Genomic DNA, 112,282 nt, shown 5'->3' on the forward strand with positions numbered 1-112,282 from the left:
CCGCCGGCGTCTTGCAGCCATTGGAACACTGGCGGCAGTGACCAGCTGGCGGTATCGATCACCGCACAGCTGCCCTTGGGCAATACGCGGGGGATGTTTTCTGGCAGACCGCCTCCGGTGATGTGGGACATTGCCCGGATATCGACTTCTTTACGCAGCTGCAGCAGGTTCTTGACGTAGATCCGGGTTGGCGCCATCAGGGCTTCCGCCAGCGTGACATTGCCTACTTTCTGGCCGAGATCTGCGCTGCTGACTTCCAGAATCTTGCGGATCAGGGAGTAGCCATTGGAGTGGGGGCCTGAGGAGCCCAGGGCAATCAGCGCGTCGCCTGACTCAACACGGGTGCCGTCAATGATTTCGCTGCGCTCCGCTACGCCTACGCAGAAGCCGGCCAGGTCGTAGTCATCACCTTCGTACATGCCAGGCATTTCAGCGGTTTCCCCACCGACAAGTGCACAACCCGAAAGTTCGCAGCCATTGCCAATACCAGCAACGACCTGAGCAGCAACGTCAACGTTCAGTTTGCCTGTGGCGTAATAGTCAAGGAAGAACAGGGGTTCAGCGCCACCCACCACCAGGTCATTAACGCACATGGCGACCAGGTCAATACCGATGGTGTCATGTTTGCCGAGCTGCATGGCAAGGCGCAGCTTGGTGCCGACCCCGTCGGTGCCGGAAACCAGTACTGGCTCCCTGTAGCCTGCCGGGATGGCGACGGTGGCTCCAAAACCACCCAATCCGCCGAGCACTTCCGGCCGGCGGGTACGTGCGGCGGTGTCCTTGATTCGATTGACGAGTTCATTTCCGGCATCGATGTCTACGCCAGCATCGCGGTAGGTGAGGGAGGGCTTCTTGTCGCTCATGGTATTGGAAACCGTTTTGGTCAGTGAGGTAAGCGCGGGATTTTAACAGGTGCGGAGAGGGGCTCCAAATGCAATTGACAGGTTTGCTACTCAGCGTAAGGGGGTTGGTGTATCCTATGCGCCATTAAACGGAACTCCAGGGTGCTCCATGCCAGGAATCGGTCGCTTGATCCAGCCAGTCATGTCAACAATGTATCGCTTTTCCCTCACTGTTTTACTGACCCTGCTCGGGTACGCCATGCCTGCTGCTGCGGTAACGGTCGACGGACTCTATTCCGTTGAAGTGCCAGTTGCCGGTTCGGCCCCCAGTCAGCTTAAGGGCGGTTACTCAGAGGGGCTGCGTCAGGTATTCCTGAGGGTGTCGGGCAGTAGCGATGTTCTGGCCCAGGAAGGTGTCGATGAGCTGCTGGGCAACGCTGAGTCGTTGCTGCAGTCATATCAGTTACTCCAAGGGGGCAATGGCACCCGTCTGAGAATGACTTTCGGTGCTGTTGGGGTCAATCAGGCGCTGTCGTCGATCAATGCGCCGGTATGGGGCGTCAACAGGCCACTTACACTGGCCTGGGTTGCCGTGCAGGACAGCTCCGGTCGCCGCCTGATCAGCCCGGAACAAGGCGGCGCTGGCTCCCAGCGCTGGTTGCAGGCTTTCCAGTCGGCGGCAGTGGGCCGAGGGCTGCCTCTGGCCTTCCCCCCCGCGGAACTGGCCGCTGATCGAGACCTGCTGTCGGAAGTCTGGGGGCAGTTCATGGAGCCTGTACGGGCGAAGTCCGATACTCTGGGGCATGATCTTTTGGCGGCGGTTCGAGTTAGCTTCGATCGCAACAGCTGGCGGGCATCGTGGACCGTAGAGGGCCGTGGGCTCGACACCGCTGACCGATCCGTCGAGGCGACATCGCCAGAGCAACTCGCCCAACGGGTTGTGGGTGCCTGGGCCGACCAGCTAGCTTCCCGTTATGCCATCACCGCCGGTGATGCGGGGGCTCTGCCCCAAGTTGATATCGTGCTTGATAATCTGGAATCGATGCCGGCATACGCCGCAGCGAAACGCGCTTTGGGTGCTCTGGCTCCAGTAGCCAGTGTCGGGCCGATCCGGGTGAATAAGCAGCAGGCGACTCTGCGAGTCGCGTTCTCCGGTGAGCTGAGCCAGCTGGAAGAGTACATTGCACTGGATCCACGCTTTGTCGCTGTTGAGCGCGGCGACGGAGTGACCATGATGACGGCGACCGTTGAAACATCCGAGTCTGAAGCCTCAGAGCCGCAGGATTCTGAGAATGCAGAACAGCCAGCAACCGAGGGCAGCAGTGCTGAGGAGTCGCCAGCCGCAATGTTCAGCTACCAGCCTTTGATGGTGCCTGCCGATGAAAGTGAGAAGGCGTTTGAGGCGCTGTATCCGGTTCTGCACTATCGCTGGCAGGCGCAGTAATGATAGGGCAACGCTAAGGGCTGTCGATCAACATGACCATTCAATGGTGGTGGATCCCCAACGCATTGACCTTTCTTCGGGTGATCCTGATCCTGCCCTTCGCAATTTTTCTCTGGCGCGAGAGCTACTGGCCGGCGTTGATTGTCTTTATCGCCGCGTCGGTATCTGACGCCTTTGACGGTTATTTAGCCCGCCGATTTAACTGGCGCTCCCGGCTTGGGGCCATTGCTGATCCGCTGGCCGACAAAGCGCTGCTGACCACCGCCTACCTTATGCTGACCCTGACCGGGGTTTTACCTGTGTGGCTGTTTGTGCTGGTGCTCGGGCGCGATTTGCTGATCGTGGTGGGCGCTCTTATCTATCACTATGGTGTCGGCCGTTTTGACATGCAGCCCAGTTTCCTGGGCAAGCTCAATACCCTGGTCCAGATTCTGGTGGTGTTGGCGATTATTGTCATGCTGAGCGGATTCCCGCTCCAGGACTGGGTCAGGGAAACCGGAATTGTACTGGTCGCCGCTTCGGCGGTGGCGAGCGGAATCCACTATGTCGTGGTATGGAGTACTCGTGCGTGGAGGGCAAAGCAACATTGAGTGGGCCCCAGATGACACTTGGCGTCAAGTTGAGGGACGACGCCCGGTTCGACAACTTTCATGGAGACCGAAATGCCGCGGCTGCAACTCGACTGCAGCAGGGCTTCCGTGATGCCGGCAGTATTCCGGTAACCGTGTTGTGTGGCGCATCCGACACGGGTAAAAGTCATTTGCTTCAGGCTGCCTGTCATGAGACCGAGCGGCGCGGAAAAGAAGCGATCTGCGTCAGTATCGGAGAGTTGCTGCCATTTGGTGCTGAGGCGCTGACCGGATTGGAGCGAGCAGAGCTTGTTTGTCTGGATGACCTCGATCTGATTGCGGGCAAGCCGGACTGGGAAGAAGCGGTCTTCCATCTGTATAACCGGATCCTCGACCAGCGCCACCAGTTAATGGTCAGTCTCTCCAATGTTCCTGGGCACCTCCCATTTGGCTTGCGAGACCTGGTCTCCCGGCTTCAGCACGGTTTGTTGATTCAGCTCGGGATCTACAGAGATGAAGACCGGATGACGATTCTTCGGGCGCGTGCGGAGCAGCGGGGGTTGGTGCTGGCGGATGACGTGGCAACCTTCGTGTTGCGGCGGGCTCCCAGGAAGTTGGGCGAATTGTTGGCAATTCTGGATCGGCTGGATGAAAATTCCCTGCAGGCGCAGCGTAAGCTTACGATTCCCTTTATCAAAGATGTCATGGGTTGGTGATCGTCAGGCCTGGGCACACAATATAACGATAAACAAAGCCAGGTTCGTGACAGGCCTGGACATTCTGGAGAGTATCCCGAGGGCGATATGAGACGAGTGGTTTTTAATCAGAAGGGCGGTGTCGGTAAATCCAGTATCACCTGTAACCTGGCGGCGATCAGTGCTGCACGGGGCAAGCGTACGCTGGTGATTGATCTGGACCCACAGGGCAACTCCACCCATTACCTGCTGGGAAAACCGGCCAGTGAGTTGCGGGACACCGTTGCTGATATGTTGGAGCAGACCGTGTCGTTCACGGTGTTCAACCGGCGGCCTGATGAATTCGTGCACGCCTCACCGTTTCCGAACCTCTTTGTTATGCCATCCAGCCCTGAGCTGGACTTCCTTGAGCGTAAGCTGGAAGCAAAGCACAAGATCTACAAGCTCCGGGAAGCGTTGAAGAAACTCGGTGAAACGTTTGATGCGATCTACATTGATACGGCGCCAGCGTTGAACTTCTACACCCGGTCCGCTCTGATTGCGGCACAGCGCTGCCTGATTCCATTCGACTGCGACGATTTCTCTCGCCAGGCACTTTACAATATCCTTAATGAAATCCGTGACCTGCAGGAAGATCATAATGACGAGCTGGTGGTTGAGGGGATCGTTGCCAACCAGTTTCAGCCTCGCGCAAGCCTGCCCAGGCGACTGGTGACAGAGCTGGTGGAGGAGGGGTTGCCGGTATTGCCGGTTCGCCTTTCTAGCTCGGTGAAGATGAAAGAGTCCCATCAAAGCCGCCAGCCCTTGATTCATATGGCTCCCAAGCACGCCCTTACCCAGCAGTACGAAAACCTGTTTAAAGTACTGCATGGCGAGCAGGTGGAGCTTGAGCCGTTGGCTGACTGATTTTCAGTCGCCCGTCACAATCCCGATAACTCAGGTAACCGGTCCATGGCGAACCAATCTCAAAAACTGAACGAAGTCGCAGAGTGCCTTTTACGGATTGAGGCGGAGCTCAGGCGCCTGGATGCCTGGGCTGAGGAGTTGCCATCCGAAGAAGCGTTGCAGAGCACGCAGCCTTTTGCGGTGGACACGCTCGACTTTACCCAGTGGCTTCAGTTCATTTTTTTGGCTCGAATGAAGGTACTGGTTGAGCTTGACCACCCGCTGCCGACTGTGTCTGGTATGGCGCCCATGGCCGAGGAGCATTTCCGGGGCCGTGGGGCTGATATGGGTAAGCTGCTTATTCGTGAGTTGGAGTTGATGGACCGGCTGTTGTCGGGCGCCTGAGGTTAGTCTGCTTCGTTCGGTGAATCGCTGTCGGTCAGTGTAATATCGAGCTGGGCGCGGGGTACCAGAGATTCGTTCCCGTTTACGCGCTGCAAAAGCTCCGGCAACTGATTGCTGGTCATGGGCTTGCAGTAGAAGTGGCCTTGCAGGAGGTGGCAGCCAGCTGAGCGCAGGAATGAGTCCTGATCTTCCGTTTCTACCCCAGTGGCGGCAACCGTGAGCGACAGTTGTCGTGCCAGGTTGACCAGCGTATGAATGATGGCCTGTGAGCTTTCGTCGTTAACCGCGTGGTGGAGCAGCTGCTGGTCAATCTTGACCTGATCAAACGGCAAATCCCTGAGCAGCTTCAGCGAAGAGAGCCCGCTGCCGAAGCGATCCAGCACAAGGCCGACCCCAATGGCTTTTAGTCGCCTGAGAGTTTCGCTGGCGTCGCTTCGGCTGTCCGACACTATCCGTTCATCAATTTCCAATAGCACCAGTGATGGGGCGAGCCGCGTATCTTTTAGGGTTTGGGTGAACAGGGCAGCCAGTTGAGGGTGGTTGTATTGCCGTGACGACAGGTTGATGCGAATGCTAATGGGCTTGTTGCTGATGGCTTGAATGGCGCGAGCCTGGAGGCAGGCATTCTGGCAGATCCATTCGCCAAGAGCCTGCATCTGACCGGTTTGTTCAGCAACGTCCAGGAAGTCCTCGGGGGTGAGCAGTCCTCGGCTCGGGTGGTGCCAGCGCAATAGGACTTCCAAGCCCTCTATGTGCCCCGTCCGCGCATCAAGTACGGGTTGGTAGTGCAGGTCGAGCTCCCCATTCCTGATTCCCTCGCGAAGCTCCTGTTCCAGAGTGATCTGGCGCAGCATTTCCCGGTTCATCTCTTCGGAGAAAAACTGAATGTTGTTGCGCCCTGCTTTTTTGGCCCGATACATGGCCATGTCTGCGTTCTTGAGGAGTTGTTCATAGCTGTCGGCATCGTTTGGTGCCAGGGTAATGCCGATGCTTGAGGTGATGATCAGCTCGCCGTTTGGCATGGATATGGGCTGCACCAACGCGTCCAGAATGGTTCGGGCAACCTTTTCACAGCCTTCTGCGCCGTTGACCTGATGCAGTAAGACCGCGAACTCGTCGCCTCCGAGCCGGCCGATGGTGTCTTCCTGCCGGACACAATTGCGCAGCCGTTGAGCCATCTCCTTAAGCAGCAGATCGCCAGCGTCGTGTCCGAGTGTGTCGTTGACTCGCTTGAAATGGTCAACATCAAGGCAGATCAGGGCGCAATGGTGATGGTGGCGTAGTGCGCTGCTGATGGCTTGTTTACAGCGGTCCTCAAACAACCGGCGGTTGGCGGTGTCCGTCAGCACATCATAGTGGGCGAGGTAGTAGAGCTGGCTCTGTGAATGGCGGATCTCAGTAATATCCTGGCCAATCATAATGACCCGACGCTGGTTCTCTTCGTATCCGGGCAGCCGGCTCAGGTTCCACAGGATGTGGTGGGTTTCCCCATTTAAACTCAGCACTTCTGTTTCGAGCGTGTCCTGACTCACGCCACTGCTGAACAGCTTGAGGATTTTCCACGCCAGCTCATCCTGGTGTTCGGCCTGGATGAATGCGTTCGCCAGGTTGCGGCCTATGGCATCGTCCCGACTGTATCCAAACAGTGCCTCGGAGGCGCTGTTCCACTGCCGGATAACGACCTGTTCATCCACAACAACAATTGGATTAGTGGCGGTTTCGAACAATGCCCGGTAATGGCGTGAAGAGCGTTGGAATGATTTTTCGGCCTGTTGGCGAACGAATATTTCGTCCTTTAGTTCAAAATTGGTGAGCTGAAGCTCCCGGGTCCGCTGGTCAACGATGTCTTCCAGTCCGTTTTCAATCTGTTCCCGGTCCCAAAGCAGAATCCGTACATAACAGGAAACGGCGGTAATCATTGTAATGAGTGCTTCGGCGAGAATGGCGCTTCCGTCAGCCGGGCTGTTTTCACCGACATTGAGAGAAAAGAACAACGCTGAGGCTCCGGCGATTGATATGCAGGCCATGGCGTCGGGGAGGCTGAAGCGGGTAGCTGCCCAAATGGTGACGGGGAATATGAGGTAAAGCGCCTGCATAGGGTTGTGGCTGGCCATGAGGAGCGCAAACATCAGACAGCTAAGCCAGGCGAGCCCCTCAAGCGACTGCTTTCTAAGGGTCTGGATCATTAGTAAGGGTTGAATGCACATGGCAACCGGCGCCACCAAAAGTACGCCTAGCATGTTGCTGAGCCAAAGGTGGGGCAGCACGCTACTGGGCGGCAAGGGATCATGGGCGGCCCAGCTCAGTTGTGCAATGTAGGGGAGGGCGGCGGCAAACCCGGCCAGGGTGACGGTGCCCAGAAACCAGAGGAAATCTGTGTAACGGTGTAAGGGGAGCTTGCCATTCCGGGATTGCCGGTAGGTCAGCCAGGCAACAAGCGACGGTATGAGTGTAAACAGGGCTGCGACCAGGAATGTCGACACTCCGGACTGAAGTGAGTCCGAGCATAGGCTGGCTGGAACCAGGGCCGCGCTCACGGTTCCAAGAATGACTGCGGGCAGGGCCTGCTTGCCATGGCGGAACAGCAGGCCAACCGCTAATCCGGCAGGAAACCAGGCCAGTGGGTAGGACAGTGTCCTATCGACAAAGGCAAGGCTACACAGTGCCAAAACGGCAAACAGGCTCGCCCTGCTAAGCAGGTACACTGGGCGATAGTCGTATTCCGGATCCTTTGATTCAAGCACGGCTTTCCTTACCTGTACTGTCTACGGCTGCGTCCCTGCGTTCTATGCCAGCCCGATCGTTCTGTCGAGATCAATAACGAAGATAACCCATGACCGCCTATGGATCTACGTAATTGGGTTGAGCCTCATGGATAGGTCAATGGCCTTGATATCTTTGGTCAGGGCGCCAATTGAAATATAGTCCACTCCGGTCTCCGCAACAGCGACCAGTGTGTTGGCGTTGATCCCGCCGGAAGCCTCCAGTTTGGAGCTGCCTTTGGCGAGTCCTACCGCGGTACGCATATCGTCCAGGCTGAACTCGTCGAGCATGATGATATCCGCGCCGGCGTCGAGAGCTTGGCGAAGTTCGTCCAGGCTTTCCGTTTCCACTTCCACCGGGCGTCCCGGTGCAATGCGATGAGCTGTTTCCACCGCCTTGGCAATGGAACCACAGGCCGCGATGTGGTTTTCCTTGATCAGGAATGCATCCCAAAGCCCAATTCTGTGATTGAAGCAGCCGCCGCAGGTGACGGCGTACTTTTCTGCCAGTCTCAGTCCTGGCAAGGTCTTTCGGGTGTCGAGCAATTTTACGCTGGTATGGGCGACCAACTGCGCATACCGGTGGCAGTTTGTGGCCACTCCGGACATCGACTGAAGCCAGTTCAGGGCCGCCCGCTCACCGGTTAGCAGGCTTCTTGCGTTGCCGGCGATGGTGAAGAGCACCTGGTTTGCGTTTACTTTATCGCCATCCTTTACCTGCCAGTTCAGTCGAACAGAGGGATCCACCTGATGAAACACTTCGTCGACCCATTGGGTGCCCGCAATCACCGCGTCTTCCCGCGTAATGACGCGACCATCGGTTACCCGGTCTGCCGGTATTAATGCAGCTGTGATGTCACCGCTGCCGATATCCTCGCGGAGGCTGTGAGCAACCGTTTCGATACGGGACTGGCGAAGGGATTCGGGAGATAGCATGGTCATGACGGTCCATTGGCGTATGGCAGGTTTGAATTGGGCGGTGATTTTACTGCCAGACGCCAATAACAACAAACTCAGGATGGGCGGCCTTTTTCTCCCAAGTGACAAAATACGTCACTTTTTGCGGCCTTGAGATACATGAAACGGCTGCAAAATGGTCGTGGTGATGCGAAATGTGATGTAAATTCGCTCTTCACAAAAGGTGACAAATCCTGACACAAGGTGACGCCGACAGAGACTATTATGTGCGGTGTGAGAATTTCATTGGTAATTACCGAAAGCGGGTTGGAGTAATCCCATGACACAGGGAAACAAGGTGGTGAATCTGCAGGCCCAGCGAGCGATGGGTCAGCCCAGCCTGCCTAGCGTATTGGTTCGGTTAAGGGACGTCTCCGGCAAAGGGCTGCGCAATGTCCTTACCCAGTTTTTTGACAGTTCCGACGATGCTCTGTTCAACCTGGCGGAAAAAGCGGGAACCAATCAGGATCAGGAAGCATTTTTTAATGCCATGCGGGAGTTGCGGCTGCGTCGCAAAAACATCACGGTGTCCATTCTCCAGTGCATGAGCCGCTCCTTTAATGAGGTTGGACGCTTTGACCCGGCCATCGGCGGGGATGAGCTGGAGGCATTCGATCAGGATTCGCTAACGTTGATGGATGATGCCGACCTGGAACAGAAGGTGGCCATCGACAACCTGACCGCCAAGCTCCGTACCCGAAATAAAGAAACGTTGGGACTGCTGGCTGCCCGGGTGCGCCACCTGCTACCCAATATCCAGCTGGAGGACCGTCAGATTCCTCTTAGCCCGGAAGTGATCTGCAGTGGGCTGTCAGAGGCCTGCGGCGACCTCGATATTGACATCCGGGCCAAACTGACGGTGCTCAAGCTGTTTGACCACTTGCTGACCAGCACCCTGGAAAAGCTGTATAGCGGCGCCAACCAGCTATTGGCCCAGGAGGGCGTTCTGCCCAATCTCAAACGACCTACACCTGCGTCCAGAACAGCCGAGCAGAGCACGGTGTACAGAAATCCGCCGATGGCATCCCGAAAGCCTGACAGCGCCGGTGTCCTGCCTGTCGATTCGCGAATAACAGAGGCGATGGCGTCGGCCAGAGGACAGGCAACGTTCTCTGAACTCAGTGCCTTGCTGCACCAGGAGGGTATTGGTGTTGCCGACGGTGGGGGTTCGGGGCGAGTGGAGCTCGACACCCATGGGCTGATGACCATGCTGAGTGATCTCCAGAAGCCTGCAGCTGAACTGCAGTCTCAGGCACCGGGTTCACTGTCTGAGCAGCTTAAGATTGTGCTGCACCCGGCGTCCGGGCAAGGCTATTCGGTCAGGCAGGTCGATAATGATGTCATTAACCTGGTGTCCATGCTGTTCGATTTTATTCTTGAGGATCGGCAGCTGGCCGCACCCATGAAAGCCCTGATTGCCCGGTTGCAGATTCCGGTGCTGAAAGTCGCCCTTGTCGACCAGGGCTTTTTCAATCGTGGCGGTCACCCCGCTCGCAAACTGCTCAATGAGCTGGCCCTCGCAGCGATTGGTTGGGTCGAGAAGCCTGAAGGTCAGCGGGACCCGCTGAAAGACAAGATTGAGTGGGTGGTTTGCAGCCTGCTCGATAACTTTTCTGACAACGTCGATTTGTTTGGTGAGTTGCTGGCTGACTTCAGCCGTTTCATGGATCTCGATCGGCGTCGCCGGGAACTGGTGGAGCAGCGTCTTAAAGATGCTGAAGAAGGCCGCGCCCTGCAAGAACGGGCCAAGACGGTTGTGGACGAGACGTTGGCAGAGGTTGTTGGGGATCGTGACCTGCCGGATGTGGTCCGTTCATTACTGAGCGAACCCTGGCGGAAATACCTGCAATGGTTAATCTTGCGTAAGGGCGATAACAGCCCGGAGTGGGCTGCGGCTGTGGAACTGAGTGGCCGCTTGGTATGGAGCGTGGCTCCGGCACCCTATGATGCCAATACCCGAACCGAGTTGCTGCGAGCCATCCCGGGGATCGTCGATGGGTTGCGTAAGGGTCTGCAAACAATCTCCTGGGACCCGTTTGCGACCGACAACACCATACGTGACCTTGAACTCGCGCATGTGGATGTGTTCCAGCAACTGGTCACCAGCAAAGCGGAAGTCGCCAGCACCGAAGCCGCGGTGGAAGCCGTCGCGCCTGAAGCTGCCACCCTCGAAACCAGCGTGTCAGACGCTGGTGATCCTGTCGGGGCTGAGGCGACGATGCCTGAAGGTGTTCCAGACCTCGCAGTAGCGCCCCTGGCGGCAGCAGGCGATAGCGCTGCTGAGGAAGTTGATGAGGCGTATGCGGCCTGGCTTTCCAAGGCGGACTCCCTGCCGGTCGGGTCGTGGGTTGAATTGCTGTCAGGTGACAACCGAGTGCGTTGTAAACTGGCAGCGTTTATCAAAGCGACCGGAAAGTTCATCTTCGTTAACCGGAGTGGGGCCAAGGTGGCTGAGCTGCATCGGGAGGAGCTGGCACGATCCCTGGCCGATGGCAAAATTTCGATGCTGGACGACGGTTTGATTTTCGACCGGGCATTGGAGTCCATCATCGATAACCTGAGGCACAGTCGTCGGGACTGATGCCTTGTGGCAGGGGCTGGTCGTCACTAGTAAGGCAGTTGCGAATGTGCTTCAATTTGAAGCATTAACCACTTGCGTTGGTAGCAGTTTATCCAGCGCCCAGGCTTTGTGGGCAAGCTTTGACCTCCTCAAAAAGAACAACGTCTGACTCGCCGGCGTCCCGGGTTCGGGCCACTGGCATTCTTCCTGACGCCCGATGGTGTCCTTCACCGAACTACGGCGATAGGCCAGGCGGTACCGCTATTTCCCTCCTGGTTGTTCACAATATCAGCCTTCCCCCTGGGCAGTTTGGTGGCGACCAGATTGAGCGGTTTTTCTGCAACCGCCTTGACCCTTCCGAACACCCCTATTTCGAGACAATTGCGGGCCTTCAGGTGTCTGCCCACCTGTTGATCCGGCGGGATGGTTCAGTCGTTCAGTTCGTAAACCTGAAAGATCGGGCCTGGCATGCGGGGCGCTCCAGTTTCTGTGGCCAGGAGGAGTGTAATGACTACTCGATTGGCATTGAGCTAGAGGGGGCGGATGATGTCCCTTACGCACAGCCGCAATACCACGCTCTGGCCAGGGTTGCCAGCCTGATCATGGCGGCATGGCCAGAGATCACTCAGGATCGCATTACTGGTCACAGCGACATCGCGCCTGGCCGCAAGACCGATCCCGGGCCTGCTTTTGACTGGGAACATTTTCGTCATCGCCTTGCCGGGCACTAGTTGAGGTTGAACGTACTATGCCATTGCTGATTTTTCTGTTGGCCTACGTCGCTCGCCGCCGCCTTGATGCGATGGGGCGCTTCGATATGGATCCTTTTTTTTCCTCGATGTTCAAGCGAGTTGCGCCAGACTCGGGGGACGACAACGGTGCTGCGGGAGTGTTTCTGGTTGCGTTCGCCGGGCTGGGGCTGATTGTGCTGGAGTGGACGGTAGCGAGCCGAGGTTGGTCTGTTCTGAGTTATCCGGTTGATCTTTTCCTGTTGCTGGTACTGATGGGCATTCCTGGCTGGCAGGGCGCGTTAAAGGTTTACGGCGATGCCTGGTTGCGGGGGGATATGCAGGCGGCCTGGCACCATGTCAGAGATTACTTGCCTCCGGCCGAACGTGGTCAAGGGGTATCACCGGACGCTATGCACCTGTCGTTTTCCAGCCAATTGCTGACGGTCGTCTTCGAACGCTATTTCCTGGTGGTCTTCTGGTACGTCATTGGCGGCATAGGGTTAGCAGTGTTTGTTCGCGGTGTCGTTGCACTCAGAGACCTCTGGCCACAGCCCGCTGTGCGCGACCGGTTTTCCCTGCTGGTTGAGATTGTTGCCTGGCTGCCCGCACGCCTGCTGTCATTCAGCTTTGGCCTCGCCGGCGATTTCCCCGGCTGGCTCAAGGAGGGGCGCCGTTATGCGTTCATGCCTTCTGTCAATGCCCGGACCGTATTGTTTAGCGGTGCAAACAGTGCCTTGACCGGTTATGCGCTGAACCCCAAACGCTTTGCCAGCCTGCACCCGGATGAGTGGCTGGAATTTGGTGGGCGGAGCTTGAATGCCATTCGCGATTTACTCAATCGCAGCATGGTGGTCTGGGTGTGCCTGCTTGCTCTGCTGGTGATCGCTGGTTGGTTGTGAGCTGCATTTGACCCGCGGATTCTGGTGGGAATAACGACATTACATAAAATTTTACAGTCAATTGGCCTAAAGATTTGCCAGAATAGTGCGACAACTTAAGTAGCAGCCTAAAACTTTGGGCTTAAATAACCAAAAAAAACCAAGAATCATAAAAACAAGAATTCCAACGGAAGTTGCCCGTGCTGGGGGAGATTGCGTGAAGAGTTTCATCTATCCTGCGGTAGCGCTGATGAACCGGCTGCCCATGTTCTATAAGTTCAGCTTGATCAGCATTCTGTTTCTGCTCCCTATCGGGGGGCTTTCATACCTTGTCGTTAGCGCGCTGAACCAGTCTGTGAGCACACTGACCCGTGAGATCGAAGGGCTTGAGCATGTGCGTCAGGTGGATCATTTGCTTGAGGCGGCTTATCGCTATCGTGACTACCGTGCCGCCGGTAAGGTCAAGAATGAGGCTGGCCTGATCAGCGAGTCCGAACAGGCGGCAGAAGATATCGAACAGGCGCTGGCTCAGCTGGTGTCCGGAAGTTCCGAGTTTGATGTCGACGGCAACTGGCTCCAGCAGGTTGAGAGTCTGCAGTCTGAGTGGGCCCGTCTGCGTAGCGAAGATGCCTACCTTGGCAATGTCGAGCCTCAGTTCAACTACTATCAGGAGTTTGTTCAGAAAGCCCGCGCCTTGCTGACGTCCACCCTAGAAATTTCGGGGCTGGGGCAGGATGCTTCTCAGGAAAACCTGGTCCTGCTGAAACTGCTCAATGAAACGTCCCAGGACGCCAGGGGAGTCATGGGTAAGGCGCGTAGCTTCGGAGTCTTTGCGCTTCTGGAAGGGCAGGTAGGGTACGCCCTTAGTGAGGTCCTGAACGAAGTCTACGACGGCATGACCAATGGCTACGCCCAGTTTGGTCCGGCGCTGGCGGTTGCGGTCGGTGCCTCCAGCCGATTTGGCTCTGAAGCCGATGGCTTACTTGAGGACGCAAATGAGAGCCTGATGGTGGTCCGGGACTCTCTCGATGTGAACGTGATTACGCCCATGCGCCTTGAAATGCCCTGGCGCGACTTTACCAATGGGGTGGCAAGTCAGTTCGATTACCTCACCGAATTGAACCAGTTGGCACTGGGGGTTGTAGAAGAGAACATCAATGGCCGTCTGGTGGATGAGACCAACCAGCGTACCTTTATTTTCGTGGCGCTGGCGATTGTATTGCTGGTGGTGGTGTACCTGTACGTAGGCTTCTTTGTGTCGGTCCGCACTGCGATTGGCCGGTTCAGCGATGCGGCCCGTACGGTGGCCGCTGGTGACATGACTGTCAGGATTGACCTCGATAACCGGGACGAGCTTGGTAGCCTGACCACCGAGTTCAATAATATGACCAGTAAAATGGCGGACCTGATCCGCTCTGTCAGCGCCACAACGGCGGATGTGGATCAGCAGGCGAGCCGGGTCAACGACACCGCAGCGATGAGCAGTGAAGCCTCTGCCCGCCAGATGGATGAGACCAATCAGATCACCGACGCTATGCAGCAGATGGTGGATGCAGTTCAGGAAGTGGCGGAAAGTGCGCTGCGGGTGTCTGACAGCGCGGGTGGGGCGGAGCGTGATACTGAAACAGGTCGGGATGTGGTTGCTGATACGGTGAATACCATCAACCAGCTGGCGACTGAGATCAACGGTGCGGTTGAGGTAATCAATCGGGTCAGTCAGGACAGCGACAGCATCAGCCAGGTGCTGGTCGAGATCAAGGCTATTGCTGAACAGACCAACCTGCTGGCCCTGAATGCTGCCATTGAAGCGGCTAGAGCAGGGGAGCAGGGTCGAGGGTTCGCCGTGGTGGCTGACGAGGTGCGTTCATTGTCTCAGCGTACCCACAAATCGACGGAAGAAATTGAGGGTATGATTTCCCGGCTGCAAAGCGGTGTGAAGGATGCTGTGGCAGCCATGACCAACAGCCACCAGGTGACCGAAACCACGGTTGGAAAATCGGCTGAGGTAACCGAAGCCCTGGATCGCATCGCCCAGGGAATCAGCACCATTGTCGATATGAGTCACCAGATTGCCCAGGCAGCGGAGGAACAGTCCGCGGTGGCGAAGAACGTCAATACCAACGTTGAGCAGATTGGCACCCTGGGACAGCGTACCGCGGCGAATGCGGAGGAAACTCTGGGGGCGTCCCGTGAGATGTCTGACCTGACGGCATCTCTGCAGCGCCTGGTAGAAGCGTTCAAGGTCTGAGTGGCTAAACCACGGTAGCGAGATCGAGATAGGTAGGGCCTGACGTTCGTCAGGCGCAGGTCCGGTTTGCGGGAGTCGGAGTGATCAGTCTCCCTGTAGATCGGATTTTTTTTGTTCCCACAGAATTTCCTCACCGCCGTTGCGACGGGCTAATACCCTTGCCACGACGAACAGTAGATCAGACAGACGGTTCAGATATTGGCGGGCTTCATCGTTGATGGTTTCTTCCTGACCAAGGGCGACGACGATCCGCTCGCCTCGACGACACACCGCTCTTGCCAGATGACATTGCGCCGCTGCTGGTGAACCGCCTGGCAGGATGAAGTTTTTCAGTGCCGGCAGCTCCTCATTATGGTGGTCCAGCGTCTGTTCCAGCCAATGGATGTGGTCAGGGCTGATGATTCGGCTGCCGGGGATGGCGAATTCTCCGCCCAGGTCAAAGAGGTGGTGCTGGATTCGGCGAAGCGGGTCAATGAAGGTATCGTCGGCTGTCAGGCCTTCCAGCAGCAGCCCCAGATGGCAGTTGAGTTCATCGACTGTGCCCATCGCCTCAACCCGTAGGGCGTTCTTGGGGATTCTGTTACCGTCTGCCAGACCGGTGGAGCCATCGTCACCGGTTCGGGTGTAGATCTTCGAAAGTCGGTTGCCCATTCAGGTGTGTCCTGTGTCGTCAGTCATTGGTCAGTATCTTGACCTGTTCCGTCAGCATTCGGTTAACGGCCAGGTCGAGGCCAAGTTCTTTCCCTCGTCGGGTAACGTAGCCGTTGATGAAATCAATCTCGGTTGGCCGCTTGTGCAGCGTGTCAGCGCGCATGGACGAGGTGTTGGCCGCGGTTGCCCGGGCGACGGCTTCAATGTTTTTGCGCAGCTCAATCGAAGATTTTGGCACCATGCCTTCGGCTGCCATGAGTTGCTGGAGTTCCAGGCACAGTGCATCGATATGATCCAGGTAGAACGGATGCTGGAGGATATCGCCGTTGGCGCAGTTCAGTATCGCCGTGAACGGGTTGATACCCGCGTTGATGATCAGCTTTTGCCAAAGCCGTTGCTGGATATTCGGCTCGCTGGCGATAGCCAGTCCGGAGGTCGACAGGTGCTCCAGTAGCTTGGATTCAATGCCCACTGCGGCGTCTGTTAAAGGACCAAGCCAGGTTTGGCCCTTGCCGGCATGGACGGTGAACTCGTGCGTGGGGCGATTGGCACCTTCCGTAGTGACCGCCGCGAGTATGGGGCGCTCGGGCCACTGAGCGGCAACTTGTTGCTGACTGCCCATGCCGTTCTGGAACAGGAGAATAGGCAGGTAGTGCGGTAACTCGGAAACGTGCTCCTTAAGCGCAGCCAGTGTGTCAGGCGCCTTTGTGGCTACCAGCAGACAGCTTGCTTTGGGGAGGTCGTTCGCTTGGGCAAAAGGAACTTCGACGGTCTGATGGTCGCCGTGGATGTTCTGGAACTGATAGTGATAGGGTGCAGGTGGTGTTGTACCTGCCCGCGCCAGGAAGCGGGTCTGGCCGGCAGGCAGCGAAGCTGCCCACAGGCGCCCCATGGCACCGGCCCCCAGGATCAGGGTTAGCCCGTTATTGGCGGGCGTAGATTCCTGGTGGCGCGGTGCCGGCATGGCTTACATGGCCTCAATGGCTTTGCGCTGCTCGCTCAGGCGGGCCTGGCTGCCTTGGGCGTCACGGAGCTTCTCCTTTTCCTTTTCCACAACCTCGGCAGGCGCCTTGGCGGTGAACTTCTCGTTCCCCAGCTTGCCTTCCAGGCGGCCAATTTCCTTGGTCAGGCGGTCCAGTTCCTTGTCCAGTCGAGCCAGTTCGGCTGTCTTGTCGATCAGCCCGGCCATGGGCACAAGGACTTCCATCTCGCCCACCAGCTGGGTGGCAGACATGGGGGCTTCCCCGCCGTCAAACCAGTCCAGGCTTTCCAGCTTGGCCAGGGAAATCAGGAACTGTCGGTTTTCGTTCATGCGCCGTTGATCGTCAGCGCTCTCGCCTCTCAGCAGCACCGGAATGTGCTTGGCCGGGGAAATGTTCATTTCACCGCGAATGTTCCGAACGGCAATGATGACCCCTTTGAGCCACTCGATGTCGGCGGTCACGGTGTCATCCTGGCGGCTGCTGTCGGCCTGGGGATAAGGCTGCGTCATGATGCTGTCACCCTGCTTGCCGGCCAGGGGTGCAATGCGCTGCCAGATCTCTTCAGTGATGAACGGCATGATCGGGTGAGCAAGTCGCAGGACCGCTTCAAGGACCCGTACCAGTGTCCGGCGCGTGCCACGTTTGGCTTCTGCGCTGGCGGCGTCATCACTCAGTACCGGCTTGGACAGTTCCAGGTACCAGTCGCAGTACTCGTTCCAGATAAACTCGTACAGGGTGTGGGCGGCCAGGTCGAAGCGATACTGGTCCAGGTGACGGATCACCTCCTGCTCACAGCGCTGCAGTTCGGCGATGATCCAACGATCGGCCAAGGACAGTTCTACCGGCTCGTTGTTGGCGCCGCAGTCCTCTCCCTCGGTGTTCATCAGTACGTAGCGGGCCGCGTTCCACAGCTTGTTGCAGAAGTTGCGGTAGCCTTCTAGGCGGCGCATGTCCCAGTTAATGTCACGACCGGTCGAGGCAAGGGCGGCCAGGGTAAAGCGCAGGGCATCGGTGCCATGGGCGGCGATACCTTCCGGGAATTCCTTCTCAGTGCGCTTGCCGATTTTCTCGGCCAGCTGCGGCTGCATCATGTTGCCGGTACGTTTCTCCAGCAAGGTCTGCAGTTCGATACCGTCGATCATGTCCAGCGGGTCAAGGACGTTGCCCTTGGACTTCGACATTTTCTGGCCATGCTCGTCGCGGATCAGCCCGGTGACGTAAACCGTCTTGAACGGTACCTGTGGAGTGCCGTCTTCGTCCTTGATGAGGTGCATGGTCATCATGATCATCCGGGCGACCCAGAAGAAGATGATGTCAAAACCGGTGACCAGCACATCCGTGGGGTGGAAGGTTTGCAGGCGTTCGGTGTTCTCCGGCCAGCCCAGGGTGCCAAAGGTCCACAAGGCAGAGGAGAACCAGGTGTCGAGTACGTCGTCGTCCTGCTTCAGTGCCAGGTCGGCGGCCAGGCCGTATTTTTCGCGGACAGCGGCCTCGTTGTGGCCAACATAGATGTTGCCCTCAGCATCGTACCAGGCGGGAATGCGGTGACCCCACCAAAGCTGGCGAGAGATACACCAGTCCTGAATGTCGCGCATCCAGGAGAAGTACATGTTTTCGTATTGCTTGGGCACAAACTGGATGCGCCCGTCCTCGACCGCTTCGATGGCCGGCTTGGCGAGGGTTTTTGCATCGGCGAACCACTGGTCGGTCAGCATCGGTTCGATGATCAGGCCTGAACGGTCGCCACGGGGAACGTTGAGAACGTGATCCTCGACCTGCTCCAGCAGACCGGCGGACTCAAGGTCGGCAACGATCAGCTTGCGGGCTTCCTCACGGGTTTTGCCGGCATAGGCGGAAGGCAGGGTGCCGTCGATCTCGTCGTTGGCGCTGCCGTCGGAATTAAACACTTCGCCGACACTGCGGATGTTCGCATCCTGAGTCATTACGTTGATCATCGGCAGGTTGTTGCGTTTGCCAACGGCGTAATCATTAAAGTCGTGGGCCGGTGTGATCTTGACGCAGCCGCTGCCCTTCTCGGGGTCCGCATGATGGTCCGCGATAACGGGGATTTCGCGGTTAACCAGTGGCAGTAGAACCTTCTGGCCGATCAGGTGCTGATAGCGTTCGTCGTCCGGATGAACGGCAACTGCGGTGTCGCCAAGAAGGGTTTCCGGCCGGGTGGTGGCAACAACCAGATAGTCTTTGCCATCCTTTGTGGTGGCGCCGTTGGCCAGTGGGTAGCGCAGATGCCAGAAATGGCCTTTTTCTTCCTTGTTTTCCACTTCCAGGTCGGAAATGGCGGTATGAAGTTTCGGGTCCCAGTTTACCAGCCGCTTACCGCGGTAGATCAGCCCCTCGTCGTACAGACGGATGAACACTTCCTGAACGGCCTTGTAAAAACCGTCGTCCATGGTGAAGCGCTCATGCTCCCAATCCACGGAGTTGCCCAAACGCCTCATCTGGCCGGTGATGGTGCCGCCGGAGTGCTCTTTCCAGTCCCAGATTCGTTTAATGAACTCTTCCCGGCCCAGGTCGTGACGGGTTTTGTCTTCCTCAACCGCCAGCTTGCGCTCTACCACCATCTGGGTGGCAATACCGGCGTGATCGGTACCCACCTGCCAGAGTGTGTTGTTGCCCTGCATGCGCTTGTAGCGGGTGAGGGTGTCCATGATGGTGTGCTGGAACGCATGGCCCATGTGCAGACTGCCGGTGACGTTGGGCGGCGGAATCATGATGCTGTACGGCTGCCCTTCGCCGGATGGGCGGAAGTAACCTTTGGATTCCCAGTTTTCGTACCACTGGCGCTCAATGTTTTCTGGCTGGTAGGTTTTTTCCATGGGTTTTGCTGGTGACCGGTTTGGTTGATGAAGTTCGAAAAATTTAAGACCGGCAATTATACATGCTCGGCGAGGGCGCGGCGAACCCTGGTATACCTTACCGCTTACGGAAGTCGTGTACCCGGGGCTCAATGCCCATGGCACGTAACTGTTTGTATTGCGTGCGGGCCTGATTAAGTACGGTAGGCTCGTTATGGGCAACCAGGGCGAGGCGCTTGAACTGATCGGCATTCGCCGGGAGTGTCGAGGCCAGCATTACCACTGTGTCCCATTCGTCTGCAGCGGGAGGGCAGAGTAGCAGCCCCACCGGATCGGTGCAGGTGATGGCCGGGTCGGCCACCACGCTATGAGGGATGAAGGCATCCGGGCTGAACTGCCAGAGCAGGTCGTCCAGCTCCTGAGCTTGCTCAGTGTCTTCACACACAATGCACACCCGGTCGCCCTGTTGCCAGGCCTTGTCCACCAGCCGCACCGCATGCAGGTTGCGGGCGGCGGGGGTGTTCTGGGCCAGGATATGAAACCAGTAAGACTGGTCGCCGGAGTCCTGGCCGGTACTGACCGAATTACTGTTCTGCATGGGACATCAGGTAGTCAACCAGCAGCGGGACAGGGCGGCCTGATGAGCCTTTGGCCTTGCCGGAGTGCCAGGCGGTGCCGGCGATGTCCAGGTGAGCCCAGCGGTATTCCTTGGTGAAGCGTGACAGGAAGCAGGCGGCGGTGATGGTGCCTGCAGGGCGTCCACCAATGTTCTGCATGTCGGCGAAATTGCTGTCGAGCTGAGACTGGTATTCGTCCCAGAGGGGCAGGCGCCAGGCGCGGTCGCAGGCACGCTCGCCGGAGGCCAGAAGCTCGTTGGCAAGGTCGTCGTCATTGCTGAGCAAACCGCTGGCGTGGTGGCCCAGGGCAATGATGCAAGCGCCGGTCAGGGTGGCCAGGTCGATGACCACTTCCGGGTCAAACCGTTTGACGTAGGTCAGGGCATCGCACAGCACCAGGCGGCCCTCGGCATCGGTGTTCAGGATTTCAACGGTCTGGCCGGACATGGAGGTGACAATGTCTCCCGGACGGGTGGCATCGCCGCTTGGCATGTTCTCAGCGGCAGCAATGACAGCAACTACGTTGATCTTGGGCTGCGTTTCGGCCAGCACTTTCATAGCACCGAACACCGAGGCGGAGCCGCCCATGTCGTACTTCATCTCGTCCATGCCTTCGCCGGGCTTGAGGCTGATGCCGCCGGTATCGAAGGTGATGCCTTTACCGACCAAAACGTAGGGCTTGTCTTTGGCCTTTCCACCGCGATATTCCATGACGATCAGGCGGGCGGGCTGGGCGCTGCCTGCAGACACCGCGAGCAGGGTATTCATGCCCAGCTTCTTCATTTGCTTTTCATCAAGCACGTCGGTCTCGATGCAGTCGTAGTCCTTGGCCAGCTTCTGGGCTTGCTTGGCCAGCCAGGTCGGGTGGCAGATATTGGGCGGGGTGTTGCCAAGGTCGCGGGTAAAGTTCATGCCCTTGCCGGTTGCCAGGCCAAGTTCGAACGCACCTTTGAGCGCTTTCGTGGCGGCGGAGGCCAGTACGGTAACTTTCTTGAGCTTGCGAACCGGCGGCTTCTCGGATTTGAACTCACTGAAGGTGTACAGCTGTTCTTCGAGAGAACGTCCGATCAGGTTCAGACGGTTGTTTTCGGAGCTGGCCTGCTCGTCACCGACGGTCAGGGTGTCGGCAAGGGCGATGACCACATGCTGGGCGACACCATCCTTGATCTGGGTTATGGCTGCGGTGACCGCCTTGCGGAAATTGGTGGGGGTGCGGTCTTTGTCAGAGCCGGTGCCAACAACCAATACGCGCGACCAGGGTTGCCCAACCAATGGGATCAATTGGCTGCTACCGCGTTTGCTGGAAATGTCGCCACTTTTTTCCAGTTGACCCAGCAGTCCACCCAGAGCTTCATCCACCTGTTGGGTGGAGGCTGGCCATTCCCCCTTCTCGGGCAAGGCAATGACGATGCTATCTGCTTTAATACTGGTGATGGGTTTACTGCTCAGAGCGAAATTCATGGCAACTCCCGAAAATTTAATGTGTTTGCTGCCCCAACATTGGGGCGCGGCTGACAGAGTTCAAGCTCTTGACCGCCTTCTCTGTGCCGGGGAAAAGCGTCCGGCTGGTCTGTCATTCGCCGGTCAGGTTACATAGAATACCCCACATTCAAAATGTTGCACCTAACCTGAAACACTCCGGCCAGAAGAGACGTCCTTGAGCATAGTTTTCCGTTACCTTACCCGACAAGTCATGGTTAGCATGCTGGCGGTATCCGGCGTGTTGCTCATGGTGTTTATGAGTGGCCGCTTTATCAAGTACCTCGCGGATGCGGCCGCTGGCAAGATCTCCGGCGACGTGCTGTTTCTCATCATGGCCTACCGCTTTCCCGGGTTTCTCGAACTGATCCTGCCGCTGGGTTTTTTCATCGGCATCCTGCTGGCCTACGGGCGAATGTATCTGGAAAGCGAAATGACCGTGCTCTATGCCTGCGGGGTCAGCGACCGGCAGGTGCTGGCGCAGACGCTGATTGGCAGCCTGCTGGTAATGCTTGTGGTCGGTTTTATGAGTCTCTACCTGTCGCCTTGGGGCATGAAGCAGGTAGAAGGCATCTTTAATGAACAGCGCAATGCAACCGAGTTTGAATTGCTGGCTCCGGGGCGTTTCCAGACCCTGTCCTCCGGTGGGCGTGTCACCTATACCGAAGCTCTGAGCGACGACAAGCGCAAGCTGTTCGGGGTTTTTATCGCCGAGTTTAATCGGGGGCAGCCCGGTTTAACGGTGATTACCGCCGATGTGGGTTCGCAATTGGTGGACGAGAACACCGGTAGCCGGTTCCTGGTGCTGGAAGGCGGGTCTCGCTACCAGGGTGCGCCAGGACGACTGGATTACCAGGTCACCACGTTTGATGCCTATGGCCTGAAAGTTGAAGGGGGTGACGCTCGTGAACGCCGGGATGAAGAAGCACTGAGTACCCTTGAACTGCTTGAATCCGACGACCCAAAAGATCGTGCCCTGCTGCACTGGCGGCTGTCCCTGCCACTGATCGTTCCGATCGTGACTCTGTTGGCGGTGCGCCTGAGTCGGGTCAATCCTCGCCAGGGGCGCTTCTTTCACCTTCTTCCGGCCATGCTGGTTTACATTCTCTACCTGGGGCTGCTGATTGTTGCCCGTGATGCCCTGGAAGATGGCAAGGTGCCGGAATGGATCGGCATGCTCTGGGTTCACGCCTTGTTCCTGGCATTGGCGCTCTGGCTGCAGTTTGGGCCCGATTGGCTCTATCGCCGGCGTATGATCCGGGAGGGGCAGGCCCATGCGTAAGCTTGACAATTACGTGATGCGCACCGTTGGCGGGGCGATGTTCCTGGTCATGGTGGTGGTGCTGTCGCTGGACCTGATCTTTGCTTTTATCGCTGAGCTGGACGATACCCAGGCCGAGTATCAGACGCTCCAGGCCTTGATGTATGTCTTCCTGACCCTGCCGCGACGAATCTACGATTATCTGCCGCTAGGGGCCTTTATGGGGTGTCTGGTAGGCTTGGGCGCGATGGCCAGCTCCTCTGAGTTGACCGTGATCAGGGCGGCCGGTGTCTCCATTCGGCGGATTGTCTGGTCGGCCATGAAGCCAACGTTGGTGATCGTTTTCATTGGCCTGCTGATCGGTGAGTACGTCGCGCCTCCAAGCGAGCGGCTGGCCCAGAGTCAAAAGGCAGTCGCGAGAGGGGCTAGTCAGAATATTGCGTCGTCAGGGGGTATCTGGCATCGGGAAGGTGATACGTTTATTCATCTTAATGCCGTCGAACCGAACGGCGTATTGCACGGTGTGACCCTGTTTGAGTTTTCCGATCGCCGTTCGATGGTGAAAGCCACATTTGCGCGGCGAGCGCTCTACCAGGGTGACCACTGGCTCCTCGAAAATGTGCGAACTACGGTGTTCTCAGACCTGTCGACCAGTCGCGAACGCCAGCAACAGTTGCGGTGGGACACAGGGCTGACTCCGTCGGTGCTCAGTGTACTTATCGTTAAGCCGGAAAACCTGTCTGTCGGGGGGCTGTACACCTATGCCTCCTACCTGGATGAGCAGGGGCTGAGTTCATCGAACTACTGGCTGGCGTTCTGGAAGAAAGTGTTGATGCCGTTAGGCACCGCGGTGATGGTGCTGGTGGCAATATCGTTCATTTTTGGTCCCTTGCGCTCGGTCACCATGGGGTTCCGGGTGTTTACGGGACTGATTGTCGGGTTGTTGTTCAAGTACATGCAGGATTTGCTGGGCCCGATGAGTCTGGTGTTCGGCTTCAATCCGGTGATTGCCATCATGGCGCCGATCGCCATCAATGCCCTGGTTGGGGCAGTCCTGATGCGAAGGGCAGGCTGACCCGCAGGTCAGCTGCTCTTTTCGTTGGGGTTGGGTACCCGAACCATCTGACTTTTCGACAGCCGGTCCGTCAGTGACTCGCCATTGATGGGCCAGAACACGGCGATTAATGCGGGAGTCAGAATGATCAGGGTCCAGCTACCCCAGTTGTAAAGGCAAAGCAGGGCCAGGAACAGGCTTATCGCCGCTACCATGAAGCGCTTCAGGGCCTGGCTCCAACTGATGGAAATGCCGTTGAGGTTCTGCACCCGAATCCGCCACACCTGCATACCCAGTGTTTGCCCGTTCCGGGTCCAGAAATAGCCAAAGAAAAAATACAGGACAATAAACAGAACGCTGCTGAGGAGCGGGTCTGCGCCCATGGCCCCGGATTCCGTCATCTCTTTGTATTTTTCGAAGCCTACAGCGAAGGCTGCAACCATGGTGTAGGCCCAGGCTGTTACCAGCAGTACCGCAATGCAGATCAGTCCATCATAGATCATGGCCAGGCTGCGCCGAAGCATGGGCGCCGGTGGCAGTAGCTGGTCGTTGTCATGAAATCGGCGGGGCATGGAGCTCTCCTGGCAACAGCTTAGGGTGATGTCGTGGGTGTTTGAGGGACGCGAGTATACCCCGATTGGGTGTCAGGCGCAGTCCCGTGGCGCGGGAGTTCCTCCTGACCGTTGAGAAGTAATCCGTTTTTCCTGCCAGCGGCCTATGCTAGAGTAGCGGATTTGCGCCGCCAGACACTTGCACACGGGTGTCCTCAGGGATTCAGGCGCACCATCCTCTTCTTAACAGAACGGCTGATATTTCCATCAGGGCAGGGTCTATGAAAACCGCAGATTTGCGACAGGCATTTTTCAACTATTTCCAACAACAGGGCCACACCGTTGTGCCGAGCAGCTCACTGGTGCCTGCGGATGACCCCACCCTGCTGTTTACCAATGCGGGCATGAACCAGTTCAAGGACGTTTTCCTGGGCCGGGAGTCCCGCGACTACACCCGTGCGACGACAGCCCAGAAATGTGTGCGTGCCGGAGGTAAGCACAACGACCTCGAAAATGTTGGTTATACCGCCCGTCACCACACCTTTTTTGAAATGCTGGGCAACTTTAGCTTTGGCGACTATTTCAAGCGTGAAGCCATTAACTTTGCCTGGACATTCCTGACCGGTGATGACTGGCTCAAACTGCCCAAAGAAAAGCTTTGGGTGACTGTGTATGCCTCCGATGACGAAGCTTTCGATATCTGGGCAACGGAAATGGGTGTGCCGGAAGAGCGCATCATCCGCATCGGTGACAACAAGGGTGCGCCCTATGCGTCCGACAACTTCTGGCAGATGGGTGACACCGGTCCTTGTGGCCCCTGTACCGAAATTTTCTATGATCATGGCCCGGATGTAGCGGGTGGTCCTCCTGGCAGCCCGGATGAGGATGGCGATCGATACATCGAAATCTGGAACGTCGTGTTCATGCAGTACAACCGCACCGCGGACGGTGAGATGCAACCACTGCCCAAGCCTTCGGTAGACACCGGCATGGGACTTGAGCGTATTGCCGCTGTTATGCAGGGCGTGCATAGCAACTATGAGATCGACCTGTTCGAAAACCTGCTCAGCGCGGCGTCCGAGGTGCTGGGTGGTGTTGCAGCAACCGAAGCCTCCCTTCGTGTTGTGGCTGACCACATTCGTTCTTGCTCCTTCCTGATTGCTGATGGCGTGATGCCGTCGAACGAGGGGCGGGGGTTTGTGCTGCGGCGGATTATCCGTCGTGCTGCGCGTCACGGTAACAAGCTGGGTGCCCAGGGCCCGTTCTTCCACAAGCTGGTAGGCGCGTTGGTGAACCTGATGGGGGATGCCTATCCGGAACTGGTTCGTACCCAGGCGCAAATTGAAAAAGTTCTGCTTCAGGAAGAAGAGCAGTTCGCCAAGACTCTGGACAAGGGGCTCCGTCTGCTGGAGCAGGATATTGCCGAACTGGAAGGAACCACCATCCCAGGTCAGACCATCTTTACGCTGTATGACACCTACGGTTTCCCGGTTGACCTGACCAACGACATCGCGCGTGAGCGTGGACTGACCCTCGATTATGACGGTTACGAAGCGGCCATGAACGATCAGCGCGAACGTGCCCGCGCGGCCAGCAAGTTCGGCATTGATTACAACGCTGGCCTGCGACTGGATGGCAAGACCGAGTTCACGGGTTACGAAACGGTTGATGGCCGTGAAACCGTGCGGGCGGTCATCGTGGGCGGTGAAGAACGGAGCGCCAAGGCGGGTGATGAAGCCATCATCGTTCTTGAGAAGACCCCGTTCTACGCCGAGTCTGGTGGCCAGGTGGGTGATACCGGCTTGCTGACTTGGGAAGGCGGTCAGTTTAAGGTGACCGATACCCGCAAGGAAGGGGATAACCACATCCATATCGGTACAGTGCTTGAGGGTGAGGTCGCGGCGGGTATGACTGTGGATGCCCGGGTCGATCACGCCCTCCGTCAGGCGACCGCCCTTAACCACTCTGCGACCCATTTGCTGCATGCGGCTTTGCGTAAGGTGCTGGGCGACCACGTTACCCAGAAAGGCTCTCTGGTTGACCCTGAAAAACTCCGCTTCGACTTCTCCCATTTCGAGGCGGTGACGCCGGAAGAGTTGAAGGAAATTGAGCGCCAGGTAAACCAGCAGGTGCTGGCCAATACCCCGGTTGAAACTGAAGTGACCGACATGGAGCGGGCGCAGCAGAAAGGTGCGATGGCCCTGTTTGGTGAGAAATACGGTGATAGCGTACGGGTACTCAGTATGGGAACCGATGCGTACTCTGTTGAACTGTGTGGCGGTACCCACGTGTCCCGTACTGGTGACATTGGCCTGCTAAAGATTACCTCTGAAGGTGGCATCTCCTCAGGCGTTCGCCGAATTGAAGCGGTAACCGGGCTCAATGCCTTGTCCTGGGTGGACGAGAGCGACCGTAAGCTCCGCGAAGCGGCGCAGCTGGTCAAGGGAACCCGGGACAGCCTGGTCGAGAAGGTTCAGTCTACTCTGGAGCGGAATCGCCAGCTTGAAAAGGAAATGGAGCAGCTGAAATCGAAGCTGGCCAGTTCCGCAGGCTCCGACCTGGCGGCATCGGCGGTTGAGGTTAAGGGGCTTAAGGTGGTTTCGGCGATGCTTGAGGGTGCTGACCGCAAGGCCCTGATGGATACGGCCGACCAGTTGAAGAACAAGCTCGGTGAAGGTGTGGTGGTTCTGGCGAGTGTGGAAGATGGCAAGGTCACTCTGGTAGCTGGTGTCACCAAGTCTGCGACCGGTAAGGTCAAGGCGGGAGACCTGATGAAGCACCTGGCTGCCCAGGTTGGCGGTAAGGGCGGTGGTCGCCCAGATATGGCGCAAGGTGGCGGAACCGATCCGGACAAACTGCCCCAGGCGTTGGACGGGGTTGTAGGGTGGGTTGAAGAAAAGCTGTCTTAAGACCATCGACTATTACGTGAACGCCGGCGTACGTATATAATTCCGCCGGTTTGACTGTAGATTGACGGTGCCAAAGGTGCCGTTGTGGGTCCCTGATTGGATATTGGGAATAAAATGGCGCTTTTGGTTCAGAAGTTTGGTGGCACCTCAGTAGGCACCACCGAAAGAATAGAGGCTGTGGCGGATAAGGTCTGTCGCTTCCGTAAAGAAGGGCATGATGTCGTGGTGGTGGTGTCTGCCATGAGCGGTGAAACCAATCGTCTGATTGGTCTGGCCAGTGCAATTATGGATGAGCCTACGCCAAGAGAAATGGACGTGCTGGTCTCAACCGGTGAACAGGTCACCATTGCGCTGCTCTCAATGGCGCTGCAGAAGCGTGGCTGTGAAGCGCGTTCCTACACAGGAAGTCAGGTGCGAATCCTGACGGACAGCACCCATACCAAGGCACGTATTCGCCAGATTGACGAGCAGCGCATGCGCGAAGATCTGGATGCGGGCCGGGTTGTGGTTGTTGCCGGATTCCAGGGGATTGATGAGAACGGCAATATCACGACTCTGGGCCGAGGTGGTTCTGATACCACCGCTGTGGCTCTTGCCGCTGCTCTCAAGGCCGATGAATGCCAGATCTATACCGATGTGGATGGTGTCTATACGACAGATCCACGAGTGGTTGACAGTGCCCGTCGCTTGGACCGCATCACTTTCGAAGAGATGATTGAAATGGCGAGTCTGGGCTCCAAAGTGCTCCAGATCCGCTCCGTCGAATTTGCAGGAAAATACAACGTTCCGCTTCGTGTCCTTTCGAGTTTCCAGGATGGCGGCGGTACCCTGATTACATTTGAGGATGATGAGGTCATGGAACAACCGGTTGTTTCCGGCATTGCTTTTAACCGAGATGAAGCCAAACTGACAATTTCCGGTGTGCCGGACACCCCAGGCAGCGCTTTGGGCATTCTGAAGCCCGTTAGTGAGGCCAATATTGAAGTAGACATGATCGTCCAGAACGTCGGCGCTGATAACCGCACCGATTTCACTTTCACGGTACACCGTAACGATTTTAACCGTGCGCGTGATGTTCTGAATAAAGTAGCGGCCGATCTGGGTGCTCGTGAAGTCAGTGGTGACAACAAGATTGCGAAAGTCAGCATCGTGGGTGTTGGTATGCGCTCCCATGCAGGCGTTGCGACAACCATGTTTGAGGCGCTGTCCCATGAAGGCATCAATATTCAGATGATTTCGACGTCAGAGATCAAAATTTCTGTCGTCATTGATGAAAAGTACCTTGAGCTTGCAGTTCGCGCGCTTCATAGTGCTTTTGATCTGGATAAACCAGAAGGAGAGGCCTGATCAGCGGTTCTCGCTGGCAAAAGGCCCAAGTCCTTGAAATAAGGGCCTGATTCGTAGTGAAAGGCTGAGGAAATCCCTTATAGGGAATTGTTCGCCTTTCAAACTATGAGTTAACCCACTATAACGTTATATAACGATAATTTGTCGGAACTGGTAGCTCTGAAAAGGGAGTATTGGACATGTTGATTTTGACTCGCCGCGTAGGCGAAACCTTGATGGTCGGTGACGATGTGACTGTGACCGTCCTTGGGGTAAAGGGGAATCAGGTACGTATTGGTGTTAACGCACCGAAAGAGGTAGCTGTTCACCGTGAAGAGATATACCAGCGAATTCAGAGTGAAAAAGACTCTGATGAGCCGGAACCCGGCAATCGCTGAGGGTTCTAAAAAAGCCGCCTGAGGGAATCCGAGGCGGCTTTTTTAATGGTCGTGTAACTCCGTAGAAAAAAAAGTGGTGTCAACCCTATGAAAACAGAAATTTTCTGGTAGTATACGCGGCGTTCTCAAGGAGAGGTGGGTGAGTGGCTGAAACCAGTTCCCTGCTAAGGAACCGTACGAGCAATCGTACCGAGGGTTCGAATCCCTCCCTCTCCGCCATTTTCCATTCAGGAAAATGTGGGACAGTTGAGGTAGCACTCAACAGATTTTGATACAGGCGGCTGTAGCTCAGCTGGATAGAGTACCTGGCTACGAACCAGGCGGTCGGAGGTTCGAATCCTCCCAGCCGCGCCATCAAAATCACACAGTTTTAAGCGGCTGTAGCTCAGCTGGATAGAGTACCTGGCTACGAACCAGGCGGTCGGAGGTTCGAATCCTCCCAGCCGCGCCATATCAAACAAAGAACCCTGCCTAGCGCAGGGTTTTTTGTTTGTGTACTCCGGAGCCTGAAAGGATTTGAACCGACAGAGGTTCGACCGGAGCATGCAGCGCATGCGTAGGAACGTCGGAGCTATGCGACGACGGCCCCGAAGGGGTAGGGCCGAAGGCCGTATAATCCTCCCAGCCGCGCCATATCAAACAAAGAACCCTGCCTAGTGCAGGGTTTTTTGTTTGTGGATGCCAGCATCGGGACGAACGGGTGGTCTAAGCTTTAAGAAGAGGGCGCTGAACTCGCGCTTTCGGGGAGGTTTTATGAAGCTGCCTGCTGTGTCTGGATTAGTGGTGTCCTTTGTCTTGTCATTGCTCAGTTGGATGCCAGGGCCTGGTTTGGCTGCTGATGGGTTGCTGGATGGGCTGGTGTTTGATGGGGTACTTCGGGAAACGGAGATGTCCATTGGTGGGGATGATGACCAATTGGTATTTGAGCGCGGCCTGTTTCTTTCCCGGGCGTGCTTGGACTACGGGTTTGGGCAGACCCGATACGAAGCGGTAGAGAAGGATGGCGTTATCCGGTTTGCAGCCATAGCCACCAGTGATACGCATGGCCAGATGGAGTGGCATGGTGAAGTTAGGGGGCGTCAGGTCGAGGCTGAGGTGGTCTGGACCAAGGAGCGATGGTACTGGGATATTCACCGCGAATACCGCTTCTCCGGCGTGATGGCGCCATAACGTGGCTGGGCGACGCCGGTCGTTAAAGTTGCTTTTACTGGTCTGCCTGGCAATCAGTATCAATCTGCTTGGGCACGGCTTGATCGAGTGGTTTGATTTTCAGGTTTTCCCTCGTCACGAACCGGTCCTTCACATAATGGTGTTGGCTGCTGCCGCCCTGTATGTGCTGTTAATGGCTTTACCGTTTATGCCGGGTATAGAAGTTGGCTTGGCCTTGCTTGTGTTGCTTGGTGGCAGCGGGGCGTTGCTGGTGTATATGAGCACATTGGTGGCGCTGTCGATCAGCTACGGTTTAGGCCGCTTGATGCCGCAGCGATCCCTGAGCAGGCTCTTGTATTGGTTGCACTTTGATCGTGCTGCCGAGCTCTTGGTACGGTTGGAAGGGGTGCCGCCAGAGTTTCGGGTAGAAGCGGTGTTTCGAATGGCGCCCTCAGGAATTGTGCCGTTCCTGCTCAGGCATCGCTACCTGTCGGTTGTGGTGCTGCTCAACTTGCCAGGCAATGCTTTGATTGGGGGCGGCGGGGGGATTGGTATGCTCTTGGGAGTGAGTCGGCTGATTCCGTTTTATCAGTATTTGCTCACAGTGGCGCTGGCCGTTGCGCCAGTGCCACTGATGTTTTACGTCGGCAGTCTGCTGTCTGAGCGGTAAATTACCACATCAGGTCGTCAGGTATCTCATAGCCAGCGTAGGGGTCGTCTTCTTCGGGCTCGTTTTGTTGGGTCTTTTCATGAAGAACAACAATGGCTGTTTCGTCCCGCTCCATGATCTTGCGGGCCACCGCTTCCGCCACCACTTCGTAGTGGTCGTTGACATGGACAATCGCAAGTCGGCCCCGCGACAGCTGGTCTGCCATGATTGGCTCAACGAGCAGCTTCTTGATCTTCTTGTCGTGGACGAACTGGTAGGGCTCTTCACCCTTGCTTCGGTCCAGTCGATTGGTTTCCACGAGCTGACGGATCTGTGCCAGGATTGCTTTCTTATCAGCTTCTTTCTGACGTTCGAGGTTTAGCTGGCGGTCCCGCTCCGCTTTTTCCTGGCGGGCTTGCTGGGCGCGAGCCTGGCTTTCGTTAACGTCGGCGGCGCCTTTGGGTTGTTGCTTCCGCTTTTTGCGCTTCTCTTGTCGAATGGCCTTGGCCTTTTTTTCGTCAGCCAGCCCGGCCTTGAGTAGCTGCTCCTGTAATGATGCCATTCACGGCTCCGTAGTTCTGATTCCAGACTCAGGGTTGATGATCCGGTAGTATACGCCTACTGGAATCATTCCCCCAACAACCCAGGCGGAGGGGTGGCTCATCAGCTTTTCTTTAACGGATTCGATATATGCCCTCTTTTAATGAGCTGCCGCTGTCGCGGCCGATGTTGCGCAACCTTTCTCAGCTTGGCTATGACCAGCCGACCCAAGTGCAGTCAGAGACAATTCCTTCGGCAATGGCTGGGAAGGATGTCATCGCCATGGCCAAAACCGGAAGCGGTAAGACCGCGGCTTTTGGCGTGCCGCTGGTTGAGGGGCTCAATGCAAAGCACTTTGCCTGCCAGGGGTTGGTTTTGTGCCCGACCCGGGAGTTGGCGGACCAGGTTGCAAAGTCATTGCGCCAGATCGCGCGTGCAAAGCAGAACGTCAAGGTGCTCACCCTGTGTGGCGGGGTGGCAATCGGGCCGCAGATTGGTTCGCTCAGCCATGGTGCTCACCTGATTGTGGGTACTCCAGGGCGGATTCAGGATCACTTGCGCAAGGGTACGCTGAGTCTGGAGCATCTCAAAACGGTCGTTCTTGATGAGGCGGACCGTATGCTGGACATGGGGTTTCGAGAGGTCATCACCGACATTTTCGAGCAAACGCCGGACGCTCGTCAGACCTTGATGTTTTCGGCCACCTGGCCCCAGGGCATTCGTGAGCTGAGCGCGTGCTATCAGCGCGAGCCTGTCGATGTACGTGTCGAAGGTGAGGCCTCGGCTCCTGATATTGAAGAGCATTTCTATCGAATTGCTCCGGGCGAGCAGGGGCAGGCGTTGATGGCGGTATTGTCCCGTTGGCGGCCGTCGTCTTGTATTGCTTTCTGTACCACCAAGCAGCAATGCGATGACATCGCAGAAGAGCTGAATGTGAACGGCTTCAGTGCACTGGCGATTCATGGGGACCTGGAACAGAGGGATCGGGACGCCGCGTTGGTCAGATTTGCTAACGGCAGTATCAATGTGCTCGTTGCTACGGATGTTGCTGCCCGGGGCTTGGACATCAAGGCACTACCGCTGGTGGTAAATGTCGAGCCTGCCCGTGATGGGGAGGTTCACACCCATCGGGTAGGGCGGACAGGCCGTGCAGGGGAGTCAGGGCATGCGGTGACGTTGTGTACGCCATCGCAGGAGCATCGGGTAGAGCGGCTGGATCGTCACTGCGGGGGAACGTTGGTTTGGGGCGATGTTGGTCGCCTGTTATCGGCACCGCTGGCCCCAGTTGTTCCAGTGATGGCCACGCTGTGTATTTCGGGCGGTCGTAAGGACAAGATCCGGCCTGGCGACCTACTGGGTGCTTTGACCGGGGAGGCCGGGTTGCCGGGTAAGGCGATTGGTAAAATCGACCTGTTTGATTTTCAAAGTTTTGTGGCGGTGGAGCAAGGGCTTGCGGGCAAGGCACTCAAGGCCTTGGAACGGGGGAAGATCAAAGGTCGGAAGTTCCGGGTTCGTCTTGTTTAATCAGTCGAATTAAGCGGCCCAATTTGTCAATTTTTTGGCCCGCCGCTTCGCTTTGTTTAGGTTGCGTCACAAGGCGGAAGCCGGTAAATTACGCGGGATTTTGCCCCCCGAAAATGTGCTGTTCCGGCCACCTCTGCGGAGAGGGGGTGTTTTCGGGGAAAATCAACCACTCAACCTACAGGTAGTTATTCATTATGGATAACCTGATGTCACAAGCCGTTGAGCTGATGATTGCGGGGATGGGGTTCGTTTTTGCGTTCCTGATAATCCTGGTGTTTGCAACCCAGGCCATGTCCAAACTCATCACGAGGCTGACTCCGCCCGAGCCGGCGACCCCGGCGCGTACTCCTCGTGCAACAACGCCTGCGCCCGCATCGGTTGACCCCGATACTGCGGAAGCGATCAAAAAGGCGATTGCACAGTTCCGGGCACGCCACAAGAAGTGATCCGGTAACCGAATTAGAACCTTTAAACAGAAGGCTGACACGATGACAGACACAAAGAAACCATTGGGGATTACGGACGTTATCCTGCGTGACGCCCACCAGTCCCTGCTGGCAACCCGCATGCGTCTTGACGACATGCTGCCCATTGCTGAGAAGCTCGATAAGGTAGGCTTCTGGTCCCTGGAATCCTGGGGCGGCGCGACGTTTGACTCCTGTATCCGTTATCTGGGCGAAGACCCCTGGGAGCGAATTCGCGAACTCAAGAAAGCCATGCCCAATACCCCACAGCAAATGCTGCTGCGTGGTCAGAACCTGCTGGGTTACCGCCATTATGCGGATGACGTGGTTGAACGCTTTGTGGATCGTGCCGCCGAAAACGGCGTAGACGTCTTCCGTATCTTTGATGCGATGAACGACCCTCGTAACCTGGATACCGCCATCAAGGCGGTTCGCAAGACTGGCAAGCATGCCCAGGGTACCATTTCATACACGGTGAGCCCGGTTCACACCGTTGATATGTGGGTTGAGCTGGCCAAGGAAATTGAGTCCATGGGCGCTGACTCCATCGCCATCAAGGACATGGCCGGCCTGCTGAAGCCGTATGTGGCTTTTGATCTGGTTACTCGTCTGAAGAAAGAACTGAACGTTCCGATTCACATGCAGTGCCACGCCACCACGGGTATGTCTACCGCTACCGCCATCAAAGCGGCGGAAGCCGGTATCGACAATGTCGACACCGCTATTTCTTCCATGTCCATGACTTACGGTCACTCTCCCACGGAAGCCGTAGTTGCGATTCTGGAAGGTACCGACCGTGATACTGGTCTGGACATCAACCTGCTGGAAGAAATCGCAGGTTACTTCCGTGAAGTCCGTAAGAAATACGCCAAGTTCGAAGGCAGCCTGCGCGGCGTGGATTCCCGCATCCTGACGGCTCAGGTACCGGGTGGCATGCTGACCAACATGGAAAGCCAGCTGCGCGAGCAGAACGCCATCAGCAAATTCGATGACGTACTGGCCGAAATTCCCAAGGTGCGCGAAGATCTGGGCTTCATTCCGCTGGTAACGCCAACTTCTCAGATCGTTGGTACCCAGGCGGTACTGAACGTTCTGACCGGTGAGCGTTACAAGTCCATTTCCAAGGAAACCGCCGCCGTTCTGAAAGGTGAGTACGGTGCAGCACCGTCTGCTTTCAACGAAGAGCTCCAGGCGCGCGTTCTGGAAGGCAAAGAGCCTGTCACTTGCCGTCCGGCAGACCTGCTTGAGCCGGAAATGGACAAGCTGACGGCCGAGCTGAAGCAGCTGGCTGGTGACAAAGGCATCAAACTTGCCAATCAGGAAGTGGACGACGTACTGACTTACGCTCTGTTCCCGCAGATTGGTCTCAAGTTCCTCGAAAACCGTGGCAACCCGGATGCATTCGAGCCGATTCCGTCTGCTGACGATGTCGCTCCGGCCAAGAAAGCCAGTGGTCCTGAAACCTATACCGTCAATGTTAACGGTAAAGAGTTCGTGGTTGCGGTTTCCGAAGGTGGCGAGATCACCCAGATTCAAGGCAACGGCGGTGTAGCAGGTGCATCTGCTGCTGCAGCCCCGGCTGCTGCACCGATTGGCGGTGGCGAGCCTGTGTTGGCGCCTCTGGGCGGCAACATTTTCAAGGTTCTGGTATCGGCCGGTGACCATGTTCAGGAAGGTGATGTGCTGATCATCCTGGAAGCCATGAAAATGGAAACCGAGATCCGCGCTCCCAAGGCCGGTACCATCGGTGAAGTCTTCATCAAGGTCGGTGATGCCGTCGCTGTTGATGATGAAATGCTGACAATCGCATAAGGGCCAGCATTCCATGGATAAGTTAATGACGTTGTGGACAGGCAGTGGCCTGTTCAACATGACCGGCGGACAGTTCTTCATGATCTGTATCGGTCTGGTCCTACTGTTCCTTGCAATTCGCAAGGGCTTTGAGCCTCTGCTGCTGGTGCCGATCGGCTTCGGCGGTATCCTGGCGAATATTCCGGAAGCGGGTCTTGCGTTTTCGGCGGCAGAAAATGCCATCCACTTCGCGAAGCCGGAAGTGTTGGCGGCTCTGTCCGGTGTACTGAACGTAGATTTCCAGGTGGGGCAGGCAGTGACCCCAGAGGTTCTGGACGCGTTCAAGCATGCCTATAAGGAGGCCAGCTACGGAACCTACCAGCAGGCGGGTGCTCTGGCTCAGAACCTGGGCTACACCAATGGCATGCTGTACAACTTCTACAGTGTGGCGATTGCCAGTGGTGTTGCGCCGCTGCTGATCTTCATGGGTGTTGGTGCAATGACTGACTTCGGTCCGCTGCTGGCGAACCCGAAGACCCTGCTGCTGGGTGCTGCTGCACAGTTCGGTATTTTTGGTACCGTCATTGGTGCTGCGCTGCTGACCATGAGTGGCACGATGGACTTCACCATCTTTGAAGCGGCTGCCATTGGCATCATTGGTGGTGCGGATGGCCCGACCTCCATCTACGTGTCCAGCATCCTGGCTCCACACCTGCTGGGTGCCATCGCGGTTGCTGCATACTCGTACATGGCGCTGGTACCGATGATCCAGCCGCCCATCATGAAGGCGCTAACTTCCGAGAAAGAGCGTGCCATCAAGATGTCCCAGCTGCGTCCGGTCAGCAAGAAGGAAAAGATCATTTTCCCGATTGTTGTGCTGATTGCCACTGCACTGTTCCTGCCTGATGCGGCTCCGCTGTTGGGTATGTTCTGCTTTGGTAACCTGATGCGTGAGTGTGGCGTGGTGGATCGTCTGAGCGACACGGCCCAGAATGCACTGATCAATATCGTCACCATCATCCTGGGCCTGTCCGTCGGTTCCAAGCTGAGCGCAGACAAGTTCCTTGACTTCCAGACCCTGGGTATCCTGATTCTGGGTATGGCCGCGTTCTGTGTGGGTACGGCCAGTGGTGTTCTGATGGCCAAGCTGATGAACGCGCTGAGCAAGGATCAGATCAACCCGTTGATCGGTTCTGCCGGTGTTTCTGCGGTGCCTATGGCAGCGCGGGTTTCCAACAAGGTTGGGCTTGAGGCGAACCCTCAGAACTTCCTGCTGATGCATGCCATGGGCCCGAACGTAGCCGGTGTTATCGGTTCTGCGGTTGCGGCCGGTGTGATGATCAAGCTGTTGGGCTGATCTTCACTGGTGGTGCAGAGAACCCGCCTGGCGTAAGCCTGGCGGGTTTTTTTATGGATCTCGGGCCAGCGTTTATGATTGGGTCAGGGGGGAGGCCGCCTGGGTGGCCTACTTGGAAAGGGAACTTGAGGGACATCGGGTTCAATGGATATCTACCAGCTGGTTGTTGCGGTTTTGTTCGGGTCGATCGGCCTGGGCTATTTTGTCTACGGTGTCAGGCAGTCAAACCTGGGGTTTCGTCTTACTGGCGTTGCACTGCTGATCTACCCCTACTTCTTTGACAGTATCTGGACCTTGCTAGCCATTGGGGTGGGATTGCTGTTGGTGCCGCGGTTTATTGACCTTTAGAGGGGGCGGGTTCGCGGGAAAAGGGTAGCGGGAAGAGCGCCGGTGGAACGTACGTTCGTGGAAACCTACTGGAAATCCCGCGAGCGTACGGTCAATTTCTCGATCAGGTGGCTCAGGTCAGACAGTTTGCCGGCTATGACGTGAATGATGTTTCCTTCTCGCTCAATAATGCCTTTGACATGCAGAAGGCGAGCCGTCAGGAGGGGGGTGCGCTGACGCCGCGCGGTTTCCAACCAGACGACCACGTTGATGTTGCCAGACTCATCCTCCAGGGTGACAAAGGTGACGCCTGCGGCTGAGCCAGGACGCTGACGCCCGGTGACGAGCCCGGCCACCTGAACAGGGCGTCCAGGGGGCGTGCTTAGCAGCTGCTGGGCATTGAGGCAATGTTTCAGGTGGCCCTGTTCCCGCAACAGGGCCAAAGGGTGGCGTTGCAGGCTCAAGCCTTGGCTGGCGTAGTCGGCCAGTATGGTTTGCCCCTCGCTGGGAGCCGGGAGGTTGATGGAAGGTCCAGGCTGGTAATCGGTGCAGACTTCACCTAACAGAACCCCGGGTGCATGCTGATGCCCCAGCAATTGCCAGTAGGCCAGATGGCGGTTTTTGCTGAAGGCGGCCATGGCCCCGGCGCCTGCCAGGGCTTCCAGATCCCGCTGCTGGAGTTGAGTCCTGGCCCTGAGTTCTTCGGCTGAGCGGTATCCGTTCTCGGGCCTGTGCTGACAGACGCGCCTGCCAGCGTCACGATTCAGCCCACGGACCAGTCTCATGCCAAGGCGAAGTGCTGTCCCAGGCTCTTCAAGCGTGTGGTCCCAGTCGCTGCAATTGACATCCACCGGCAACACGGAAACGGCATGGCGCTGGGCGTCCTGAACCAGTTGAGAGGGGGAGTAGAACCCCATGGGCTGGCTGTTGAGCAGGCCGCAGTAGAATGCTGCCGGATGGTGGCACTTCAACCAGGCTGAGACGTACACCAATAAGGCGAAGCTGGCGGCGTGGGATTCCGGAAAGCCGTAGCCACCAAAACCACAGATCTGATTGTACAGACGCTCGGCAAAGTCCGGACTGTGTCCCCGTTCCAGCATGCCCCGGATCAGTTTGTCCCTGAATGGGGTCAGGTCGCCATCCGACTTCCAGGCCGCCATGGCGCGGCGGAGGCGGTCGGCTTCCCCAGCGCTGAAACCTGCAGCAACCATGGCCAGCTTGATGGCTTGCTCTTGGAAGATGGGTACGCCCAGTGTTCGTTCGAGTACAGCCTGGATGGCTGTGTCGGGGTATTCGATGGATTCGAGATTGTCGCGTCGCCGAAGATAAGGGTGCACCATGTCGCCCTGAATGGGGCCGGGACGCACAATGGCCACCTGAATGACCAGGTCGTAGTAACGCCGGGGGCGAAGCCGGGGCAGCATGTTCATTTGTGCCCGGGATTCCACCTGAAATACCCCAATGCTGTCTCCCTCGCAGAGCATGTCATAGACCCTTGGGTCTTCCCGCTCAATATCCTGCAGACCAAACGGCCGGTGTTCACTCTGGCTGATCAGGGCCAGGGCTTTTCGTATGGCGGACAGCATCCCCAGAGCGAGGACATCCACTTTCATTAGCCCGAGGCTTTCCAGGTCGTCCTTGTCCCACTGGATGACGGTTCGGTCCGCCATGGCCGCATTCTCCACCGGTACCAGCTCCGATAGCACACCAGCACTGATCACGAAGCCTCCGACATGCTGGGACAGGTGCCGGGGAAAGCCCAGTATCTGGTTCACCAGTGTGAAAAACTGGTCGGCGATCCTGGGATTTCGGGTCAGGTTCTTATCAAGGATCTGCTGGCGCCAGTTCGAGGTTTTGTCTCGCCAGTCAATGCCGTTGAGAAACTGCTCCACCAGTGACGGGTCGAATCCCATTGCCTTACCAACATCGCGAACGGCACTGCGGGGGCGATAGCGGATAACGGTCGCTGCGAGTGCCGCCCGTTCCCGGCCATAGCGACGGTAGATGTACTGGATAACTTCCTCCCGCCGTTCGTGTTCAAAATCCACATCGATGTCTGGTGGTTCATCACGATCCTTCGATATAAAGCGCTCAAACAACAGCTCAACCTGCGTGGGGTCCACTTCCGTGATTCCCAGGCAATAGCAGACGGCTGAGTTGGCCGCCGACCCTCGGCCCTGGCACAGAATGTCCTGGCTACGTGCGAAGGTGACAATGTCGTGAAGGGTGAGAAAGTAGTGCTCGTAGCGCAGTTCCGAGATCAGCGACAGTTCTTTGCGGATCAGCGCCTGTATAGGGGTGGGGGTGCCTTCGGGAAAACGGCGGTGTTCGCCTTCCAGGGTGAGTTGTCGCAGGTAATCCGCCGGTGTCTGGTTAGCGGGTACCAGGTCTGCGGGGTACTCGTAGCGTAGTTCCCCAGGATCGAAAGTGCACAGCCGGGCAATACACATGGACTCCTGTAACCAGGCTTCTGGAAACAGTCTTTTCAGGGTTGCCAGCGGGCGTAGGTAGCGCTCGCTGTTCTGGAACAGTCGGTGGCCTGCTTGCTCCACTGAGGTGTTGTGGCGTAACGCGGTGAGCACATCCTGTAATGGCTGGCGCTCGCGGGTGTGCATGTGAACCTGGCCGGTGGCCACGATGTTGCAGCCCAGCAGGCGGGACAGTGCCTTAACAAGTTCAAGGTGCTGCTCTTCGTGAGGCTCCAGTGTCCGGGTGGCTGCAATCCAGAACGTATCGCTGAAATGGCCTTGCAGCCAGCGTCCTGAATCCGCCTGGGTAACGATTGACTCCCGCCCACCACTTGAGTCGGGGTGCCAGAGACACAGGCACCGGTTAAGGGCGTGGCTTTCCAGATCCCCCCGCTCCAGCCGGTAGCGTCCCTTGCTGGCCCGTCGCCGGGCTGTGGTGATCAAACGGCAGAGCTGGCCGTAACCGACCCGGTCCCGTGCCAGCAGGGTAAACCGGAGTGGCGGTGTATGGCTGTCCGCCAGTTCAAAATGGCTGCCGGTGAGCAGTTTGACAGGCGTTGTCCGCAGGGCGGCCCAGGCGCGGGGGATACCGGCCACTGAACAGGTATCGGTGATCGCCAGGGCCTGATACCCCAGGGCCACGGCACGATCCGCCAGTTCCTGGGGATGGGAGGCCCCGGTGAGGAAGGTGAAGTTACTGAAACACGTCAGTTCAGCGTAGCTCATTGAGGTACCCGTTTTCAGTCAACCGAACCAGCCATGGATAAACCAGTCTCCCCGAGCGTCCCGGAAGATCCAGGCAACCTGACCTCCGGGGAGTTGCACCGCGTAGTAATCACGCTGGACCTGATTGTCATCCCACCAGCCGCTGCAAATACGTTCAGGACCGGATAGCCACTGCTCCGGTGTTTGCTGCAGGGGGTGTGGTGCGGCCAGCAGCCAGAGTGGTCGTGTGAATTGACCGGCCAGGGCGGGCAAGGCCCCGCCCGTCTCAGAACGGTGTACCTGTGCAGCGCTCCAGGCACATTCTGGCCGGTGGTCGGCATTGAGGGTCAGCCGTTGCAGGGCGGGTTCTCCCAGCCGCGCCTGCAGGCGGCTGATCAGGGCTTGCCAGGCTTCCCGCGAATCAGCGGTTTCCCCAAACAGATCGGCAGCGGAGGGGGTACGGCGCGGGATAAAGCGGGTTACCGTGAGTGCCATGGCGGTGACAGGCGAGGCTAGCGGACAGGATTCCAGACGCAGCCGGGTTAGCTCGAGAAACGTGCTGGCCCGGTGGTCGGGGCCGGACCGGCTGATTGATAAGCGCTGTGTGGTGCCATCCCGGTGGGTCAGGGATAGTGTCAGCCGGTCGGTGTCAGCCTGGCGCCACTGGAGGTCTTCTTCCAGCTCGTTGAGCATCGGTTGCAGCGGAAACAGCAACCCTTGGGCGTGCTCAACTTCCCGAACGAAATCGACTTGTTGGTGGAAGCGATGTGAGGGCTGCCAGAAGTGCTGAGGGTCGGGCCGGGTGCCCTGGATACGTTGTACGTAAGCCAGCGTGTCCGGCGCGAGGCGCCTGGCCAACTCCTTCGGGGGAAGTCGAAAGACCTCATTCAGGGTTGTCAGTCCAAGCCGGGTGAGTCGTTCCAGGGTTTTTACGTCAAGCTCGGCCGCCGCCAGTGGTAGCTGGCCTATTGCCTGCGTCAAGAGGGTGGTGTCCTGAGAGCGTACCCCCTGACTTGTCTGAGCGAGCAGGCGAGCGGCTTTTGGGGTCGCCCCGGTGGCGAACCGGGCTGTCAGCCGGCGAGTGTGGACTGCCTGCTCAAGGGTATGCCAGAGACTGTCGAGACTGCCGTACAGCCGCAGCAGGCTGCCCGCTTCAAGGAGCAGACCATCAGGTGAATGAGGCACCACCTGGGCAGCATACCGGTAAAGCCAGCTGGCCTGTTGCTCCAGAATGACTTGTTCCTGGTTGGGTTCAGGCTGGATAACCGCAAGCTCTTCTGGCGCGAGGGACAGGGCGGTCTTCAGGCGCATGTCCGGATGTATGCCCAACTGCTGTGCGATTGGGCATGCCTGCCGGACCTGCGCTGGTGAACCGCTGACGATAACCGTTGCGCCAGGCGTTTGACTGGCGCGCCGGACATGGTCCAGTAGCAGGTGGGGAAAGTGAAGGTAGAGCCATAGCATGTGGTCATTCTCTGGTCAGGCTACACGCCTGCCCGGGCCAACCGCCCCGGCGTTTCAGTACCCGGACCTGTAAGTCCTGCTTTTGGCCGGCTGTCAGCTCCAGTCGAAGTGCCGCCGGCGAGCTTTGCAGGGCCGCCTGACGAGGCCTGAAAATGAGACAGGTGGTTTGACCAGCCTCAGCCGCCAGTTGCAGGCGCCGGGTGTCGCGGTTAGCAAGCTGTCCGGGCCAGGCGAGGACCAACCCTGTGACCGACGAGCGTAGGCAGTTTTCCAGCGTCCAGAGCACATCGTTTCTGCCGTGTGGCCGAACGATCACCAGCTGGGAAAGTTCGATGCCAGCCTGGGACAGGGCCGGTGCGTATGGGATGTAGGGTGGGTTGACCCAGAATACGGTGCGCCTCGCGGCAGACAATCGTTGCATTAACGGCAGTATGAGCTGTAACTCCCCAATCCCGGCGCCATCCAGCAGGCATTCGCTCAATGCCCCAACAGGCCAGCCCGTGTTGCCCAAGTGCTGGTCAAGTTCCGGGTAGCCGGTACTTTCTGCTGGGTGCTTGGTGCGGGCCTGTTGGTGTCCCTGCCAGATGCGGGCGTCGTGGATGAGGTTGTTCAGCAGTTCGCTCATGGATATTTCCGGAATACTGTTTAAATATACAGTATTCCGTATTGGTGATGATTTCAACCAGTCTTTGGGGTTGCAGGGGCTGGGGGTAGGGAGCAGGCTAAAGAGGGTGAGTCATTGAGCACACAAAAAGGAAGGGGAAGATCATGTCAAAATTGACAGAGCAGAGCTGTGAGGCTTGTCGGGCCGATGCTCCAAAGGTTGGCGACGATGAACAACAGGCGCTATTGGGAGAGATTCCCGGTTGGGATGTGATAGAGCTGGACGGCGAGAAACAGCTGAAGCGCGAGTATGGCTTCCGCAATTTTGCCGAGGCCCTGGCGTTTACCAACAGTGTGGCGGAGCTGGCGGAGTCTGAGAATCACCACCCCGCCATCCTGCTGGAGTGGGGGAAAGTGACCGTGCGCTGGTGGACCCACAAAATTGGCGGCTTGCACCGTAATGATTTCATTATGGCGGCACGAACTGACTGCTTGTAATCCGGTGCAGGTATAGACCAGGTGGCAAGGAAGGGACGCCTTGGCTCAATAGGATTTGAAATTGTTGTTCACAAAAGCATAGCATTGGGAACTTTTTCCAGAACAACAAAGACTTTACCCGCTGATCTGGCGAGCAGCGCGGAATTTCACAGATAAGGGAACATCGGGTGAAAAAGATTACGCTGACACTGAGTTCGGATTTCAGGCAGATCCAGGTCTTCGATGGTGAGTTTGATCCACTGGACGGTGATGATGACCTGGAGTGGGATGCAGAGGCGGTTAAACGCTTTGGTTGCTACTGCCCACAACTGGTTGCGCTTGGCGTCATTGAAAATCAGAGTCATATCCTGCCCGTTCGCACCCATACCTCAGATTGTGACCCGGAACTGGCCAAATGGGATCATGTGGTGGAGTTTCCATTTGAATGTCTGTCGGGGCTGGTCGATATCGGTTCAGAGTTGGTTCGCTTGCCGATTGGCAAATACCAATTGCGCTGGTCTGTGCGGAAAGTGTCGCTTCATTCCGGCGAGTACCAGCTTGATTTCATTCGCTCAGACCGGCAGGCCATGCGGGTTTTGAAGCAGTTGGCTGAATAGGGCTCGCTGGTATGAGGACTCGGCATGATTGAAGTGGTAACGGCTATCTCCCTGTGGGAGCTGGTAAAACATGCAGGCAGCTGGGTTGTGAACCTGCAGCGGGCACGTACTTCCCGCAAGGCAGAATCGGTAGAAGCACTGCGAAAGGTCGTGATTGCTGCGCGCCATACCGCAGTCTATATGCGTCAACTGCAGGACACGGGTCAGCGCTCCCACAAAAAGGAAGAAGAACTGGCCATTTTGTGGACCGAGCTGAGCTTTGCCCTGGAGGACCTGGGCATGGACAAGCTCGCGAAGCGTTGTCGGATTAAAGGGAAGGAGTGGGCCGACCCGCAGAGCATGGATGTCTCCTACCTCGAAAAGGCGGATGCTGGTCTTGAGCGAATGGAGCAGTTGGCCAACGCCCTATTAAAAGAAATTCTCGACTAATTCGTGAGTGACGAACTCAAGGTTGCCCCGGCATTGGCACGAAACGCCAGGTAACTGTCAACCATCGCTTGCGGGGCCTCGACCTGAGGGTAGTGACCAATACCCGCCAGCAGAGTGATGTCCGGGTTGAGTACGAGCTGGCGATAGCGCTCGGTCATGTGCTCTCCGGAAATCGGGTCGAGCGGACCGTTAATCAGCTTGACCGGAACCGTGGCATCCAGCAACGCTCCGACCCAACGCTCCCGGTATTGCTTCCGTTGGGGCATGTAGTGAATCACTTTATGCATAACGCCCACGCCATCGTTACTGGTAATCAACTCCCAGAACGCTTCCACTTCATCCTCGCTGGGCGGGGTATCAGGGCCAAAAATATTCGCCATATTTGTCGCCAGCTTCTGCTTGCTGGTCAGGCGCGCAATCAGGAACCCGACCGGCGACAGTAGCAGTTTCTGGATCAGCACCGGCTGGTGGGTTTCCGGAAACAGGCCGCCGTTAAGCAGGCAAACGCTGGCAATGCGCAGTGGTGAATTGTCCTGAAGGGCGCCGGACTGGCGTTCAAGGTCCCTGGCCATGAGTTCCTGGGCGACGGTGTCGCCGTAGTCATGGGCGAGGATATGGTATTCGGTCAACCCCATCTCTTCGAGCCACTGTTCAACCAGCGTGGCCTGGTCATGAATCCGGTAAGAAAAATCCCTGGGCTTGGCGGAATCTCCAAAACCGATCATATCCAGGGCATACAGGGCGTAATGCTCTTCCAGCAGCGGCCATATCTTGCACCAGTCCCAAGATGATGTGGGAAAACCGTGGATCAGGACCAGGGCCGGGCCTTGAGGATTACCGCCAGTGCGGGTGAAGATGGACATATCGCCGAACTGGTAAGTGGAGCCTGTCTGACGCCAGTGGTCTAAAGCAATCATAAGTTGTGCCGGTGGACTGGGTTGATGATGGTAGTAAGCTAAGCCTGTCCTGGGGGCAGCGTCAATGTCGTTGTTTGTGCCGGGTGCGGCTGGAGTTGAATGTTGATGGATAGTCAAAGTGAATCGTTTGATGCCCTCCTGGCTCGTGTTCGGGGCTGTACCCTGTGCGCTGCCAAGCTTGACCATGAGCCCCGCCCGGTGATTCAGGCCAGTCTGGCTTCGAAAATCCTGGTGGTTGGCCAGGCGCCGGGGCGTCGGGTCCATGAAACCGGGCTGCCCTTTAACGATCCCAGTGGTGATCGGCTGCGGGAGTGGATGGGTATTAGCCGGGATACTTTTTATGACGAGCAGCAACTGGCGATCCTGCCCATGGGGTTTTGTTATCCGGGAACCGGAAAGTCTGGCGACCTGCCGCCCCGCCCAGAGTGCGCACCGGCCTGGAGGGAGCTGCTACTCAGCCGCCTGGACAACATCCAGCTTACCCTGGTCATTGGTCAATATGCCCAGGCTTACCATATCCCGGGACCGAAGCGCTCCGTGACCGACGTTGTTCGCCATTGGGAGGAGTATTGGCCCGACTTGGTGCCGTTGCCCCATCCAAGCCCCAGAAACCTGATCTGGCTGCGCCGGAACCCCTGGTTTGAAGCCGATGTGGTGCCAGCCATACGGCAACGGGTGAGTGAAATCCTTAACCCGGCGAGGTAGCCGCAGCCAGGTGATCCACCAACATGCGGATTTTGGGGGACAGGTGGCGGTTGTGGGGGAACACCGCCCAAATGCCTTCCTCCGGTTCGCGGAAGCTTTCCAGCATGGGCAGGAGGCTGCCCTCATCCAGATAGTGTTGGACGTAGTAATCCGGTAACTGAACCAGCCCAAGGCCTTTCAATGCGGCATCCACGAGCCCCTTCCCGGAGTTGCAGCGAAGGTTGCCCTGAACCCGCCGTAGCCGCTCCCGACCATGCTCACGGAAACGCCAGAAATCATTGGTGCCCAGCAGGCAGTTGTGTTGATCAAGCTCATTGAGGGTATGGGGGCAACCGTGGCGCCTGACGTAATCGCGGGAGGCACAGATGTGCAAGGTGCGCGATGCCAGCTTTCGGGCCACCAGGGACGAGTCTTTCAGCCGCCCAAGCCGGATGGCCAGATCAAAGCCGCCGTCCACCAGGTCGACGGTCTGGTTGGTTAGCTGCACAGTGACCTCCAGTCTGGGATAGCGTGCGAGAAAGTCGTTCACCAGAGGAACGATGACATCCTCCCCATAGGTCACGGGGGCGGTCAGTCGAACCTTGCCTTGGGGCGACTCTTGCAGGCTGGTGACTGCCTGCTCGGCCGCCGCAAGTCCATCGAGAACACTTCGGCTATGCTGGTAATACAGTGCGCCGGCTTCGGTCAGGGAGACCTTCCGGGTGGTTCTGAAGAGGAGGCGGGTTGCCAGCCGGTCTTCCAGGTTACGCACCTGGCGGCTGACCTGTGCGGTGGACACCCCCAGGCGTTTTGCTGCTTGGGTAAAGCTGCCGCTGTCGGCAACCGCAACAAATTCACTGACGCCTTCCCAAGGATACATTATTACTGCCTGGTAAAAGTGAATTTATAGTTTGCCACATTATCAATGAGCGGTAAGTAAATATAATGGGGCTAACGTATCTGTTTCATGAACTCACACGGGGGAATCGACATGTCAGAGCAATTTATTAAATCCAGGGCCGCCGTTGCCTGGGGACCCAACCAGCCACTGACCATTGAAGAAGTGGATGTCATGCTGCCCAAAGCCGGTGAAGTACTGGTGCGGATCATTGCCACCGGCGTTTGCCATACCGATGCTTTTACCCTGTCGGGTGAAGATCCTGAAGGGATTTTCCCAACCATTCTCGGCCATGAAGGTGGTGGCATTGTCGAGCAGGTAGGTGAAGGCGTGACCAGCGTAAAGCCTGGCGACCATGTGATTCCCCTCTACACCCCGGAATGCGGTGAGTGCAAATTCTGTACGTCGGGCAAGACCAACCTGTGCCAGAAGATCCGTGCCACCCAGGGCCAGGGGCTGATGCCGGACGGAACCACTCGGTTCTACAAGGACGGGCAGCCTATCTATCACTACATGGGATGCTCCACCTTCTCCGAGTACACCGTGCTGCCGGAAATTTCCCTGGCCAAGGTCAACCCGGAGGCGCCGCTTGAAGAGGTCTGCCTGCTGGGGTGCGGTGTTACCACCGGTATGGGCGCGGTCATGAACACTGCCAAGGTGGAAGAGGGCGCCACAGTGGCGATCTTCGGACTCGGCGGTATCGGTCTGTCCGCGGTGATTGGTGCGGTTATGGCCAAGGCCGGTCGCATCATTGGTATTGATGTCAATGAAAGCAAGTTTGATCTGGCCCGCAAGCTGGGCGCGACCGACTGCATCAACCCCAAGGATTATGACAAGCCTATCCAGGACGTGATTGTTGAACTGACGGACGGTGGTGTCGACTATTCCTTCGAGTGCATTGGTAATGTCAACGTCATGCGTTCAGCGCTTGAGTGCTGCCACAAAGGCTGGGGGGAGTCGGTGATTATTGGTGTGGCCGGAGCGGGTCAGGAAATCAGCACTCGTCCATTCCAGTTGGTAACCGGGCGTGTCTGGCGTGGAACGGCTTTTGGTGGCGTAAAAGGCCGTTCGGAGCTGCCGGATTACGTCGAGCGTTACCTGGCTGGTGAGTTCCGCCTGGACGACTTCATCACCCATACCATGGGGTTGGACGAAATCAACGAAGCGTTTGACCTGATGCATGAAGGCAAGAGTATCCGCAGCGTCATCCACTTTGACCGATAAACCGGCCCAGACGGACGAGAGACCATGAGCGAACTGGCAAACGAGCTGGAAAACGTCAGTGCCAACAAAAGCTTCGGTGGCTGGCACAAACAGTACCGGCACTATTCACGGACGTTGGGGTGCACCATGCGTTTTGCCGTGTACCTCCCGCCCCAGGCAATGGTGGGGGAAAACGTACCGGTACTGTATTGGTTGTCGGGGCTGACTTGCACCGATGAAAACTTCATGCAGAAAGCGGGTGCCCAGCTGGCAGCGGCGGAACTCGGGGTGGCGATTGTCGCCCCGGACACCAGCCCCCGGGGCGAGGGTGTGCCTGATGATCCCGAAGCGGCTTACGACCTGGGTCTGGGCGCTGGTTTCTACGTCAATGCTACCGAAGCGCCCTGGTCCCGCCACTACCGGATGTACGATTACGTGGTGAATGAGTTGCCGGAGCTGATCGAGGCCCACTTCCCGGTCAATGATCGCCGGGCCATTAGCGGGCATTCGATGGGCGGGCATGGTGCCTTGACCATCGCCTTGCGCAACCCGGGCCGCTATTGCTCGGTGTCGGCGTTCAGCCCAATCAGTAACCCGGTGAACTGCCCGTGGGGTCAAAAGGCGTTTCGGGCATACCTGGGGGACGATCAGGCGCTGTGGCAAGGCCACGATGCATCCGTCTTGATGAGTGAGGCCAGCCAGTCGTTACCGACCCTGGTGGATCAGGGGATGGATGATGACTTCCTTGAACGGGAGCTCAAGCCAGAGGCTCTGGAAGAGGCTGCCAGGGTCAGTGGCTTTCCCTTGACCCTGCGTCGCCATGAAGGTTACGACCACAGCTACTACTTCATTGCGAGCTTTATTGCAGAGCACCTGCAATTCCACCACCGCCATCTCATTTCATGATGAGTGCGGGCCGGTCTGCCAGAGCGTTGGGCAGGTCGGCCCCGCGTCTCTGGTCAGGTAAACAGGAGCAGCCGTGTGCATGCCAGGCCTTTGTCTCGGCAGCCTGCGTGTGCGGTTAGCTGCCCTCATCGAACAGATGGTGCATCTGCTCCCTGGCTTTTGAGAAGTAGGTTTGCCATTCCTCCCAGTCTTCACAGAACTGGTCACTCATGGTCTTGAAGTCCCGGGCCTGTTCCTCTGACAGTTCTTTCAGACCCTCCAGGTCTTTTACTTCACCCACTTTGCGAGCTTGTTCGACTGCGGCATCGGCGTAACGGCGAAACGTCAGCACCTGAAGCTCGGTCGCTTTGGTAAATTGTTCAAACAGGGTTTCGTTGAAACGGGTCGCCCGTTCCACCAGCTCCCGCGATTTCTCGTGGACACTGTCGATCAAATCATTTTCCATGGTCGCTGCTCCGTAGTCCCGTTGTCGGTGAGACGTTGTGTAGCATCATTCTTACCCAGATGGAGACGTGTCGTTTTGACAAGCATCAATCCCGGATCAGGCTTATGCTTGTTAGAAAGGGAAGAACATCGAGGAGAGCACCATGACTGACCGTAAAACTGAACTCCAGACTCTGCGTGCAGACCTGCAGGCCCGGCTGAAGCGGCTCCATGCCCACCAGCGCAGGGAAGACGGTGCGATTGCCCGGGATTTTGAAGAGCAGGCCATTGATACCCAAAACGACGAAGTGGTTGACGGTCTGGAGGTAGAGTCCCGAGCAGAACTGATCCAGGTCGAACGGGCGCTGAACCGTATCGAGGCTGGTGAAGGTGATGACTGTGAGCGTTGTGGTGAACCCATTGATCCCCGTCGGTTGCAGGTTTTGCCCTATACAACCCTGTGCGTGAAATGCGCAGATTCCGCCTGATCCCAAGTAATACCCCCTGAAACCACGACCGGGCCAGGAAGGCATGCCTGATAATACTGTTGTATTCCGTACCCGCGGACTCACCAAGACTTACCGGCAGGGCGATGTCGAGGTCCATGCACTGAGGGGTGTGGACCTGGAGCTCTACGACGAAGAAATGGTGGTGCTGCTTGGGGCCTCCGGTTCGGGTAAGTCCACCTTGCTGAATATCCTGGGCGGACTGGATGTGGCCAGTTCAGGGGAAGTCGAGTACCGGGGGCTGACCTTGAGCCGGGCCAGTGACCGTGAACTGACTCGATACCGGCGTGATTTCGTTGGCTTTGTCTTCCAGTTCTATAACCTGATTCCCAGTCTGACGGCACGAGAAAACGTCGCGGCGGTGACCGAAATCGCCCAGGCTCCGATGGCACCTGAGGAGGCCCTGGCGCTGGTGGGGTTGTCTGAACGCATGGATCATTTTCCGGCGCAGTTGTCTGGTGGCGAGCAGCAGCGGGTGGCCATTGCCCGAGCCATTGCCAAGCGCCCCCAGGTCCTGCTGTGCGACGAGCCGACGGGTGCGCTCGATTCTGCGACCGGGATTCTGGTGTTGGAAGCGCTGGAAAAAGCCAACCGGGAAACCGGGACAACCACAGTCATCATCACGCACAACGCTGCCATTGCTGCCATGGCCGATCGGGTAATCACCCTTTCCGATGGCATGATCAGTGGCGAATACCGTAATCCTGAGCGTCAGGATCCGGCGTCGCTGAGCTGGTAGCCGGAGAGACGATGATGACCGCCCTGCATACCAAGCTCTATCGCGAACTGTGGCAGTTACGGGGGCAGGTGCTGGCTATTGCCCTGGTGATTGCGGGCGGTGTTGCCGTGTGCCTGATGTCGGTTGTCAATTATTCATCACTCACGCTGACCCGGGCCCAGTACTACGCCGAGAACCAGTTTGCCGATGTTTTTGCCACCCTGAAACGGGCCCCCCGCCACGTCGCCCAACGCATTGCAGAAATTCCCGGTGTCCTGCGTGTCAGCGATCGGGTGGTGGGGGCGGCAAAGTTGCAGGTTGAAGGGTTCAGTGACCCCATATCGGCGCAGCTGGTGTCTATCCCCCAGGGGCGGCAGCCACTGCTCAATCAGCTTTACCTGCGCCAGGGACGACTGCCGGATGCCCGTCACTCCAGTGAGGTGGCCGTTGTCGGCAGTTTTGCGGAAGCTCATGATCTGCAGCCGGGCGATACCATCCGGGCCATCATCAATGGTCGCTGGCAGGCTCTGCGTGTGGTTGGCATTGTTGAGTCGCCGGAGTTCATTTTCGTTATGCCCCCAGGCAGCCTGCTGCCGGACTACCAGCGTTATGGTGTGTTGTGGATGGACCGGGACGCGCTGGCTGCCGCCATGGACATGGAGGGCGCTTTCAACAGCGTGCTCGTACAGGTCGACCGGGAGCATACGGTGGCTGATGTGATCGATCACCTTGATCGCGTGCTGGCACGCTATGGAGGGACTGGCGGCCTGGCGCGCGAAGATCAGGTCTCCCACCGCTACCTGAGCGATGACCTGGAGCAGTTGCGTACCATGGCAACGGTGTTTCCGCTCATATTCATGTCGGTTGCGATGTTCCTGCTGAATGTTGTCATAGGCCGTCTGATCGCCACCCAGCGGGATGTCATTGCGGTGCTCAAGGCCTATGGGTATGGCAACTGGGCCATCGCCAGACACTACCTGCAACTGGCCATGGTCATTGCAGTGCTCGGCCTGGTGCTCGGCAGTATGGGAGGCTTGTGGCTGGGCCGGGGGCTTGGGGAAATGTATATGGAGTATTACCGTTTCCCACGGTTGTTGTTTCAGGTTCACCCTGGCTGGTTCATTCTGCTGACGTTGATCACCCTGTCGTTTGCGTTTCTTGGTAGCTGGCGGGCTATCCACCAGGCCGCTTCTTTGCCGCCGGCTGAAGCCATGCGCCCGGAGGGGCCGGCGCGTTTTCGTATCACCCTGATTGAACGTCTGTTATCCGGCCTTCGCCTTAGCCAGCCCTCACGAATGATTGTGCGCCAACTGTCGCGACGTCCCGGCCGAACGGGATTGTCGGTTGTTGGTGTAGCCCTTGCGACCGCCATTATTTTGGTGGGTAACTTCCAGTTCGATTCGGTTTCCCTGATGGTGCATGCGCAGTTTGCCAGGGTGCAGCAGCAAGATGTGGCCGTTACCCTGACCGATCCGGTCAACTCGGCTGCCATGTTTGGGCTGGTCAGGGATCCGGGCATTCGCTATGCCGAAGGGCGGCGGAGCGTTCCGGTCGAGCTGATTCATGGCCACCGGCGCTGGCGGACCGTATTGTCCGGCATGCCGGAGCCTGCCCACCTTCAATTTGTGATTGACGAAAACCTGGAGCCGGTCTCGATACCGGAAGCAGGGGTGCTGCTCACGGATTATTTGGCTGAGGGACTGGATATCCGGGCCGGGGATACCTTGACCGTGCAGGTACTGGAAGGCGAGCGCCGGCGGGTAGAGGTGCCGGTGGCTGGCACCACCAGCGAGCTTTTGGGCGTGGGCGCCTATATGAGACTGGAGGCTTTGAACCGCGTATTGGGGGAGGGGCCACTGGTCAACCAGATCCTGCTCAATATCGACCCGGCAGAGCAAGATCCTGTCTACGAGCGGTTGCGGCTAATGCCGGGGGTTCTTGCGGTGAATATCCGGGAGACCATGTTGGATAGTTTCTATGACACGCTTGCCAAGACCTTTCTGACCTTTACGTTCTTCAACAGCCTCCTGGGCGCTGTTATCGCCTTTGGTGTTATCTACAACACGGTAAGGATCTCGCTGGCTGAGAAAGGGCGTGAGTTGGCCAGCATGAGAGTGCTGGGTTACACCTCCAGGGAAGTCGGCCATATCCTTCTCGGTGAGCTTGTGGTTATCCTGATGCTGGGTATACCCGTCGGGTGGTTACTGGGGCAGGGCATGGCGGCAGCCCTAGTGTTGTCCCTGCAAACTGAGTTGTATCGTGTGCCGTTGACCATGACCACCCAGACACTGGCGTTGTCTGCTGCTGTGGTGCTGGTATCTGCCATTGCCTCTGGAGCGATAGCCTGGCGGAGGCTGGTGCGGTTGGATCTGGTGGCCGTGCTCAAGACCAGGGAATGAGGAGTTGCTGATGAAGTCCATGGGGCGTTGGGTTTTCTGGGGAATCTTTGGCCTGTTCGTCGTGGTGGCGATCATCTTTGCCTTCCGGCCAGAGCCGGTCTGGGTGGATTTGACCGAGGCCCGCCGGGCGGGGCTCAGTGTCACGATCGTCGAAGAGGGCAAAACCCGGGTTAAGGACCGGTACGTGGTGTCGTCGCCAGTGGCCGGGTATCTGCACCGGGTCGAACTGGAGGTCGGCGATGAGCTGGCGCCCAACCAATTGGTGACGGAACTCGACCCTATGCCGGTTGCTGTTCTCGATGCCCGTAGCCGTGCTGAGGCCGAGGCTCGGGTAGAAGCCGCAAGAGCGTCACTGGACTCCGCCCGCCAGAACGTCAGCGCCGCTCGTGCCGATGCGGAGCTTGCCCACAATGAATATCAGCGGCTGCTGCGCTTGGGGGAATCCAATTTTGTGTCGGGAGAACGCCTGCAACAGGCTCAGGCAGCGGCGTCCCGGGCTGCTGCAATCCTGCGCTCTGCCAGTTTTACCGAGGAAGTTGCCGCCCATGAGCTGGCGGCCGCCCGAACCCGCCTTGAGATATCGGCCGGGAACACGGGTCAGCAAACACCATTGGAACAGGTGCCCATACGCTCTCCGGTGCGAGGCCGGGTGCTGGGACTTCTGCGTGAAAATGAAGGGGTTGTACAGGCCGGCACTCCCATTCTGGAGGTGGGTGACCCTGAAGCCCTGGAAGTGGTGGTGGATGTTCTCAGCTTTGATGCGGTGAAGCTGAGGCAGGACATGCCGGTCATTCTGACCGGATGGGGTGGGCCAGAGCTGGCGGCGCGGGTTCGGCGGGTAGAACCGGTGGGTTTTGAGGATGTCTCGGCCTTGGGGGTTGAGGAGCAGCGGGTTCAGGTCGTGGTGGATCTTATGGCGCCTCGGGAGGTTTGGGAGAACCTGGGGGATGGCTATCGGGTCGACGCGGCATTTGTACTCTGGCAGGGGGATGACGAGCTTCAGGTGCCAGCCTCTGCGGTGTTCAATCGCGATGGTCAGAGTTGGTTGTTCGTTGTCATTGATGAGGTGGCGCATTTGCGGGACGTCGTGACGGGGCATGGCAATGGGCTGATGATCGTGGTTGAATCCGGACTGGAGGCTGGCGAGTGGGTAGTTCGCCATCCGGATCGAGAGCTTGCCGATGGACAGTCAGTGAAAGTCCGCTAGCCAAGCCGGTGCGTAAGGAGAGAGTGGTATCAAAACGCTGTGGGTGGTGATCTTCGTTGCTGTTCTGGTGTGGTCCGGCATCAATCCGAAGGACCAGGTGACCTGGTTCCTGGAGGTGTTGCCCGCCATCATTGGTGGTTTGATTCTGGCACTGACCCTGCGGCGTTTCCCCCTGACCCTGCTGGTCTATCTGCTGATCCTTGCCCATGCGGTCATCCTGATGGTGGGTGGCCACTACACCTACGCCGAAGTGCCCCTGTTCGACTGGTTTGCGGAGTGGTTTGGCTGGGGCCGGAACAATTACGACAAGCTGGGGCATTTCGCCCAGGGGTTTGTTCCGGTGATGGTCGCCCGTGAAGTTGTCACCCGATTCGGGGTTTTTCAAAGCCCGGCGTGGAGAAGCTTTTTCCTGGTGTGTTTCTGCCTTGCACTGAGTGCCTTCTATGAGCTGATCGAATGGTGGGTGGCCCTTGCCAGCGATGAAGCGGCGGATGCGTTTCTTGGTACCCAGGGGTACGTCTGGGACACTCAGTCGGATATGGCGTATGCCCTGGTTGGGGCAATCTCAGGGCTGCTGCTTTTGTCCCGGCTTCATGACCGCCAACTGCGACAGCTGGCGGCGATCGACCGCTGATTTTCAGTCCTTTACTTGTCTTGAACCAGTTCTCATAATCCGCCGCCACGGCCCCTTCTGCACGGGTAGATTTGAGGCACAGTTATCTTTCGATCCTGTGTTATTCAGGTATCGTAGCGTAACAAGATGTAACGGCGTCTGTGCCTGACAACCCAATACAAACAATAACACCTGGTCGATCAACGGATCCGATCTGACCATAGCGGCTGCGGAGTTCTCCTTTAGACATGTTTCTGGTGCTGGCAGGTTCCCTGATGACACTGGCGATAGTGGACGAAATCACTGTCGTTGAGCCCATTGAGCAGGGAGTTGTGGTGATTGATCAGGCGATTGCTCCGGATATTGAGGTGCGTACCGATGTCCGGGTCGAGCCCTTGGTGGAACAGCGTTACCGCAACATCGTCCGGCAGGCATACGACTACAGCTGTGGCAGCGCTGCACTGACGACCGTTCTGGCCTATTACCTCGGGCGAAACCTGGGGGAGCGGCAGGTTATGGAAGGGCTGCTTCACTACGGAGAAAGTGAGCGGATTGTCGAACGTCGGGCCTTCTCAATGCTGGACATGAAACGCTTGGTCACCGCATTGGGTTATCCCTCCGGAGGGTTCCGGGCAACCATCGACGATTTGCTGGACCTGGATCACCCTGCCATCGTTCCGATTCACCACGCCGGGTTTAAACACTTTGTTGTATTGCGGGCCATCAGGGATGGTCGGGTTTACCTGGCAGACCCTTCGGTTGGCAATATCTCCTTCACGCTGAGCCAGTTCGAGGAAAAGTGGGATGACAATGTGTTGTTCATCGTTTTTCCCGGTAGTGAAAAGCCCGTTGATGCGCTGGAACTGAAGGAAGAAGACCTCCGTTTTATTGATGATCAGACCATCACGGAACTGGCGTTTCAGCAGATGCCCGAGTTCTACGAAGCGACCGAGCGTCGAATACAGAACTTGCTTGAATTGCAGAAGAACAACCCCGACGGCAGTGTGGAAAATACCCGCAAACAACTTCACTACCGTCGTAACTAATAACCGGGAATCCAGACCCGGATCAGGACAAAATATAATTAAGAATAGGGAGCTGGGATGAATCGTTGGTTCGTGCGAGGGTGTGTCCTATGGTCCGTGACCGGTCTTTTTCCGGTGATGGCTATGGCCCAGGAGAACAGTGTTGACAGGGCTCGGGAAGCACTGGCTCAACAGGAAGGTGATGAAGATTCATCCCAACAACTGGAAGAGGTCTTCCAAGCCGCGGAAAAAAACTATTCGCTGCAGAAAAAAGGCACGCATTCTCTGAACTATTCGCTGGATTACTCGTACACCGGTGACCAGCGGCTGGACATTCAAATCAGCGATGGTTCAGTGCGAAATCTTGATATCGTGCCATCGGCAACTCACAGCTTCACCAATGCGTTTTCCTACGACTACGGTTTGTTTGACAACCTGACGGTGGGAACCCGGGTTCCACTGGTGGTGAAGTACGATACCCAGGACGAACTCAACGTCTACGATTTTGGCGATATTTCCTTCACCGCCCGCTGGCAGCCGTTGGCCTATGTTCCCGGGAAGATGTCGACCACCCTGTTTACCAGTCTGTCGACCAAAACCGGCGTCAGCCCCTATGAAATCGATATCAAACGCCAGTTGTCCACGGGTAGTGGTTACTACTCGATTTCCGGTGGTGCCAGCTTGTCCAAGGTACTTGATCCGGTTGTGATCTTTGGCTCCACCAGTCTCACTTACAACTTCCAGGTACAGGATCTTGATCAGGTGCGTGGCGCCCGCGTACTGGAGGAAGTTGACCCCGGGTTCAGTCTGTCGGGCTCAGCGGGTTTTGCCTACTCCCTGTCCTATGACATTTCGCTCAGTGTGTCCACGCAGATCAGTTATAGCGATGAGACAGTATTGTCATTCAGTGATGGCACCGAAGCTGTGGCCCAGGACCAGGTAACCGGCTTCCTCAGCATGTCCCTGGGTACCCGGGTGAGTGATACCACCATCATCAACACCAGTCTGGGCATTGGTCTGACCGAAGATGCACCGGACTTCTCTCTAGGGTTGTCCCTGCCCATTAACATCTCTGGCCTGCGCGACTGATCGCAGCCAATGGCGCTACTCGGGAAGGGAAGGACTTCATGGGAATTGTGAGCCACAAGAAACGGATTCTCGGGGCGATGATCGCATCGGTGCTGTCCTGTACTGCCCATGGGCAGCTGGCACAGAACCTGACGATCCACCCAAAGGCCCTGGCTCTGGGGAACGCAGTAACCGCGGATCCTCCTGGGATCATGGCGATTCACTACAACCCGGCGGGCCTGACCAAGCTGGAAGATCGCCAGCTGGAGGTCAACCTGATGGGGGTTTACCTGGACGTCGATGCTGACTTCACCGCCCCTGACGGCTACGAAATCTTTGGTATTGATGGCCTGGAAACGGACCCACTGACGGGCCGACAGCGGGACCCGGTGGCCAACTCCAGCAGTCACACCAACAACGTCGCATTGTATGTGCCCGGTTACGGGATTCTGCGGACCCCGCCTGGACCGGCGGTGGCGCCATCGGCAGGCTTCACCATCAACCCACCGGGATCCAAACTGACCTGGGGTACGGCGTTTTACCTGCCAATGGCGGCGGGGTTCTATCGAGACAAAGACGACCCCGGTCGCTACCAGCCCCAGGCGACGGCATTGCAAAGAACCACCTACCTGTCCCCGACGGTCGCCTATGAGATCAATGACGACTGGTCCGTGGGTATGGGTATTCACCTGTCACATATGGGCATTGCCGCCGACCAGTACATGCGGGCGCCCAACATGCTGCTCGGGGTTGCGGAAATCCTGCAGGATGCCTTCAACTGTGAGTCGGGTGACGAACCTCTGCAACCGTGGATTGCGCTGTGTGGTGGTAATGTTGGCCCGTGGGATGATATTGGTGCGTTGAGCATCAACCTGCAGGAAACCATTTCTCCCACCTATGCGCTGGGGGTTATGTGGGAACCCACCGAATGGTTCAGTTGGGGCGCGAGCTATACCTCAGAAGCGGAAATGAACCTTAAGGGTTCCTTTGAAATTCAGTACACCGAAGACTGGTCGGGCTTCTGGCAGCGGTTGAACGGGTCGGTGCTTGGGGCGATTACCTCCGCCATTCTCAGTCTGCCGTCCGGTGCCCCGCGGGAAGCGGGTAACGTCAGCATGGACCTGGTGTACCCGCAACACTTCCAGACCGGGATCAGTGTGGATGTACACCCAAAGCTGACCCTGAATGCCGATATTGGGTGGACGGATTACAAGCAGTGGGACGCCTTTGTCTTCCAGTTTGACCGCAACCTGGAATTCCTCAACGCGGCGAAGATTCTGTCGCCTGAAAATGCCACGTCAAACAGCCTTCGCCTGCCCCTGGGTTTCAAAGACCAGTGGAACTGGGCCTTTGGAATGGAGTTTCACGCCTCGTCACGACTGGATCTGCGGGCCGGGGTAGAAATTCGGGACTCTGTTATTCCCGATGATCAGCGTTCGATCATGGCGCCTTTTGGCGGTGCAAACCTGTACAGTGTGGGCATGGGATACCGTTGGGATAAAGACACGGAAATCGATATGAACCTGAGTTACCTTCAGTCGATAGAGACCATTCCTGCAGACACCAGCTGTAACGTAAACTGTGACAACATCACCAACATCATTTATAACCCCTATGCCGGTCTTGATATCAAAACGTCATTGCGGGTGGTGATGGCGGGTTTGAGTTTCCGGACCAAGTTCTAACGAGCGCCTGCCCGGGAACGCCGACGTTTTCTGCTTTACACTGCGGTGGCCTATGACCTTTCGATTCAACTCCCGGTGGCTTATTGCTGTCTCTCTGGCAACCTTGGTTGCAGGTTGCCAGAGCCATCGGGGCGCTCCTGCGCCAGGCGACTCTGGAGAGCGTTACTTTACCTGGGTGGATGAGCAGGGCCGGGTTCGGCAAAGTCCGATCAGCAACGAAACGGGTGCTTCCGAGCCGGCGGACAGCATTGAAGAGGTGGTCGGCCAGGTTCGACGCGAACAGCAAGGCACCGCGCTAGCGGCAGAGGCCGACAAGGCAGCAGGCCCCACTTCAGTCTCTCCCAGCCCCCCCGAACGGCCTGCCGAAAGTGCTTCCGCCCCGAACGTTGCAGCACCCGAATACAATCTCAGTAACTACCCTGATGGCGATGAGCTGGCAGAGGCGGGCTTTATAAGGGAAGGGGATCGCTTACCGTACTTCACCTGGCGGGATGCCGAAGGCAATATCCGGGTCAGCTATTTTCGCCCGGAAGCCAGGGACTTTGGTGGGGGCAGCCCGATTGAGGTAGCCCTGAAGTTGACCCCCGCAAGTGTTTACCTGGCGTCGGACCGGGCCCCGGAGTTGCCGGTGACCACTGACGGCCAGTTACCGGAGGCGTTCGCTGTGTTGGGTATCGATGCCCCGGAGCAGAGCTATTACGAGCGCTGGCGATCCTGGTGCTGCGATTCGCTTGCCCTGCAGCAGATTGAGCCGTGGCAGCTGGGGCGGGAGTTCCGGGTGTTGGTCGAGGAGTCGTCGCCCAGCTGGTCCCTGATGGAAGGGCGCAGTCACTACCGCCTTGTTCGGCTTCCCAGTCAGGAGGACCTACCGAGCTTTGTGCTTCGCCTGAAATCTTTTAACCGGGATGGCCTGTTTGTTCCATCCCTGGCTTTTCTGGATGACAGCTTGCAGCCACTAAGGATTGTGACGGACCTGGTGCCAGAATATCTGCCTGAAAACTGGCACCGCCTTGGCTTCCTCGATATTCGCGTGCCGGTGGTTCCCCAGCAGGGGGAGCGCTGGTTGTTGATCTACACCCGGGACTCAGACCTTGCTGGGCAAACGGTGATAGAAACCGAGCGCGGACCAAAAGCCATTCCCCATACGCCAACGGGCATGATGAGCCTGTCGGTTTCCCCATCCTGACCCGGTACGCTTAATCCTCCGGCTGGTCACGATCAAGCCACCCCTGGGATAGCCAGAAGTAGCGACCGTCTCCTGCCGGATAGGTACAGTTGTAGCGAAAGCGGCGGCTGGAAAAGGCGCGTGGTGCCTGAGCGGACACCCCGTTTTCGGTGACCGTCACCGGAATGCGGCCCTGCCCGGAGGCGAAGCAGGCCAGCCGTTGTTCATCAAACTCCGTGGGTAATTCCAGCATCAGCGTTGGCGGGTTCGTCGCAATTGGGCTGTCGGGCAAGCTATGTCCATCGATGGGAAACGCCTTGCTGAGAAGCTTGTCTTTCAGGGTGGCCAGCTGACCAAAGCCGGTAGCCATCGGAAAGCGGGGAATGCGCGTGGCGGCGGTGCTGCTGCCGACGGCCCCGGACTGCTGCCCATACCCATACCAGCCGCGACTGGCGACGAGAGCCTCCAGTTCGCTTGAAAACTCACCGTAGGGGTAGGCGAACAGAGGGGTATCCGTGCCCAGGCGTCGTTTGATTGTTGCCTGAGCCCGATCCAGGCTGGTCGTGACTCGTTGCCGCCATTCCGGTTCGGCCTCATCAGACCTGCGAACGAGATGATCGTGATCAGCGCTGTGGTTGGCAAGATGCACCAATGGGTGCCGCTGAAGTTCCTTCAACTGGTCCCAGGTCAGGTAGCCCGTATGACCAACGCTGTCGGTATTGACGAATACGGTAAACGGCAGTTCGCGCTCCAACAGCAGCGGTGCCGCGTTATGCAGGATGGAGTCGTAGGCATCGTCGAAGCTGATGGCGATCTGCTGGGTATCGTGCAGGCTCCCATTCAGCGCGGCTTCGGTTCCCTGGTCCAGGGGCACGACCTCCAGGCTCAGGTCAGAAATCATGTCCAGCTGCGACCTGAACAGCGACTGAGTGGTGCTGGTGGAAGGCGGTGCCTCGTCGCTGATATGGTGGTATTGCAGTATGACCAGGTCAGCATGGCCTGGCATGGTCAGTAAAAGAGACAGGGCGGCAAGGATTGTTTGTCTGATTGGGTACTTCATCATCGTATCCTGGCTAAGACTGGTTAACCTTGCGGAAGTGCGCGCGGAACAGGGCAAAGGCTTCGTTGAGTTCCTGAATCTTTCGGGTATCCCCGCCACGGTCAGGGTGTGCCTGCATGACCGCGCGACGAAACTTCTCCTTAACGGATGAAAACTGTTCAGGGATTGTATCCAGCCCCAGTATTTCCGCTGCCCGGGCAAGGTCCTCGGAGGCATTGGGCTGTCCCCAGCGCCCGGCCCAGAAGTCATCCATCATCTTTTGAATGCTCGCGTCCGACAGCCGGTATTGTTCCAGGTCCAGATAGAACTCTCTCAGGGCGTCGGTGATGTCGGGTACTCCGGCACCAGCCACCACGGTTTGGGGTTCTAGCTGGATTGCCAGAGGCGATATGCACAGCTGTTCTCCCTGTTCGGACAGTTTGTCCCGGAGGCGGTAAAGACTGTGAAACAGCAGGAAGTGCACCGGGAACAGTCGTTGTGGGTCGCCATAGCTGACATCGCCAATCAGCGACCATGGGGGCGCTTGCAGTGATTTGATCAGGGCGAGTTCCGACATGGGGCCGGGGGCGCTGCGCAAGAGATGCTCAACAGCCACTATCAGATGTTGTATCTGATCGGCCAGGGCCTCGGTGCTGGACTCCCTGGCCGGTGTGTTATCGGTCTGGTTGGTCGGTTGGGTTGCGTTCATGCCCATAGGGTAAGGAAGTGGCAGCGATCAGGAAAGCCCTTCCATCCGCTCAAGCCCTCCAAGGAACAGCGCGGCCGCAAACCGTGCGGCCCTTTCGGCTTCTTGATAGGCCCCGTCCGGGTTTCGGTTTGAGCGCATGGCGACCTTCAGGCTCATTTCATAGGCCACACCAAAGAACGATGCGCACAGATACTCCACATCCACGGTGGGTAACAGGCCGCTGTCAATGGCATCCCGGACATCCTCTTCAAGGGAGAGCATGGCCATCCCCATGATTCCTGAACCAAAAAGCTCCTTGATGGTTTGGTCGTTACGGTGAGCCAGTTCATACACCAGCGGGTCCTGGGCGGTCGCATGAAACAGGGCCTGGTAAGTAGAGCACACAAACTGTTCGGCGCTCTCAGCGGTCTGGCGGCGTTCGCTGAGGTTTCGGTTGAGCTGGTCAAGGAAGTCGGTCAGCAGGGCGATGAAAATGTCCTGTTTGCTGGCGAAGTAGTTGTAAAAAGTGCCAGCGGCCAGGCTGGTCTGGCGGACAATGTCGCGAATGGTGGTGTTGTCGTAACCCTTGTCGCGAAAGCAGGTTCGGGCCGCGCCCAGTATCGCATTGCGGTTATTGATTCGGTTGCGCTCCCGTTTGCCCGGAAGCTGGGGGCTGGTCTGTAACATATCCATATGATGGCATCCTGTCCTTGGATTAGTGGCCCGCGTATAATGCCCGCCTCATTGATGACTGACTGATTATACTGCTATGTCCGAATTGACGACCCTGTTCGACCCCGCGAGTGACACTGACGCGCGGAATTCCCTGTCGCAGCCCGCGATTAACACTGAGGCAGACCGTAAACAGAAGCTGGAACTTAACAAGCTTCAGAAGCGGCTACGTCGTGAGGTGGGGCAGGCCATTGCGGATTTCTCAATGATTGAAGCGGGCGACAAAGTCATGTGCTGCCTGAGCGGCGGCAAGGACTCCTACGCCATGCTGGATATCCTGCTCAATCTCCAGAAAAGCGCCCCGGTCCACTTCGAGCTGATTGCCGTCAACCTGGACCAGAAACAACCAGGGTTCCCTGAAGAAATCCTGCCGGAATACCTGTCTGGTCTGGGGGTTGAATACCACATCATTGAGAAAGACACGTACAGTATTGTCAAAGAAAAGGTTCCTGAAGGGAAGACCACCTGCGGTCTTTGTTCACGTCTGCGGCGAGGAATTCTCTACAATTTTGCCGAAGAACATGGGGTGACCAAGATCGCACTCGGGCATCATCGGGACGACTTGCTGGAAACACTTTTCCTCAATATGTTCTATGGCGGCAAGCTGAAAACCATGCCACCTGTGCTGCACAGTGATGATGGCCGTAATACGGTTATCCGCCCACTGGCTTATGCCCGGGAAAAGGATATTGCCGAGTATGCCCGTCTGCGTGAGTTCCCGATTATTCCATGTAACCTGTGTGGCTCTCAGGAGAACCTCCAGCGCCAGGTGATCAAGGAAATGCTGCAGGGCTGGGACCGGCAGCACCCAGGACGGCTTGAGACCATGTTCCGGGCACTGTGCAATGTTGAGCCGTCACACTTGGCTGACAGCAGTTTGTACGACTTTCGCAATGGCAAAGCCAAGGTTGGTGACGACCGGGCCGCTGTGGAAAGCGTGGAGAGTGCGGCGCCTGACTATGGTCGCGTGGATATCCTGAACCTCTGACCGGAACAGTTCCGCTCCATTATTCCTTCCTCCCTCCGTGCCTGGTGCGCTATCAGGTACGGTTGGCATTAAAGATGCGTGCCTAATTAGGTGCACCGAACGTCTTTGGCGGTACACTGGTCAAAAGAGCCCATTGTATGACCCGCAACGGAGGAACACGTATGCACCCCGTGGTTCACAAGGTTACCCAGCGCATCATCGCGAGAAGTACGGCTTCCCGGCAGGATTACCTCGGACGCATGGGCTCGTTGAAGGCACAGTCTCCTAATCGGGCAGCCTTGTCCTGCGGTAACCTGGCCCACGGGATAGCCGCCTGTACGCCATCCGACAAGTCGGTTCTGAAGCTGATGAACCAGGCGAACCTGGGTATTGTCTCTGCCTACAACGACCTGCTCTCAGCCCACCAGCCCTACGAACATTTCCCCGATACCATTCGTGAAGCCGCCCATGGCATGGGAGCGGTTGCCCAATTTGCGGGCGGCACTCCGGCCATGTGCGATGGGGTCACCCAAGGCCAGCCCGGTATGGAGCTGAGCCTGTTCTCCCGTGATGTCATTGCCATGAGCACCGCGATTGCTTTAAGCCATAACCTGTTTGATGCGGTGGCTTTGCTGGGGATTTGCGACAAAATTGTGCCGGGTTTGCTGATTGGTGCCCTGAGTTATGGCCATCTTCCTGCGGTATTGATCCCCGCCGGGCCCATGCCTTCGGGGCTGCCAAACAAAGAGAAACAGCGGGTCAGGCAGCTCTATGCTGAAGGCAAGGTGGGAAAAGACGAACTACTGGAGGCGGAAAGCCAGTCCTATCACAGCTCGGGTACCTGCACATTCTATGGTACGGCCAACAGCAATCAACTGCTGGTGGAAGTCATGGGACTGCATCTGCCCGGTTCGGCCTTTGTGAACCCGGGAACGCCCCTGAGGGAGGCGCTGACCAAGGCTGCTACCGAACAGCTGGTGCGTCTGTCCCGGCCTGGCGGCGGAGCGTTGGGGCTGGCGGATTTGGTGGATGAGAAGGCGATCACCAATGCCCTGGTGGCGTTATTGGCCACTGGAGGCTCGACTAACCACACCATGCACTGGATCGCGGTCGCCCGGGCAGCCGGTATTCTCATTAACTGGGACGACTTCGCGGACCTGTCTTCCGTTGTCCCCCTGGTTACCCGAATCTATCCCAATGGGCAGGCAGATGTGAATGACTTCCACGAAGCTGGCGGGACGCCATTCCTGATTCGTGAGCTGCTCGCTGGAGGCTATCTCCACAACGATGTCGAAACGGTGATGGGGCAGGGCCTGGAGCGCTATACCAAAACCCCTTCCCTGGAGAGTAGGAAACTGAGCTGGCAGGAAGCTCCCGGGCAATCACTGAACCCGGATGTTCTGGCCGGGGTGAATACGCCTTTCGCCGCGGATGGCGGGCTAAAGGTCCTGAATGGCAATTTGGGGCGGGGGGTGATTAAGGTATCGGCGGTTGCCTCTGAACACCGCCGTGTCAGTGCCCCTGCCGTGGTCTTTAATGACCAGAACGAACTGGTGGCGGCGTTTGAGGCCGGCGAACTAGACCGGGATTGTGTCGCCGTGGTGCGCTTTCAGGGCCCCAAAGCGAACGGAATGCCGGAGTTGCATAAGCTGACGCCCTATCTCGGGGTGCTCCAGGACCGGGGCTTTCACGTCGCCCTGGTGACGGATGGCCGGATGTCCGGCGCTTCCGGCAAGGTTCCGGCGGCGATCCATGTCTACCCGGAAGCCCTGGATGGAGGGCCTTTGGCTAAAGTTCGTGATGGTGACCTGATATGCCTGGATGCAGACTCCGGCAATCTGGTCCTGGAGGTTACTGAGAGCGAGTTGAATGATCGTCAACCCGCCACCGCAGAACTTTCCGCTCATCGCAGTGGTTTTGGTCGTGAACTGTTTGGCTGGATGCGGCAGTCAGTCGCGAATCCGGAGGACGGTGGCAGTGTGTTCTGGAACCACCACGCCTAGTGTCCCGTCTGTGCTTTCGGGGTTAGCTAATGCTGCTCAAGGGTAGCGTCCATACACCGAAAGCCATCAAAAGCACTCCGGTCAGCTGGCGGAAATAGCGATTCTTCTGGAGGCGTTTGAGGCTGTTTGCAGCCAGTCCGGTGATCAGCATGGAGGGCAAGGTGCCCAGGCCAAAGAACAGCATGGTGGTTGCTGCTTGCCCCACTGAAGGCTGTAAGGCCGCCCATCCCAGGGTGCTGTAGACTAGGCCACAGGGTAACCAGCCCCAGAGCGCGCCCAATGCAAGAGCCTGAGTCGGCCTGTGGACGGGGATGAAGCGTTTGGTCAGCGGCGACAGTTGTTTCCAGATCGGAGCGCCAACTTTTTCGACATAGCGGATGCCTTGCCACCATTGTGCCATCGAAAGCCCCATGAGTATCAGCAAAACTCCGGCAAGGGTTCTTAGCAGAGGGGCAAGCTGGGCCCATTGCTGGGCGGCTCCGGTGCTGACCAGGGCCACCAGTGCGGCGATGACGGCGTAGCTGCCAATCCGGCCGCCATTGAACGCCAACAGCATCAAGGCCTGGCGCCATCGAAATCCGCGCCCCACTGGTAAAGCCATGGACAGGGACGCGCTGATGCCCCCGCACATCCCCAGGCAGTGGGTGCTTCCCAGGAGACCAATCAGAAAGGCGCTGGGGTAGCTAAGGTAAAGCGCATCAGGCATCAGTCAGTGGGATTGCCGGAGTTAGTGGCGTGCTTTTCCTTCTCGTCGGAAACCGCGGCTTCTGGATCAGGCCTGCCTCCGGAGGACGGGCGTACATCGCTTGGGATCATGTCCTTGTCGTCATCGTACAGGATGCGATGGGCCGGTCCCTCAAGGTCATCATACTGGCCACTCTTGACTGCCCATGAAAACAGGTAGATGCCACCCCCGACCAGAATCAGGGTCACCGGCACCAGAATCATCACGATTTCCACACTATTACCTCGTAAACGGTCAGTCGTTCGGTGTTGCTGCCGGGCTCAGGCGCGGGGCAACTCCAGGTTGGCGGCCAGCGTCGGGTTATTGCCAGGAGTGGGGGCGTCTCGGCCGAGGCGCAGTGCATTCAATACCACCACCAGTGAGCTGAGTGACATGCCAATGGCAGCCAGCCATGGGGGTATGATACCAGCTGCCGCCAGGGGAAGGGCACACAGGTTGTAGGTGAGTGCCCAGGCCATGTTCTGACGAATCACCTTGCGGGTAGCGATACCGGTGCGGATGGCTTCGGGAAGTTGCCGTAACTGGCCATTCAGCAAGACCGCATCGGCGCGTAGCTGGGTGAGGTCTGCCGCAGAGCCCATGGCCACTGAGACTGAGCTCCCAGCCATGGATGGCAGGTCATTGAGCCCGTCGCCAACCATCATGATATGGCGCCCCTGATCCTGCATGGATTTAAGCCGTGCCAGCTTGTCTTCCGGGGTGGCCTGTCCGTAGGCTTCGTCGAGCCCAAGCAGTTTCGATATATGCGCAACATGCCCCGAACGGTCGCCGCTGAGCAGCACTGTATGTATCCCCATTGCATGCAACGTCGCCAATGCTTCATGAGCATCGTCTCGCGGCCGGTCATCAAGGACAAAGCAGGCCAGCCACTGGCTACTGTCGGCCATCCAGATCGCGATGCCGTGACCGGTTTCAAGATCGGGTTTGGGGGCGGATGTGTGGCCACCGACAAAGTCACTATGACCTATGGCGACCTGATTCCCCCGCCAGGTAGCGGTTAGCCCACCGCCGACGTGGTTATGGAAATCGGTCAGTGGTTCGGGTCGGAACCCTGAAAAGGCCTTGGCGATCGGGTGTTCGGAATGTTGCTCCAGCCCCGCTGCAAGGTTGAGGGCTTCATTTTCGTTCAGTGACCCCAGTACATGGGTGCCCACGAGGGAGAGCTTACCTTCGGTCAGCGTCCCTGTCTTATCGAACACCACGGTATCGATGGTATTCAGTGATTCGAGGGTATGACCTCGTGTCGGCAGAAAGCCCAATTTGCGAAGTTTGACGGTGGCGCTTGTGATGGCCGTTGGCGTCGCCAGGGACAACGCGCAGGGGCAGGTCACCACGAGCACCGACAGGGTGATGTCGAAGGCCCGGTCGGAACCGGCCAGCCACCAACCAACCCACACCAGCGGGGCGAGTATCAGTATTCGGCTGACGAACATCCCCGCTACCCGGTCGGCCATGCGGGCGACCGCTGGCTTTTCGGACTGGACCCGGTCAAGGATGCGGAGGATGCCGGAAAGGCGGGTGCTGGCTCCGGTCTTTTCAACGCGCACATCCAGTGGGCTTTCGCCATTGAGGCTGCCTGCATGGACGTAATCACCCGTGGAACGGGTTTCTGGCAGGTATTCTCCTGTCAGTGCAGCCTCATTGATTGTGGAGTGCCCGGCAATGATGGTGCCATCGACCGGCAGGGTTTCACCCGGCTTGACCACAATAATATCGCCAGCCTTGAGCTCGTGGGTGGCAATCAGGTCTACCTGATCCCCCAGCCGACGACTGGCGACCCTGGGCTGTACGCCAACCAGCGCGTTGCCGGTCAGCCCGGCTCGGTAGCGCGCTTGCATCTCGATATAGCGGCCAAGGGATAGCAGGAAAGTGAACATGCAGACCGATTCAAAATAGACTTCTTGCCCACCAACTATGGTTACCCAGGCACTGGCCAGGTAGGCCAGTCCGATGGCGGTCGCCACCGGGACATCCATCGTCAGGTGGCGGGTGCGGATATCCCTGAGGGCGTTCCGGAAGAACGGGCGGGCGCTGTACAGAACCACAGGAGTTGCGACCAGCAGGCTGAACCAGCGGAAGAACTGAATAAACGTCGGCGACAGGTCATTGACCAGCTCAAAGTACAGCGGGAAGGCCAGCATCATGCTCTGAACCATGCCTATACCGGCAACAGACAGGCGAATTAGCGCACTTCGTTTTTCTGCTTTCAGCGCGAGCTCTACTTCGTCGGCCTTGTAAGGGCGAGCAGCGTATCCGAGCTCGTGGATGGCGGTCACCAGTTGGCTAAGGTGAACCTGGTCAGGCGACCAGACCAGCCGGGCTCGCTGAGTGGTGTGATTGACGGAGAACGAGAGCACCCCGGGCTGCCGGGAGAGATGGTTCTCGAGCAGCCAGATGCAGGCCGCGCAGGTAATACCCTCAATGAGCAGTTGTGCCTCAAGCCCTCCCTTGACGGGCTGCACAAAGGTTTGCTGGACCAGCGGGTGGTCCAGCTCACGGATCTGCTCCAGTTCCGTTGCAGTCAATGACTTTGGGGTGACCGCAGGCGCGGTGCGGTGCTGATAGAAACCGGTGAGCCCTTCCTGATGGATGGTCTCACAAACCGACCGGCAGCCATAACAGCAGAATTCGCGGGTCAGGCCATCCAGTTCCAGGGTGATGGGTGGATGGCTATCGGCTTCCTCGCCACAGTGGAAGCATTGCATGAAGCTTAACCCTGGCCTTGCAAGGTCACCCCGAGCTCCAGAGTTGTGCTGGATGGCAGTTCGGTTTCACCCTTGAGACGCCAGTCGTTGTCTGGGCCCCGCAGATCCAGGTACCAACGGCCTTCCGTGCCGCTGGGCAGGTTGCCGCTATAGGCGTGCTCATTCACTGGCATCAGCTGAACGGTCAGATCGCGATCTTCAAGGGTAGGATGAAACAGGTTAAGTACCAGGTATGGGTAGTTGCTGGCACCCGAGTTACCCTCAAGGTTGACTTGAACGGTGCGCTCTGCGAAGTCGAGTTGTGCCTGCAGTCCTAGCTCAACGGCCTTTTCGTCCCGCGCCAGTTCCATGTTGATGCCGCGGCCTTCCTTCGAGTAATCGTCGGTCACCATGGAGTTTTGAGACGTTACTGCCATGGTGATCATGAAGATGCACCAGATGATGGCCGCCGTTGGGAAGATCAGAAGGAACCAGAACCAGGGCTGACGGAACCAGGGGCTGACGGGAGTTTGTTCGCTCATAACAGGGTCTCTCCGAGAAGGGCGCCGGTAATCCTGGGATTACCGGGTAGGCCCTACAAAACGGCTTTCGGTGGTGATGTTCAGGCTTTCGTCCATCAGCGAGTTCATCTGGAATGTGATCGTGTTATTGCTGTCGGGAATGGCTTCCGGATCCACTTCGACAACTGCCGGCAGCGAAACGTGCTCACCACTGGCGACCGTGATTTCATTACGGGTGCTCAGGTTGATGGTGTCGATGCCACTGACGGATATGCGATAGGTTTGGGGTATCTCTGACATGTTGGCAATTTTAAGGGTGTAGGAGTTTTCAACCAACCCCTGGCCGTTGTAATTGAACAGCGAGCCGCGATCGCGAAGGACGTCGAGTTCTGCTGGTACCCGGCTCGCCAGGGTAAAGATGATGGCACCTACCATCGCCATCAATAGCGCACCGTACCCGAAGGTTCTGGGTCGCAGCAGCTTGGAGCTCCTGCCTTCCAGCTGGTTTTCAGTGGTATAGCTGATCAGGCCCTTGGGGTAATTCATTTTTTCCATGACCTCATCGCAGGCGTCGATGCACAGGGCACAGCCGATGCACTCGTATTGCAGACCATCGCGAATGTCGATACCGGTGGGGCATACCTGGACGCAGAGGCCGCAATCGATACAATCGCCCAACCCATGCTCTTCCTTGGCCAGGCTCTTCTTGCGACCGCCCCGGGGCTCGCCGCGGTTGGGGTCGTAGGATACAACGCGGGTATCAGCGTCGAACATCACCGACTGGAAGCGGGCATAAGGGCACATGTACAGACATACCTGCTCCCGCATCCACCCGGCGTTGAGATAGGTCGCTACGGTGAAAAACATAACCCAGAAGTACGCCCAGCCGTTGGCATCAAGGGTGAAGATGTCAGCAATCAGCTCCCGAATAGGGTAGAAGTAACCGACAAAAGTCAGGCCGGTGGCGAAGGCGATAAACAGCCACACCGCATGCTTGAGGGATTTTTTGATGAATTTTTCGGTGGTATTGGGAGACTTGTCGAGTTTCATCCGCTTGTTGCGGCTGCCTTCAATTCGCTCCTCGACCCACATGAAAATGAAGGTCCAGACCGTCTGGGGGCAGGTATAACCGCACCAGACCCTGCCAAACAGAGTGGTGATGAAAAATAGTCCAAAGGCGCTGATGATCAGCATTCCGGACAGCAGGATGAAATCTTTTGGATAGAACGTGGCGCCGTAAAGGTGAAACTCTCGCCCAGGCAGGTCGAAATGGATCAGTGGGGCGCCATCGATAGTGATCCAGCAGAAGGCAAAGTACATGCCCATCAATGCCATCAGGCTGAAGAAGCGGATGCGCTGGAACACGCCGTGCACTTCTTTGACGTAGATCTTCTTGCGGCTGGCGTAAAGCTCGACGGTCTCGGATTTATTGTTATTGTTGGAGGCGTCAGTCTTTGGGTCGATTTGCTTTACCGGAATTTGACTGCTCATCAATACCTCCCATCAGGGGTGCACCTTCATCGGTGCTTATAGTCTTTTCAAGCCTGGGCCCGGAAAACCGGACCCAGGGTTCAAAAGACTTGCCCCACCGGAGTGGGGCAGGGCGCTGTCATGAGTGACAGCGTCCAGAGTCTTTAGTTCGACAGGCTGTAGACGTAGGCGCCCAGAATGTGGATCTGGTCTTCGCTGAGTCGGCCTGCCTGAGCCGGCATCTGGTTTTGACGACCGTGCAGAACGGTCTCTTCGATGCGGTCATAGGTGCTGCCGTACAACCAAACGTTATCGGTCAGGTTGGGCGCGCCCATGGCTTGATTGCCTTTGGCGTCAGCGCCGTGACACGCGGCACAGGCCTGGGCAAACACGGCTTGACCTGCCGCTGCTGCGTCAGCGTCCTGGGCACGGTCACTGAAGCTCAGGACGTAGTTGACCACTTGGTCCGTCTGTTCAGCGCTCATGTTTGGCATCATGCCCTTGGCAGGCATTACGCCGTGACGGCCATTGGTGATGGTCTGCAGGATGGCATCAGGGGTGCCGCCATAGAGCCAGTCATTGTCGGTCAGGTTCGGGAAGCCCAGGGAGCCGCGACCTGCAACACCGTGGCAGAGCGAACAGTTGTTGGCGAACAGACGCTGACCCATTTTCATGGCGTCTTCGTCGAGGGCCAGCTCTTCGAGCGGGGTGTCACCGTAGCGGGCATAGATCTCGCTGTAACGTGCGTCAGCGACCTCTACTTCCTTCTCCCACTGGTTGTGCTGGGTCCAGCCCAGTACGCCCTTGAAGCTACCGAGGCCTGGGTACAGAACCAGGTAAACCAGTGAAAATACACAGGTGGCCAGGAACAGGTAGAACCACCACTTTGGCAGTGGGTTGTCGTATTCCTCGATGCCATCGTAGGAGTGACCAGTGGTACGGTCGGTTTCGGTGTCGGTTGTCTGGCTTTTACGAGTGGCCCAGAGCAGCCATACGCAGCCAAAGATGGTACCGAGCACGATCGCGCTGATCCAAATGCTCCAGAAGGTACTCATTGTTTCTTCTCCGTTTTCTCGTTTTCAAGGGTACGGCGATCAATGTCGTCATCATCAAAGGGCAGATGAGAGGCTTCATCGTTGGCTTTGCTGCGGCGGGCGCTGTACGCCCACCAGCAAATACCGAGGAATGCCGCCATGACGAGCAGGGTGTGTATACCGCGTACCTCGTTAATATCCATCGGGATCACCGTTTGGTAGAGATCACAGTGCCAAGTTGCTGCAGATACGCAACCAGGGCTTCGATCTCAAATTTGCCTTCCACCTCAGCGGCGCCGTTGGCGACCTGTTCGTCGGTGTAGGGCACGCCCAGGGTTTGCATAGCTTTCAGCTTGGCGGTGGTGCCAGAGGCATCGACTTTGGCGTCGAACAGCCAAGGGAATGCCGGCATGATGGATGTCGGTACAACGCTGCGCGGATCGTACAGGTGCATACGATGCCAGGCGTCGGAGTAACGCTCACCGACTCGAGCCAGATCCGGACCAGTCCGCTTGGAGCCCCACAGGAATGGGTGCTCGTAGACAAACTCGCCGGCAACGGAGTAGTGGCCATAGCGCTCGGTTTCAGCACGGAACGGACGAATCATCTGGGTGTGGCAGACGTGACAGCCTTCACGGATGTAGATGTCACGACCTTCCAGCTCCAGCGGAGTCAGAGGTTCCAGGCCGGCAACCGGCTCATTGGTTTCTTTCAGGAAGAACAGGGGTACAACCTCAACCAGGAAGCCGCCGCTGATGACCAGAATGATCAGCGCGACCATCAACCCGAGGTTCTTTTCTACAATTTCGTGTCTCATTGGTCTCTCTACTCCTCTCAGGCTGCCTGGGCCGCACTGTTATCCAAGGCCACTGCATCTTTCTGACGTACAGTCTTGTAGACGTTGTAAGCCATGATCAGCATGCCGGTGACGAAGATAACCCCGCCGAGGAAACGTACGAAATAGCCTGGTGCAGAAGCTTCCATGGACTCAACGAAGCTGTAGGTCAGGGTGCCGTCGCTGTTGACTGCACGCCACATCAGACCCTGCATGATTCCGTTAACCCACATGGCAACGATGTACAGCACGGTACCTACGGTAGCCAGCCAGAAGTGCATATTGATCATGGAAACGCTGTACATCTGACGCACGCCCCACAGTTTGGGGATCAGGTGGTAGACAGCGCCGATACTGATCATGGCAACCCAGCCCAGAGCGCCGGAGTGTACGTGACCGATGGTCCAGTCAGTGTTGTGGGAGAGGGCGTTGACGGTTTTGATGGCCATCATCGGACCTTCGAAGGTGGACATGCCGTAGAAAGACAGGGAAACCACCAGGAAACGCAGAACAGGGTCTGTACGCAGTTTGTGCCAGGCACCGGACAGGGTCATCATACCGTTGATCATACCGCCCCAGCTCGGAGCGAGCAGGATCAGGGACATGACCATACCAGCGGTTTGCGCCCAGTCAGGCAGTGCACTGTAGTGCAGGTGGTGACCACCAGCCCAGACGTAAGTGGCAATCAGCGCCCAGAAGTGGACGATGGACAGACGGTAGGAGTAAACCGGACGCTCAGCCTGCTTCGGTACGAAGTAGTACATCATGCCAAGGAATCCGGCAGTCAGGAAGAAGCCTACCGCGTTGTGTCCCCACCACCACTGAATCATGGCGTCGGTAACACCAGAGTACAGGCTGTAGGACTTGAACGCGCTAACCGGCAGTTCCAGGTTGTTACCAACGTGGAGGACCGCAACGGTGATGATGAAGGCGCCGTAGAACCAGTTGGCCACATAGATATGAGCAGCCTTACGCTTGGCAACGGTACCGAAGAACACGATGGCGTAGGACACCCAGACCAGAGTGATCATGATGTCGATCGGCCACTCAAGTTCCGCGTATTCCTTGGTGCTGGTAAAGCCCTGGGGCAGAGTGATGACGGCAGCCACCAGAATGGCCTGCCAACCCCAGAAGGTAAACTGGGCCAGGCCATCAGAGAACAGTCTTGTCTGACAGGTACGCTGTACCACGTAGTAGGACGTTGCGAACAGGGCACAACCGCCAAAGCCATAGATTACGGCGTTGGTATGCAGCGGCCGCAGGCGACCGAAATGGGTAAAGGGCAGGTCCAGGTTCATAGAGGGCCAGACGAGTTGAGATGCGATCAACACGCCGAGACTCATCCCGATAACACCCCATACCACTGTCATGATGGCGAACTGTCTCACCACCTTGTAGTTGTATGTCAGGTTTGGATTTACTGTGCTCATAGCCTTACCAATGGATTTAGAATGGGGAAATGTGCGGGCGCAAGTATGGAGAAACCATGACGGCTTTGCAATGACTCAGGTCAAGTCCATTGGGGCTGTCAAAGTCTCTCAAATCAGTCACATGGCTCGGCTAAAACCGCAAGGGTCCGGCCGGGTCATGTTATGCTTTCTACGCCCAGTTCAGGGGTTTCTAATTGGTGTCAATATCATAGTCGCATTTGGAGAGCAGGTGAACTCTACTGAGGGATATACAAACGAAGCGAAAAACCACGACTTTGGAGCGGTATTGCTTCTGGCTCATGGCGCGGGCGCTCCATCGGATTCTCCTTTTATGGAGGCACTCGCAGCCCGGTTGTCGGAAAAAGGTGTGACGGTTGCTCGCTTTGAATTCCCTTACATGCAGAAGCGCCGGGAAGATGGGCGCAAGCGTCCACCCGACCGTGCCGAGAAGCTGTTGGCCTATTTTTCTGAGGTCATAGAGAGACAGCGCTCAGAGTTGTTGCAAGGTCAGTCGCTGTTCATTGGTGGGAAATCGATGGGGGGCAGAATGGCGAGTCTTCTCGCGGCGGACCCTTCGATGGAAGGGCGGTTCCAGGGGGTGCTGTGTTTCGGCTATCCGTTTCACCCCCCGGGCAAGCTGGATCGATGGCGTACCGATCACTTCGGCCAGCTCTGGTGTCCGGTAACTATTCAACAGGGAACCCGGGATGCGTTTGGCAAACCTGATGAGGTGGCAGTGCAGATGCTGCCTGATGCTGTTTCAGTCAATTGGTTGGAGGGCGGGAATCATGATTTTCTGCCGCCGAAAAAATCGCCGTTTAGCCAGGATCAGCTCATTGAGCAGGCGGCGGATAATGCTGTGATGTTTATCAAAAGTCTGGTGTAACCAACTATTTTATTGGGCGTTCTCCGTGCGCTTGGTGGTTGCATCAGAGCGGATAGGAGGCTCGGCAAGTTCTGCGCGATCACGTCCACCGGCTTTAGCCCGGTAGAGTGCTTGATCAGCCCGTTCAAAGGTACTGCTCAGGGCTTCTCCCGGCTTTAATATAGCGATGCCTGCGCTCAGGGTCAGAGAATGGTTTGATCCGTCGGGTGCTTCAATCATGGTGTCGCGCATATCCTCCAGCACTGCCTGGCTCACCCTGAGGGCCCCGGACTCGTCAGTGTCTGGCAGTATCAAAGCAAACTCTTCGCCGCCATAGCGCGCCGCGACGTCCCGTGGGCGACAGGTATTGCGCTCAAGTACCTGGGCAATGGATTGCAGGCAGGAGTCGCCAAAGCCATGCCCGAAGCGGTCATTGATCTGCTTGAAGTGATCGGCATCGACCAGCACCAGGGCAACGGGGTGCCCGGTACGCTGGGACTCCCGGGCAAGTTGTTGCAGGCGGCTGTCCAGATAGCGCCGGTTAAACAGCCCGGTAAGCTCATCCCGTGTGCTGAGTGCTTCGAGTTGTCGGTTGGCCTGCTCCAGCTGGTTCATGGTTTTGCGAAGCTGAGCCGTTCGCTCCAGCACCTGTCGTTCCAGCTTTTGCTTGGCACTGTATTCGACTTCAAGCAGCTTCAGGTTAAGTTCTCGCCAACGTTGCACCATGGCGTAGTTAAGAAGTATGACCTGACTGCCAATGGCAGCCTGCATGACGATTTCATGGGTCAGGAAATCCGGCAGGTAGCCAAACGCTGCCAGGGCATAGCTGATCGTACCGAGAACCATGGTTGACCATGAAATAACGTACCACTTCGCGTGGGTAAGACCTGCCCGCCAGCGCATGATGCCGATAAAAAACAGATTGCAGATGACCGTGAGAGTGACGATGGCAATGGTCTTGATGGCGATGGTATAGCTGAGGTAAGGGCTCAGTACTAGCAGCGTGACACCGGCAACACTCTGGGCGGTGAGCAGTCGCGAGGTGAAGGTCTTTCGGTTGAACAACTCGAGAAACGAACGACCAAACAGGTTCATCGACAGTGCGCACAGGGCCATGCTGATTGGGATCGCAGTGTTGGCGAGCTGTGGATTGGAAGGCCAGAGGTATTGGTAGGCGAAGCCCCCCATGGCAAACAGGAACATTCCAAGTCCGGCCATATAGAAGGCATTGTAGAAGTAATAGGTGGTGCCTGAGCTGACGAACAGTAGCAGGTTGAAGATGGCAAAGATCAGCAGGGCACCGTAGAAAAGCCCGTGAGTCAGGGTGAGCTGGTTGCTTGAGCTGACCAGTTCATCAGGCGTGACCAGCGCAAGTGGCAGGTTCAGGGCACCACCGCTGTGTAGGCGAATGGAGACCTCGGCCGTTTCACCTTCTCTTAGAGATATAGGGAGCAAATAATAGCGGTAGTCGATTTCCCGGCTAAGAAATGGCTTTCGGTCCCCCGTTTGGATGGTGCGGTGTTCCGAGGGGGTGTCGAGATGGAACTCGACGTGATCCAGTGGTGCGTAGTCGAGCTTCAGGTACCAAAAGCCCGGGCTGGCCCCGCCGTTGTGGATGTTGATGCGAACCCAGTAGTAGTCTTCAGATTGGGTGAATGCGAGTTCATGGCCAGCAGCGGGACGCCAGGTCAGGGCGTCGGGTAGTTCGTGGATGGTTTGCGCGTTCCAGTAGGGTGCACTTTCCGGAACTGGGAGATAGCAGGTAAAATCGAGCAAGCTGGCCCGCTGGGCGGGCACTGAGGCATCGACCTTTCGGCAGAGTTGGGCTACGCCCGATGGTTCGGCGTAGGCGCCAGCTGTCCAAAGCAGCAGAGCGGTGAGCAGCAGGCAATACCTGACCATTGATTGCATCCGAGTTCAGCCAACGGGCGAAAAGACGCGAGTGTAGCAAACGGTTGCATAGTCGTGATGTTAAACAGTTTGAAATTACATCAATAATCAGGGAATTCAGTGCTGTTTAGCATTGCTCCAGAATTGTTATTTTCTCATCCTGATCCATCATAGGCAGGATCTCGTTCATCAAGTCCTTACGGTAGTCTGAGCGATACCAGCGATCCCAGTCGGCAGCGGAGCGCCAGTTGGACAGGGTGAGGCGGTGGTTGGGGTCAGCGGCATTAAACAGCGTTTCGCCGGAAATGAATCCGGGTGCAGTGATGGCTTGTTGCAGTATGCCGCGAGAGTGTTCTTCGTAGGCTGACTCAAGCGTCTCTGCGATGTGGCGTTCGATCAAAACTCGAATCATGTCATTCTCCGGGTTGGCAGGAATTTAGGGCATCATCCGGAAAGGAGCGTCCAGACTGCGCTTTTCTGAGGTTATACCTTAAAAGCTAGCATGGAATTGTGAAATTTCACTATAAATTAGGGGGTTGAGTTGGATACGCCAGAATATGAGGCTGAGCTGGATGCACGGGGATTGTTTTGTCCTGAGCCGGTCATGATGCTCCACGGGCGGATTTTGGAGGTGCCGGAAGGTGGCATTCTGAAGGTGATTGCAACAGATCCATCCACTACGCGTGATATCCCGAGGTTTTGTCAGTTTCTCAATCACGAACTGGTGACAACCCAAGAGCTTGGGGCGGAGTATATTTACTTCATCCGCCGTGGCTCTTGAGCGGGATTAGCGGCGCGTCAGTTTCGCGATGTGGTTAAGGAACTGACGTTGGTTCATTTCCCCGAGAACGCGGAGGTCCTCAACTTCACGGCCATCGTCGGCAAAGAAAAGAATGGCTGGCGGGCCGAACAGGCCGAGGCGGTCGAGTAAGGCCTGGTGCTCCGCAGTGTTGTCTGTGACATCCAGCTGCAACCAGCGGTAGCCAGAGAGCAAGGACCTGACTTCGGCGGTCGCAAATACCTCACGCTCCATCACTTTGCAGGAAATGCACCAGTCAGCGTAGAAGTCCAGCATGACCGGAGTGCCTGCATCCGCCGCTTGTTGCAGCTCTTGCTCAAGCTCGGTTGTCGACGCCAATGTCAGGAATGCTGATGTTTCCGGGGCCTCCATCGCCTGGGCTCTGCTGGTTGATGCGGTAAAGGCTGACAAGGGTTTCAGTGGGTCGTGGGCCCCGGTCAGCGCACCGGTCAATAGCGCAAGGCCGTAGGCAAACAAGACCAGGCCAAACCCCTTCCAGGTTCGCTCCCAGCCGGCCTTGGCGTGATCAAATGCGCCGAGCTGAACGCCAGTGATGGCCGCCAGCAGGCCCCAGAGCGTGAGGGTCGTCCACGCTGGCAGCATCCTTTCCACAAGCCAGATAGCGACCGCCAGTAGCATGATGCCGTAAAAGGACTTCACCACGTTCATCCAGGGGCCAGTGGCGGGCAGCAGGCGTCTGCCGCCGACGGCCACAAGGATAAGCGGCAGGCCCATACCAACACCCAGGGAAAACAAAGCGATACCGCCAAGGACGCCGTCTTGGGTAGTGCTGATGTAGAGCAGGCTGCCGGCTAGTGGTGCTGACACGCAAGGCGACACGATCAACGCCGACAAGGCGCCAATGCCAAAAACGCTGGCAATGCGGCTACCCGTGAGTTGATGGCTGGCGTGATTCAGTCGGTCACGAAGAAACCTGGGAAGCTGCAGGTCGTAAACGTTGAACATGGACAGGGCAAAGGCCACAAATAGGGCGGCAAACACCCCCAATACCCATGGTGACTGAAGCTGCGCCTGGAGATTGAAACTGGCGCCGAGCAGCCCAGTAATGACGCCGGCTGCGGCGTATGTCAGCGCCATGCCCATCACATAGCTGACGGAGAGCATCAGGGCATGGGTATGGGTCTGAGTGTTCTGACTGGATACCAGTGACGAGATGATGGGCACCATGGGCAACACGCAGGGCGTAAACGTCAAACCAAGCCCGAGTAGCAGGAAAATCGCTGCGATTGTAGCCGTAGAGCGATTGGCGAGCAGGTTTGCCAGGCCGGTTGCGCTGTCGGTATCAATGCGGGTGCTGCTGGCTTGTGCCGGGGCTGCCGAGCCGTCGGCTGTCGCATCATTTCCAGGGTAGAACAGAACGTCGCGGGTCTGCGGCGGGTAGCACAGACCGGCCTCGGCACAGCCTTGATAGGTCACTTGAAGGTTAGCTTCGTTCACTCCCGCTGGCAGGGAGATCGGGATAGTGGCGGTCACCGGTTGTTCAAAAACGGTGACCAGACCGAAAAACGGGTCTTCCTTGCTATCCCCAGCAATTGAATACTCTGGGGGACCCACGATAACGCCATCGTCCATTGTGGTAATGGCAATGCGATCCCGGTATAGGTAATGCCCGGGAGTGATGTCCCAGGTCAGGGTGACCTGGCTGCCGGTGCTGGAGAAGGAAAACGGTAACGCTTCGTCCACCGGTAGAAAATCGCTTCCAGTTGACGAAAACAGCCCCGAGCCCTGGTTTCCAAAGGCCAAGGCCTTGACGGGGCTGAGCGCTACCAAGGCAACGGCAATAAGGATCAGTGGCCATAGCCCGTTGATCATCGGGTTCCATCGGCCTTTATGAGCCTGATAGGGAGCTGTGTGGGGAGTGAACGCTGGCAGTGTTGTCAGTAACGCCATAAACCGGGCTGCTTCTCAGGAAAGTGGATCTGGATTCAGATTATACCGGCCATGCCGATAAAACACCGTGTAGACTCCAGGGGTGCGGATAAGTTCCCACTGGCATTGAGATCATTTAACACGCACAATAGCGAACGCATGAAACACCATCCACACGATCTTGTCATGCTGTTTAACGACCTGTTCCGTGAAAGCTACCGGACGATCCTGGTCCGAGGCGGCGATGAACCTGAGTATCTGCCAGAGACAGACGGCGGGGACGCCGCAAGGGTTATCTTTGCTCACGGCTATTACGCCAGTGCCTTGCATGAAATAAGTCATTGGTGCATTGCCGGCCAACATCGGCGCACGCTGGTGGATTATGGCTACTGGTACTGCCCGGACGGCCGGACTCCGGAACAACAAAAGTCGTTTGAGCAGGTTGAGGTCAAGCCACAAGCACTAGAGTGGCTGTTTTCGGTTGCGGCCGGATTCCGCTTCCACATCAGCGTAGATAACCTCAATGGCGATGGCGCTGTTGATGAGGATGGATTTAAACGCAAGGTGTGGGAACAGGCTGACTGCTATCTTAAAGAGGGAATGCCGAAAAGGGGACGCGCCTTTTTTCGGACCCTAATGGATTTTTATGGTACGGCACACCGGTTTGCAGCAGCCTGGCAAGCTGAACGCCCAGACCCGGCACCCGTTAACTAACGACGGTAAGGTATCCTGACTGTATATGACAACCTCCAATCCCCAAACGGCCTCTCCCATGGATGCTTCCACGGATCCGCAAGCGCAAAGCTCTATATCTCCCGCTAACAGCAGCAGTGTCCGTTTTTCCGACCTCAATCTGGATTCCCGGTTGCTCAATGCCATTACCGATATCGGGTTTACCCACTGTACCCCCATCCAGGCTGAAACACTGCCATTCACGCTGGCATGCGAGGATTTGATCGGGCAAGCGCAGACCGGTACTGGTAAGACCGCGGCATTTCTGATTACTGCAATCCAAAGTTTGCTTGAAACTCCCATTCCTGCCAAAGACCGTTTTGCCTCCGAGCCCCGGGTGCTGGCGCTGGCGCCTACCCGCGAGCTGGCGATGCAGATTGCCAAGGATGCTGAGCAGCTGTGTGGGTATACCGGTCACAACGTTGTGACTGTTGTCGGCGGTATGAACTATGACAAGCAGCGGGATCAGCTCCAGAATGAGATTGTCGACATTCTTGTTGCCACGCCAGGCCGGTTGATTGATTTCCTGGGCTCCCAGGACGTGTTCCTTGACCAGCTCGACATACTGATCCTGGATGAAGCAGATCGCATGCTGGATATGGGCTTTATTCCGGATGTTAAGCGGATCATTCGCAAATGTACGCCAAAGGAAGAGCGCCAGACACTACTGTTCAGTGCCACGTTCAACCAGGATGTTCTCAACCTGGCGTCCATGTGGACCCGTAATGCTGAGTTTGTGGAGATCGAGCCGGAGCAGAAGACCGCAGAGCGCGTGAAGCAGACGGTTTACCTGGTCAGTGAAGACGACAAGTTGACGGTGTTGGTGAACTACCTGCAGCGGCCGGGCGTGGACAAGGCGATTGTGTTTGCCAACCGTCGGGACCAGTGTCGTGACCTGGAGGAAAACCTTCAGAACCAGGGTGTCAAAGTCGCCATGATGTCTGGGGAAATTGCCCAGAACAAGCGTCTCAAGACCCTGGATCAGTTCAAGCGCGGTACCATTCAGGTGCTTGTGGCTACAGACGTGGCTGGTCGTGGTATTCATGTGGACGGAGTGACCCACGTGTTCAACTACAACCTGCCGGACAACGCTGAAGACTACGTCCACCGCATTGGGCGGACCGGACGGGCGGGGCAGCATGGTATTTCCATCAGTCTTGCCGGTGAGGATGACTCCTTCTCGTTGCCCGCTATTGAGACATACATCAGCCAGAAGCTGACCTCGACTGTACCGGAAGAGGATCTGATGCAGCCGTTGTCCAAACCCGCGATCAAACGGCGTCGCAGTGGCGGCGGTGGCGGTCGCCGGCCGGCCGGAAACCGGGGGCCCCGGCCACGCAGGTCTTGAGCATAGGTAAATGAGCATGTTGATCGTAGCGGACGAGAATATTCCCTTATTGGATTCATTCTTTGGCGATTTTGGTGAAATCCGGAGAGTTTCCGGGCGCCTGATGAAGGCAGAGGACGTGGCTGATGCGGATGTTCTTCTGGTGCGCTCTGTCACCCGTGTAACGCCTTCGCTACTTCAAGGCAGCCGGGTAAAGTTCGTTGGAACGGCAACCATCGGAACGGATCACATTGATCAGGCCTGGCTCGAAGAAAATGGCATCGCTTTCTGCGCGGCGCCAGGTTGCAATGCCAACAGCGTGGTGGAATACGTACTCAGTGTTCTTGCGCTTTATGCAGAGCGGCGCGGGATTGAAGACTGGAGCGAGCTTTCGGTCGGGATTGTCGGGGTAGGGAATGTCGGTGGTGAGCTGGCCCGGAAGCTGGATCGTCTCGGCTTTACCGTCAAGCTTTGTGATCCACCAAGGGCTGAGGTCGAGCCGGAAGTGGACTTTGCCACTCTTGATGAGGCGCTCGACTGTGATGTCGTCACGTTGCATACGCCTCTGGAGATTGGGGGAGCACATCCCACTTACCACCTGTTGGGGGCAGACCGGTTACAGGCGTTGCGTGGGGATCAGTTGCTCATCAACACCAGTCGGGGAGAGGTGGTCGACAATCAGGCGCTGCTCAACCGCCTGGGTCAGCCAGAAGCGCCGGTGGTGGCTCTTGATGTTTGGGAGCAGGAGCCGGTGATTATGCCGGAGTTGGTCAACAAGGTTTGGTTGGCTACGCCGCATATTGCCGGGTACAGCCTGGAAGGAAAGCTGCAGGGTACTGAAATTATCTACCAAGCGGTTTGCCGGTTCCTCGGTTTTCCTGTGCGGAAGCAGGCCGGGCAATTCCTCCCGGAGCCTGCCCTGAGTAAGCTGAGCTTTACCAGTTCGGCTGAGGACGATGCTGCGGCATTTACCGCCATGCGGTGTTGCTATGACCCTCGGCGCGATGACGCCAACTTGCGGCTGGTGATGGGGCTGGATGCCAGCGAACGGGGCGCGGCTTTTGATCGTTTGCGGAAAGACTATCCGGTAAGAAGGGAGTTCAGTAGCGTTAAGGTTCAGTTAAAGGGAACCAGCAAGATTCTGCGCGACACCTTCAAGGACTTGGGGTTCAAACTGAAAATCTAGAAAATCGGCGTTATGCCGATTTTCTGATTTCTGAAGCCTGGGGTTCAGGTTGGGACTGGATCAGTGATTCCAGTGTCTGGCGGACCATGGTGTCCGTGATAGGAACTTCTCGACCGTCGGATAGAACAATCGCTGCGCCGTTCATCCAGGGTTCTGACATATGTTTCTGTTGCATCACGGTGTTGCCCTCTCTCATTTTTGTTCCTCATCGAGTTCCAGGAGTCATTGACTGGCTCCTTGCGTCCCATTCCCTTGGTACGACCCAACACTACCCTTTGATTATGTCTGAAATATGACTGGGCAAGTGTGAACCTATTGGCAGTATCGTTGCTGAAAAAATAGACGGCTATTCTACAAAGGGTGTAGATGGGTTGGTCGGATGGAGGGTGCGGCCAGAGCGGCTGTCGAGAAAAGCAAAAGGCCCCGGAAGGGGCCTTTTCTGTTATTACCGGAGCAATAGGAATACGTTTCAGAGGTTCGCTTGTTGCAAAGCGGCAATGCGCTCTTCCAGCGGCGGGTGGGTCATGAACAGGGCGCTCAAACCACCACGCTGACCACGGTTTATGCCAAATGCCTGCAGCGTGTCCGGCATCTGGTCCGGTACTTCGCTTTCCTGTCTGAGTCGTGACAGGGCGCTGATCATGGCGCCACGTCCAGCTAACTGTGCTCCGGCAATGTCTGCACGGAACTCGCGGCGGCGGGAGAACCAGAATACTATCGTGCTGGCGAGGATGCCGAGTACCAGCTCTGCAATCAGGCTGACAATAAAGAACCCTGGTCCGTGGCCATTTTCTGACTTGAACACCGCACGGTCGACGACAGAGCCAATCACCCGCGATGCAAAAATAACGAAGGTGTTGACCACGCCCTGGATCAGCGTCAGGGTGACCATGTCTCCGTTGGCAACATGGCCAATTTCGTGACCGAGGACTGCTCGAATCTCGTCCTTATCGAAGCGTCGTAGCAGTCCCTCGCTGACTGCGACCAATGAGGCGTTCCGGTTCCAGCCCGTGGCAAAGGCGTTGGACTGGGAGGCAGGGAAGATTGCGACCTCCGGCATCCCGATGCCGGCATTCCGGGCAAGTTCCGCTACGGTATCCACCAGCCAGCGTTCCGCGGGCGTTTGTGGGTTATCAATGATCTTGGCGCGAGTGCTCCACTTTGCCATCGGCTTGGACAGGAACAGGGAGATGAGGGCGCCTGCAAAGCCAAAGACGGCGGCAAAGGCCAGCAACGATCCGTACTGGATACCGTTATGAGCGAGGTAGCTGTCAACTCCCAGCAGTTTCAGCGTAATGCTGGCAACCAGAATCACAGCCAGGTTGGTGGCAAGAAACAACAGTATTCGCATCTAAGTTTCCCTTATCAATGCTGAACCGATCGGCGGGCCTGTATTGGCACCGTTTCTAACGGTGATATGGGGCTCTCCGCAGGGGGTTCAAGCACCTTAGGGGAATTTAATGCATCAGGGGTTAGTGGTCTGGCTCGTCTCGGAAAAAAATTTCCTGCATAACATGGCTAAGCTTTGCGGAATGACCGGTGCGCAAGGTCTCCCGAATGATGTGGACATGGGTTGTCAGGTCGGCCCGGACCGAAGGGGGTAACGATTCCCCCCCGGCAATAACGTGGGGCTCAACGCTTGCAACCAGGGTCGGGCTGGCGGGTGCGCTCAGTCGGGTAAAGGCCCGCTGGCTGAGAACCGCCTGATCCAGTGCTTCCTGGCGGATGGTGTCCACGTAGCGGATCAGGCCCTCTTCTGCCATCCACAACAGGCTGCCGAAACAGGCCATATGGCGGCGGGAATGAAGGCCGAATTCGTCAGGCTCATCAGGTCCGGCGATGTCCTCGACGAACAGGTTAACTCGCCGCGGGAACGCATTGTACAGTTGAACCAGCGCGACTGCGGTGTCTTTGTAGAACTCCTCGATATGAATATCGGCCACGCCTGGGCTCCGGTTATTGCTGGTAAGTGGACAGGAAATGAGCCAGCCGTGTCATGGAGTCTTCCAGTGTATCCTTGCGGGGCAGGAAGACGACTCGCAGGTGCTGACGGTCATCGATATTAAACGCCGACCCCTGCACCAACAGTATTTTCTCCTGAAGCAGAAGGTCCAGGACCAACTTTTCATCATTGGCAATCGGATAGCGTTTGGGGTCAAGCTTCGGGAATAGGTAAAGCGCTCCACTGGGCTTGACGCAGCTGACACCAGGGATATCGTTCAACATGGACCACGCCGTCATGCGTTGCTCATACAGACGCCCGCCAGGGACCACCAGGTCGTTGATGGACTGGTAGCCGCCAAGCGCAGTCTGTATGGCCAGCTGAGCCGGCACGTTGGCACACAGCCGCATGTTCGACAGCATCTCGATGCCTTCGATCAGGTCATTGGCCCGGTGTTTGGCGCCACTGATGATCATCCAGCCCGAGCGATAGCCCGCCGCCCTGTAGTTCTTGGACAGGCCGTTGTAAGTGATGAACAACACATCATCTGCCAGGGAGGCGGTCGAGATATGCTGAACCCCGTCGTACAGGATCTTGTCGTAGATCTCGTCGGACAGCACAACAAGGTTGTGCTTGCGGGCCAGTTCAATCACTTCAAGCAGCAATTCCTTTGAATAAACCGCCCCAGTGGGGTTATTCGGATTGATCAGCACGATCGCTTTAGTGCGCGGCGTAATCTTTTTCTTGATGTCATCAATATCCGGGAACCATCCCTGCTCTTCATCGCAACGATAGTGCACAGGCTTTCCGCTGGACAGGGTGACAGCCGCCGTCCACAGGGGGTAGTCCGGAGCGGGAATCAGCACTTCGTCGCCGGTGTTGAGCAGGGCCTGCATAGACATCACAATCAGCTCGCTGACGCCGTTGCCAAGGAAAATGTCGTCGATATCCACCTTGTCGATGCCCCGCTGCTGGCAGTAGTGCATCACGGCTTTTCGTGCGGAGAACAGCCCTTTGGACTCAACATAGCCCTGGGCCTGGTGCATGTTGTAAATGACGTCTTGCTGAATCTCTTCGGGGACATCCAGCTCAAACGCGGCGGGGTTGCCGATGTTCAGTTTCAGAACCCGGTGGCCTTCCTCTTCGAGACGACGCGCCTCGCGCAGAACCACGCCACGAATTTCATAACACACATTATCGAGCTTGGCGGACTTCATGTAGTTCTGCATAGGGTTTGGCTTCCGGTTGTTCATCGTAAGGCCATTATTCTATCGGAGCATTTGTCTGCGGCAACACCTCAATCGTGATCAATTATGGCAAAAATGGTACAGAGGCCAGATATTTAAGCAGTACAGACTCACTTATCGCCTTGCGCCCTGTGTGTTGATCATTTATTGTCCCAAAATGATTGTGCACAATATAATTGTTAAAAATATAATTCCCTTACATTCACAGCGTTTATTAAAGAGAGGAATCCGCATGACGGCCCAATCGGTTTATGACATTGAGGTTCAGGATATCAAAGGCAATCAGCATTCAATGGGTGAGTACCGTGGCAAGGTGCTGCTGATCGTCAATACCGCCAGCAAGTGCGGGTTTACCCCCCAGTTTGAAGGGTTGCAAGCGCTGTATTCCGATCTCAAAGAGCAGGGGCTGGAGGTACTTGGATTCCCGTGCAATCAGTTTATGAGTCAGGATCCGGCGGATAACGATGCCATCAGCCAGTTTTGTTCCCTGAACTACGGTGTCGATTTTCCCATGTTTGGCAAAATTGAAGTGAATGGCCCGGGTACCCACCCCCTTTACCAGGTGCTCAAAGCCGAAGCAAAAGGGTTGCTCGGATCCGAAAAGATCAAATGGAATTTCACCAAGTTCCTTCTTAACCGGGATGGCAAGGTGGTTAAGCGTTACCCGCCAACGGCCAAGCCTGAAGCCATCCGTGGCGATATCGAAAAACTGCTATGACGGACGAAGGGCGGTGGGAAGACCAGGTTCTGGCGCTTGATAACCAGACCTGCTTTGCGCTGTATGCCGCCAACCGGGCGGTGACGGCGCTCTACCGGCCGTTGCTGGCTCAGTTGGGGCTGACTTATCCGCAATACCTGGTGATGCTGGTGCTATGGGAGGCCGAGACAAGCCAAGACATGGTCAAGGTGTCGTTCCTCGGTCGGCGCCTCCGCCTTGATACCGGCACCCTTACGCCGTTGCTGAAACGCCTCGAGAATCAGGGGCTGATCTGGCGCCGGCGGGATGATGGGGATGAGCGAGTCGTTAGGCTTGGGCTGACGGAAGATGGCCGTAATCTGAAAGCCCAGGCCCGGACGGTTCCGGGCCAGTTGCTGTGCAGTAGCGGATTGGAGCCTGGGCGCCTGGCCAGCCTTCGTGACGAGCTCAGGTCGTTGCTGGAACAGCTGGAGGAGGGCCCCAGCGGCGAATCACCGTGATGAGATCGTCGCGGTTGTAGGGCTTGGTAATGTAGTCGTTCATCCCGGCCGCCATGCAATCATCCCGATCGCCTTGCATCACGTTGGCGGTGACCGCAATCACCGGCATCTCGTTCCATTGTGGATTCTGTCGGATCTTTCGGGTAGCGGTGTAACCGTCCATAACCGGCATCTGACAGTCCATCAGCACCATGTCATAGCGTCGTTTCTCGAGAGACTGCAGGGCAACCTCGCCGTTTTCCGCAATGTCCACATGGTGGCCCAGTTTCTTGAGGATTGTACTGGCAACCATCTGGTTGACCTGGTTGTCCTCAACGAGCAAGACGTCCATGGGGGTGCCGGGAGGAATGACCTGGGCCGCGCCTGTACTGGACGGTTCGGTGCGCGGTGGCTCCGGTAGCGTCAGACAGCGGAACAGGGCGTCTCGTTTCAGCGGGAGCGACAGCGCGAATTGCCGGCGGGGAGTGTTGGCGGAGCCGGTGTTATTTAGCCAGATCACGCGTCTGCCAGCCGATTGATTCGCCAGTTTGAGCGCGACGCTGTCGTTCTCTGCCGCCAGCAACGGGCCGGTGCCAGGGTGATCAAGGTCATGAACTGGAATTCCCCAGGCCCTGAGTTGGCTCTCAATGGCAAGGGTATGGGGGAAGCCTTTGGGAACCGCGAGGGTTACGCCATCCCGAAGCAAGGCTGCGGGTATGTCGAAGGCCTCGTGCATGGCGGCATCCGGCTGATGTACCGGGAGAGGCAGAATAACGGTGAAGTGGGTGCCACGGCCTGGCTCGGAGTCCAAAACGATCTTTCCGTGCATTCGCTCCACCAGTTGCCTGCATAGGGTAAGCCCCAGGCCGGTTCCGCCATACAATCTGGTGGTGTCGGGGTTAGCCTGGGCGAATGGAGAGAAGATCCGGTTAAGGCCCTCGGCCGACATGCCGATTCCGGTATCGATAATTTCCAGGCGAACTGTGCCGCTGGCTTGTTTGGCTTTGATCCGAACTTCACCGTTGTTGGTGAACTTAATGGCATTGTTCAGCAGGTTGTTAAGAATCTGGCGAGTTCGGGTCGGATCGCCAAGATGGGTCTCCGGGAGATCCGGGTCAATCTCGGTGACCAGCTCAATCCCTTTGCTTCTGGCCTGTTGGGCGTGAAGCGTTGCACACTCCTCAATCAACCGGCGCAAGCTGAAGGGAATGACTTCCAGATTGAGCTTACCGGCTTCCACCTTGGAGATATCCAGGATGTCATTCAATAACCCTAGTAAGCTCTGGCCGGCGTTGTAGGAGATTTCAAGCCGCTCACGCTGCTCCGGTTCGAGTTCCCCTTCCAGAGCGAGCGACAGCATGCCAAGGACGCCGTTCAGTGGCGTTCGGATTTCGTGGCTCATGTTGGCCAGGAAGCTGGCCCGGGCTCTGGCGCGTCTGACTGCGTCTTCCTTGGCTTTGATCAGTGCGCGGTTACCCCGTTGCAGGGCGTCATTCTTTTCCGATATCTCCCGGGTTCGATCCAGCACCTCCGACTCCAGTTGGCTGGAGTAGTTCTTCATAGAGGCTTCAGCGGCGCGAAGTTGATCCAGGCTGCTATCGATGGTCACCAAGTGCTCGTTGATGATCTCCACCATCAAGCCGATCTCGTCGTCCTGATGGTTGTGAGGGACGGGCAGGCGGACTTTCTCCGGAGACTCAGCGTCCACTTTGCTCAGCGCTTCGACGACCTTGAGCATCGGCTTGGTCAACATGAAGTAGAAAATAAACAGCAGCACCACCGACAACACCAGGCTTTTGATAAAGCCGCTGACCACGGTGTAGCCGGCCCGTTGCAGGAACCCCAGGCCGTAGTAGTAAGTGTCTATGGTTACTGCCAGCTTCCCGAGAGGAATGTCTCTGAGTTGGGGCACGCTCAGTTCGTCATTGTAGAACTGGCTTGGTTCGAAGAGCGCATCGCTGAGCCAGCGGTACCTGGAGTCCGGGCTGCTCCTGCTGGCGGCTGCGAGTGTGAAACCGTCGGGGTCGATGATGCGGGCATCAATGATGGCCGGATGCTTCAACAGGCCGTCGAGTAATTCCTCAGCAAGCCTGACATCAATGTTGTAGGCAATTTGAGAGGCAGGGCTGCGGGTAATATCGATCAAGGCATGGATCTCATCGTCCATGGCCTGGCGGGCATAGAAATAATCCAGGGTCACCTGGGTCAGGTTCAGAATCAGTCCCAAGGCCATCGCCAGCAACACGGTGTTGCGGGTGAGGCGAAAGGAAAGGCGTTTGGTCAGTGCTGTTCTCACTGCGGGTTGAATCCTGGATGGTCAGCGGGGCTGGAAAATAGGTGTTCGTGCTTAATCGTCGTAGTCCGCTTTTTTCTTCCAACTGTCGTCGTCAAGGAAGGAGTCCCATTCCTTATCGCGCCGGCTCTGCTCGGCGTCCGCGGTTTTGAGTTCCTGGCCCTCATTGGCCAGCACCTCAAGTTCTTTGATGCGGATTCGAATGCTCTTGATGGCCTTGGTCGCAAGGGGGTTGTCCTTGGATTTGCCCATTTCCGTGCTGGCGAGATGGTATTCGTGAATTGCCTTACGGACGGCATTCTGTTTGATATGTTCGCGAGCCTGAAAAATATGCAGGTCAGCGTTGGTTTTATGGACCAGGAACAGCAGGTATTTAAGTTTCCGTTGGGCAACTGCTTTATCGATTTGACCGGCCTTGTGCATGCCTTCAATGACTTTGAACAGGCTCTTCAACGACTCTTTGACGTTGTTGGCTTTTTCCGGCGAGTCTATACGGCTCGGGGCTCGCTTATCTTCGCCTTCGTCGACCTTCTGCTTGAGCTGTTGGGCATGTTCAAGCCATTCGGCAACCGGCTTGTCGCTTTTCAGCGGTAGCAGGTCTTTGCAGGTACTTTCCATACGTTGGATCAGCAGCAGTTTTAGATCCGGCGTGAGGTACTGTTCCGGCACCTCTTCCAGCAGCGTTTGAGCCCGCTTGTAGGTATCCGCCAGAGCGCTGATCTTTCGCAAGCGTTGAATTTTCGCCTTTTCCCGGAGTTGGACGACGACGATGGCGAGGATGGAAACAGCAACAACAGCCGCAAGGATCAGAACAATGCTCGTTGTATCCATGTTAGAAAGCCACACTGAAAACGGGTTGATTACCGGTTGCGGAGAGGGTGTTCGAACCTCTCCAACCCCTAACGTAAAGCATACAGAATTTCTTACAACTTACCGGAAGGTTAGCAGAAAATCCTTCTTGAGTTGCGGGCTTATTAAGGCGTCTCTGGTTAACGGTTGCTTTCTATCATTTCTATGTATTGGTAGTCTATGGGCCATAAATAGTGTGAATGGTTGTCTGTTGTTCTATGGTTCTACCCAAGGTGAGTTATGGACATATCCCGTGTTGATCTCAATCTGCTGGTTTACCTCGATGTTTTGCTGAGGGAGCGAAACGTTACCAAGGCCGCAAACCACCTCGGCATTACCCAGCCTGCGATGAGTAACGGGTTGCGTCGCTTGCGGGATCTGTTTGGTGATCCGCTGCTGGTGCGGACAAGCGAGGGAATGACCGCCACCGAACGGGCCACGGAGCTTCAGCCCCTGGTTAGAGGTATTCTGTCGGACATTGAACAGGCAGTTCAGGAAAAAACGCCGTTTTCAGCCGGAGATAGCCAGCGGGTATTCAGGATCATGGCCAGTGACTACGCTGAGTCGTGTCTCATGCCAAGGGTGCTTCGGCGAATCCGTCAGGAGGCACCGAATGTGACCCTGGACGTGCTGACGCCGAGTGATGTCAGCTTTCTGGACGTGGAGCAGGGGCGTCTGGACATGGCCATCAACCGGTTCGACAAACTGCCGCAGTCGTTTCATCAAAAAACGCTCTGGACCGAATATTTCGCCTGCCTGATGAACGCGGGGAATCCCATTGCAGGAGACGCATTTACCCTTGCCAGCTATCTCGATGCCAGTCATATCTGGGTCAGCAAGACCGGGTTTGGGGTTGGTGTGGGGGTCAACCCCAAGGATGTTCAGCGCTTGGGCTGGGTCGATGAGGCGCTGGCACTGATTGGTCACAAGCGCCAGATCTCTGTATTTACCCGTCACTATCAGGTGGCTATGTTGCTTGCCGAGCAGCACGATTTGATTGCAACGTTACCTTGTCGTGCGGCCTGGCTGCAAAAGGACAATCCTAACCTGGTGGTGAAGAGCCCCCCGTTCGAGATTCCGCCATTTGAATTAAAGATGGCCTGGAGCCCGCTGCTTCAGCACAACCCCGATCACCAGTGGTTACGCCGTCTGATCGTGGAGGTTGCAGAGGAGGTCGATACGGAGTTTGCACCCTTTGGTCGTCAATTCGAGGGTGAGATTGATAGCCCCGGGTGACCTTGGGGCGTAAGGCATCTCAGATTGGTTTAGATGGATACCGGCCTGAACTCGCGGGACGGTGACCCTGCGTCCCACATCCGCTGGAAGCTCTCGCTCAGGAGCTTTGCCCGTCCTCCGCTGGCGAGTTGGGCAAATCCGGTTGCTTGATCAAAGCCATGTCGGTACAGGACGGCCTGGCCGTCAATCACCAAGTACGGGTTGTCGTCAAACGGGTAGTCCGCGTTAACAAGGCGGAGTTCAATCTTGCTGGGCACCCGCTTCATCAGTTCGATGATCTGATGGCGTTTCTTGACTAGTGGCTTGTCGTCATGGATCAGCAGCCGAACTTCGCTGAGCCGGTGCCGCCGGGCCAGCGCTGACAGAATTTCCCGGAACCGGAAGCGGTCATACAGGTCGTGCTCAAGATTCTGGTCGTAGAGCCAGAGCTTTTGTGAGGCCTGGTTGGCGAGTGTGTCCGTAAGGGCGATCAGCTCTGCTTCGCCTTCGAACAGCCAGCTCTCCATATCCTTGCCTAGAACCAATGGTGCCGCCCGCGTATCCAGTTGGGGCAATACCAGGCTGGGGGCCAGGCAGCGCATATCAACATGGGGGATGCCCGCATCGTCGTAGGGTGCTGAGCAGACGTGAAACCCGTTGCTTTCGTAAAACGGGACCGCATGGAGCTGTGCAGACAGGTACAGGTCCTGAAATTGAGGCACCGCATCGTCCATCATTCTTCGCAGCAGCTGCGCGCCAACGCCCTGGCCCCGATAGGCTGGCAAGATCGCCATACGGCCGATGTGTGCGGTGTCGGTCACCGACGGGTACATGCGGGACACGCCAACGGGGGTGTTGTCGGGCAGGACGGCAAGATAGTGGTCCGCGATTTCATCGGTGTCGTCCCACTCAAGCTCGGGCGGGACCTTCTGCTCGTCGATGAAAACCTGCTGGCGAATATCCTTGAGTGACTGCGGGGCCAGTTGCCAGCTGTATTTACGGATACGAATGCTCATTCGAAATACAGGCTGCCCTGATTATGGAGCGCCGTAACCAGCTCGGCCAAGGCCGGATCACTCACCAATTCGATCAGTCTGTCGGGATCAGGGATGGCACCCTGGCAGAGAGTGGGGGCGAGCGCCTGGGCATCGCCACGCAGAAGGTAGCGTTCGCCATCCACAAACAGGGCCGTTTCCCCCTGCATCGGGAAGAAGGCGAAACGGGAGCCTTCGTTCCAACGTATCTGTTCCCCATGGTTCAGTTGCGCTACCAGATCGCCCGCTACCAGAGGGTCCTCGGAGGGCTGGATAATTTCCTGGCTTTTGGGGGCGGTGGTGTACTGGCCAAACCAGAAGGTTAACTGGCGCTTGTCGGACACCGCGTTGGTGACAATCCCGGCGAGCTTATCGATCACATCAGGTGTGATGGCTCCCGGGTTGTCCTGAGGCTGGAGATCGGGGTCGGAATAGTGCGCAGAGGCATCGGTCTGGCTGCAGAGGAAATCTGTGAAGCCGGTCAGGATGTCATCAACGGTCGGTGCACGGAATCCGATCGACAGCGTGATGCAGTCGTTCTCGGCAATGCCGTGGTGCCCGACACCGGGCGGCAGATACAGGATGTCGCCAGGTTCAAGGGTGACAGTCTCCTCTCCCTCCCAAGAACTCAGAATGCGAAGAGGCGTGCCGTCCAGGCGAGGGGAGGTGTGATCACAATGACCGCCAAAGGTCCATTGACGTCGGCCCTCGGCCTGAAGCAGGAAGACGTCGTACTGATCGTAGTGTGGGCCGACGCTGCCCCCTTCGGGCGCGTAGCTGGCCATAATATCGTCCAGACGCCAGTTGGGTATGAAGCGGAATCGTTCCAGAATATCTGCTACTTCCGGCACCCAATGGTCAAGCCCTTGTATAAGCAGGGTCCAGTGGGTAGGGGGGAGCGACTGGAACCGGTTCGGCTCGAACGGGCCGTTCTGGAGCTGCCAGGGTCGCCCGTCATCGTTTTCGATGATGATCCGCGACTCGACAGCGTCCTCGCAAGCCAGTCCAGCCAATTCATCGGCAGACACCGGGCATTGATACCCCGGCAGTGCCTGGCGGATGACCAGGGGCTTTTTCTGCCAGTAATCGCGCAGGAATTCCTCAATGGTTAATCCGCCAAGCAGTTCCATGGTCAGATGGCTCCCGCCTGGTCCTTGGCGTTGCCAATGTAGGTGGCAGGGGTCAGGGCGCGCAGTTCTGCCTTGGCTTCTTCGGGGATATCCAGGGTTTCGACGAAATCGAGGATGACTTCCGCCGTCATGGCCTTGCCGCGGGTTAGTGCCTTCAGCTTTTCATACGGCTTTTCAATGTTGTATCGACGCATGACGGTCTGAATGGGTTCCGCCAATACTTCCCAGGCATTGTCCAGATCTTCGTTAAGGCGGCCTGGGTTGATTTCGAGTTTGCCGAGGCCTTTCAGGCTGGCTTCATACGCAATCAGGCTGTGGGCAAAGCCAACGCCGAGATTACGCAAGACCGTGGAGTCGGTGAGGTCACGCTGCCAGCGTGAAATCGGCAGCTTGGCGGAAAGGTGGCCGAACAGTGCATTGGCAATGCCCAGGTTGCCTTCGGAGTTTTCAAAGTCGATGGGGTTGACCTTATGAGGCATGGTGGACGAGCCAACTTCGCCCTCAACAGTCTTCTGCTTGAAGTAGCCGAGGGAAATGTAGCCCCAGATGTCGCGATCGAGGTCAATCAGGATGGTATTGAAGCGAGCGATGGCGTCATAGAGTTCGGCGATGTAATCGTGTGGCTCAATCTGGGTAGTGTACGGGTTCCAGCTCAGCCCCAGGCTTTCGACGAATTCTTTTGCGTTGGTGGCCCAGTCAATGCTCGGGTACGCCGACAGGTGGGCATTGTAGTTACCAACCGCGCCATTGATCTTGCCGAGCAGCTCAACGGATTTGATCTGTTTTAGCTGGCGTTGCAGACGGTGAACGACGTTGGCAAGTTCCTTGCCGACGGTGGTCGGTGAAGCGGTCTGGCCGTGGGTGCGTGACAGCATGGGCTGGCTCGCGTGGGTCTTCGCCAGCTCGGTAATCTTGGCAATCACTGTTTCCATGGCGGGCAACAGGCCTTCGTGCAGGCCTTCGCGCAGCATCAGCGCATGGGACAGGTTGTTGATGTCTTCCGAGGTGCAGGCAAAGTGGACAAACTCGGTGGCGGCATTCAGTTCCGCAACGTCGGCGATCTTTTCCTTGATGAAGTATTCCACCGCCTTGACGTCGTGGTTGGTGGTACGCTCGATGGTTTTGACGCGCTCGGCATCTTCAAGGCTGAAGTCGTTGATGATTGCATCAAGAACCTGGTGAGCTTCTTCAGAGAACGCGGGGACTTCGCTGATTGCGGAGTGATCTGCAAGCTTCTGCAGCCAGCGGATTTCGACGGTCACGCGGTTTCTGATCAGGCCGTATTCACTGAAAATGTTGCGGAAAACGCTAACTTTGCTGCCGTAGCGTCCATCGACCGGTGAAATGGCGGTCAGAGCGTTGAGTTCCATCGAAAACCTCTCAAGTCATCAAAGAAAAAACGGGCCCCATATAATACACCAGGCAGCCCGTGGATTCAGTCGTAAACCGAGCGATTCGCCTGTTCGGCGAGTCTTCTCGCGGTGTTTATCGTTTTGCGGCGGGTAAAGATCAGTTGCCAGCGTCGGCCTCCGGTTTGTCTCCACAGCACTGCGGAGCGGATTCCGGCGAGCAGAAGGGCGCGAATGCGGGCTGCATTTTCATCCACCTTGAGTACGTTAGGGTCGCCCACTACCTGGATGCGTGGTTTCAGGGTGCTGATCGTATCCGAGTAAATTGAGGCCAGGTTGCTCATCAGGTTGCTGTGACTGAAACCAAAGTGGCTCGCCGTGTGACGGGCCTGCTCAATGCGGCTGCCGAGCACGGCCATCATGTCAGGGGTGCGATGAAGCCGGGATTCAAGCTGGATCAGGCTCAGCCCATAACGAAGAATCTCGATATCCTGCTTGCGTCCTTCGTTGCCAAAAACGCTGACAAGGGTTGCAAGCCCCTCGCGCAGGTCTTTAAGTTCCCCGTAAACGTCAAGCGTAGTTCTTGGGTCTGTGATGAACAGGGACTTGATGGTGGTTTCCATGGAGGCGTTGGTGCAACGGCCGGTGTGGGCAATCTGTTGAACCAGTGCAGCGGCCTGGAATACGCCGGCCAGGGCGAGCGCCTGGTCTTCCGGAGAGCGGCTCATGAGGCGCTCTCACCGTCACGCCAGGTATGTTCGATAACACCGCCTCCCAGGCAGATGTCGCCGTCATAGAACACCACTGATTGGCCTGGCGTAACCGCGCGCTGGGGTTCGTCAAACACCACCCGGACACCGTTTCCGTGCTCAAGGAGGGCAACTTCACAATCCTGATCGGGCTGCCGATAACGAGTCTTGGCTTTGCACCGGAACTGTTTCGCGGGTGCCTCACCGGCTACCCAATCGATAGGGCCGCTGGTCAGCCCGCGGGAGAACAACAGTGGGTGCTGCTTGCCCTGAACCGCGACTAGAACGTTACGCCCCAGATCCTTCTCAGCCACGTACCAGGGGTCGTCGTTAAACGCTTTTAATCCCCCGATTCCGAGGCCTTGTCGTTGTCCGATGGTGTGGTACATCAGCCCCTGGTGACGCCCAATAACTTGACCCTCGGGGGTTTCGATATTACCGGGTTGGGCAGGGATATATTGCTTCAGGAAGTCGCGGAATTTGCGTTCGCCAATGAAGCAGATGCCGGTCGAATCTTTCTTGTCATGGGTGATGAAGCCCTGCTCCTCGGCAATCCGACGAACCTCGGGCTTCTCCAGTTCACCAACCGGGAAGAGCGTGCGGGCAATCCGGTCTCCAGACACCGCGTGAAGAAAGTAGCTTTGATCTTTGTTCGGGTCGAGCCCTTTCATCAGTTGGGCTTTCCCGGGGCGGGTCGGGTCAGGCCGCTGGCGGGTGTAATGGCCGGTGGCAATGTAATCGGCGCCCAGAGTGATGGCGTAGTCCAGGAAGGCGCGGAATTTGACCTCTTTGTTGCACAGGATGTCTGGGTTGGGGGTGCGCCCGGCACGGTATTCCGACAGGAAGTGCTCAAACACCCGATCCCAGTATTCGGCAGCGAAACTGGCCGTGTGCAAGGGAATGCCAATGGCATCGGCAACAGCCTGAGCATCCGCCAGGTCGGTCATTGCGGTACAGTACTCGGTACCGTCATCCTCGTCCCAGTTTTTCATGAACAGGCCTTCGACCTGATAGCCCTGGGATTTTAGCAGCCAGGCTGCCACGGAGGAGTCAACACCGCCGGACATGCCGACGATGACGCGGTTATTTTCGTGTACGTTAGTCATTGCTTTGCCGATTGGGATAAAAGCCGGAATTCTACCACTGATAGCGTGTTACGTCTTCGCCTCGGTAATGGCATCAAGGGGAAAGCGTCGGCCATTTCGGTAATCTTCTATGCACTGAAGAACCAGGGGGCTTCGGAGCTTTTCTGGCTGCTGTCGTATTTGATCCAGGGTCAGCCAGTGCGCGGCGATGATGCCATCGTCCAGTTCTTCGGTCAGCTTGCGAATTGCCTGAGCAGAAAAACAGAGCCTGTAATAGGTCACTCCGTTGGAAGGTGCCTTGTAGGTGTATAGGCCAAGGAAGTTTTGCAGCTCGACTTCCCAGCCGGTTTCTTCGAGGGCTTCACGGCGTGCGGCGTCAAGAATCTTTTCGTCTTCCTCAACATGCCCGGCAGGTTGATTCAGTACGACTTTTCCATCGCTGAGTTCTTCTACCAGCAAATAGCGTCCGTTTTGGTCTTCAACAATAACGGCCACGGTGGCGTGTGGGGTCCAGGTCATGGTGAGCGGCGTCTCCGGTTGGGTAGAGTGGATTGCCCGGAATGAGGCTTTCGCTGGGGGCGACGGTGTGGCTGTGCGCTCTTGGATGGTGTCACCGGCATATGCACATTGATTGTTTTGGACTCTCCGGGGGGCAGGTTATCAAGGTGCCATTCGCCGATACGAACCCTGATCAGCCGGAGCGTCGGGAAGCCGACCGCCGCTGTCATACGCCGAACCTGGCGATTCCTGCCTTCTGACAGGGTGAGCTCAAGCCAGGAGGTAGGCTGGTTAGCCCGCTGGCGTATCGGCGGGGTTCTTGGCCAGACATCCGGCTCTTCAAGTCGCTGGGCTTGAGCAGGGCGAGTTGGCCCGTCCTTGAGCTGTACACCCTGGCAAAGGCGGGCCAGTGCTTCGTCGGTAATACGGCCTTCGACCTGAACCCAATACGTCTTTTTCATCTTGTTTGCCGGTGCTGCAATGCGGTGTTGCAGCTTGCCGTCATCGGTCAGCAGGACCAGGCCTTCGGAGTCGTAGTCCAGGCGGCCTGCTGGATAGACGTTGGCCACCTCCACATAGTCTGCCAGAGTGCTCCTTTGCTGGTCGTCAGTGAACTGACACATGACCTGAAAGGGCTTATTAAGCAGGACGAGGGTGGCCATAAGTTCAGAGGTTCTGTTGTTTAACCGAGTAGTGGGGGCGGGGGACAACTATACCCCAGCGATGGCAAGGGGCGAAACAGGGGGGAAGGGGTGTTTGCGCTAGGAGAAGGCTCAGGCTCCTGCAAATGGGTTTGTTCAGGCGCAGGAGCTAGCCCCACAGCAGTGCATGCTGTGTAATCAGTTGACGACTGTTTGCCTGAGGTTCTTTTTCAGGCGTTTACAGCGCGGGGGGGCTGGGCAACATCCGAGTCCTGGGATGATTGCTCATCCTTGCTGCTATCCCCCGATGCTGGTTGGTCAACCGGAACGATATTCACTGCGTGAACACCTTTGTCGCTTGGCTTCTTCTCAAAGGTGACGGCTTGACCTGCTTTCAGGGTCTTGTACCCATCCATTTGCACGGATGAAAAGTGCGCAAACAGGTCATCACTACAACCATCCTCGATAATGAAGCCGTAGCCCTTGGCGTTGTTAAACCACTTTACTTTGCCTGTTGGCATTTTGAACTCCCCTGTTCCGTCATTATCTGCCCGTTATTATTCATTATTGGGCTGATCGTCCGCACCTTCCCTCAGGTTTGTTGGGATACTGGTGACTTCGACGACAGCCGGTCGTGCTTTCGGCAATGTGCAAGCTGACCTGAGTGGCCAGGCAAATGATTTACTCGCTTGCGCTGCCTGAACAAGTGCACTCCAGTTACAAAGGTTACAGGCTGTTACGCAAGTTAACATTGCAAGGGATACTCTCGTCCAAACTTTGGTCATAGTCAATAGTAAAGCGGCTGGAATCACTGGTTGGAGGGTGTTGTTGGGCGTTATGATGTCCGTATTGATAACCTGCTCACGCTGTTTTCTGGTTCAGGCTTGAAAATGGCATAGCGCGAATCCACTTTGTGTTAAGGGCATCGATTTCCGGAAACGAATCATGCGGACTATCCAAAATTCTCTACTAGTATTAAATCAAGGTGATGAGGCTGAACCAGGCCATCAGGATGGCTTGAGTCTCGCACCAGAAAAACCGGCTCTTAAGCGTCCGGCCCGTTTTCGGGTTGTACTGCTGAATGATGATTACACCCCCATGGACTTTGTGGTGGATGTACTGATGAAATTCTTCGGAATGAACGAAGAAAAGGCGACGCAGGTAATGCTGCTCGTCCATACTCAGGGAAAAGCCGTGTGTGGGGTGTATACCCGCGACATAGCAGAAACCAAAGCTGCACAGGTGAACCAGTATTCCTCGGAATGCGAACATCCGCTGCTTTGCGAGATTGAACGTGCGGACTGATAGACGTTGGAGTGGCCCATGCTGAGCAAAGATCTTGAGAATACGCTGAATACGGCCTTTAAAAACGCGCGTGACAAGCGCCACGAGTTCATGACCGTGGAGCATTTGCTGCTTGCCTTGCTGGACAACGACTCGGCGATAAGCGTGCTGAAGGCATGTGGTGCAGACCTGCAACAACTGCAGGATGAGCTGATTGAATTTGTTGACTCAACCACGCCACTGATTCCCAGTAGCGACAATGAGCGGGAAACCCAGCCGACACTGGGGTTCCAACGAGTACTGCAGCGGGCGGTATTCCATGTACAGTCTTCCGGCAAGAAGGAAGTGACTGGCGCTAATGTGCTGGTGGCGATCTTCAGTGAGCAGGAAAGCCAGGCGGTGTACGTGCTCAAGAAGCAGAACATTGCCCGTATTGATGTGGTGAATTTTGTCTCCCACGGCATATCCCGGGTTCAGGGGGCTGAAGATCAGGAGGGTGCGGATCAGGCTCCCCATGAGGAGAGTACAGAGGAAGGTTCCTCTAACCGGCCTCTGGAAAGCTATGCGACCAATCTGAATGAGTTGGCTCGTCAGGGTCGTATCGACCCATTGATCGGTCGCGAACACGAGGTTGAGCGGGTGGTTCAGATCCTCGTGCGCCGCCGCAAGAACAACCCTCTGCTAGTAGGTGAGGCCGGCGTTGGCAAAACCGCCATCGCCGAGGGTCTGGCCCGTCGGATTGTTGATGGTCAGGTGCCGGAAATTATCTCGGACGCCGTGGTCTACTCCCTCGATTTGGGGGCCTTGCTTGCAGGTACTAAATACCGCGGTGATTTCGAGAAGCGCCTGAAAGGCTTGTTGGCTGAGCTGAAGAAAGAAAAGCACGCAATTCTGTTTATCGACGAGATTCACACCATCATTGGTGCAGGGTCAGCGTCCGGTGGCGTGATGGATGCTTCCAACTTGCTCAAGCCGATGCTCAGTTCCGGAGAGATGCGCTGCATTGGTTCAACGACGTTCTCGGAATTCCGCGGCATCTTCGAGAAGGACAGTGCGCTGGCGCGTCGATTCCAGAAGATTGATGTCAATGAGCCGAGCGTTGAAGATACCTATCAGATCCTGAAAGGGCTGAAACCTCATTTCGAGAAGCATCACGACCTCAAATATACCGATAAAGCCCTTCGTACCGCAGCGGAGTTGGCGGATCGTTACATCAGCGACCGACATCTTCCGGACAAGGCGATTGATGTGATTGACGAAGCCGGTGCCCGTCAACGACTGCAGCCGGCGGCCAAGCGCAAGAAAGTGATTGGCGTTTCGGCAATTGAGGATGTGGTGGCAACCATCGCCCGTATCCCGCCCAAGAATGTGTCTACCAGTGATAAAGACTTGCTGAGGAATCTTGAGCGAGACCTGAAGATGGTGGTGTTCGGCCAGGATAAAGCCATCGAATCCCTGTCGACGGCCATCAAGCTCGCCCGTGCCGGCCTTAAGGCGCCTGAGAAGCCAGAGGGTGCGTTCCTGTTTGCCGGACCAACGGGTGTGGGTAAGACCGAGGTGACTCGCCAGCTGGCCAAGGTTCTTGGAATTGAGTTGGTTCGGTTTGACATGTCTGAGTACATGGAGCGTCATACGGTCTCCCGGTTGATTGGCGCGCCTCCCGGCTACGTTGGCTATGACCAGGGTGGTCTGCTGACGGAAGCGGTCAATAAGCATCCTCATTGCGTACTATTGCTGGATGAAATTGAAAAGGCGCACCCGGAAGTCTTTAACTTGTTGTTGCAGGTGATGGATCACGGCACGCTGACTGATAACAACGGGCGCAAGGCTGACTTCCGTCATGTGATTCTCGTTATGACCACTAACGCCGGGGCTGAGAGCATGGCCCGCCGCTCCATTGGCTTTAGCGAGCAGGACCATAGCACCGATGGAATGGAAGTCATCAGCAAGACGTTCACGCCAGAGTTCCGGAACCGGCTCGACAGCATTATCCAGTTTGGTGATCTGGATAAACACACAATCACTCACGTGGTTGATAAGTTCCTTACCGAGCTTCAGGCACAGCTGGATGAAAAGCACGTGGTGCTGCACGTCGATGAGGACGCCAAAGGTTGGCTGGCAGAGAAAGGCTATGATGTCACCATGGGCGCCCGTCCGATGGCCCGCCTGATTCAGGATAAGATCAAACGGCCGCTGGCGGAGCAAATCCTGTTTGGCGACCTATCCGATCATGGTGGGGAAGTGACCATCCGGCTTGAAGGTGAAGAGTTGGTGTTCGAGTATGAGAACGAGCCTGCTGAAGCCATCTAGGTCTGAGGTCTGACTTCCTCGACTCTGGATCGCGGGAGCTGTAATTAAAGCCACACCTGAACGGTGTGGCTTTTTTTTGGCAAATTTTTGCCCAGTCAGCGTGGTACCTGGGTTTTTCCTGTCAATTTCTTCTTCCCTGTTATCTGCCATCTTAGGCACCAGACCTGAAAGCCTTTAGGGTGTCATGGACTCCCAACGGGTTCTGGACAAGTAAAAACTATAAGAAGAGAGGGTTCGTATGCGGTTATTCCTTACCAGTATTGCAGTTCTCGTGTTGGGCGCAGTTTCATTGGTGGTTCGGGCTGAAGAGCGGCAAGAGTTCTGCGTATTCGATGTGGCCGGGGCGAGCGGCTTTGTATACCAGGCATTCCAGACATACCAGCGGCAGGCTATCGCGGAAGGCGTGCGCCTGCACATGCAGCCATATAATGATGAAGATCAGGTGGTTGAAGACTTCCTTGCTGGCCAATGTGATCTTATTGCTGTAACTGATATGGGGGCTCGGAAATTTAATGGCTTTACCGGCTCTATCAGCGCCATAGGAGCCATTCCCCGCTATGAGGACCTAAAGGTTCTGATGTATATCCTGGCGAGCCCTAGGGTTGCCGATCAACTGGAATCCGATGGTTATCAGGTCATGGGGGTTGCACCTATGGGCGCGGCCTACCTGTTTGTTAATGACCGTGAGATCAATCATGTTGAAGCCCTGCAAGGCAAACGGATTACAGTGTTTGAGGGGCATGACGATGCACAACATATGATTCGGTTCGTTGGCGCGGAGCCGGTTGAGGCCAAGATTACGAACTTTGCTCAGCTGTTTAATAATGGTGATGCTGATATCAGCTACGCCCCGGGGGCTGCTTACGAGGTCTTGGAAATGTTTCGCGGTATGGGAGACAGAGGTGGGATTGTTCGCTACCCGGTGGGGCAGGTGACGGTCCAGCTCATTGCCCGAACAGGCACCTTTGAGGATGGGTTTGTGCGGAAATCCCGAAATCTGGTCTCCCGTATGTACCCTGAGGTCATGCGGCTGATTCGACAGTTTGAGGAATCTATTCCTGAAGAGCGCTGGGTGGATATCTCACCGGAAGCGATGCGTGGCTATCAAGAAATGCTGCGCGGGGTTCGCGTTGAGATGCAGGCTTCGGAAGATCGTGAGGCCGGAGCGATTGCCTACAACGAGGACATGATGACGATTCTTAGAAAAGTTCGTTGCTATACCAACCCGGGCGCGCAGGAGTGCTCCTCGGAAGACCGGGAATAGGGGGGGCTGGACGGGCGCTGATATCAAAAAAGCCCTGGCTGCAACGAGTGTGAGGCAGCCGGGGCTTTCAGATGTCTGAGGCGGGTATTAGCGAGCGCGGTATACGATACGGCCTTTGCTCAAATCGTAGGGCGTGAGCTCAACTTTCACTTTGTCGCCGGTCAGGATACGGATGTAGTTTTTGCGCATCTTACCGGAGATGTGAGCAGTAACCACGTGGCCGTTACTCAGCTCGACCCGGAACATGGTGTTGGGAAGGGTGTCAATAATAACGCCTTCCATTTCAATGACATCTGTCTTCGCCATTCAGTAGGAACCTCGTTTGAGATGGACTTTCCGTAATTTGAAGTTGCGCAATTCTGCCTGAATTATAGTCGTTTGGCAAAACAAGCGGATGACGGGGTAGGGGAAGAGCTCATCAATCCAACCCCAGAACTTGCCAACGCCCATCCACCAGTGCCTCGATAGGGTGAAAGCGCGTCTTGTAGTTCATTTTACGGCAGGCCTTGATCCAATACCCCAGATACAGATAAAGCGAGCCCCGTCGGCGCACCTCTTCTATTTGCCAAAGCACGGCAAAGGTACCGAGGCTTCGTTTATCTTCATCGGGATCAAAAACGGTATAGATGGCAGATAGGCCGTCTTCCAGGGCATCGACAACTGCCAGGCCAATCAGTCGATGTGCACTTCGGATTTCCAGGAACCAGGTGTCGGTTGCGCCTTCAACAAGGAACGAGGTGAATTGCTCGCGCGACGGTGGGTACATGTCACCATCAGAATGACGCTGGACAATATAGCGTTCATAAAGGTCGTAATACTCTTCCGAAAAGCGGCCGGGCACCAGCTTGCAGGTCAGGTCTGCGTTTTTCCGGAGCACTCTTTTCTGGTTGCGATCGTACCGGAAGTGCTCGGTATCGATGCGGACTGGGATGCAGGCCGTACAGGCCTCACAGTGTGGGCGGTAATAGTGGGAGCCACTTCGACGAAAACCCAGGCTGGTCAGCTGGCTGTAGAGCCGTTTGTTGATGTCCGCCCGGGGATCCACAAACATCGTTGTGGCCTCACGGTCTGCCAGGTAACTGCAGTCGTGGGGGGGAGTCGCGAAGAACGCCAGGGTCTTAAGGTTGGTCATTCACACCTCCGGCCCCGGCCATCGCCACTGGAAATTCCAGCTCTTCTGGGCGGGAGTTCGGTCGATACATGCCCTTAGTATAGATAAAAACTCTGACCTTGGAATCGATCTGGCTCCCATCGACAGCAAGTGGGGACTCTCCACCTGACAGTCCAGCACCTCATAGCCCCAGGCTTTTAGCTGGCGCGCCAGGTGGACCATCAGCACTTTGGATGCGTTGGTTTCGAGGGAAAACATGGATTCGCCAAAGAAGCAGCAGCCTATGGCGATGCCATACATGCCGCCAACCAATTGACCACGTTGGTTCCAGGCTTCAATGGAGTGGGCGATGCCTAGCTGGTGGAGGTCCAGATAGGCCTCCTTCATCTCCTGGGTAATCCAGGTGCCTTCCTTACGGCTTTCGCCGCAGATGCGAATGACATCGTCAAACGCCTGATCGGCAGTGATGCGAAAGTAAGCCTGATTCAGAGTTCGGCGCAGGCTTCGGGAGATATGAACCTCGTCTGGAAACAGCACGCACCGGGGGTCAGGGGACCACCAGAGGATGGGTTGGTCATCGCTGTACCAGGGGAAAATGCCACTTCGATAGGCCAGCGCCAGACGTTTGGGCGACAGGTCGCCGCCAAGAGCGAGCAAACCGTCGGGATCCGTCAGTGCCTGTTCAACCGGCGGGAACCAGAGCTGGTCGGCATCGAGCCAGGGTAGGGAGGTCATGGGGTCCGTCTTACTCGCTGGCTAGCGAAGGGCATGGCAGTTTGCCCTCCGCGTTGCCAGTCCGTTAAACGTTAGTCCTGCTGGTCCAGGTAGCGTTCGGCGTCCAGTGCGGCCATGCAACCAAAGCCGGCAGACGTCACGGCTTGACGGTACACGTGATCGGCAACGTCTCCCGCCGCGAAAACACCGGGAATGCTGGTTTCTGTCGCCATGCCTTCAAGCCCGGAACGGATTTTCAGATAACCATCCTGCATGTCGAGCTGGCCGGCAAACAGGTCAGTATTGGGCTTGTGGCCGATAGCGATGAAAACACCGGCAAGTTCAACGTCTTCGGTGGAGCCATCCTGTGTGCTTTTGATACGCATACCGGTAACGCCGGTTTCGTCGCCCAGCACTTCGTCAAGGGTGTGGTTCCAGACGATTCGGATGTTGCCGTTTTTCTCTTTCTCGAACAGTTTGTCCTGCAGGATCTTTTCAGCGCGCAGGCTGTCGCGACGGTGCACCAGGGTGACTTCGTCAGCAATGTTGGACAGATAGAGTGCTTCCTCAACGGCCGTGTTGCCACCGCCGATCACCGCGACTTTCTGTTTGCGGTAGAAAAATCCGTCGCAGGTTGCGCAGGCGGAGACGCCTTTGCCTTTAAAGGCTTCTTCCGATTCCAGCCCCAGGTACATGGCGGATGCGCCTGTTGCAATGATCAGCGCATCGCAGGTGTACTCTCCGCTGTCGCCCTTGAGGCGGAACGGACGGTTCTGAAGGTCGGCTTCGTTAATGGTGTCGTAGACAATCTTGGTTTCGAAACGCTCGGCATGCTTGAGCATCCGCTGCATCAGCTCTGGCCCCTGAACACCGTCGTTATCGCCAGGCCAGTTGTCAACGTCGGTAGTCGTGGTGAGCTGACCGCCGACTTCAATGCCAGTGATCAGTGTCGGGTTCAGGTTTGCACGGGCGGCGTAGATTGCTGCGGTGTAACCGGCCGGGCCGGAGCCCAGGATGATCAGGCGGGAGTGTTTGCTTTCAGTCATGGTGCGTCTCTCGATACGTGTCTCGGTTAATCATCGGTCCAACGGAGGTGCCCTTGAACCGATAGGCCGGTCGTTGCTGAAATTCAATTCCAGACATAGGGCCTTTGACAAAAATTTAAAGGGTGTGGAAGCCTAACATGTCAGCCCGGGTTTGGGGGCATGGAGATCATAGAACCTGACTATAGGGTTCATAACACCTCACTGAATGACCGCAACCTTGGCAAGCAGCTGGCGGACCCGATCAATGCCATTGCCGGATTCACCCTGATCCAATCGATGGCCAGCCACTGCCGGAAACACGGCTTTAATGTCGTCTGGCAGCACATGGTGCCGGCCCGCCATTAACGCCCAGGCCCGCGCGGCGCGAACCAGCCCAAGGCCAGCCCTGGGGGATAAACCGTAAAGCAACCCTGGCATCCGGCGACTTTCTTCCAACAGGCGCTGCACGTAGTCAAGCAGTGCGGGGCTGGTGGTTACCCGTTCGACGCCGGCCTGCAGGGTTTTGAGGTCCTGTTCTGACAGGCTGGGTTGCAGGCGTTCCGTCAAGCTCCGGCGGTCTTCTCCCTCAAGCAATTCACGTTCTGCGCGAGGGTCGGGGTAACCCAGCTGCAATCGCATCAGGAACCGGTCGAGCTGTGACTCAGGGAGGGGGTAGGTGCCGCCCTGTTCCACTGGGTTTTGCGTAGCAATGACAAAAAACGGCAACGGTAGAGGGCGTGTTTCACCCTCAATAGAAACCTGCCGCTCTTCCATGGCCTCGAGCAGGGCGCTTTGAGTCCTGGGGGATGCGCGATTGATCTCGTCAGCCAGCACCACCTGCGCGAAGATCGGGCCGGGGTGGAAGATCAGCGAGCCTGCTTCCTTGTCGTACATGGAAAAGCCCAGGACATCGGCTGGCAACAGGTCGTTGGTAAACTGGATGCGTTGGTAGCTCAGGCCCGTCACCTTCGCCAAGGCGTGAGACAGGGTGGTTTTACCCATGCCGGGTATGTCTTCGATCAGCAGGTGACCACGGGCAAGAAGGCCGCAGACGGCCAGTCGAACCTGTTGTTCCTTGCCAAGCAAGACTTGATTGAGCTGGTCAACGACGTCATCGATCAGTTTCTTCATCGAGTCTTAGTCCCGCACTCGCTTCAGGATGTCGCCATAGGCATCGATACGACGGTCCCTCAGGTACGGCCAGATTCGGCGGACCGACTCGCTGCGCTGGGTGTCAATATCAGCTACCAGAACCTGCTCGGTGGTGTCGTCCGCCCGTGCAAGGAATTCGCCTTGAGGGCCGCAGATGAAGCTGTTGCCCCAGAAGCGTATGCCGTCACTGCTGCCACTGGGGTCCGGCTCGGTTCCGATCCGGTTGGGAGCAATGACCGGCAGGTTGTTGGCAACCGCGTGGCCACGCTGGACGGTAACCCAGGCTTCCAGTTGGCGTGACCGTTCGGCCTCGTCGTCGTTCATGTCCCAGCCAATGGCGGTTGGGTAGATCAGCATATCAGCGCCTGCCAGTGCCATCAGTCGCGCAGCTTCCGGATACCACTGGTCCCAGCACACCAGTACCCCCAGTTTGCCCACGGAGGTCTGGATGGGTGAGAACCCGCTGGCCCCGTCATTAAAGGTGGCATCGCCCGGTGTGAAGTAGAACTTCTCATAGAAGCCTGGGTCATCGGGAATGTGCATTTTCCGGTAGATACCCACCAGGCTGCCGTCGCGCTCAAACACCACGGCGGTGTTGTGGTAGACACCGTTCATCCGTCGCTCGAAGATGGAGCCAACCAGAACAATGCCCAGCTCACCGGCGATCTGGGACAGGCGGTTGCTGGTGGGCCCTGGAATGGGCTCTGCCAACTCGAAAATCGAGGTATCTTCGGTCTGGCAAAAATACTGCGTTGCATGCAGTTCTTGTAGCACGACCAGCTGCGCACCCTCTTGGGCAGCCTGGCGGATAAGGCGTTCACTGGTTGCCAGGCTTTCCTGTTTGTCAGGGGTGCAGTGTTGTTGAATGGCAACGACCCGAAGTGGAGAAGACATTGTCATTGATAATTACTCCGCAGGAATCTGCATGGTGACGCAGTGCAGGCTGCCGTGTTGCTTGATCAGAGGGCGGCATTGGATAGGAATGATATCCCGCCCCGGGAAGAGCGACGCGAGAGCCTCAACGGCTTCCCCATCTTGCGGCACGTCATACACCGGTAGTAGAACCGCACCGTTAATGATCAGGAAGTTGGCGTAAGTGGCGGGAAGCCGTTCGCCGTCTTCATCATGGATTGCGTCTGGCCATGGAAGTGCGGTCAGTTGGTAGGGCTTGCCGTTCACCTGGCGGAAATTGCGCAGCTCGTCCTCCATGGCTTTTAGCGCCGGGAAGTGCTCGTCCTCCGGGTCTGGACAAGCGACGTAGCAAATGGTGTCAGGCGAGCACAAGCGGGCCAGGGTATCAATGTGGCTGTCGGTGTCATCACCGGCCAAATACCCATGGTTCAGCCAGAGGAAGTGGTTTGCACCAAGCAGTTCTGATAGAGCCGATTCGATACCAGTTCGATCCAGCGCCGGGTTGCGGGTTGGTGTCAGCAGGCACTCGCTGGTGGTCAGAATCGTTCCTTGTCCGTCAGATTCAATCGAGCCGCCCTCAAGGATCAGATCTACCTCCGTCAGGGGAAGGGAGCCAAAGCCTCCGGTCTCAGACAGTTTTTGGTTGATCTGGTTGTCCTTTTCAAAGGCAAACTTGCCGCCCCAGGCGTTGAACCTGAAGTCAAGCAGCGACAGCCCTTCCGGCGATCGAACAGCAATGGGACCGTGGTCCCTGGCCCAGGTGTCGTTGGCAGGGGCTTGTATGACCCGGACGGAAGAAGGCAGGTTGTTGTCTTCGATATAGCGCTCGAATATTTCCGTTAGCGAGGCGACCTTGGCGCTGTCTTCGCAGCTGATGATCAGGCCTTCGTGTCGAAGTACCGCCTTGGCAATGTCGAAAAACACCGGCTCGACCTCCTCAAGGATGTCTCGCCAATCGGTTCCGGCGTGGGGCCAGGTCAGCATGACTGACGTTTGGCGCTCCCATTCGGCAGGCATTACGGAAGTAGAGCTCAAGTCGCAACCACCTTACTGTCTGAAGTCGATGACGAACGCGGCGGATAGGGTTATCCACGACGTCCAAAGGCTGCCATTCTAACGGCTCTCAGGGTTGGCGTCAGGATGTCAGGAGCCGTTTTTTGTTACCGATAGGTATACGGTTTCCGACGATCTGTAACCCTGTTATCGATTGGGCTTCATTACCGTATGGATAACTTTGTCGCCCTCAAAATAGACAGTGAACCGTGAGTAGTCCCATGTGGTGATCGGAGGTTGGCCAACGGGACCGTTCATGCTGTTGGGGTTTCCAAGACGGGTTCTGACGGTTTGTTGGGTCTGGCCATTTCTCGGCAGGTCCTGGGCCGCAGTGCGGTCTGCCTGGTCCATGACCGGTACGGCCAGTTCTTCAGCCTGGGTTGCACTGGAAAACCCCAGAACCAGGGTGGTAGTGATCGCGATCAGACCAGACGATGCCTTCTTGTACATGGGGTCTTTACTCCTGAGTGATTGATCTCGTGATGATTATGGTACTACTTCTGTCGTTGCCGAATCTGCCATCGCATCACATGCCGTGCGATTTGTTGGCGGTCACTGTCATGAATGCTGATGAATTCGCCGTGAGCCCAGTAACTGCCGTCGTCCAGTGCACGACATTCAACAATCTGTACGATGCCCTCAGGGCGGAACAGTTCCGGAGGAAGTGTCATACGGACGGCAACGTGATCACCAACCTGAACCTTACCGTCTAATGACGTAAAGGCAATGCCTCCTTCGCTTAACGTAACTTCCTGCCACTGCTCCGGTTGCAACGGATTTTGTTCAAAGGCCATAATGCGCGCCAGGATGTCCAGCTTGCCATTCAGGGACTTGATGAGCGTGGTCATCAAGCGATCCCTTTCAGCCAGGCTGGCAAGGTGCACCTTGATGTCCTGATCCAGTCGTCGTAATTCTGTCCTGAGGTCGTCAAGATGGTTGCCATTGAACGGGCTGTTGTGGCCGTTAGCGTCCGGAGCCAGTTTGCGGATCTCAAGGCCAATCCTGTCCTTGATTCGAAAGTAGTCGCGCCGGTCTATGGTTGCACCTGGTGACGGCTCTGCGGGCATGGTGCGCTCCGTAATGAATGCATTTTTTGTTATGTTACACAAGTTTAGCAGCTTCTTGGCGGTCTGTGAGCCGGCAGAAGAAACCAATCATCAGGTGTAAGCAGGCCTCACCACATGTTCAGACCCCTGTCCCTCTATGTTGGGCTCCGGTACACAGCCGCCAAACGGCGAAATCACTTCATTTCCTTCATTTCCATGACCTCGATGATCGGGCTGATGCTGGGCGTTGCCGTCCTGATTATTGTGCTTTCGGTTATGAATGGTTTTGACCGCGAACTCAAGCAGCGAATCCTTGGCATGGTGCCGCATGCGGTGATCCGGGGTGCCAATGACGTGCTGGACGACTGGCAGGCGGTCGACCGGGCGGTCACTGAAAATCAACACGTCCTGGCGGCGGCCCCGTTTGTTCAGGGGCAGGGTATGGTGACCGGGAACGGAAATGTCCGGGGGGTAGCACTGAACGGCATCATCCCTGATCAGGAGCGCGACGTTTCAATCATTGAAAACCATATGGTGGAAGGTTCACTGGACGACCTGCGCAGTGGCGAGTTTGGCATCATTGTGGGGCGCATGCTTGCGGTGAGCCTTCGGCTTCAGGTCGGCGACCGGGTAACGGTGGTTCTGCCGGAAGCCTCAATTACTCCGGCTGGCGTGTTGCCACGGCTAAAGCGCTTCACGGTGAAGGGTATTTTCAGTGTTGGTGCAGAGCTTGACGGTAACTATACGCTGATCCACATGGACGATGCCGCCAAGCTGATGCGCACCGAGGGGCGGGCCCAGGGGGTTCGTTTGCTGGTCGATGACCTGTTCCGGGCGCCTCTGGTGGCGGAAGAGGCCGCTTTGGCTCTGGGGGGGAGGTATTTCGTCTCCGATTGGACCCGGTCCCATGGCAACCTCTTTCAGGCGATCCGGATGGAAAAGACCATGATTGGTCTGCTTCTGATGTTTATCGTTGCTGTCGCTGCATTCAACATTGTGTCCACTCTGGTCATGGTGGTGACGGACAAAACGTCCGATATCGCGATCCTTCGTACCATGGGGGCCACACCGGGCCGTATTATGCGGATTTTCATTATCCAGGGTGCGGTTATCGGTATTGTGGGTACGCTCGTTGGCACTTTGCTGGGGGTCTTGGGGGCGTACAACATCAGCGGGTTTATAAGCTGGCTTGAGGCCTTCCTTGGCCACAAGTTCCTCAACGCCGAGGTTTACTTCATCAGCTACCTGCCATCCCAGTTGCAGTGGGCGGATGTTGCCATCATTAGCGGTGCGGGTCTGGCGATGAGTTTGCTGGCGACCATCTATCCCGCGTGGCGGGCCTCTCGGGTCGAGCCAGCGGAAGCCTTGCGCTATGAATAAGGGAGCAGTCATGAACGCAGATGTACCGGTTATTCACTGCAGCGGCATTACCCGGACCTACAGCGAAGGCCCTGCTGAGCTGACGATTTTCTCCGACATTTCGCTCACCGTAACTGCCGGTGAGGCTGTCGCCATCGTCGGTAGTAGTGGTGCCGGCAAAACCACCTTACTGAACCTGTTGGGTGGGCTGGATCGCCCATCCTCTGGGCACATTGCTATTTGTGGAGAAGACATTCACCGAATGAGCGAGGCGGGTAGGGCTCGCTTTCGCAATCGCCACCTGGGGTTTGTCTATCAATTCCATCACTTGCTGCCCGAGTTTTCAGCGCTCGAAAACGTGATGATGCCCTGTGCCCTCGGTGGAATGGCTGTGAAGACTGCGGCAGAAAAAGCCGGGTCACTGCTTGATCGTGTTGGGCTGAAAAGCCGCCTGGCGCACAAGCCGGGTGAGCTGTCCGGGGGCGAGCGTCAACGTGTCGCGATTGCGCGGGCGCTGGTCAATGAACCTGACTGTGTTCTGATGGATGAGCCGACGGGTAATCTGGATGAGCAGACAGCGGATGGTGTGCGAGCGCTGATTGAATCGCTGCGGGATCAGTTGGGTATTGCGTTTGTCATGGTGACCCATGATATGAGAATGGCTCGAAGCCTCGGGCGTGTTCTGCGCCTGGAGCAGGGTACCCTGGTTGAGGAAGCAACTCCGGATCTGGTGTAAGCCCGCCGGAGTTCAGCTTTTCTCTTGCTGAAGACGGCGTACGCGCCGTTCTTCCCAGCTCGCTCTCACCCGCCGCCGCCACAGGTACTGGATAACCAGGTAGCAGGTGCAGCTGGATATCGTTGCGATAATCAGTGAGCCAAAGTAAAGCGGGATGCCAATGTCGACCAGGCTTTCCTTGATCCAGCCAATGGATAGTTCGAACTGGTAATCCTTGACGGGGTGGTTCAGTAGCCAGGCGCCAACCTTATAGTTGAAGTAGAACATCGGCGGCATGGTCAGTGGATTGCTGATCCAAACCAGCGCTACGGAAAGCGGCAGGTTTGCGTTCAACCAGATGGCACAGAGCGCGGCAATCACCATCTGGAATGGCATCGGGATGAAGCACATGAAAATACCGATCAGAAAGGCGCGGGCAATCCCGTGGCGGTTGATGTGCCAGAGATTGGGTTCATGAAGGATGTCACCAAGAAAATGCAACGCCCTGATCGACCGTATTTTTTCCGGCGTGGGCATATAGCGCTTCATGAACTTCTTCGGCATCTGGAAGTTCTGCCTGTTCCTGTACCGGGGTGAATAAGACTTCAATCAGCCTTTGAATCGCCCGGCGCTAGTCGGTTAACGGACATGGATTGTCCAGGGAGTTACCTTTGCGGATAAGGATTACCGCATTTTCCTGCGGCGTTATCTTACTTTATTGGGTTGGCGTCATTCCACCTTTGCACTGGCTTATTGGTGGAATCTTTCTATGCCTTTTGGTGTTTTGCGTCACTTCCTCGCCAATTGCCCGACAAAGGGGCTCGGTTCTGGTGTTTTTGCTGCTGGGGGTTGTGTGGTCTGCGTGGTTCGCCGGCGAGCGAAAAGCGCAAATGCTACCCGAGCATCTTGAGGGTCAACCGCTCCAGGTCACCGGCTATCTGTGTGACGTTCCATCGGCGGGCAACTTTGACAGTGTTCGCTTCAGTCTTTGTGTGACCGGGTGGCCAGCGCTGGAGGGCGAGGTGTTATCCGGATTGCCGGAACGGTTGAAGTTGGCCTGGTATGGTCCGCAAGCCCGCTTGGAGGTGCCTCACCAGTTACTGCTTACCGTGGTCCTGAAGCGCCCCCATGGGTCGTTAAACCCTTCCGGTTTCCGTTACGAAACATGGTTGTTTCGCCAGGGCTATGGCGCGACGGGCACGGTGCGCGAGCTTTCCAGCTCGCCAGAGGAAGAGTGTAGTGTTCGCTGTGGCTACCACCGTTGGCGCAATCAATGGGCGGCGGCGCTTC

Annotated in this window: 107 protein-coding genes and 3 tRNA genes (2 of these 110 only partly in view); 55 read left to right on the top strand and 55 right to left on the bottom strand. The window is 56.9% G+C overall.

All coding sequences use genetic code 11. From position 1 onward, the window contains the following. Positions 1 to 863, bottom strand: partial view of a phosphoribosylformylglycinamidine cyclo-ligase gene (gene purM, locus BMZ67_RS13105; RefSeq protein ID WP_092023396.1) — the 5' portion only. It extends 199 nt beyond the left edge of the window; only the first 863 of its 1,062 coding nucleotides appear in the window; it begins with the start codon at positions 861 to 863; its stop codon lies beyond the left edge, outside the window. A 148-nt stretch (positions 864 to 1,011) separates the two neighbouring features. On the opposite strand from purM, the gene BMZ67_RS13110 reads away from it, so the two are divergent. The 5 genes from BMZ67_RS13110 to BMZ67_RS13130 all read left to right on the top strand — a co-directional run bounded on the left by BMZ67_RS13110 (position 1,012) and on the right by BMZ67_RS13130 (position 4,840). Then, positions 1,012 to 2,286 (top strand): DUF2066 domain-containing protein, encoded by a 1,275-nt coding sequence (locus BMZ67_RS13110; protein ID WP_245749977.1) that lies wholly within the window; start codon positions 1,012 to 1,014, stop codon positions 2,284 to 2,286. Positions 2,287 to 2,318: 32 nt separating this feature from the next. After that, positions 2,319 to 2,876, top strand: coding sequence for a CDP-alcohol phosphatidyltransferase family protein (locus BMZ67_RS13115; RefSeq protein ID WP_092023403.1), 558 nt, complete (start codon positions 2,319 to 2,321; stop codon positions 2,874 to 2,876). A gap of 11 nt (positions 2,877 to 2,887) precedes the next feature. Continuing rightward, on the top strand, positions 2,888 to 3,571 hold the full coding sequence (hda, locus tag BMZ67_RS13120; RefSeq protein ID WP_245749978.1) for a DnaA regulatory inactivator Hda: 684 nt from the start codon (positions 2,888 to 2,890) through the stop codon (positions 3,569 to 3,571). A gap of 87 nt (positions 3,572 to 3,658) precedes the next feature. Continuing rightward, the gene (locus BMZ67_RS13125; RefSeq protein ID WP_092023405.1) at positions 3,659 to 4,456 is read left to right on the top strand and encodes a ParA family protein; all 798 of its coding nucleotides are present in this window, start codon (positions 3,659 to 3,661) and stop codon (positions 4,454 to 4,456) included. 45 nt (positions 4,457 to 4,501) lie between these two features. Continuing rightward, positions 4,502 to 4,840 (top strand): YqcC family protein, encoded by a 339-nt coding sequence (locus BMZ67_RS13130; RefSeq protein WP_092023407.1) that lies wholly within the window; start codon positions 4,502 to 4,504, stop codon positions 4,838 to 4,840. 2 nt (positions 4,841 to 4,842) lie between these two features. On the opposite strand, the gene BMZ67_RS13135 is transcribed toward BMZ67_RS13130, so the two are convergent. Together BMZ67_RS13135 and nadC are read right to left on the bottom strand one after the other, a co-directional pair. After that, the gene (locus tag BMZ67_RS13135; RefSeq protein ID WP_092023409.1) at positions 4,843 to 7,584 is read right to left on the bottom strand and encodes a bifunctional diguanylate cyclase/phosphodiesterase; all 2,742 of its coding nucleotides are present in this window, start codon (positions 7,582 to 7,584) and stop codon (positions 4,843 to 4,845) included. 105 nt (positions 7,585 to 7,689) lie between these two features. Next, on the bottom strand, positions 7,690 to 8,538 hold the full coding sequence (nadC, locus tag BMZ67_RS13140; protein WP_092024129.1) for a carboxylating nicotinate-nucleotide diphosphorylase: 849 nt from the start codon (positions 8,536 to 8,538) through the stop codon (positions 7,690 to 7,692). Between the two features lie 301 nt (positions 8,539 to 8,839). Between nadC and BMZ67_RS13145 the strand changes: the two genes are divergently transcribed. The 4 genes from BMZ67_RS13145 to BMZ67_RS13160 all read left to right on the top strand — a co-directional run bounded on the left by BMZ67_RS13145 (position 8,840) and on the right by BMZ67_RS13160 (position 14,976). Continuing rightward, positions 8,840 to 11,140, top strand: a complete 2,301-nt coding sequence (locus tag BMZ67_RS13145) for a DUF1631 domain-containing protein (protein ID WP_092023411.1) — start codon at positions 8,840 to 8,842, stop codon at positions 11,138 to 11,140. A gap of 119 nt (positions 11,141 to 11,259) precedes the next feature. Next, a complete protein-coding gene (gene ampD, locus BMZ67_RS13150; protein ID WP_092023412.1) occupies positions 11,260 to 11,850 on the top strand; it encodes a 1,6-anhydro-N-acetylmuramyl-L-alanine amidase AmpD in 591 nt (196 codons plus the stop codon). Between the two features lie 17 nt (positions 11,851 to 11,867). Next, a complete protein-coding gene (locus tag BMZ67_RS13155) occupies positions 11,868 to 12,749 on the top strand; it encodes a CobD/CbiB family protein (protein WP_092023414.1) in 882 nt (293 codons plus the stop codon). A gap of 196 nt (positions 12,750 to 12,945) precedes the next feature. Further along, positions 12,946 to 14,976, top strand: coding sequence for a methyl-accepting chemotaxis protein (locus BMZ67_RS13160; protein WP_092023416.1), 2,031 nt, complete (start codon positions 12,946 to 12,948; stop codon positions 14,974 to 14,976). 84 nt (positions 14,977 to 15,060) lie between these two features. Here the strand turns inward: BMZ67_RS13160 and BMZ67_RS13165 are convergent, their stop codons facing one another. The 5 genes from BMZ67_RS13165 to BMZ67_RS13185 form a co-directional block, all read right to left on the bottom strand. Next, positions 15,061 to 15,627: a cob(I)yrinic acid a,c-diamide adenosyltransferase gene (locus BMZ67_RS13165; RefSeq protein WP_092023418.1), complete on the bottom strand. Its 567-nt coding sequence runs from the start codon at positions 15,625 to 15,627 to the stop codon at positions 15,061 to 15,063. Between the two features lie 19 nt (positions 15,628 to 15,646). Next, on the bottom strand, positions 15,647 to 16,591 hold the full coding sequence (locus tag BMZ67_RS13170) for a ketopantoate reductase family protein (RefSeq protein WP_092023420.1): 945 nt from the start codon (positions 16,589 to 16,591) through the stop codon (positions 15,647 to 15,649). Between the two features lie 3 nt (positions 16,592 to 16,594). Next, positions 16,595 to 19,447: a valine--tRNA ligase gene (locus BMZ67_RS13175; RefSeq protein ID WP_092023422.1), complete on the bottom strand. Its 2,853-nt coding sequence runs from the start codon at positions 19,445 to 19,447 to the stop codon at positions 16,595 to 16,597. A 97-nt stretch (positions 19,448 to 19,544) separates the two neighbouring features. Then, the gene (locus BMZ67_RS13180) at positions 19,545 to 20,024 is read right to left on the bottom strand and encodes a DNA polymerase III subunit chi (RefSeq protein ID WP_092023424.1); all 480 of its coding nucleotides are present in this window, start codon (positions 20,022 to 20,024) and stop codon (positions 19,545 to 19,547) included. After that, positions 20,011 to 21,504: a leucyl aminopeptidase gene (locus tag BMZ67_RS13185; protein WP_092023426.1), complete on the bottom strand. Its 1,494-nt coding sequence runs from the start codon at positions 21,502 to 21,504 to the stop codon at positions 20,011 to 20,013. Before BMZ67_RS13185 ends, BMZ67_RS13180 begins: the two co-directional genes overlap by 14 nt. A 196-nt stretch (positions 21,505 to 21,700) precedes the next feature. Here BMZ67_RS13185 and lptF point away from each other — a divergent pair, with 196 nt between their 5' ends. Continuing rightward, the gene (gene lptF, locus BMZ67_RS13190) at positions 21,701 to 22,804 is read left to right on the top strand and encodes an LPS export ABC transporter permease LptF (protein ID WP_092023428.1); all 1,104 of its coding nucleotides are present in this window, start codon (positions 21,701 to 21,703) and stop codon (positions 22,802 to 22,804) included. Beyond that, on the top strand, positions 22,797 to 23,858 hold the full coding sequence (lptG, locus tag BMZ67_RS13195) for an LPS export ABC transporter permease LptG (RefSeq protein WP_092023430.1): 1,062 nt from the start codon (positions 22,797 to 22,799) through the stop codon (positions 23,856 to 23,858). The genes lptF and lptG overlap by 8 nt, the downstream gene beginning before the upstream one ends. Positions 23,859 to 23,866: 8 nt before the next feature. Here the strand turns inward: lptG and BMZ67_RS13200 are convergent, their stop codons facing one another. After that, on the bottom strand, positions 23,867 to 24,409 hold the full coding sequence (locus BMZ67_RS13200; RefSeq protein WP_092023432.1) for an RDD family protein: 543 nt from the start codon (positions 24,407 to 24,409) through the stop codon (positions 23,867 to 23,869). A 260-nt stretch (positions 24,410 to 24,669) separates the two neighbouring features. Between BMZ67_RS13200 and alaS the strand changes: the two genes are divergently transcribed. From alaS to BMZ67_RS13240, 8 genes are all read left to right on the top strand, one after another. Then, positions 24,670 to 27,297, top strand: coding sequence for an alanine--tRNA ligase (alaS, locus tag BMZ67_RS13205; protein WP_092023434.1), 2,628 nt, complete (start codon positions 24,670 to 24,672; stop codon positions 27,295 to 27,297). A 114-nt stretch (positions 27,298 to 27,411) separates the two neighbouring features. Then, positions 27,412 to 28,644, top strand: coding sequence for an aspartate kinase (locus tag BMZ67_RS13210; RefSeq protein ID WP_092023435.1), 1,233 nt, complete (start codon positions 27,412 to 27,414; stop codon positions 28,642 to 28,644). A gap of 179 nt (positions 28,645 to 28,823) precedes the next feature. Further along, positions 28,824 to 29,021: a carbon storage regulator CsrA gene (gene csrA / locus BMZ67_RS13215; protein WP_092023436.1), complete on the top strand. Its 198-nt coding sequence runs from the start codon at positions 28,824 to 28,826 to the stop codon at positions 29,019 to 29,021. A 129-nt stretch (positions 29,022 to 29,150) separates the two neighbouring features. After that, positions 29,151 to 29,240 (top strand) — tRNA-Ser (locus BMZ67_RS13220). 58 nt (positions 29,241 to 29,298) lie between these two features. Beyond that, positions 29,299 to 29,375, top strand: a tRNA-Arg gene (locus BMZ67_RS13225). A gap of 20 nt (positions 29,376 to 29,395) precedes the next feature. Further along, positions 29,396 to 29,472: transfer RNA gene (locus BMZ67_RS13230), tRNA-Arg, on the top strand. 302 nt (positions 29,473 to 29,774) lie between these two features. Beyond that, on the top strand, positions 29,775 to 30,191 hold the full coding sequence (locus BMZ67_RS13235; RefSeq protein WP_139214381.1) for a hypothetical protein: 417 nt from the start codon (positions 29,775 to 29,777) through the stop codon (positions 30,189 to 30,191). 79 nt (positions 30,192 to 30,270) lie between these two features. Continuing rightward, positions 30,271 to 30,840, top strand: a complete 570-nt coding sequence (locus tag BMZ67_RS13240) for a hypothetical protein (RefSeq protein WP_139214382.1) — start codon at positions 30,271 to 30,273, stop codon at positions 30,838 to 30,840. Between the two features lies 1 nt (position 30,841). Here the strand turns inward: BMZ67_RS13240 and BMZ67_RS13245 are convergent, their stop codons facing one another. Next, positions 30,842 to 31,381 carry a DUF2058 domain-containing protein gene (locus BMZ67_RS13245; RefSeq protein WP_092023439.1) on the bottom strand — a complete coding sequence of 180 codons (540 nt, stop codon included), beginning with the start codon at positions 31,379 to 31,381 and terminating at the stop codon, positions 30,842 to 30,844. Positions 31,382 to 31,509: 128 nt separating this feature from the next. Here BMZ67_RS13245 and dbpA point away from each other — a divergent pair, with 128 nt between their 5' ends. The 5 genes from dbpA (at position 31,510) to BMZ67_RS13270 (ending at position 36,843) form a co-directional block, all read left to right on the top strand. Then, a complete protein-coding gene (dbpA, locus tag BMZ67_RS13250) occupies positions 31,510 to 32,883 on the top strand; it encodes an ATP-dependent RNA helicase DbpA (protein WP_092023440.1) in 1,374 nt (457 codons plus the stop codon). A 194-nt stretch (positions 32,884 to 33,077) separates the two neighbouring features. Beyond that, positions 33,078 to 33,329: an OadG family protein gene (locus BMZ67_RS13255; protein WP_092023442.1), complete on the top strand. Its 252-nt coding sequence runs from the start codon at positions 33,078 to 33,080 to the stop codon at positions 33,327 to 33,329. Positions 33,330 to 33,371: 42 nt separating this feature from the next. Then, positions 33,372 to 35,159 (top strand): sodium-extruding oxaloacetate decarboxylase subunit alpha, encoded by a 1,788-nt coding sequence (gene oadA, locus BMZ67_RS13260; RefSeq protein ID WP_092023444.1) that lies wholly within the window; start codon positions 33,372 to 33,374, stop codon positions 35,157 to 35,159. A gap of 13 nt (positions 35,160 to 35,172) precedes the next feature. After that, positions 35,173 to 36,495 (top strand): sodium ion-translocating decarboxylase subunit beta, encoded by a 1,323-nt coding sequence (locus tag BMZ67_RS13265; RefSeq protein ID WP_245749979.1) that lies wholly within the window; start codon positions 35,173 to 35,175, stop codon positions 36,493 to 36,495. Between the two features lie 144 nt (positions 36,496 to 36,639). Beyond that, complete coding sequence (locus BMZ67_RS13270; RefSeq protein WP_092023447.1) at positions 36,640 to 36,843, top strand: hypothetical protein; 204 nt, start codon at positions 36,640 to 36,642, stop codon at positions 36,841 to 36,843. A gap of 65 nt (positions 36,844 to 36,908) precedes the next feature. Here the strand turns inward: BMZ67_RS13270 and BMZ67_RS13275 are convergent, their stop codons facing one another. The 3 genes from BMZ67_RS13275 to imuA are packed head-to-tail and all read right to left on the bottom strand — an operon-like array spanning position 36,909 to position 42,084. Next, positions 36,909 to 40,016: an error-prone DNA polymerase gene (locus BMZ67_RS13275; protein ID WP_092023449.1), complete on the bottom strand. Its 3,108-nt coding sequence runs from the start codon at positions 40,014 to 40,016 to the stop codon at positions 36,909 to 36,911. Between the two features lie 18 nt (positions 40,017 to 40,034). Further along, positions 40,035 to 41,459, bottom strand: coding sequence for a Y-family DNA polymerase (locus BMZ67_RS13280; RefSeq protein WP_092023451.1), 1,425 nt, complete (start codon positions 41,457 to 41,459; stop codon positions 40,035 to 40,037). A gap of 4 nt (positions 41,460 to 41,463) precedes the next feature. Beyond that, entirely contained in the window at positions 41,464 to 42,084 is a 621-nt protein-coding gene (imuA, locus tag BMZ67_RS13285; RefSeq protein WP_092023453.1) for a translesion DNA synthesis-associated protein ImuA, read from the bottom strand. A 143-nt stretch (positions 42,085 to 42,227) separates the two neighbouring features. Here imuA and BMZ67_RS13290 point away from each other — a divergent pair, with 143 nt between their 5' ends. The 3 genes from BMZ67_RS13290 (at position 42,228) to BMZ67_RS13300 (ending at position 43,585) form a co-directional block, all read left to right on the top strand. Then, positions 42,228 to 42,560 (top strand): 4a-hydroxytetrahydrobiopterin dehydratase, encoded by a 333-nt coding sequence (locus tag BMZ67_RS13290; protein ID WP_092023455.1) that lies wholly within the window; start codon positions 42,228 to 42,230, stop codon positions 42,558 to 42,560. 167 nt (positions 42,561 to 42,727) lie between these two features. Further along, a complete protein-coding gene (locus tag BMZ67_RS13295; protein ID WP_092023457.1) occupies positions 42,728 to 43,156 on the top strand; it encodes a hypothetical protein in 429 nt (142 codons plus the stop codon). A 24-nt stretch (positions 43,157 to 43,180) separates the two neighbouring features. Continuing rightward, entirely contained in the window at positions 43,181 to 43,585 is a 405-nt protein-coding gene (locus BMZ67_RS13300; protein WP_092023459.1) for a hypothetical protein, read from the top strand. Here the strand turns inward: BMZ67_RS13300 and BMZ67_RS13305 are convergent. Continuing rightward, positions 43,582 to 44,502, bottom strand: coding sequence for an alpha/beta fold hydrolase (locus tag BMZ67_RS13305; RefSeq protein ID WP_092023461.1), 921 nt, complete (start codon positions 44,500 to 44,502; stop codon positions 43,582 to 43,584). The two genes, BMZ67_RS13300 and BMZ67_RS13305, sit on opposite strands and share 4 nt — an antisense overlap. Positions 44,503 to 44,607: 105 nt before the next feature. Between BMZ67_RS13305 and BMZ67_RS13310 the strand changes: the two genes are divergently transcribed. Beyond that, positions 44,608 to 45,207 carry a uracil-DNA glycosylase family protein gene (locus BMZ67_RS13310; protein ID WP_245749980.1) on the top strand — a complete coding sequence of 200 codons (600 nt, stop codon included), beginning with the start codon at positions 44,608 to 44,610 and terminating at the stop codon, positions 45,205 to 45,207. On the opposite strand, the gene BMZ67_RS13315 is transcribed toward BMZ67_RS13310, so the two are convergent. Continuing rightward, on the bottom strand, positions 45,191 to 46,066 hold the full coding sequence (locus BMZ67_RS13315) for a LysR substrate-binding domain-containing protein (RefSeq protein WP_092023465.1): 876 nt from the start codon (positions 46,064 to 46,066) through the stop codon (positions 45,191 to 45,193). The two genes, BMZ67_RS13310 and BMZ67_RS13315, sit on opposite strands and share 17 nt — an antisense overlap. A 111-nt stretch (positions 46,067 to 46,177) precedes the next feature. Between BMZ67_RS13315 and BMZ67_RS13320 the strand changes: the two genes are divergently transcribed. Continuing rightward, on the top strand, positions 46,178 to 47,308 hold the full coding sequence (locus BMZ67_RS13320) for an S-(hydroxymethyl)glutathione dehydrogenase/class III alcohol dehydrogenase (protein WP_092023467.1): 1,131 nt from the start codon (positions 46,178 to 46,180) through the stop codon (positions 47,306 to 47,308). 24 nt (positions 47,309 to 47,332) lie between these two features. Further along, positions 47,333 to 48,193: an S-formylglutathione hydrolase gene (gene fghA, locus BMZ67_RS13325; RefSeq protein WP_092023469.1), complete on the top strand. Its 861-nt coding sequence runs from the start codon at positions 47,333 to 47,335 to the stop codon at positions 48,191 to 48,193. A gap of 115 nt (positions 48,194 to 48,308) precedes the next feature. Here fghA and BMZ67_RS13330 read toward each other — a convergent pair whose 3' ends face one another. Beyond that, entirely contained in the window at positions 48,309 to 48,638 is a 330-nt protein-coding gene (locus BMZ67_RS13330) for a phasin family protein (protein WP_092023471.1), read from the bottom strand. Positions 48,639 to 48,780: 142 nt separating this feature from the next. On the opposite strand from BMZ67_RS13330, the gene BMZ67_RS13335 reads away from it, so the two are divergent. From BMZ67_RS13335 to BMZ67_RS13375, 9 genes are all read left to right on the top strand, one after another. Further along, the gene (locus tag BMZ67_RS13335; protein ID WP_092023473.1) at positions 48,781 to 49,104 is read left to right on the top strand and encodes a TraR/DksA family transcriptional regulator; all 324 of its coding nucleotides are present in this window, start codon (positions 48,781 to 48,783) and stop codon (positions 49,102 to 49,104) included. Positions 49,105 to 49,147: 43 nt separating this feature from the next. Next, on the top strand, positions 49,148 to 49,861 hold the full coding sequence (locus BMZ67_RS13340; RefSeq protein ID WP_092023476.1) for an ABC transporter ATP-binding protein: 714 nt from the start codon (positions 49,148 to 49,150) through the stop codon (positions 49,859 to 49,861). Between the two features lie 11 nt (positions 49,862 to 49,872). Beyond that, positions 49,873 to 52,239, top strand: coding sequence for an ABC transporter permease (locus tag BMZ67_RS13345; RefSeq protein WP_092023478.1), 2,367 nt, complete (start codon positions 49,873 to 49,875; stop codon positions 52,237 to 52,239). A 10-nt stretch (positions 52,240 to 52,249) separates the two neighbouring features. Then, entirely contained in the window at positions 52,250 to 53,446 is a 1,197-nt protein-coding gene (locus BMZ67_RS13350) for an efflux RND transporter periplasmic adaptor subunit (RefSeq protein WP_092023480.1), read from the top strand. A 37-nt stretch (positions 53,447 to 53,483) separates the two neighbouring features. Continuing rightward, a complete protein-coding gene (locus BMZ67_RS13355; RefSeq protein WP_425434246.1) occupies positions 53,484 to 54,080 on the top strand; it encodes a DUF2238 domain-containing protein in 597 nt (198 codons plus the stop codon). 227 nt (positions 54,081 to 54,307) lie between these two features. Then, positions 54,308 to 55,105, top strand: a complete 798-nt coding sequence (locus tag BMZ67_RS13360; RefSeq protein WP_092023484.1) for a C39 family peptidase — start codon at positions 54,308 to 54,310, stop codon at positions 55,103 to 55,105. Between the two features lie 57 nt (positions 55,106 to 55,162). Continuing rightward, positions 55,163 to 56,173 carry a flagellar protein FilC gene (locus BMZ67_RS13365; protein WP_092023486.1) on the top strand — a complete coding sequence of 337 codons (1,011 nt, stop codon included), beginning with the start codon at positions 55,163 to 55,165 and terminating at the stop codon, positions 56,171 to 56,173. 38 nt (positions 56,174 to 56,211) lie between these two features. After that, the gene (locus BMZ67_RS13370) at positions 56,212 to 57,837 is read left to right on the top strand and encodes an OmpP1/FadL family transporter (protein WP_092023488.1); all 1,626 of its coding nucleotides are present in this window, start codon (positions 56,212 to 56,214) and stop codon (positions 57,835 to 57,837) included. A 52-nt stretch (positions 57,838 to 57,889) separates the two neighbouring features. Then, on the top strand, positions 57,890 to 59,023 hold the full coding sequence (locus BMZ67_RS13375; RefSeq protein ID WP_092023490.1) for a MalM family protein: 1,134 nt from the start codon (positions 57,890 to 57,892) through the stop codon (positions 59,021 to 59,023). A 10-nt stretch (positions 59,024 to 59,033) separates the two neighbouring features. Here BMZ67_RS13375 and BMZ67_RS13380 read toward each other — a convergent pair whose 3' ends face one another. Genes BMZ67_RS13380 through BMZ67_RS13390 form a run of 3 tightly spaced genes read right to left on the bottom strand, consistent with a single transcriptional unit; the run spans position 59,034 to position 61,422 of the window. Next, complete coding sequence (locus tag BMZ67_RS13380) at positions 59,034 to 60,062, bottom strand: polysaccharide deacetylase family protein (RefSeq protein WP_342713543.1); 1,029 nt, start codon at positions 60,060 to 60,062, stop codon at positions 59,034 to 59,036. A gap of 13 nt (positions 60,063 to 60,075) precedes the next feature. Beyond that, a complete protein-coding gene (locus BMZ67_RS13385) occupies positions 60,076 to 60,750 on the bottom strand; it encodes a DNA-J related domain-containing protein (protein WP_175481922.1) in 675 nt (224 codons plus the stop codon). Positions 60,751 to 60,777: 27 nt separating this feature from the next. Next, positions 60,778 to 61,422 carry a TetR/AcrR family transcriptional regulator gene (locus tag BMZ67_RS13390; protein WP_092023496.1) on the bottom strand — a complete coding sequence of 215 codons (645 nt, stop codon included), beginning with the start codon at positions 61,420 to 61,422 and terminating at the stop codon, positions 60,778 to 60,780. Between the two features lie 76 nt (positions 61,423 to 61,498). On the opposite strand from BMZ67_RS13390, the gene ttcA reads away from it, so the two are divergent. Further along, positions 61,499 to 62,449: a tRNA 2-thiocytidine(32) synthetase TtcA gene (gene ttcA, locus BMZ67_RS13395; protein ID WP_092023498.1), complete on the top strand. Its 951-nt coding sequence runs from the start codon at positions 61,499 to 61,501 to the stop codon at positions 62,447 to 62,449. A 161-nt stretch (positions 62,450 to 62,610) separates the two neighbouring features. After that, a complete protein-coding gene (gene edd / locus BMZ67_RS13400) occupies positions 62,611 to 64,431 on the top strand; it encodes a phosphogluconate dehydratase (protein WP_092023500.1) in 1,821 nt (606 codons plus the stop codon). Positions 64,432 to 64,453: 22 nt separating this feature from the next. On the opposite strand, the gene BMZ67_RS13405 is transcribed toward edd, so the two are convergent. From BMZ67_RS13405 to ccoN, 9 genes are all read right to left on the bottom strand, one after another. Continuing rightward, the gene (locus tag BMZ67_RS13405) at positions 64,454 to 65,137 is read right to left on the bottom strand and encodes a sulfite exporter TauE/SafE family protein (protein ID WP_092023502.1); all 684 of its coding nucleotides are present in this window, start codon (positions 65,135 to 65,137) and stop codon (positions 64,454 to 64,456) included. Beyond that, positions 65,137 to 65,391 (bottom strand): cbb3-type cytochrome oxidase assembly protein CcoS, encoded by a 255-nt coding sequence (ccoS, locus tag BMZ67_RS13410; protein WP_092023504.1) that lies wholly within the window; start codon positions 65,389 to 65,391, stop codon positions 65,137 to 65,139. Before ccoS ends, BMZ67_RS13405 begins: the two co-directional genes overlap by 1 nt. Positions 65,392 to 65,436: 45 nt before the next feature. Then, the gene (locus tag BMZ67_RS13415) at positions 65,437 to 67,881 is read right to left on the bottom strand and encodes a heavy metal translocating P-type ATPase (protein ID WP_092023506.1); all 2,445 of its coding nucleotides are present in this window, start codon (positions 67,879 to 67,881) and stop codon (positions 65,437 to 65,439) included. Positions 67,882 to 67,886: 5 nt separating this feature from the next. Continuing rightward, positions 67,887 to 68,402: a FixH family protein gene (locus BMZ67_RS13420; RefSeq protein ID WP_092023507.1), complete on the bottom strand. Its 516-nt coding sequence runs from the start codon at positions 68,400 to 68,402 to the stop codon at positions 67,887 to 67,889. Between the two features lie 39 nt (positions 68,403 to 68,441). After that, positions 68,442 to 69,872, bottom strand: a complete 1,431-nt coding sequence (gene ccoG, locus BMZ67_RS13425; RefSeq protein WP_092023509.1) for a cytochrome c oxidase accessory protein CcoG — start codon at positions 69,870 to 69,872, stop codon at positions 68,442 to 68,444. Between the two features lie 143 nt (positions 69,873 to 70,015). Beyond that, entirely contained in the window at positions 70,016 to 70,906 is an 891-nt protein-coding gene (gene ccoP / locus BMZ67_RS13430) for a cytochrome-c oxidase, cbb3-type subunit III (RefSeq protein ID WP_092023511.1), read from the bottom strand. Next, a complete protein-coding gene (locus BMZ67_RS13435) occupies positions 70,903 to 71,088 on the bottom strand; it encodes a cbb3-type cytochrome oxidase subunit 3 (protein WP_092023513.1) in 186 nt (61 codons plus the stop codon). Before BMZ67_RS13435 ends, ccoP begins: the two co-directional genes overlap by 4 nt. A gap of 5 nt (positions 71,089 to 71,093) precedes the next feature. Continuing rightward, complete coding sequence (gene ccoO / locus BMZ67_RS13440) at positions 71,094 to 71,702, bottom strand: cytochrome-c oxidase, cbb3-type subunit II (RefSeq protein WP_092023515.1); 609 nt, start codon at positions 71,700 to 71,702, stop codon at positions 71,094 to 71,096. A 17-nt stretch (positions 71,703 to 71,719) separates the two neighbouring features. Further along, a complete protein-coding gene (ccoN, locus tag BMZ67_RS13445; protein WP_092023517.1) occupies positions 71,720 to 73,150 on the bottom strand; it encodes a cytochrome-c oxidase, cbb3-type subunit I in 1,431 nt (476 codons plus the stop codon). Between the two features lie 229 nt (positions 73,151 to 73,379). Here ccoN and BMZ67_RS13450 point away from each other — a divergent pair, with 229 nt between their 5' ends. Next, a complete protein-coding gene (locus BMZ67_RS13450) occupies positions 73,380 to 74,036 on the top strand; it encodes an alpha/beta family hydrolase (protein WP_092024131.1) in 657 nt (218 codons plus the stop codon). A 9-nt stretch (positions 74,037 to 74,045) separates the two neighbouring features. On the opposite strand, the gene BMZ67_RS13455 is transcribed toward BMZ67_RS13450, so the two are convergent. Together BMZ67_RS13455 and BMZ67_RS13460 are read right to left on the bottom strand one after the other, a co-directional pair. Beyond that, entirely contained in the window at positions 74,046 to 75,917 is a 1,872-nt protein-coding gene (locus BMZ67_RS13455) for a sensor domain-containing diguanylate cyclase (RefSeq protein WP_245749982.1), read from the bottom strand. A 115-nt stretch (positions 75,918 to 76,032) separates the two neighbouring features. Then, a complete protein-coding gene (locus BMZ67_RS13460; RefSeq protein ID WP_092023521.1) occupies positions 76,033 to 76,317 on the bottom strand; it encodes an antibiotic biosynthesis monooxygenase family protein in 285 nt (94 codons plus the stop codon). 129 nt (positions 76,318 to 76,446) lie between these two features. On the opposite strand from BMZ67_RS13460, the gene tusA reads away from it, so the two are divergent. Next, on the top strand, positions 76,447 to 76,686 hold the full coding sequence (gene tusA / locus BMZ67_RS13465; protein WP_092023523.1) for a sulfurtransferase TusA: 240 nt from the start codon (positions 76,447 to 76,449) through the stop codon (positions 76,684 to 76,686). Between the two features lie 6 nt (positions 76,687 to 76,692). Here the strand turns inward: tusA and dsbD are convergent, their stop codons facing one another. After that, positions 76,693 to 78,537 carry a protein-disulfide reductase DsbD gene (gene dsbD / locus BMZ67_RS13470; protein ID WP_092023524.1) on the bottom strand — a complete coding sequence of 615 codons (1,845 nt, stop codon included), beginning with the start codon at positions 78,535 to 78,537 and terminating at the stop codon, positions 76,693 to 76,695. Between the two features lie 216 nt (positions 78,538 to 78,753). Between dsbD and BMZ67_RS13475 the strand changes: the two genes are divergently transcribed. The 3 genes from BMZ67_RS13475 to pdxB are packed head-to-tail and all read left to right on the top strand — an operon-like array spanning position 78,754 to position 81,839. Beyond that, positions 78,754 to 79,308: an elongation factor P hydroxylase gene (locus BMZ67_RS13475; RefSeq protein ID WP_092023526.1), complete on the top strand. Its 555-nt coding sequence runs from the start codon at positions 78,754 to 78,756 to the stop codon at positions 79,306 to 79,308. 58 nt (positions 79,309 to 79,366) lie between these two features. Then, positions 79,367 to 80,674 (top strand): DEAD/DEAH box helicase, encoded by a 1,308-nt coding sequence (locus BMZ67_RS13480; RefSeq protein WP_092023528.1) that lies wholly within the window; start codon positions 79,367 to 79,369, stop codon positions 80,672 to 80,674. 16 nt (positions 80,675 to 80,690) lie between these two features. Further along, entirely contained in the window at positions 80,691 to 81,839 is a 1,149-nt protein-coding gene (gene pdxB / locus BMZ67_RS13485; protein WP_092024133.1) for a 4-phosphoerythronate dehydrogenase PdxB, read from the top strand. Between the two features lie 10 nt (positions 81,840 to 81,849). On the opposite strand, the gene BMZ67_RS18855 is transcribed toward pdxB, so the two are convergent. The 4 genes from BMZ67_RS18855 to BMZ67_RS13505 all read right to left on the bottom strand — a co-directional run bounded on the left by BMZ67_RS18855 (position 81,850) and on the right by BMZ67_RS13505 (position 85,010). Next, positions 81,850 to 82,035 (bottom strand): PA1571 family protein, encoded by a 186-nt coding sequence (locus BMZ67_RS18855; protein WP_092023530.1) that lies wholly within the window; start codon positions 82,033 to 82,035, stop codon positions 81,850 to 81,852. Positions 82,036 to 82,308: 273 nt separating this feature from the next. Then, the gene (htpX, locus tag BMZ67_RS13495) at positions 82,309 to 83,190 is read right to left on the bottom strand and encodes a protease HtpX (protein WP_092023532.1); all 882 of its coding nucleotides are present in this window, start codon (positions 83,188 to 83,190) and stop codon (positions 82,309 to 82,311) included. 121 nt (positions 83,191 to 83,311) lie between these two features. Further along, positions 83,312 to 83,782: a hypothetical protein gene (locus BMZ67_RS13500; RefSeq protein WP_092023534.1), complete on the bottom strand. Its 471-nt coding sequence runs from the start codon at positions 83,780 to 83,782 to the stop codon at positions 83,312 to 83,314. A gap of 13 nt (positions 83,783 to 83,795) precedes the next feature. Next, positions 83,796 to 85,010 carry a pyridoxal phosphate-dependent aminotransferase gene (locus BMZ67_RS13505; protein ID WP_092023536.1) on the bottom strand — a complete coding sequence of 405 codons (1,215 nt, stop codon included), beginning with the start codon at positions 85,008 to 85,010 and terminating at the stop codon, positions 83,796 to 83,798. Positions 85,011 to 85,260: 250 nt separating this feature from the next. Here BMZ67_RS13505 and BMZ67_RS13510 point away from each other — a divergent pair, with 250 nt between their 5' ends. Further along, positions 85,261 to 85,746 carry a glutathione peroxidase gene (locus BMZ67_RS13510; protein ID WP_092023538.1) on the top strand — a complete coding sequence of 162 codons (486 nt, stop codon included), beginning with the start codon at positions 85,261 to 85,263 and terminating at the stop codon, positions 85,744 to 85,746. After that, positions 85,743 to 86,225, top strand: coding sequence for a MarR family winged helix-turn-helix transcriptional regulator (locus tag BMZ67_RS13515; RefSeq protein ID WP_092023540.1), 483 nt, complete (start codon positions 85,743 to 85,745; stop codon positions 86,223 to 86,225). The genes BMZ67_RS13510 and BMZ67_RS13515 overlap by 4 nt, the downstream gene beginning before the upstream one ends. Here the strand turns inward: BMZ67_RS13515 and BMZ67_RS13520 are convergent. Both BMZ67_RS13520 and BMZ67_RS13525 read right to left on the bottom strand, forming a co-directional pair. Beyond that, positions 86,173 to 88,500, bottom strand: a complete 2,328-nt coding sequence (locus BMZ67_RS13520; protein ID WP_342713554.1) for a hybrid sensor histidine kinase/response regulator — start codon at positions 88,498 to 88,500, stop codon at positions 86,173 to 86,175. The two genes, BMZ67_RS13515 and BMZ67_RS13520, sit on opposite strands and share 53 nt — an antisense overlap. A 51-nt stretch (positions 88,501 to 88,551) precedes the next feature. Beyond that, entirely contained in the window at positions 88,552 to 89,328 is a 777-nt protein-coding gene (locus BMZ67_RS13525; protein ID WP_092023542.1) for a hypothetical protein, read from the bottom strand. Between the two features lie 258 nt (positions 89,329 to 89,586). Here BMZ67_RS13525 and BMZ67_RS13530 point away from each other — a divergent pair, with 258 nt between their 5' ends. After that, positions 89,587 to 90,582 (top strand): LysR family transcriptional regulator, encoded by a 996-nt coding sequence (locus BMZ67_RS13530; RefSeq protein ID WP_092023544.1) that lies wholly within the window; start codon positions 89,587 to 89,589, stop codon positions 90,580 to 90,582. Positions 90,583 to 90,611: 29 nt separating this feature from the next. Here the strand turns inward: BMZ67_RS13530 and BMZ67_RS13535 are convergent, their stop codons facing one another. From BMZ67_RS13535 to cspD, 8 genes are all read right to left on the bottom strand, one after another. After that, positions 90,612 to 91,577, bottom strand: coding sequence for a GNAT family N-acetyltransferase (locus BMZ67_RS13535; RefSeq protein ID WP_092023546.1), 966 nt, complete (start codon positions 91,575 to 91,577; stop codon positions 90,612 to 90,614). Beyond that, a complete protein-coding gene (locus BMZ67_RS13540) occupies positions 91,574 to 92,725 on the bottom strand; it encodes a cupin domain-containing protein (protein ID WP_092023548.1) in 1,152 nt (383 codons plus the stop codon). Before BMZ67_RS13540 ends, BMZ67_RS13535 begins: the two co-directional genes overlap by 4 nt. A gap of 2 nt (positions 92,726 to 92,727) precedes the next feature. Further along, complete coding sequence (gene purB / locus BMZ67_RS13545; RefSeq protein ID WP_092023550.1) at positions 92,728 to 94,095, bottom strand: adenylosuccinate lyase; 1,368 nt, start codon at positions 94,093 to 94,095, stop codon at positions 92,728 to 92,730. 65 nt (positions 94,096 to 94,160) lie between these two features. Then, on the bottom strand, positions 94,161 to 94,802 hold the full coding sequence (gene hflD, locus BMZ67_RS13550) for a high frequency lysogenization protein HflD (protein ID WP_092023552.1): 642 nt from the start codon (positions 94,800 to 94,802) through the stop codon (positions 94,161 to 94,163). Beyond that, positions 94,799 to 95,929, bottom strand: coding sequence for a tRNA 2-thiouridine(34) synthase MnmA (mnmA, locus tag BMZ67_RS13555; protein ID WP_092023554.1), 1,131 nt, complete (start codon positions 95,927 to 95,929; stop codon positions 94,799 to 94,801). Before mnmA ends, hflD begins: the two co-directional genes overlap by 4 nt. 48 nt (positions 95,930 to 95,977) lie before the next feature. Further along, on the bottom strand, positions 95,978 to 96,427 hold the full coding sequence (locus BMZ67_RS13560) for an NUDIX hydrolase (protein ID WP_092023556.1): 450 nt from the start codon (positions 96,425 to 96,427) through the stop codon (positions 95,978 to 95,980). Beyond that, the gene (locus BMZ67_RS13565) at positions 96,424 to 97,068 is read right to left on the bottom strand and encodes a pseudouridine synthase (RefSeq protein ID WP_092023558.1); all 645 of its coding nucleotides are present in this window, start codon (positions 97,066 to 97,068) and stop codon (positions 96,424 to 96,426) included. The genes BMZ67_RS13560 and BMZ67_RS13565 overlap by 4 nt, the downstream gene beginning before the upstream one ends. Before the next feature lie 209 nt (positions 97,069 to 97,277). Then, positions 97,278 to 97,568, bottom strand: coding sequence for a cold shock domain-containing protein CspD (cspD, locus tag BMZ67_RS18780; protein ID WP_092023560.1), 291 nt, complete (start codon positions 97,566 to 97,568; stop codon positions 97,278 to 97,280). Between the two features lie 424 nt (positions 97,569 to 97,992). Between cspD and clpS the strand changes: the two genes are divergently transcribed. The 3 genes from clpS to BMZ67_RS13585 all read left to right on the top strand — a co-directional run bounded on the left by clpS (position 97,993) and on the right by BMZ67_RS13585 (position 101,905). Further along, positions 97,993 to 98,352 carry an ATP-dependent Clp protease adapter ClpS gene (clpS, locus tag BMZ67_RS13575; protein ID WP_092023562.1) on the top strand — a complete coding sequence of 120 codons (360 nt, stop codon included), beginning with the start codon at positions 97,993 to 97,995 and terminating at the stop codon, positions 98,350 to 98,352. Between the two features lie 18 nt (positions 98,353 to 98,370). Further along, the gene (clpA, locus tag BMZ67_RS13580) at positions 98,371 to 100,641 is read left to right on the top strand and encodes an ATP-dependent Clp protease ATP-binding subunit ClpA (RefSeq protein WP_092023565.1); all 2,271 of its coding nucleotides are present in this window, start codon (positions 98,371 to 98,373) and stop codon (positions 100,639 to 100,641) included. Positions 100,642 to 100,879: 238 nt separating this feature from the next. Beyond that, the gene (locus tag BMZ67_RS13585) at positions 100,880 to 101,905 is read left to right on the top strand and encodes a putative solute-binding protein (protein WP_245749983.1); all 1,026 of its coding nucleotides are present in this window, start codon (positions 100,880 to 100,882) and stop codon (positions 101,903 to 101,905) included. A gap of 87 nt (positions 101,906 to 101,992) precedes the next feature. Here the strand turns inward: BMZ67_RS13585 and infA are convergent, their stop codons facing one another. The 9 genes from infA to BMZ67_RS13630 all read right to left on the bottom strand — a co-directional run bounded on the left by infA (position 101,993) and on the right by BMZ67_RS13630 (position 108,939). Then, positions 101,993 to 102,211: a translation initiation factor IF-1 gene (infA, locus tag BMZ67_RS13590; RefSeq protein ID WP_007350942.1), complete on the bottom strand. Its 219-nt coding sequence runs from the start codon at positions 102,209 to 102,211 to the stop codon at positions 101,993 to 101,995. 112 nt (positions 102,212 to 102,323) lie between these two features. Continuing rightward, a complete protein-coding gene (locus BMZ67_RS13595) occupies positions 102,324 to 103,037 on the bottom strand; it encodes an arginyltransferase (protein WP_092023567.1) in 714 nt (237 codons plus the stop codon). Then, complete coding sequence (gene aat, locus BMZ67_RS13600) at positions 103,038 to 103,751, bottom strand: leucyl/phenylalanyl-tRNA--protein transferase (protein WP_092023569.1); 714 nt, start codon at positions 103,749 to 103,751, stop codon at positions 103,038 to 103,040. A 71-nt stretch (positions 103,752 to 103,822) separates the two neighbouring features. After that, the gene (gene trxB / locus BMZ67_RS13605; protein ID WP_092023571.1) at positions 103,823 to 104,776 is read right to left on the bottom strand and encodes a thioredoxin-disulfide reductase; all 954 of its coding nucleotides are present in this window, start codon (positions 104,774 to 104,776) and stop codon (positions 103,823 to 103,825) included. A 198-nt stretch (positions 104,777 to 104,974) separates the two neighbouring features. Continuing rightward, positions 104,975 to 105,886 carry an AAA family ATPase gene (locus tag BMZ67_RS13610; RefSeq protein WP_092023573.1) on the bottom strand — a complete coding sequence of 304 codons (912 nt, stop codon included), beginning with the start codon at positions 105,884 to 105,886 and terminating at the stop codon, positions 104,975 to 104,977. 6 nt (positions 105,887 to 105,892) lie between these two features. Further along, entirely contained in the window at positions 105,893 to 106,801 is a 909-nt protein-coding gene (locus BMZ67_RS13615; RefSeq protein ID WP_092024139.1) for a carbon-nitrogen hydrolase, read from the bottom strand. 12 nt (positions 106,802 to 106,813) lie between these two features. Then, the gene (locus tag BMZ67_RS13620) at positions 106,814 to 107,836 is read right to left on the bottom strand and encodes an agmatine deiminase family protein (protein ID WP_092023575.1); all 1,023 of its coding nucleotides are present in this window, start codon (positions 107,834 to 107,836) and stop codon (positions 106,814 to 106,816) included. A 183-nt stretch (positions 107,837 to 108,019) separates the two neighbouring features. Continuing rightward, positions 108,020 to 108,322, bottom strand: a complete 303-nt coding sequence (locus tag BMZ67_RS13625) for a hypothetical protein (protein WP_092023577.1) — start codon at positions 108,320 to 108,322, stop codon at positions 108,020 to 108,022. 44 nt (positions 108,323 to 108,366) lie between these two features. Beyond that, positions 108,367 to 108,939: a PilZ domain-containing protein gene (locus BMZ67_RS13630; protein WP_092023579.1), complete on the bottom strand. Its 573-nt coding sequence runs from the start codon at positions 108,937 to 108,939 to the stop codon at positions 108,367 to 108,369. A 114-nt stretch (positions 108,940 to 109,053) separates the two neighbouring features. On the opposite strand from BMZ67_RS13630, the gene BMZ67_RS13635 reads away from it, so the two are divergent. Both BMZ67_RS13635 and BMZ67_RS13640 read left to right on the top strand, forming a co-directional pair. Then, positions 109,054 to 110,298, top strand: a complete 1,245-nt coding sequence (locus BMZ67_RS13635; RefSeq protein WP_092023581.1) for a lipoprotein-releasing ABC transporter permease subunit — start codon at positions 109,054 to 109,056, stop codon at positions 110,296 to 110,298. Between the two features lie 10 nt (positions 110,299 to 110,308). Beyond that, entirely contained in the window at positions 110,309 to 111,013 is a 705-nt protein-coding gene (locus tag BMZ67_RS13640) for an ABC transporter ATP-binding protein (RefSeq protein ID WP_092023583.1), read from the top strand. Between the two features lie 12 nt (positions 111,014 to 111,025). Here the strand turns inward: BMZ67_RS13640 and BMZ67_RS13645 are convergent, their stop codons facing one another. Next, positions 111,026 to 111,556, bottom strand: a complete 531-nt coding sequence (locus BMZ67_RS13645; RefSeq protein WP_092023585.1) for a DUF2062 domain-containing protein — start codon at positions 111,554 to 111,556, stop codon at positions 111,026 to 111,028. A 176-nt stretch (positions 111,557 to 111,732) separates the two neighbouring features. Between BMZ67_RS13645 and BMZ67_RS13650 the strand changes: the two genes are divergently transcribed. After that, positions 111,733 to 112,282, top strand: partial view of a DNA internalization-related competence protein ComEC/Rec2 gene (locus BMZ67_RS13650; RefSeq protein ID WP_281246616.1) — the 5' end (the start) only. The gene runs 1,760 nt beyond the window's last position; only the first 550 of its 2,310 coding nucleotides appear in the window; its start codon is at positions 111,733 to 111,735; the stop codon falls past the right edge of the window.

Origin of the sequence: Marinobacter zhejiangensis, assembly GCF_900114775.1 — a bacterium.
GTDB lineage: Bacteria > Pseudomonadota > Gammaproteobacteria > Pseudomonadales > Oleiphilaceae > Marinobacter > Marinobacter zhejiangensis.

What these genes read in the sequence shown, in the direction of transcription:
- BMZ67_RS13560 (WP_092023556.1), bottom strand. Translation starts at nt 96,427, where the DNA reads ATGACCTGGACCCCACACGCCACCGTGGCCGTTATTGTTGAAGACCAA.
- BMZ67_RS13180 (WP_092023424.1), bottom strand. Translation starts at nt 20,024, where the DNA reads ATGCAGAACAGTAATTCGGTCAGTACCGGCCAGGACTCCGGCGACCAG.
- BMZ67_RS13320 (WP_092023467.1), top strand. Translation starts at nt 46,178, where the DNA reads ATGTCAGAGCAATTTATTAAATCCAGGGCCGCCGTTGCCTGGGGACCC.
- csrA (WP_092023436.1), top strand. Translation starts at nt 28,824, where the DNA reads ATGTTGATTTTGACTCGCCGCGTAGGCGAAACCTTGATGGTCGGTGAC.
- htpX (WP_092023532.1), bottom strand. Translation starts at nt 83,190, where the DNA reads ATGCGAATACTGTTGTTTCTTGCCACCAACCTGGCTGTGATTCTGGTT.
- BMZ67_RS13525 (WP_092023542.1), bottom strand. Translation starts at nt 89,328, where the DNA reads ATGGATACAACGAGCATTGTTCTGATCCTTGCGGCTGTTGTTGCTGTT.
- BMZ67_RS13405 (WP_092023502.1), bottom strand. Translation starts at nt 65,137, where the DNA reads ATGCCTGATGCGCTTTACCTTAGCTACCCCAGCGCCTTTCTGATTGGT.
- BMZ67_RS13315 (WP_092023465.1), bottom strand. Translation starts at nt 46,066, where the DNA reads ATGTATCCTTGGGAAGGCGTCAGTGAATTTGTTGCGGTTGCCGACAGC.
- infA (WP_007350942.1), bottom strand. Translation starts at nt 102,211, where the DNA reads ATGGCGAAGACAGATGTCATTGAAATGGAAGGCGTTATTATTGACACC.
- BMZ67_RS13345 (WP_092023478.1), top strand. Translation starts at nt 49,873, where the DNA reads ATGATGACCGCCCTGCATACCAAGCTCTATCGCGAACTGTGGCAGTTA.
- BMZ67_RS13455 (WP_245749982.1), bottom strand. Translation starts at nt 75,917, where the DNA reads ATGGTCAGGTATTGCCTGCTGCTCACCGCTCTGCTGCTTTGGACAGCT.
- clpA (WP_092023565.1), top strand. Translation starts at nt 98,371, where the DNA reads ATGCTGAGCAAAGATCTTGAGAATACGCTGAATACGGCCTTTAAAAAC.
- BMZ67_RS13515 (WP_092023540.1), top strand. Translation starts at nt 85,743, where the DNA reads ATGACGGACGAAGGGCGGTGGGAAGACCAGGTTCTGGCGCTTGATAAC.
- BMZ67_RS13175 (WP_092023422.1), bottom strand. Translation starts at nt 19,447, where the DNA reads ATGGAAAAAACCTACCAGCCAGAAAACATTGAGCGCCAGTGGTACGAA.
- BMZ67_RS13610 (WP_092023573.1), bottom strand. Translation starts at nt 105,886, where the DNA reads ATGAAGAAACTGATCGATGACGTCGTTGACCAGCTCAATCAAGTCTTG.
- BMZ67_RS13385 (WP_175481922.1), bottom strand. Translation starts at nt 60,750, where the DNA reads ATGAACGCAACCCAACCGACCAACCAGACCGATAACACACCGGCCAGG.
- BMZ67_RS13540 (WP_092023548.1), bottom strand. Translation starts at nt 92,725, where the DNA reads ATGGAACTGCTTGGCGGATTAACCATTGAGGAATTCCTGCGCGATTAC.
- ccoN (WP_092023517.1), bottom strand. Translation starts at nt 73,150, where the DNA reads ATGAGCACAGTAAATCCAAACCTGACATACAACTACAAGGTGGTGAGA.
- BMZ67_RS13535 (WP_092023546.1), bottom strand. Translation starts at nt 91,577, where the DNA reads ATGAGCATTCGTATCCGTAAATACAGCTGGCAACTGGCCCCGCAGTCA.
- BMZ67_RS13640 (WP_092023583.1), top strand. Translation starts at nt 110,309, where the DNA reads ATGAACGCAGATGTACCGGTTATTCACTGCAGCGGCATTACCCGGACC.
- alaS (WP_092023434.1), top strand. Translation starts at nt 24,670, where the DNA reads ATGAAAACCGCAGATTTGCGACAGGCATTTTTCAACTATTTCCAACAA.
- BMZ67_RS13435 (WP_092023513.1), bottom strand. Translation starts at nt 71,088, where the DNA reads ATGGATATTAACGAGGTACGCGGTATACACACCCTGCTCGTCATGGCG.
- edd (WP_092023500.1), top strand. Translation starts at nt 62,611, where the DNA reads ATGCACCCCGTGGTTCACAAGGTTACCCAGCGCATCATCGCGAGAAGT.
- BMZ67_RS13625 (WP_092023577.1), bottom strand. Translation starts at nt 108,322, where the DNA reads ATGTACAAGAAGGCATCGTCTGGTCTGATCGCGATCACTACCACCCTG.
- ccoP (WP_092023511.1), bottom strand. Translation starts at nt 70,906, where the DNA reads ATGAGTACCTTCTGGAGCATTTGGATCAGCGCGATCGTGCTCGGTACC.
- BMZ67_RS13200 (WP_092023432.1), bottom strand. Translation starts at nt 24,409, where the DNA reads ATGCCCCGCCGATTTCATGACAACGACCAGCTACTGCCACCGGCGCCC.
- BMZ67_RS13115 (WP_092023403.1), top strand. Translation starts at nt 2,319, where the DNA reads ATGACCATTCAATGGTGGTGGATCCCCAACGCATTGACCTTTCTTCGG.
- BMZ67_RS13460 (WP_092023521.1), bottom strand. Translation starts at nt 76,317, where the DNA reads ATGATTCGAGTTTTGATCGAACGCCACATCGCAGAGACGCTTGAGTCA.
- BMZ67_RS13305 (WP_092023461.1), bottom strand. Translation starts at nt 44,502, where the DNA reads ATGATTGCTTTAGACCACTGGCGTCAGACAGGCTCCACTTACCAGTTC.
- purB (WP_092023550.1), bottom strand. Translation starts at nt 94,095, where the DNA reads ATGGAACTCAACGCTCTGACCGCCATTTCACCGGTCGATGGACGCTAC.
- BMZ67_RS13165 (WP_092023418.1), bottom strand. Translation starts at nt 15,627, where the DNA reads ATGGGCAACCGACTTTCGAAGATCTACACCCGAACCGGTGACGATGGC.
- trxB (WP_092023571.1), bottom strand. Translation starts at nt 104,776, where the DNA reads ATGACTGAAAGCAAACACTCCCGCCTGATCATCCTGGGCTCCGGCCCG.
- clpS (WP_092023562.1), top strand. Translation starts at nt 97,993, where the DNA reads ATGCGGACTATCCAAAATTCTCTACTAGTATTAAATCAAGGTGATGAG.
- BMZ67_RS13110 (WP_245749977.1), top strand. Translation starts at nt 1,012, where the DNA reads ATGCCAGGAATCGGTCGCTTGATCCAGCCAGTCATGTCAACAATGTAT.
- BMZ67_RS13300 (WP_092023459.1), top strand. Translation starts at nt 43,181, where the DNA reads ATGATTGAAGTGGTAACGGCTATCTCCCTGTGGGAGCTGGTAAAACAT.
- BMZ67_RS13505 (WP_092023536.1), bottom strand. Translation starts at nt 85,010, where the DNA reads ATGCAGAACTACATGAAGTCCGCCAAGCTCGATAATGTGTGTTATGAA.
- mnmA (WP_092023554.1), bottom strand. Translation starts at nt 95,929, where the DNA reads ATGACTAACGTACACGAAAATAACCGCGTCATCGTCGGCATGTCCGGC.
- BMZ67_RS13480 (WP_092023528.1), top strand. Translation starts at nt 79,367, where the DNA reads ATGGATGCTTCCACGGATCCGCAAGCGCAAAGCTCTATATCTCCCGCT.
- BMZ67_RS13390 (WP_092023496.1), bottom strand. Translation starts at nt 61,422, where the DNA reads ATGGATATGTTACAGACCAGCCCCCAGCTTCCGGGCAAACGGGAGCGC.
- BMZ67_RS13210 (WP_092023435.1), top strand. Translation starts at nt 27,412, where the DNA reads ATGGCGCTTTTGGTTCAGAAGTTTGGTGGCACCTCAGTAGGCACCACC.
- aat (WP_092023569.1), bottom strand. Translation starts at nt 103,751, where the DNA reads ATGACCTCCCTACCCTGGCTCGATGCCGACCAGCTCTGGTTCCCGCCG.
- fghA (WP_092023469.1), top strand. Translation starts at nt 47,333, where the DNA reads ATGAGCGAACTGGCAAACGAGCTGGAAAACGTCAGTGCCAACAAAAGC.
- BMZ67_RS13530 (WP_092023544.1), top strand. Translation starts at nt 89,587, where the DNA reads ATGGACATATCCCGTGTTGATCTCAATCTGCTGGTTTACCTCGATGTT.
- BMZ67_RS13170 (WP_092023420.1), bottom strand. Translation starts at nt 16,591, where the DNA reads ATGCCGGCACCGCGCCACCAGGAATCTACGCCCGCCAATAACGGGCTA.
- BMZ67_RS13125 (WP_092023405.1), top strand. Translation starts at nt 3,659, where the DNA reads ATGAGACGAGTGGTTTTTAATCAGAAGGGCGGTGTCGGTAAATCCAGT.
- BMZ67_RS13415 (WP_092023506.1), bottom strand. Translation starts at nt 67,881, where the DNA reads ATGCAATGCTTCCACTGTGGCGAGGAAGCCGATAGCCATCCACCCATC.
- BMZ67_RS13330 (WP_092023471.1), bottom strand. Translation starts at nt 48,638, where the DNA reads ATGGAAAATGATTTGATCGACAGTGTCCACGAGAAATCGCGGGAGCTG.
- BMZ67_RS13270 (WP_092023447.1), top strand. Translation starts at nt 36,640, where the DNA reads ATGGATATCTACCAGCTGGTTGTTGCGGTTTTGTTCGGGTCGATCGGC.
- BMZ67_RS13235 (WP_139214381.1), top strand. Translation starts at nt 29,775, where the DNA reads ATGAAGCTGCCTGCTGTGTCTGGATTAGTGGTGTCCTTTGTCTTGTCA.
- BMZ67_RS13475 (WP_092023526.1), top strand. Translation starts at nt 78,754, where the DNA reads ATGAAACACCATCCACACGATCTTGTCATGCTGTTTAACGACCTGTTC.
- BMZ67_RS18855 (WP_092023530.1), bottom strand. Translation starts at nt 82,035, where the DNA reads ATGAGAGAGGGCAACACCGTGATGCAACAGAAACATATGTCAGAACCC.
- BMZ67_RS13255 (WP_092023442.1), top strand. Translation starts at nt 33,078, where the DNA reads ATGGATAACCTGATGTCACAAGCCGTTGAGCTGATGATTGCGGGGATG.
- BMZ67_RS13510 (WP_092023538.1), top strand. Translation starts at nt 85,261, where the DNA reads ATGACGGCCCAATCGGTTTATGACATTGAGGTTCAGGATATCAAAGGC.
- BMZ67_RS13275 (WP_092023449.1), bottom strand. Translation starts at nt 40,016, where the DNA reads ATGAGCTACGCTGAACTGACGTGTTTCAGTAACTTCACCTTCCTCACC.
- dbpA (WP_092023440.1), top strand. Translation starts at nt 31,510, where the DNA reads ATGCCCTCTTTTAATGAGCTGCCGCTGTCGCGGCCGATGTTGCGCAAC.
- BMZ67_RS13620 (WP_092023575.1), bottom strand. Translation starts at nt 107,836, where the DNA reads ATGCCTGCCGAATGGGAGCGCCAAACGTCAGTCATGCTGACCTGGCCC.
- ccoO (WP_092023515.1), bottom strand. Translation starts at nt 71,702, where the DNA reads ATGAGACACGAAATTGTAGAAAAGAACCTCGGGTTGATGGTCGCGCTG.
- BMZ67_RS13630 (WP_092023579.1), bottom strand. Translation starts at nt 108,939, where the DNA reads ATGCCCGCAGAGCCGTCACCAGGTGCAACCATAGACCGGCGCGACTAC.
- BMZ67_RS13130 (WP_092023407.1), top strand. Translation starts at nt 4,502, where the DNA reads ATGGCGAACCAATCTCAAAAACTGAACGAAGTCGCAGAGTGCCTTTTA.
- BMZ67_RS13360 (WP_092023484.1), top strand. Translation starts at nt 54,308, where the DNA reads ATGTTTCTGGTGCTGGCAGGTTCCCTGATGACACTGGCGATAGTGGAC.
- cspD (WP_092023560.1), bottom strand. Translation starts at nt 97,568, where the DNA reads ATGCCAACAGGCAAAGTAAAGTGGTTTAACAACGCCAAGGGCTACGGC.
- BMZ67_RS13265 (WP_245749979.1), top strand. Translation starts at nt 35,173, where the DNA reads ATGGATAAGTTAATGACGTTGTGGACAGGCAGTGGCCTGTTCAACATG.
- ccoG (WP_092023509.1), bottom strand. Translation starts at nt 69,872, where the DNA reads ATGAGCAGTCAAATTCCGGTAAAGCAAATCGACCCAAAGACTGACGCC.
- BMZ67_RS13380 (WP_342713543.1), bottom strand. Translation starts at nt 60,062, where the DNA reads ATGAAGTACCCAATCAGACAAACAATCCTTGCCGCCCTGTCTCTTTTA.
- BMZ67_RS13290 (WP_092023455.1), top strand. Translation starts at nt 42,228, where the DNA reads ATGTCAAAATTGACAGAGCAGAGCTGTGAGGCTTGTCGGGCCGATGCT.
- pdxB (WP_092024133.1), top strand. Translation starts at nt 80,691, where the DNA reads ATGTTGATCGTAGCGGACGAGAATATTCCCTTATTGGATTCATTCTTT.
- BMZ67_RS13595 (WP_092023567.1), bottom strand. Translation starts at nt 103,037, where the DNA reads ATGACCAACCTTAAGACCCTGGCGTTCTTCGCGACTCCCCCCCACGAC.
- BMZ67_RS13310 (WP_245749980.1), top strand. Translation starts at nt 44,608, where the DNA reads ATGGATAGTCAAAGTGAATCGTTTGATGCCCTCCTGGCTCGTGTTCGG.
- BMZ67_RS13565 (WP_092023558.1), bottom strand. Translation starts at nt 97,068, where the DNA reads ATGGCCACCCTCGTCCTGCTTAATAAGCCCTTTCAGGTCATGTGTCAG.
- BMZ67_RS13645 (WP_092023585.1), bottom strand. Translation starts at nt 111,556, where the DNA reads ATGCCGAAGAAGTTCATGAAGCGCTATATGCCCACGCCGGAAAAAATA.
- BMZ67_RS13365 (WP_092023486.1), top strand. Translation starts at nt 55,163, where the DNA reads ATGAATCGTTGGTTCGTGCGAGGGTGTGTCCTATGGTCCGTGACCGGT.
- BMZ67_RS13335 (WP_092023473.1), top strand. Translation starts at nt 48,781, where the DNA reads ATGACTGACCGTAAAACTGAACTCCAGACTCTGCGTGCAGACCTGCAG.
- BMZ67_RS13375 (WP_092023490.1), top strand. Translation starts at nt 57,890, where the DNA reads ATGACCTTTCGATTCAACTCCCGGTGGCTTATTGCTGTCTCTCTGGCA.
- BMZ67_RS13635 (WP_092023581.1), top strand. Translation starts at nt 109,054, where the DNA reads ATGTTCAGACCCCTGTCCCTCTATGTTGGGCTCCGGTACACAGCCGCC.
- hda (WP_245749978.1), top strand. Translation starts at nt 2,888, where the DNA reads ATGACACTTGGCGTCAAGTTGAGGGACGACGCCCGGTTCGACAACTTT.
- BMZ67_RS13340 (WP_092023476.1), top strand. Translation starts at nt 49,148, where the DNA reads ATGCCTGATAATACTGTTGTATTCCGTACCCGCGGACTCACCAAGACT.
- hflD (WP_092023552.1), bottom strand. Translation starts at nt 94,802, where the DNA reads ATGAGCCGCTCTCCGGAAGACCAGGCGCTCGCCCTGGCCGGCGTATTC.
- dsbD (WP_092023524.1), bottom strand. Translation starts at nt 78,537, where the DNA reads ATGATCAACGGGCTATGGCCACTGATCCTTATTGCCGTTGCCTTGGTA.
- BMZ67_RS13185 (WP_092023426.1), bottom strand. Translation starts at nt 21,504, where the DNA reads ATGAATTTCGCTCTGAGCAGTAAACCCATCACCAGTATTAAAGCAGAT.
- BMZ67_RS13350 (WP_092023480.1), top strand. Translation starts at nt 52,250, where the DNA reads ATGAAGTCCATGGGGCGTTGGGTTTTCTGGGGAATCTTTGGCCTGTTC.
- imuA (WP_092023453.1), bottom strand. Translation starts at nt 42,084, where the DNA reads ATGAGCGAACTGCTGAACAACCTCATCCACGACGCCCGCATCTGGCAG.
- BMZ67_RS13145 (WP_092023411.1), top strand. Translation starts at nt 8,840, where the DNA reads ATGACACAGGGAAACAAGGTGGTGAATCTGCAGGCCCAGCGAGCGATG.
- BMZ67_RS13245 (WP_092023439.1), bottom strand. Translation starts at nt 31,381, where the DNA reads ATGGCATCATTACAGGAGCAGCTACTCAAGGCCGGGCTGGCTGACGAA.
- ttcA (WP_092023498.1), top strand. Translation starts at nt 61,499, where the DNA reads ATGTCCGAATTGACGACCCTGTTCGACCCCGCGAGTGACACTGACGCG.
- BMZ67_RS13155 (WP_092023414.1), top strand. Translation starts at nt 11,868, where the DNA reads ATGCCATTGCTGATTTTTCTGTTGGCCTACGTCGCTCGCCGCCGCCTT.
- BMZ67_RS13280 (WP_092023451.1), bottom strand. Translation starts at nt 41,459, where the DNA reads ATGCTATGGCTCTACCTTCACTTTCCCCACCTGCTACTGGACCATGTC.
- BMZ67_RS13420 (WP_092023507.1), bottom strand. Translation starts at nt 68,402, where the DNA reads ATGAGCGAACAAACTCCCGTCAGCCCCTGGTTCCGTCAGCCCTGGTTC.
- lptG (WP_092023430.1), top strand. Translation starts at nt 22,797, where the DNA reads ATGCGTAAGCTTGACAATTACGTGATGCGCACCGTTGGCGGGGCGATG.
- BMZ67_RS13370 (WP_092023488.1), top strand. Translation starts at nt 56,212, where the DNA reads ATGGGAATTGTGAGCCACAAGAAACGGATTCTCGGGGCGATGATCGCA.
- BMZ67_RS13615 (WP_092024139.1), bottom strand. Translation starts at nt 106,801, where the DNA reads ATGTCTTCTCCACTTCGGGTCGTTGCCATTCAACAACACTGCACCCCT.
- BMZ67_RS13585 (WP_245749983.1), top strand. Translation starts at nt 100,880, where the DNA reads ATGCGGTTATTCCTTACCAGTATTGCAGTTCTCGTGTTGGGCGCAGTT.
- nadC (WP_092024129.1), bottom strand. Translation starts at nt 8,538, where the DNA reads ATGCTATCTCCCGAATCCCTTCGCCAGTCCCGTATCGAAACGGTTGCT.
- oadA (WP_092023444.1), top strand. Translation starts at nt 33,372, where the DNA reads ATGACAGACACAAAGAAACCATTGGGGATTACGGACGTTATCCTGCGT.